This window comes from Flavobacterium tistrianum (assembly GCF_003254545.1).
Lineage (GTDB): Bacteria > Bacteroidota > Bacteroidia > Flavobacteriales > Flavobacteriaceae > Flavobacterium > Flavobacterium tistrianum.
The window spans coordinates 1-115343 of the sequence record NZ_QJRH01000067.1 but is presented as its reverse complement, the minus strand read 5'-3'; the positions used below and the strand labels follow the sequence as shown (position 1 = coordinate 115343).

Genomic DNA, 115343 nt, shown 5'->3' with positions numbered 1-115343 from the left:
ATCGATTTTTGGACCAACTGTCAAAGCTGTATTTGATGGAAGTGTCCAAGGAGTTGTCGTCCAAGCTAAAATGTGAATATCTCCAAAACCTTGTAAAAAGCTCGGAAGTGTTTCTGGTAAAGTTTTGAATTGCGCTACGATTGTAGTATCAGTAACATCACGATAAGCTCCAGGCTGATTTACCTCGTGAGAAGACAATCCAGTTCCCGCTTTTGGAGAATACGGTTGAATCGTATAACCTTTGTACAACAAACCTTTATCATAGATTTGTTTCAAAAGCCACCAAACAGATTCCATATATTTTGGTTTGTAAGTTACATACGGATCATCCATATCAACCCAATATCCCATTTTTTCGGTCAAATCATTCCATACGTCGGTATAACGCATAACGGTTTTTTTACACGCTTCGTTATATTCTTCGATAGAAATTGTTTTACCAATATCTTCTTTTGTAATTCCTAATTCTTTTTCGGTACCCAATTCAACAGGCAAACCGTGAGTATCCCATCCGGCTTTTCTTTTTACTTGAAAACCTTTTTGAGTTTTATATCTGCAAAAAATATCTTTAATCGCACGTGCCATTACGTGGTGAATCCCAGGTAATCCGTTTGCCGAAGGCGGACCTTCAAAAAATACGAAAGGCTCAGCACCTTCGCGAGTTGTTACACTCTTTTCAAATATATTTTCTTTCTTCCAAAAATCAAGAACTTCAGACGCTACAGTTGGTAAGTCAAGTCCTTTGTATTCAGTAAATTTTGTACTCATTTTATCATTTTCTTAAACGAGGTGCGAAAGTAAGGAATTTTAAGGAAAATAGATAAAAGATAAGGTAAAAAAGACCAGATCTAGGAAATTTCGAGTAGATTCCGCAACAAATAATATCTTTTTTATTGATTTAAGAGAAAACCTCCTTTAAAATCTCTAAAGATTTAGGTTTTTTGAATCCCTCCAAATGCAAACTGTAATAATCAATGAGAATTCTCAGCAGAATTTGTCTTTCTAAGACATGAAAAACCTTTTGATCATTATCAAATTTTAACTCAAGTAGTTTTTTAAATAGATTGGTTTCATGTTCTGAGAGCACACTTCCATTCTGAAAAAGAGTAAAAATCCCCTCATTCATTTCAAAAAAAGGAAGGCTAATATCTGAAAGGTCTGGGTAAAAACCAAGATACTTCGTAATTTCTAAAAGAAGTATTAAATGAAAATTAGAAATTTCGTTATGATGATCCAGCCAAGTTAGCGCCGTTTCTAAAAACAAGAAAAGCTGTTCGTTTTTTTCTTCTTCTTGAATAGAATAATGAAGCATTTCTGAAAGAAACATTACCATTGTACTTTTCACAATATCAGTGTGGATACTCTGAAAAGGAATGGCAGTTTTTATTTCTTTAAAATTTTCAAGCGTTCCTTTATTTTTATGGACAGCCTCAATTTCTAGAATCGAAAAAGGCTGAAAATAAGCAATCTTCTGACTTGCCTTTCGGCTTGAAAAAGCGTCACGCACAAAATAAGATTTCAGCCCACTTGAAAGTGTAAAACATTTTACGATCAAGCTTTTTTCTTGAAATTTTAGAGAAGAGATTACTATGGCTTTTGTTTTGACGAGCACAATTTTTGTTTTATTGTTTCAGGTTTCAAGTTTCAGGTTTGGGCCGAAAACTGAGACTGCCACTGAATACTATCGAATAATCATTACTTTTTTGACTTTAGTTTCTCCTCCGTCTTCTGCAGAGATAAAAACCATATAAACGCCAGAGGCCACTTTATATTTGCCAAAAGCGGTTGTGTCCCATTCGATCGTTCCGCCTTCTGAAGTTGTTTCGTAAACTAAATTACCTTCAATATCAGTAATTTTGATATTCGCTTTATCAATTAATCCTGCAACTTTTACAGTTCCGTTGTAATTTGGACGAACCGGATTTGGATACACATATACATTACTCAAATCATCGTTTGCATCTGTTGCAATTCCGTTAAATGAAACTAATCCTTTATTGGTTGCTATAAAAACTTCTCCCGTCTTAGGATTTATCTTGATATCATTTACATAATTGCTCGGTAACGGAGAATTATTTATAGTAAAATGATATTTGGTTTCCTGACCATTTGGCGAAACCATAAAAACTCCAGAATCGGCAGTTCCAATCCATTTATTGTTTGCTCCGTCAACTACAATAGAAGTAATAAATTGCTCATATAATAATTCTTGAGCCAAATCATCTTCTGTAATAATAATTGCATTTGCTTTTAGCTGACTTTCCGACTGAAAACTTGCAACATTAGATAGAACCCTTAGCCCTTTTGTAGTTCCAATCCAAAGCTGATTTTTCGTGTCTAACGCCAATGCCCTAACATCTGCAATTGGCAGATTTCCCGCATCAACTCCAAAAGTCATTTTTTTGAAGACATTACCGCTTTCATTAAAACCCACAACTCCATCTTTATTAGTTCCAATCCATTTTACATTATTTCGGTCAATAACCAAACTTGAATAGTTACTTTCCCCAGCATTGTCCAAAATAGAAGTCATAGCATAACTTCCCCATTGTCCATTTGTTTTTAGAACTTTGAGCCCGTTTTTAATTCGGCTATTTGTTACCCAAAGATTTCCAGATTTATCAAATGCTGCTGCATTGATACGGATATCAATATAGTTTGGGTCTCCTGTAGTTAAGGATTCTAAACCGCTATTTTTTTCATTGTATAAAAAACTCGGAACATCATTTTCAACTTTCACCAGACCAGAAAAGAATGAACTCGCATAAACTTGTTTTTCATTGTTTGGATTAACAAGAACTCTTGTAATCGATTTTGCGTCATATACTTCAGAATAAGCAATATTCAACCATCCTGAAGCACTGTACTTGCTAATTCCGTAATTATCTAGAGGATAAGGATTATACGAAACATCGTAGTCACCATAAACTGCCCACAAAACATTTGAACCTGTGTCTATAGCAAAAATATTGTTTCGGACTGGCCCCGCAGGTATATTATTCTCAAATGCTGAGGCATTATTAAGAGAAGATACAAACAGTCCTTTTTCTTTTGTTCCAATAAAAATCTGATTTCCAACTGCAGTTACACAGCTAAAATTTAAAGTATTATCTAAAACCTGAGAATTTGTAATCTGACGATTCAAAACCATCTGATTATTATAAACATAAACCGTATTAGCAGTTGTAACAAATAAATTGTGATTTTTTGCTCTTGTATCGACTGCCGCCTGAGGCAATTGCAAAAAACCGACAAATGTGCTTGAATTGAATCTATGAATATATCCGGAATCATTTATTGCGATAAGTTCAGTATCTAAAGTTTCTACGCTAGACCAGCTTCCTCCGTTTACCACCGACCATTGATTGTAATCTACAAGATTGGCATTTGTTTTATCTGCTTTTCTAATACCACTCGATGTTGCTGCAAAAATAAATCCGTTAAAAACAGCAGTTTGCTTAACGCTTATTTCAGCACCGTTATCACCAATAAAATAAGTATCGCCAAATTGTGAAGTTTTCAAATTGAATTGCACAATTCCAAAATCACAAGAAACATAAACTATTCCATTGTCTTCCGCAAAATGATTGATCTTTTTTGTCTTTGCCGGCAGTTGTTTATTGATTATATCAACTACTTTTAAAATACTTCCATCCGTATCATTAACCAAAATCATTAAGCCATTTTCGTAGCCGATTATTGTTTTTTTGAATGTTTCACTATAATAAACCGCAGAAATAGTCTGACCTGATAGTCCATCAACGGTAGTTGTTGTTTTAAGAATATTTGTTGTAACATTTTTAGAAAACAATGCGTTTTCTGAAGCCACAAATACGCTTGTAGCCGACTCAGAAATATCTTTTATTTCATTAAATGAAAAATACCCCTGCCAAGACAATTTGCCTTGCGCTTCGCAAAACTGAATGAGAAGTAAAAACAAACCGCAGAAAAATACTTTTTTCATCATTTAATGTATTCGATTAGCGCAAATATACTACAATCAAGATTTTATTTAATTTTTAGCACAAATAAAATACCCTCGATATCTTATGAGGATAATCGAGGGTATTTTTTATAGTAGTAAGTAAATCTTAAACGACACCTTGTGCAAGCATCGCATCGGCAACTTTCACAAATCCGGCAATGTTTGCTCCTTTTACGTAGTTCACATATCCGTCTTCTTCAGCACCGTATTTTTTACATTGGTTATGAATTCCGATCATGATTTCTTTCAATCTCAAGTCTACTTCTTCACTAGTCCAGTTCAAACGAATTGAGTTTTGGGTCATTTCTAGTCCAGACGCAGCAACACCACCAGCGTTAGCAGCTTTTCCTGGCGCGAATAATACTTTATTATCTAAGAAAAGTTTAATAGCATCTAATGTAGAAGGCATATTTGCAGCTTCAGTTACACATAAAACGCCATTATCGATTAATTTCTTAGCATCATCACCGTTTAATTCGTTTTGAGTAGCACATGGAATTGCGATATCTACTTTTACTTCCCAAGGGCTTTTACCTTTATGGAATATTGCATTTGGATATTTCTCTAAATATCTTTCTGCTCTATTATCTCCAGTAGCTCTCATTTCAACCATATGGTCAATTTTTTCTCCAGAGATTCCCTCTTCATCATAAATGTATCCGTCAGGTCCAGAGATTGTAACCACTTTACCTCCTAATTCATTTACTTTTAAAGCTACTCCCCAAGCTACGTTTCCGAATCCTGAAATAGCAACTCTTTTACCTTTAATCTCATGTCCGATAGTACGAAGCATTTGATCTGTAAAATAAACTACTCCATATCCTGTAGCTTCTGGTCTGATTAATGAACCTCCATAAGCCAAACCTTTTCCAGTTAAAACTCCAGTAAATTCATTTCTGATTCTTTTATATTGTCCGAACAAATAACCAATTTCTCTTGCTCCAACACCAATATCTCCTGCAGGAACATCAAGATCTGGACCAATATGACGGCATAATTCTGTCATGAATGACTGGCAGAAACGCATAATTTCTGCATCAGATTTTCCTTCTGGATCAAAATCAGAACCACCTTTACCTCCACCCATTGGAAGAGTTGTCAAACTGTTTTTGAAAACTTGTTCGAAAGCAAGGAATTTTAAAACTGATAAGTTTACTGTGTGGTGAAATCTAATTCCTCCTTTGTAAGGTCCAATCGCAGAGTTCATTTGAATTCTGAAACCTCTATTTACAATAATTTCTCCTTTATCGTCTACCCATGGAACTCTGAATATTATTGATCTTTCTGGTTCAGCGATTCTTAAAAGGATGTTCTTTCCATCATATTTTTTACGCTCAGATATGAACGGAATTACAGTTTCAGCAAATTCTCTAACTGCTTGAAGAAATTCTGGCTCGTTTGGATTTTTTGACTCAACAAGAGCCATAAACTCATTTATTTTTTGTTCCATCTTTGAAATAAATTTTCAGATAATTTAGATTTAATTTTCACTCTTATAAAAATAAGAAAACACGTTTAAGAAAACGTTTTCGTTTTAACTGACAAAGATATAGCAAATAATGATTCGATGTTACATTTTTCACTTTTTTGAATCGATTTGTGGTTTTTTCAAACATTCCAAAAGAAACACATTTTTCATGTAGGTGTTTACATGCAAATCACCTTTTAAAAGTTAGTAAATTAAGTATTTTGTTACTTATTTTTCAATACAGCAATTTAATATTTTGAATCGATTATGTTTTTTATATATTTGCCTCGATTTGTAAGCCCCTAAAAAATGCATAAGCACCTATTTATCACATTATTTGCCTTATTGGGCATATCATCTGCTGTATCAGCGCAAGGATTAGCCCAAGAGATCGGAATATATGCAGGACCTGTAACTTTACAGTCCGATTTTGGAGAAAGAAACAACTTTGATAATAATGTTGGAAACACAGGTTTTGGCATTGGAGTCATGCACTTTATTAACTTTTCTGCGAACAACAATAGAGAAAACTTTTTCACAGAACATTTCAAAGTAAGATCTGATCTTTCTTATAGCAAAACTACTTTAAAGCATCATGGCCAATGGGTTGAACACAAACCTAACGGATTATTTGCAACGCAATTAAGAAACATGCATGCTAGCTCAAGCATAGTAAGTTTGGGTACACAGCTAGAATTTTCTCCTTTTATGAAAATTCACGATTTCGAAAACTCAGTTGGTAGCTTCAGTCCGTATGGAGCTTTTGGGGTTCAGGTGAGCTACTATTCAGCAAAAGTTGGATCACATTTGGGAGACATGACATTTCCTAATATCACACCAGGAAAATACCTAACTCCTTCTGATGGACGTGCACATGGTTTTTCTACTGAAACTGGCGTAGCTTTAGCCGCTACAGCTGCTGTCGGTGTACATTACAAACTGACTGAAATGAGTGATTTAATGTTTGAAACTCGTTTTCATATGTACAGCACAGACTGGATCGACGGATTAAACCCAAATAAAGACATTTATAAAGAAAACAAATCTAACGACTGGCAGGTTTGGTTTAACTTTGGATACATCTACTATCTAGAATTCTAAAAAAAATTAAAATCTCAAAATATAAAATCCCAAATTCCAATTTTAATTACTTTGGAATTTGGGATTTTTAGTTTTATTGGAATTTCTTTTTAAGAAAGCGCTTGTTCCAAATCGGCAATTAAATCTTCTGCATCTTCTATACCAACACTCAATCGAACCAAATCGTCAGTAATACCAACTTCTGCTCTTTTGTCTGCAGGAATCGATGCGTGTGTCATTAATGCTGGGTGATTTGCCAATGATTCTACTCCGCCTAGAGATTCAGCCAGTGTAAATACTTTCAACTTTTCTAAAAACGCGATAGAATCTTCTTTTTTACCTGATTTAAAATCAAAAGAAACCATTCCGCCAAAAGCTTTCATTTGCTTTTTAGCAATTTCATGAAACGGATGATTTTCTAAACCTGGATAATAAACCGTTTTAATCTTTGGGTGATTGCTCAAATACTCAACCACTTTCTCACCATTCTCGCAATGTCTTTGAACTCTTAAAGCTAAAGTTTTGATTCCTCTTAAAACTAAGAAACTGTCCATTGGTCCAAGAGTTGCTCCAGTTGCAAATTGTTGGAAATGCAATTGGTCTCCAAGTGCTGCGTCTTTTACAATTAAGGCACCAGCAATTACATCAGAATGTCCTCCTAAATATTTTGTTGCTGAATGCATCACGATATCTGCTCCTAAATCTAGAGGTTTTTGCAAATATGGAGTTGCAAAAGTATTATCTACAGCAAGGAGAATTTTTTTCTCTTGAGTGATTTTTGCTATTTCCTTAATATCTGCCAATTTCATCAACGGATTGGTTGGTGTTTCTACCCAGATTAACTTCGTATTTTCGTTGATTAAACTTTTCAGTTTATCAATATTTGTCATATCAACAAAATGAAATTTAATACCTGAATCTTTATATACGCGAGAAAACATTCTGTAAGTTCCGCCATACAAATCATCCATTGCAATGATTTCATCTCCAGCTTTAAAAGATCTTAAAACACAATCTGTAGCAGCAAGACCAGACGAAAATGCCAAACCGCGGGTTCCGTTTTCAATACTTGCCAAAGCGTCTTCTAAAGCAGTACGCGTCGGATTTGAGGCTCTACTATATTCGTAATCTGCCAAAGGTTTCCCTGGGCTTGTTTGCACAAATGTTGAAGTTTGATATACTGGCGGCATAACTGCACCTGTACTTGGATCATGATGCTGTCCGCCGTGTATTACTTTTGTATTGAATTTCATATAGTTATAAATTTAAATTCCTTAATTCTTTTACAAATTTACCGCTTAATTTATTTTTTCGTGACACAACTTCTTACCTTTGTAGATAATTAACACTTTTTGATATGAAAAATTACTTATTTATAATCTTTTTGTGTTTGATTTTTACAAGTTGCAAAAAAGAGCTTTCATTTGAAAATGAAACGTTTGAAGAGAAATCTACTGTACCGTGCGCAAATGACTGCCCGAAAATCACGATAGAAGTTCCAATTGCTAAAAATAATAAAGTAACATCAGACAGCATCAATAAAAAAGTCTTTGCTGTTATAAAAGAGATTGTATTTTTCGAAGAAGATTCAGTAAAAGTCGATGATTATAAATCGTTGGCTAAATCTTTTATTTCTTCATACGAAGAAATGCATCAAAAATTCCCAAATGACACTTTTGGCTGGGAAGCTAAAATAATCGGAAACATCGAATTTGAATCTGATCAGGTTTTAAACCTTAAAATCGACCATTATACCTTTACTGGAGGCGCTCACGGTTATCAAGGCTACCGATCATTATTATTCGATAAAAAAACAGGAAAAACAATTTTCAACAAACAATTATTTAAAAACGAAAAAGAGTTTAAGGCATTCGCCGAAAAAACATTTCGAGCAAAATATAAAATCCCTGAAAAAGCAAACATAAATGCAACAGGATTAATGTTTGAAAATGATAAATTTCAACTTCCTCAAAACATTTTTTACACTTCAGCTGGTTTACTTTTATATTACAACTCATACGAAGCTGCAGCTTATGCAGATGGTCCAAAAGAGCTTTTATTCCCATATGAAGAAGTAAAGAAGTATCTGAATTTTCAATAGATAATTCCAGTGTGAATTAGAGGGACCGCAATGGCGTATGCAGAAAAACCTTTGTCACTTTGTCGCTTTGAACCTTTGCCCCTTTCTATTGAACATCATATTTCATCTTACGCAAAACCCTCAATGCTTCTTTAAAAGAAGAATACACGTTTTTATAAGGTTTCAAAAGCAATTTTGCATCAATCAATTTTTGTCTGGCATCTTCAAATCCGTTCAAATAACAAATCATAAAAGTAGAAGGCAAATTCTCCAGATCTTTCATTTCGCGTTCAGATAGTGCTATTTCTTTCTCCAGTTTTCTAAGCAGCGCTATATTAGAATTATAAATATGATGCAACATTTTTCGATTAAACTCTGGTGGCTGAAAAAGCATTTGACGATCAATTTTATAATAGCCGTTATCAAAAAAATGAATCGTTTGCTCTTCTAACGGATAATAACTCGTTTTGTCATTTAAACCTAAAGGAACATATTCTGTGATGGTGAAAGTATCATCATTATAGTCGATCGTAACAACGTCTTGAGCAGAATAAAAAAGTTTAATCTGTTCGTTTATCAATTCGATATCGACACGTGATAAATACGTTTTCTCTCTTAGTTTTTTAGGAACTCCAGCCCAACAAATCACAAACAACTCTTTAAAAACATGATATTTTGGCGACATATCTTTATGTCTGAAATTCATAAAATCGATAACTCCGTCTAAAGTATATTGAATGCTATTTCGAGAACTATTTTCAATCCCGATTACAGTTTCTGTGTTCTGATTGCTTTTTTCGATTTCTTCATGTTCTTCTAAAGGAATCGAATTACTGCCACGTCTTATGAAAATGCTGTTGGCAAGAATGGTATGGATTCCTTTTTTAAAGTAAGAGATTTTACTTTTAGGCTTTATGGTGACAAGACCAACTACTTTGTCTTTAGGAAGGTTTGGAAAAGGGACGTTTTCGTATTGAATTTTTGGAGGGTTTTCTAAAAAAGCATTGACCAGATTCTGAATTCGACTATCATCGAAGAAATCATCGCCTACAATTTCATTATCCTGATCTTCTACTCCAACTACGATATAAGAATTATTGTTGGGGTTGGAATTGGATAAGGCGCAAATATGCTTCAAGAACTTTCCTTTTCCTTCTCTGGAATGAAGATTCAACTGCCTTTTCTTATCATAAAAACTGCTTTCGTCATTATGAGCGAGGAGATTTTTAATTAAAAGGCGCTTATTAATCATTCTTTCTAGATTATTAGACTGACTTAGATTTTTAGACTTCTTAGATTGATTTTCAGTTTTCTAAGTTAAACTAAAGATCTGATTTTCTAAGAAGTCTAATCATCTAGTTTTAAATATTCTTTTTAACAATCGTCGAAGATGCCTGAGCTGTACTCATGACAACCAAATCTGCAATATTTACATGGTAAGGTCTTGAAACCACAAAATGAATAATATCGGCAATATCTTCCGCTTGAAGCGGATCGAATCCTTTATAAACATTTGCTGCTCTTTCGACATCTCCTTTAAAACGGACTTCGCTAAATTCTGTCGCCACCATTCCTGGATGAATACCTCCAACTCTAATTCCAAACGGATTTAAGTCGATTCGCATTCCAGCTGTAATCGCATCAACGGCATGTTTAGAACCGCAATACACATTTCCGTTCGGGTAAACTTCTTTTGCTGCTGTTGAACCAATGTTAATAATATGTCCAGATTGTCTTTCAACCATTTGCGGAATTATCGCTTTCGAAACATACAAAAGCCCTTTTACATTAATATCAATCATGGCATCCCAATCGTCTAAATCTCCATTTTGAATCGGATCTAAACCGTGAGCATTTCCTGCGTTATTAATTAAAACGTCGATTGTTGCAAAATCGTTTGGCAAAGAACCTATTTTTTGCAGAACTTCTTCTTTATTTCGAACATCAAATGCTAGAGAATGAACTTCTGTAAAAGCAGAAAGTTCTTTTTGAAGTTCTTCTAAACGATCTGTACGTCTTCCGCAGAGAACAACTTTATAATTGTTTTTTGCTAAAATTTGAGCAGTCGCTTTTCCAATTCCGCTCGTAGCACCAGTAATTAAAACTGTTTTTTTCATTTTATTTATTTCATTTTGCCACAGATTAAAAGGATTTAAATGATTTTTTCAATCTGTGAAAATCCTTTTAATCTGTGGCAACTATTTTTAATTCTTATTTTTCCATTCCTCTAAATTCAACACCATATTGAGCGCCGTCCAAGTTTCTCCATCAACTTCTCTTAGGTATTTTTTATCTGGATTAATCTTAAACCCAACTTTTTCATAACACTTTTGAGCCGAGATATTAAAATCGAAAACATTCAATTCAATATTTCTTTCTTTCCTGTTTTCAAAAATATACTGCAGCAATAAAGTCACCATCTGCTCGCCAATTCCTTTTCCTCTTTGGTTTTGATCCATAATCAGAATTCGACCTAATTTTGCGAAACCATCGTAAAAGTAAATCTCACAATGTCCGATAGTATTGCCATTAGAAATATTTACAACTCTAAAAGCAATTCTATTTTCATCAGAAAGCGTTTTATCTATTTGCTCCACTGTTAAAGGAAAAGTGAATTCTGGTCCACCAAATTGCATTAAATCTTTGGCACTTTTGACAGAATCGATTAATTCAGAATAATCTTTTTGCTCAAATTTTTCTAGGTATATCATTTTCAGAACAGTATAAATTAAGGCACATCGTCGCCCATACTTTCTGTCCAGATAGCAAACCAGTCTTGGGTATCCATTTCCAGTTCTACTGCTTTCATCAAAGATTGAATTCTGGCAATGTTTACTGTTCCTGCAATCGGAATTATTTTTGCTGGGTGTTTTAAAATCCAAGCCAACAATAAAGTATCTGAACCTAAATGGTATTTTTCTACTAATTCAGAAAACAGCTTTTTCAAACGACGTGTTTTTTTGGTATCTTCTCTAAAAACAGTTCCAAGCGGATTCCAAGACAACGGACGAATTCCATGCGCTTGCATATAATCTAAACTTCCGTCTGTCATTGCTTCATAATGCGTTGCCGAAAATTGTACTTGATTGTAGCTTACTTCTGTTTTCTGACGAATTAATTCTGTTTGAGAACTTGTAAAATTAGAAAGACCAAAATCGATAATTTTTCCCTCGCCTTTTAATTTCTCAACTGCTTCTGCGATTTCATCAGCTTGCATTAACGGACTCGGTCTGTGAAGTAAAAAAACATCTACATAGTCTGTTTTTAAATTCTTCAAAGAAGTTTCTACAGACTTAATAATATAGTCTTTAGAATAATCATAATGTTTGATTTTGTTTTCAGGGCGTTTTTCAGCAATCATCTGAATGCCGCACTTGGTAATTAATTGTAATTTTTCACGGTCGATCTTACTTGCGTGAAAGGCTTTTCCAAAATCGGCTTCGGTCGTATACGAACCGTAAATATCCGCGTGATCAAAAGTCGTAATTTTGTTTTCGATACTTACCTGTATCATGTTTTCCATTTCTTTGGTTGTAAGGTTTTTATCCCAAACTCCCCAATTCATAGTGCCCGAAATTATAGGCGATAAGACTGTTTTGCTCATAATAATTATGCGTTATTTTTGGTAATAATTATGCTTTAATAAAACATAATCATCAAAGTTCTTAAAAATATAAAAATAGATTCACAATTAGTCCTTAAAATTAGGTCATTGGTCGAAGTTTTAACCATTCTTTAACATCTTACTTCTCAAAAAATATTCAATTTGCACTCTCAAAAATTAGGCGTAAAAATCAAGGTTTTAAAAATATTTATATGGAAGAAAATACAACGACTTTAGACATTAGAGCGATAAATGAAAAAATTGAAAGAGAAAGTGCTTTTATAGACCTTCTTACAATGGAAATGAACAAAGTTATTGTGGGTCAGAAACATATGGTCGAGCGTCTATTGATCGGATTACTTGGACAAGGGCATATTTTATTGGAAGGAGTTCCAGGACTGGCAAAAACTTTAGCCATCAATACGCTTTCTCAAGCGGTTCAAGGATCTTTCAGCCGTATCCAATTTACGCCAGATTTACTGCCTGCCGATGTTATCGGAACCATGATTTACAACATTAAAGCAAACGAGTTCTCTATTAAAAAAGGACCAATTTTCGCCAATTTTGTACTTGCCGATGAGATTAACCGTGCTCCTGCAAAAGTTCAGTCAGCACTTTTGGAGGCAATGCAGGAAAAACAAGTTACAATTGGTGACTCAACTTTCAAATTAGATCGTCCGTTTTTAGTATTGGCAACGCAAAACCCTGTTGAACAAGAAGGTACTTATGCACTTCCTGAAGCACAAGTTGACCGTTTTATGCTAAAAACTGTGATTGATTATCCAAAAATTGACGAAGAGCGTTTTGTAATCCGTCAGAACTTAAAAGGAACTTTCGAAAAAGTAAATCCTGTAGTTTCTGTAGATCAGATTTTACGTGCGCAAGAAGCAGTTCGTGAAGTTTATATGGACGAAAAAATCGAGAAATACATCTTAGATATTATTTTCGCTACACGTTACCCAGAAAAATACAAGTTAGCCGATTTAAAACCGCTTATCAGTTTTGGAGCTTCTCCTCGTGGAAGTATCAACTTGGCTAATGCTGCAAAATGTTATGCTTTCATCAAACGTCGTGGTTATGTAATTCCAGAAGACGTTCGTGCAGTTGTTCACGATGTTTTACGCCACAGAGTAGGAATCACTTACGAAGCAGAAGCAGAAAACATTACTTCTATAGACATTATCAACAAAATCGTTAACGAGATTGAAGTACCTTAAAAATTTGTTTCAGGTTTCAAGTTTCAAGTTGTTGCAAGACTAACTTGAAACTTTTAAACTTTAAACTTTAAACAAATAGAATGGATACAAAAGAGCTTTTAAAAAAAGTACGGAAAATAGAAATCAAAACGAAAAGGCTGAGTAATCATATCTTTTCGGGAGAATACCACTCTTCATTTAAAGGACGAGGAATGACGTTTAGCGAGGTGCGTCAATACCAATACGGAGATGATATTCGTAACATCGATTGGAATGTAACCGCACGCTACAACGAAGCTCACGTTAAGGTTTTTGAAGAAGAACGCGAATTAACCATGGTTTTAATGGTTGATATTTCGGGTTCTGAATCATTTGGTTCTAAAAATCAATTTAAGAAAGACATCGTAACCGAAATTGCGGCAACGATGGCTTTTTCGGCTACACAGAATAATGATAAAATTGGTTTAATCTTATTTTCTGATACAGTAGAATTATATATTCCGCCAAAAAAAGGGCGTTCTCACGTACTTAGAATCATTCGTGAATTGATCGAATTTGAACCAAAAAGCTACAAAACAGACATCGCTCAAGCTTTGAAGTTTTTATCTGGAACTCAGAAAAAGAAAGCCATCGTTTTTATGATCTCCGATTTCATGTCTGATTCTTATGAGCATACTTTGAAAATTGCTTCAAAGAAACATGACATTACTGGTGTTCGTGTCTATGACATCCGCGAAGAAAGAATTCCAAATTTAGGAATGGTAAACATGCTAGATGCCGAAACCGGAAAAATCCAATTGGTTGATACAAGTTCAAAAGCTGTTCGCATGAATTACGAGAAACATTATCAGGAGAAACTAAATTACTTTAAAGATACTTTTCGTAAATCTGGAGCAGGAATTGTAAATACCAGAGTAGACGAAAATTACGTTACTAAATTATTAGGCTATTTCAAATCACGATAAAATTTGGCAATTTTGATTAACAAATCAAAAATCGTTAATCTAAAATCAACAATCGTTAATCAAATGAAATTTAAACTTTATATATTTTTATTGCTTTTTTCTACTATGATTTTTGCACAGCAGAAACAAGTAGAAACTAGTATTGACACCACCAAAAATAAGATTGGTGCCGAGTTCAAACTGACCCTGAAAACAGTTGCATCTTCAACAGCAAAAGTTGAATTCCCAAAACTTAAAAATATTGGTCCGTTAGAAGTAATTCAGTCTTATCCAATCGATACGGTTAAGAAAGACGCTACTAATTACGAACTCATAAAAAAATATGGTTTAACACAATTTGATTCTGGACGTTATACAATTCCTAGCGTTAAGATTTTAATAGATAAAAAGCCTTTTTATTCCGATTCGATTAAAGTTGAAGTTGCCAATGTAAAAGTGGATACTTTACAGCAGAAAATGTACGACATCAAGGACATTTCTACAGCAGATGAAGGAATGGGAACTTGGTGGATTTATGTTTTAATTGCTTTAGCTATTATCGGAATCGGAGCTTTCGTTTATTGGTATGTTAAAAAACGCCAGCTGAAAAAAATCGAAGAGGAAGTTTACAAAACGCCAATCGAAAAAGCGACTAGTTTATTAAACAATCTAGAGCAAAAAGAACTGGTTCAAAAAGGTGAAATTAAAGAATACTATAGCGAATTAACTGATATCGCTAGAAATTATATCGAAGAGGCGATTCATATTCCAGCCATGGAAAGCACCACTTCTGAGTTAATTCAGGCAATCAGAATAGCATCGACTCAAAAGAAAATGACGCTTACACCAGAAACAGTTGAAAATCTGGAGCGAGTTTTACGTCAGGCCGATTTGGTAAAATTTGCGAAATCGAAACCGCTTGATTTTGAAATTACTGAGGACAGAAATAAAATTCAGAAAGTAATTTTAACGTTGGATAATGCTATTCCAACAGAAGTTCCAGAGGATATCGAAGATCAATTATTGAACGAAGCACAAAGGCAAAAACAAATTCAGGCACAGCTTAAAAAACAGCGTAATGCAAGAATTGGTTATGCAGTAGCAGCTACTATTCTTTTATTGTTTGCTACAACAACTTTCTTTATTGTTACCAAAGGGTTCAATTACGTAAAAGACAATATAATTGGGCATCCTTCTAAAGAATTATTAGAAGGCGAATGGGTAAAAAGTGCTTACGGAAGTCCAGCTGTTCTTATTGAGACTCCAAAGGTTTTAAAAAGAATGGATGCCCAAAAAGTACTTCCTAAAGAAGCTATGGCACTTATCAAAGAAATGCAGCTTTTTGCATATGGAAGCATGATTGACAATTTCTATGTAACGGTTTCAACATCTAAATTCAAACAGCCAACCGATATTGACTTAAGCAAAACTCTAGAAGGAACTCTTAAGATCATTGAAGCTCAAGGCGGACAAAATATTATTGTAAAACAAGAAGATTTTCAAACAAACGAAGGTATTCAAGGAATAAAAGGTTACGGAACAATGACTGTTTTGAATCCGGCAACCAAAACAAGTACAAAAGCATATTATGAATTACTGCTTTTCAAACAAGATCAAGGTTTACAGCAAATTTTGATTTTACATGAAGAAGGCGATACTTATGCAAACGAGATTACAACTCGAATCTTAAATTCTGTTGAACTTCAAAGAGCAAACAACTAATGAGTAAGATCACTTTTTTAAATCCAGAATTTCTTTGGTTGTTCCTATTAATTCCGATTGCAATAATCTGGTTTTTCTGGAAACGCAACCAGCAGTCGGCTACCTTAAAAATGAGTTCGACGGCAGGATTCCAAAAGAGCGAATCGTTTTGGACAAAGTTCAAACCTGCTTTATACGTTTTTAGAATTTTGGCTTTATGTTCTTTGATTATAGCGTTAGCGAGACCAAGAACAGTAGATATCAGCAACCAAACTAAAACAACAAAAGGAATTGATATTGTAATGGCAATTGACGTTTCTGGTTCTATGCTGGCAAAAGATTTAAAGCCAAACCGTATGGAAGCTTTAAAAAGAGTGGCTGCAGATTTCGTTGAAGAAAGGCCAAATGATAGAATTGGATTGGTTTTGTATGCTTCTGAAGCGTATACTAAAACTCCCGTAACAAGTGATAAAGCCATTATTCTTGAAGCCATAAAAGGTATTAAATATGATAATGTTTTACAAGACGGAACTGGAATCGGAATGGGATTGGCAACTGCAGTAAATCGTCTAAAAGATAGTAAAGCAAAAAGCCGTGTTATCATTTTGCTTACTGATGGTGTAAACAATGCTGGTTTTATTGAGCCAGAAACAGCTTCTGATATTGCAAAACAATACGGAATTAAAGTTTACACGATTGGTCTTGGAACAAACGGAATGGCAGAATCTCCATACGCATATGCTCCAAACGGCGGTTTCTTATTCAAAATGCAGAAAGTTGAAATCGATGAAAAACTAATGAGAAACATCGCAAAAAAAACAGATGGAACTTATTTTAGAGCAACAAGCAATGATAAATTAGCAGAAATATACAACTCAATTAATAAACTAGAAACAACGGAAATTCAAGAATTGAAATTCTACGATTATGACGAAAAATACAGGTTTTTTGTTTTATTTGCAGGCTTTTTACTGTTGCTAGAAGTTGGATTAAGAAATACAGTTTACAGAAGCTTTATTTAATATTTTAGTCGCAGTACAGTTTACAGTTTACAACTGAAAACTGTGACTGAAAACTGCGACTGAGAACTAGAATTAAAAAATGGAATTAGACGAAAAAAAATATTTATATCTCTTAATACTAATCCCGATTGTGGTATGTATTTTTCTTTTCAATTTGTATTGGAAAAGAAGAACACAGCGAGAATTTGGTGATTTGGAAATGGTAAAAAGATTGAGTCCTGAGAAATCGGTTTTTAAACCTGTTTTAAAAATTGTAGTTATTCTTTTGGCTCTTACCTGTTTGATTATTGGTTTGGTAAATCCGAAGATCGGAACCAAAATGGAAACCGTAAAACGAGAAGGTATTGATATTGTTTTTGCTGTCGACGTTTCTAAAAGTATGCTGGCAGAAGACGTTGTTCCTAGCCGTTTGGATAAAAGTAAACAGTTGGTTTCTCAGATTATTAATAATTTAGGAAGTGATAGAATCGGAATAGTAGCTTACGCAGGAAGCGCATTCCCAGTCTTGCCAATTACATCAGATTACAGTGTTGCAAAAATGTTTTTACAGAGCATGAGTCCAGGAATGGTTTCATCTCAAGGAACATCTTTGGACGAGGCGATTAAATTGTCTTCGACTTACTTTGATGAAAAAAGCAAAACCAGCAAATTATTAATCCTTATTTCTGACGGTGAAGATCATTCTGAAGGCGCAGCTGCTGCGGCAGAAGAGGCTAATAAATTGGGAATGAAAATCATCACCATTGGTGTTGGTACAGAAAGAGGAGGAACAATTCCGTTAAAAGAAAATGGCGTTGTAAGAGGCTATCAAAAAGATCAAAACGGAGAGACCGTAATCACCAAATTAAATCAAGAAGGTTTAAAAACAATTGCAAAAGCAACAAAAGGTGGTTATGTTTATGGCGGAAGCACAAAAGAAGTTTTAGAGTATGTAAAAAATGCTTTAAACAATATTCAGAAAACAGAATTTGAAGCTACACAAATGGCCGAATTTCAATCGCAGTTTCAATGGTTTATCGGATTTGCATTTTTACTGCTTTTCCTAGACATTTTCTTGTTGGAAAGAAAAACAAGCTGGATTAAAGAATTGGATTTATTTAATGAAAAGAAATAAATGTTCAGAATGAAATTCAGAACAGAAAACAAAATTAGAATGAAAAATTTACTCCTTTATATTTTACTAACCGTTTCTTTTGCAGTTTCTGCTCAAGAAAAAGATAAAACATTGCCTGCTGGGAATGAAGAATATAAACAGAATAAATTTACTGATGCTGAGGCAAACTATAGAATCTCGGAATCAAAATTTCCTAAAAAATCTGCTGCGGCATATAACTTAGGAAATACCATTTATAGACAAAATCAGATTTCGGAAGCTAAATTTGCTTACGCGAAAGCGATAAAGAATGCCAAAACAAAACCTGAAAAACACAAGGCTTATCATAATCTTGGAAATACTTTCATGAAAGAGAAAGATTATACTCAGGCAGTTGAAGCATACAAACAAGCCCTTCGTAACGATCCAACCGATGAAGAAACGCGTTACAATTATGCTTATGCAAAACAAAAACTAAAAGAAAATCCTCCTAAAAACGATCAGAACAAAGATAAAAACAAGGACAAAGACAAGGATAAGGATAAAAATAAAGACAAAAACAAGGACAATAATAAAGATAAAGACAAGGATAAAGATAAAAAAGACGATAAAGGCGACCAGGACAAAGACAAAAAAGATGGCAAAAACGATCCTAAGCAAGACGATAAATCTGACAACCAAGGACAGCCAAAACCACAGCCTGGAGGAATATCAAAAGAGCGTGTTCAGAATTTATTAGATGCGGTAAATAATGAAGAAAAGAAAATTCAGGACAAAGTAAATGCTCAGAAAGTAAAAGCAAATCCTAAGAAAACAGAAAAAGACTGGTAGGATTTTGAGTTTAATCGTTTAATTGTTTATTTGTTTAATCAGATATACAGTTAAACGATTAACGGTTAAACAGTTTAACAGCTAAATAAACAACGACTAAAACAAGGAATGAAAAGATATTTAATTCTATTTCTACTCACTTTTCAAGGATTGATGGCTCAGGTGCAATTTGAAGCCAGAGTCAGCAAGAATACACTTGGACTAAACGAAAGACTTCGCATTGATTTCATTATGAATGTTGACGGAGATAATTTCGAACAGCCTTCTTTTGATGGATTTAAAATGGTTGCCGGACCAAGCCAGCAGATTAGCCAGTCTTGGATAAATGGACGTAGCTCTTTTCAAAAAATATATTCTTATATCATACAGCCTGAGCGAAAAGGATCTATTACAATCAAACAGGCAGCGATAGAATTTAATGGTCAGGTTTACAAAACCAATCCAATAAAAGTTACAGTAACCAATGCAGTTGCTCAAGAAAGAGATCCAAATGACAGACCGCAAGGATCTGGAAATGAATTATTGGAACTCGTCGCGGAAATCTCAAAAACAAATCCGTACTTAAATGAACCAATAACAGTCGTTTATAAATTATATTTTAATAATATTGGTGTTACTGGTTTTAAAGAATTAGCAAAACCTAAATACAATGATTTCTGGAATCAGAATATTGATGTTAAGCAGCTTTCTGTTCAACAAGGTTCTTACCAAGGACAGCAGGCTTATTATGTAATCTTAAAAAAGACCATTTTATATCCTCAGAAATCAGGAAGGCTTACTATTGAACCTCTTTCACTAGATATTGGCGTACAATTGCCAACAAATCGTCGTGATATGTTTGGTCAAATGATTATTGCAGAAGACAATAAAGTAGTTTCTGCTGGTGCCAAAACAATCAATGTGCGTCCGCTTCCTGAAACCAATAAACCAGAAGGATTTACAGGCGCTGTCGGACGATTCAATTTTACTGTTACTCCATCAAAAACAACGCTTAAAAATGGTGAAGGTCTTGACTTAATCGTAAGCGCTCAGGGAACTGGAAATATGAAGTTATTTACGCTTCCAAAACCAGTTGTTCCAAACGCATTAGAAATGTACGATCCTGTTCATGATGAGCAAGTAACTACCTCATTGAATGGAATGTCTGGTAGAATTACAGACAAATACACGATTGTACCGCAATACAGAGGAAAATACACCATCAAACCAATGCAGTTTTCGTATTTTGATTTGAGTACGGGATCTTATAAAACCATCACTTCAAAAGAAATTATGATTGATGTTCTTGATGGACCAACACCTGCAGAGGCAAATACAGGAGCGTCAGCATCTAAAAATGCTGTAGCGACAGCAGATCATTTCAAGAATATCAAATCTAAAACAGCATTGATTCCGATTGCTAAAAATGATTTTTATGATTCAAATCTGTATTTAGGATTATTATTTGCTCCATTCATCATTATTCCGATTATCATTTTAGCTAGAAAGAAAAAAGAAGCTATGGATAGTGATGTTACTGGAAATAGAATAAGAATGAACAATAAGCTGGCTAAGAAATATTTATCGCAAGCGAAGAAACATCTTAACAACAAAGAGCCTTTCTATATCGCACTTGAAAAAGCAATGCACAATTTCTTGAAAGCTAAACTGCATATTGAAACTTCAGAAATGAGCAAAGACAATATTAGAGAATTGCTATTGTCTAGAAATGCAAATGCAGAAACAGTTCAGAATTTTATTGCTTTGACTGAAAACTGCGAATTTGCACGTTATGCACCAGCATCGAGCGCTTCGATTCAGCAGGATTATGATAAAGCGGTTATGATTATTTCTGAATTAGAAAAACAGATTGTTTAAACGTAATAAAACAAACCTAACAGGTTTTAAAAACTTGTTAGGTTTAAACAAAATAAGATGAAAAACATATTATATCTCTTTTTATTCATCTCGCAGGTTTTCTTTGCGCAAGGTCGTTTTGAATCGGCTAATGCATTGTACCAAAAAGGGCAATATAAAGAAGCTGCACAGGTTTATGAGAACATCATAAAAGAAGATAAATTACAGTCTGCCGAATTGTATTTTAATCTTGGAAATTGTTATTACAAGCTAAATCAGGTTGCGCCTTCGATTTATAATTATGAAAAAGCTTTGGTTTTAAAACCAAATGATCCAGAGACTTTAAACAACTTAAAATTTGCCAAAAAACTGACTATCGACGAAATTAAAGAAGTTCCAAAAGTAGGTTTCGCCAAACTGATTCAGAACTTTACCTCTATTTTTGATTATAATACTTGGGCTAAAATTTCTGTTGTACTTGGTTTTGTATTTTTATTGAGTTTTATCGGGTATTATTTTTCAAATGCTACATTGGCAAAAAGAATTTATTTTGTTGGGATGTTTATCATTCTGGTTGCGTTTGCTTTAAGCATTTCTGCTGGAATATCAGAAAAAAGTCATTTTGAAAACGATCGTGTTGCTATTGTTTTTTCTGAATTAAGCCAAGTACGACACAAACCTGAAAAATCTTTAAATGGCATTATTTTATTGCACGAAGGAGCAAAAGTTTATGTTTTGGAAAGCATTGCTGGCTGGAAAAAAATCGAGCTGACAGATGGAACACAAGGTTGGATTGATTCTTCAACAATTAAAGAAGTGAAATAAGATTTTAAAATATTTAAATATAAAAATCCCAAATTCCGATTACTGTTTTGGAATTTGGGATTTTTATTTTTTTGGAATTTAACTAATTAATTCACTGCATCAACCAACCTAAAAAATTCAGATCTGTAACCGTCTTCGTCATTTGACAAACCAGATTTCGCTAATCTTTTAATATCAGAACTTGAACTGTTGGCAATATATTTTGAATCGCGCAATTTTAGTCCGAACCAAGAAACTGCTGTCATAAATTTGAAATCTGGAGAACTGTTTTCTAGGTCTGTTTTCTTATCTGCAATTACATTTACGATTTCAATACTTCTATTGCCATCAGGTTTTTTATATCTAAATTTTACTGTAGCTAGTTCATTACTATGATTTTCAGATACTTTCTGTCTTTTTGTATATTTTAAATCAGACGGAACATAATTACTGTCTACACCAGTCGGAATAATTTCATACAAAGCCGTAACCGAATGTCCGCTACCTAATTCGCCCGCATCAATTTTATCATTTTTAAAATCTTCAGCATTCAGTTTTCGGTTTTCATAACCAATCAATCGGTATGCTTGAACATGATTTGGATTAAACTCAATTTGGATTTTTACATCTTTTGCGATAGCAAACATAGAACCTTTAAATTCTTTTCCAAGAAAACGATTCGCTTCCTGAATGTTATCGATATAAGCATAATTTCCGTTTCCTTTATCGGCAAGAATTTCCATTTTACTGTCTTTGTAATTCCCCATTCCAAATCCAAGAACGGTTAAGAAAACGCCAGACTCTCTTTTCTGCTCAATCAATTTCAGCATATCATCATCAGTAGAAGCACCAACATTAAAATCTCCGTCCGTAGCTATCACTACCCTATTATTGCCTTCTTTGATAAAATTCTGTTGTGCGAGTTTATAAGCTAATTCAATTCCTTCACCACCAGCCGTGCTTCCGCCTGCGTGCAAATCGTCAAAAGCGTCCATAATTTCATCTTTATTATCTCCAGAAGTTGGCTCCAAAACTACTCCCGCAGATCCTGCATAAACTACAATCGAAACTTTATCGATGCTTCGAAGTTCTTTCACTAAAATTTTCATCGACTCTTTTAGTAATGGCAGTTTGTTTGGTTCATCCATAGAACCCGAAACATCCACTAAAAAAACTAGATTAGTAGCCGGCAAATTTGCCATTGGAATATTTTTTCCCTGCAGACCAATCTTTAGCAGTCGGCTATTTTTATTCCATGGACAATCGCTATATTCTGTATTTATAGAAAACGGATCTTCACCATCTGGCTGTGGATATTAACACGAACAGCATCTTTTGGAACTTTCTGCCCTTCGTTTATAAATCTGCGGATATTGGTATACGATGCATTATCAACATCGATAGAAAAAGTAGAAAGCGGTTCTTTTAGTGGAGATTCAAACGGATTTTCTTCTAATGCCGCATAACTTTCTGTATTGGTTTCAGGAATATAATTTTCCTCTTCAATTAAATCGGTCGTAGCTGCAACTGCGGTAGAATCTGCAGTTTCCACGGTAGCATAATCAACTTTCTTACAGCCGAAAATAGTAAGTACAAGGAATGCCATCATAAAGAAATTAAGATTTCTCATAAAGTAAGTTTTAAAAAAAATTAATAAAAGGTTATAGGCTTCAAATAAGGACTAGCATTCCGGATTTACTAAAGGCGATTATTTGCAATTTTTCGAGTATCAAAATCGTGCCAAATTTTTTACAAATATTTTTCTTACGTGAAAATAAAATGAGAATCCCTTATTTTTAAAGGCATTTCGTGTGGAATATTTTTTTTAATGTGAAGATTTTTTGCCACAGATTAAAATGATTAAATGGATTATTTTTTTGTGGCATAAATTTTTTTATTCGTTTGAATTGTAGAGACGCACTTCAGTGCGTCTACACCCAGCATGTCGACAACAAAAAGTTTTTTTTTTTGCCACAGATTAAAATGATTCCAAAAGATTAATCCTTTTTAATCCTTTAATCTGTGGCATTAAATTTTGAACGCTAGGATGCAAAATTAAAATGTATAAATTTTCTCTGGCGTAACGCAATAATCTAATTTAATATCAGATTCAAAAACATCATCAATTTGGCTTACCGATTCAAAAAAAGAAAGTCCGATTTTGATTGTTTCAGGTTTGCATTCGGCAAGAAATTTATCATAGAAACCTTTTCCGTATCCAATTCGATTTCCAAAAATATCAAAAGCTAAAAGCGGCACAAAAACAACTTCAACTTTAGACGAAGGCACTTCGATTCCGTCAACAGGTTCAGGAATGTTGTATTCGTTCTTTTTAATTTTAGTATTATCTGTTAAAAGAAAATGAGTCATTTTTCTAGTTTCAAAATCACTTTTCGAAATCAGGATTTCTTTATCTTTTCCAGAAAGCAAATGCAGAATATATTCGGTATTTACTTCTTTATGTTCTTCAATTGGAAGAAAAACATGGTAATACGTTTTATCCCAAATTGGCATTTGAATTAATTGATTGGCAATTGCGAGACTTTTTTCTTCTATTTCATCAAAAGAAAGTGCTTTACGAAGATTTTTATATTCTATGCGAAGTTCTTTTTTACTCGTCGGCATTGTCATCTGGGGTTTTAGATAAATGATAAATGGCATCGCCTTCATAAACAATTGGCGAATGGTTGGCGTTGATTACATAACCATCATGTGGCGCTTTGACTTTTTGTTCAAATTTCCCAAACGGATCTGTAATGATGGCTAAGATAGTGCCTTTGGTTACAAATTTCCCAACCAAATTAAAATCGTGAAGCAGTCCAGAACATTTTGCACGAAGCCAAATGGATTGTTTTATATAAATTGAAGGCGTTAATGCGGGTTCCATAATTTGTTTAGAATCGAGCATTCCTAAATAATAGAGCAAACGTTTTGTACCTAAAACACCTTGATTTGCAATCTCGTTATTGATGTCTAATGATTTTCCGCCTTCAAAAAGCAACATTTTTACATTTGCACTTTCAGAAGTTTTTCTGAAAGAACCACTTATATTTTTAGAATAAAGTGTAAAAGGCGCATTAAAAATATCGGCCAAAACTTTCAATTCAGGATTATTTTCGGTAATTCTAATTTGAGGTGCATTAAAACGGCTAGCACCGCCTGCATGAAAATCGACAGCATAATCTAAAATCGGCAGAATTTCTTCGACAATATGATAGGCAAATCTACTGGCAAGCGAACCTTTTTTACTTCCTGGAAAAACACGATTCAAATCACGTCCGTCTGGAAACTCGCGAGATTTATTCACAAAACCGTACATATTGATTACTGGAATGCAAATTATTGTACCTCGTGCAGGTCTATTGATTTTTTTACTGATAATCTGACGAACAATTTCTACACCGTTAATTTCATCCCCATGAATTCCTGCAGAAAATAAAACAACAGGGCCTTCATGCTTGGAACGGCGCACAATAACCGGAATATTTAGTTTTGTTGTAGTATGAAGTCGAGCAATTTCGACATTTATGGTTCTATGTTCTCCTGGCAAAATCGATTCGCCAAAAATAACCAATGGAGCACTATTTTTCATGTGAATTATAAAATCTAAATATAGAAATTATTCTTTTGATTTTGTAAATTTGAAACTAATTCAATGTTAAGCTTCTTTTAGAAATCGGAATGGTTTTTGAAAAGCTTCTCGAACATCTTCAGAAACACAATAGAATGCAAAAACCGTCCTTAGATCTTCAAATTTTAACGTTGCCTGATAATCCAGGCGTTTATCAATATTATGATAAAGACGGGAAAATCTTGTATGTCGGAAAAGCTAAAAATTTAAAAAAAAGGGTTTCCTCTTATTTCAATAAAATTCACGATACAGCCAAAACTAACGTATTGGTAAAAAAAATCGTGACCATAAAACACATTGTAGTTCCAACAGAAACCGATGCGCTTTTACTGGAAAACAATTTAATTAAAACGCTTCAACCGAGATACAATGTTTTGCTTCGCGATGACAAAACGTATCCGTGGATCTGTATTAAAAAAGAACCTTTTTCGAGAATATTTTCAACTCGAAACATGGTCAAAGACGGCTCTGAATATTTTGGTCCTTACACCAGTTTCAAAACAGTACATACGATTTTAGATTTAATTAAAGAGTTGTACCCGCTTCGAACTTGCAATTACGATTTGAGCGAATCGAATATTAATTCAGGGAAATTTAAAGTTTGTCTGGAATATCATATTGGCAACTGCAAAGGCCCATGCGAAGGTTTGGAACCATTGGAAGAATACCAAAGACAGGTTAACGCGATTCGCGAAATCTTGAAAGGAAACTTCAAAGAAAGTTTGAAGGATTTTAAGAAAGTAATGAACGCTTATGCGCAGAATCTACAGTTTGAAGAAGCACAGAAAATCAAAGAAAAGATTGAAGTTCTAGAGAATTATCAATCTAGATCTACCATTATCAATCCGAAGATTACCAACATTGATGTTTTCTCGATTATTTCTGATGAAAGCGCCGCGTACGTCAATTTCCTTCAAATTTCTCACGGTTCAATTATTCGTTCTCATACTTTAGAAATGAAGAAAAAGCTCGACGAAAGTGATGAAGAATTGTTAGAATTGGCCATTGTAGAACTTCGCGAGCGTTTTCAATTATTATCAAAAGAAATTATTGTTCCTTTTGAAATGGATTTGGGCGAAAACATTAAAATAACCGTTCCGCAACTTGGAGACAAAAAACAGATTCTGGATTTGTCTATTCGAAATGCGAAATTCTATCGAATCGAACAATTAAAACAATTACAAATTGTAGATCCCGATCGTCATGTTAATCGAATTATGGCACAGATGCAGAAAGATTTACGTCTTCCGTCTGAACCTCGCCATATTGAATGTTTTGATAACTCGAACATTCAAGGAACAAATCCGGTTGCGGCTTGCGTAGTTTTTAAAGACGGAAAACCGAGCAAAAAAGATTACCGTCATTTTAATGTCAAAACTGTTGAAGGCTCAAACGACTTTGCTTCGATGACCGAAATTGTGTATCGCCGTTACAAAAGATTGTTAGACGAAAATGAACCTTTGCCGCAATTAATTATTATTGACGGTGGAAAAGGACAGCTTTCGGCAGCACTAAAAAGTATTGATGATTTAGGATTACGAGGAAAAGTGGCTATTATCGGAATCGCAAAACGTTTGGAAGAACTTTTCTATCCAGGCGATTCGATTCCGTTATATTTAGACAAAAAATCAGAAACTTTAAAAGTCATTCAGCATTTAAGAAACGAAGCGCATAGATTCGGAATCACATTTCATAGAGACAAACGAAGCAAATCGGCACTTAATTCTTCGGTTGAAAGCATTCCAGGAATTGGCGAAAAAACCATGACTACGTTAATACAACATTTCAAAAGTGTTAAAAGATTGAAATTGGCCACAGAAAAAGAAATTTCAGCGGTTGTAGGTGTTTCTAAAGCCAAAAAAATTGTCGAATTTTATCACAGTAATCAATCTTAAGAATGAAAATAGCAATATTGTATATCCTTATTTTATTTTCTGCAAATTGTTTCAGTCAAAAAAATATTGAGTTTTATCAAAAGGATCAAACAAAAATAAAAATAAATCTACCGAAAGATTCTGAAAAATTAGAAGTGCAAACTTCTAAAAACAATAAGCCACAAATTATACTCAACATCGAAATTTCAGGTTCAATTACAGGTAAAGAATCAAATATCAAAATAGAAGATTATAATTTTGATGGTTACAAAGATTTTTCCGTTTACCATACAGATGATGGAATGGGAGTTTACAGGGTTTACCAAATCTTTATTTACAATCCGGCAAATGGTTTGTTTAAAGAAGCAAAAATACCATCAGACTCCAGCCCTCAATGCAGTGAATTTTGTGATGTAGCAATAAATAAAAAAGATAAAACATTTGAATCTACCTGCAGAGGTGCCGCAAGATGGCACACTGACAGATGGAAATTTAACAAGAACAATAAGTTAACACTGCTAAAAAGTAAATCAGAGTAATACAATATATTAAAGTCAAAAAATTGCCGACTTTTACAAAACAATTAGCTAATAGTTTATGCGCCTAAACCAGCTGTCCATTTCAAATACTCGGTCAAAAGGATTTTTTTCCAATCCCAAAAAAGGAGCTTCTTGGGTCGCTCTTTTTTGGCAGGAAAAAATAACCTTTTGCCTCTCACAGTTTTCCATTTCCATCTGGGGCGTGTCAACTCTCATTTTCATAATGACACTTTTATTTTCGCAGAAATCATTTTCACAGGAAATCAAAAAAGACAGCGTTAAAAGACCCAAAATTGGTTTAGTTCTTAGCGGTGGCGGCGCCAAAGGTTTTGCGCATATCGGAGTTTTAAAAGTTCTGGAAGAAGCCGGAATCAAAATTGATTATATTGGCGGAACCAGTATGGGTTCTGTAATTGGCGGACTTTATGCTTCTGGCTACAACGCTTCGCAAATTGATTCGATTTTCAAAAAAACCAATTTTGACGAATTAATAAACGATTATATTCCGCGTTCATCCAAAAACTTCTACGGCAAAAAAAATGACGAATTATATGCGATTGTTTTACCTTTTAGCAATTTCAGAATTGGTATTCCAGAAGCTCTTTCAAAAGGAATGTACAATTATAATTTATTGAGCAGTTTAACTAGAAATGTGCGTCATGTTCGTGATTTCAACAAACTGCCAACTCCATTTTTATGTATCGGAACCAATATTGAAACTGGCGAAGAAGTTTTATTAAATAAAGGAAATCTTGTTCAAGCCATGATGGCAAGTGCGGCTTTTCCTTCCCTATTTACTCCAGTAGAAATTGATGGAAATTTATTGGTTGATGGCGGTGTTGTAAATAATTACCCAATACAAGAAGTTCGCAATCTTGGTGCTGACATTATTATTGGGGTCGATGTTCAGGATGATTTGCTGAAAAGAAAAAGCCTTAAAAATGCCACGAGAATTTTGGTTCAGATTACCAATCTGCAATCTATCGAAAAAATGAAAAACAAAAGAAAAGATACTGATGTTTATATCAAACCAGATATTCGTGACTTTGGTGTTATTTCATTTGACCGAGGTGAAGAAATCATCAGAAAAGGAGAAGAAGCGGCTTTTGCTGTCTATGAAAAACTCAAAACCTTGACGGATGAAAATAATTTCTACAAAAAACCAAAATTAAAACTAGTTTCAGATACTCTTCATATTCAAGATATAAATACTGATAAATTAGAAAATTACACCAAAGAATATATTCGCGGTAAACTTCGTTTTAAGCCTGGAAGCACCATAACTTATGATGGACTTAAAGCTGGAATTAACAACTTAAATGCTACACAAAACTTTAGCACCATTTCATATTGCCTTCAGCCAGATGGCGATAAAGACGATCTTGATTTAGTTTTAAGAGAAAATCCAACTCAGACTTATTTAAAACTTGGGCTTCACTATGATGGTCTTTACAAAAGTGCTGTTTTATTAAATCTAACGCATAAAAAGACTTTCTTAAAAAATGATGTTACTTCTCTAGATATTATTTTGGGTGATAATTTCAGATATGATTTTAACTATTATGTCGAAAATGGTTTTAACATCAGTTTTGGTTTCCGTTCTAGATTGAATCAATTTAATCGAAATGTAACAACTAGTTTGAGCGGCGTTCTTAAAGAAACCCCAAATGTCAACCTTATTAATGTTGACTTTATGGATTTAACCAATCAGGCCTATTTCCAAACTATTTTTGTGCAGAAATTTTTAATGGGCGGTGGTTTAGAATATAAGTATCTCAAAATTAGCTCGCCAACTCTTACAAACGAAGACAACATCATTGAAAAGAGCAATTATTTTAGTGCCTTTGCTTATTTAAAATACGATTCTCTAGATGAAAAATATTACCCAAATTCTGGATTGTATTTTTCTACCGATCTGCAGACTTACATGGCATCGTCAGATTACACCAATAAATTTAAACCTTTTTCGATTGCAAAAGCAGAGGTGTCAATTGTTAGACCTTTATTTAAAAGAGCAACTATAAAATTTGGAACCGACGCTGGATTTAATATTGGCAGCGACAGCGTTCCGTTTTTTGATTTTATACTGGGAGGCTATGGCTACAACAAAATAAATAATTTCAATTATTTCTACGGATATGATTTTCTAAGTATTGCCGGCAACAGTTATATTAAAGCTGATATTAATATTGATTACGAAATCTTCAAAAAAAACCACATCAATGTATCTGCTAATTTTGCCAATTTAGGAGATGATATTTTCTCTTCTGTCGATTGGATTTCTATGCCAAAATATACAGGATATGCAGTTGGTTATGGCTTAGAAACTATCATTGGTCCTATCGAAGTAAAACAATCTTGGTCTCCAGAAATGTCAAAAAGCTTTACGTGGTTTAGTATCGGGTTTCAATTTTAGTAGTATAATCGAGAATACTTCAATAAATTCTGCCTATTTTTTTACATCATAAAAATTAAATCAAAAAAACTAAGTTATTTTATAGTTATAAATAATATAATTTTTATTTTTACTCCGAAAAAATTACGACATTTGTTATAATGAAAACAAATTGGACAGGTTTATTAGAGTATCTTCAATTCCTCATCAAGAGAAATCCTGAGTAATGGCTCTATCGAATTGAAATAATCAGTCAATTGCAAAAATTGAACTGGTTATTTATCTCTGCAATTCAAATTTTCGAATTATCTAATTTACTAATTATCTAATTGAAAAGCCATGCCACTATATCATAAACTTGGGGATTTTCCTCAAAAGCGACACACCCAATTTGAAAAACCAAATGGAGGTTTTTACTACGAACAATTGTTCGGAACTGAAGGTTTTCATGGACATTCGTCGCTATCATATCATGTACACCGACCAACACAGGTTAAAGAAATTTTAAACTCTTATTCGATTGAACCTAAAATTGCAATCGGAAAAAATATAAAATCACTTCTTTTTAAAGGTTTTGAATTGAAACCTGAAAATGATTTTCTGGATAGCCGAAAAGCTATGCTGGTCAACAAAGACTGCATCATAGGTTTGGCTGCTCCGAAAGAATCGCTTCGAAATTATTTCTACAAAAATGCCGATGCCGATGAAATGCTTTTCATCCATAGAGGAAAGGGAAAATTAAGAACCATGTTAGGAAATATTCCTTTTGAATATGGTGATTATTTAATTATTCCTCGCGGTATTATTTATCAGATTGATTTCGAAACAGAAGATAACCGATTATTTTATGTAGAATCGTATTCTCCGTTTTATACTCCAAAACGATACAAAAACCAATCGGGTCAGCATTTAGAACATTCTCCATTTTGCGAGCGTGATTTTATTTTGCCAAATGAATTGGAAACGCATGACGAAAAAGGTGATTTTTTAATTAAAATCAAAAAAGAAGGCATGATGCACGAAGTGGTTTATGCCACACATCCGTTTGACGTTGTAGGCTGGGACGGCTACAATTTTCCATACGGATTTTCAATTCACAATTTCGAACCTATAACTGGGCGTGTTCACCAACCGCCACCAGTACACCAAACTTTTGAAACAGCAACTTTTGTTGTTTGTTCATTCTGCCCAAGACTTTACGATTATCACCCAAAAGCTATTCCGGCGCCATACAACCACAGCAATATAGATTCTGACGAAGTACTATATTATGTTGATGGTGATTTTATGAGCCGTAATAATATCGAGCAAGGTCATATCACTTTACACCCAAAAGGAATTCCGCACGGACCAGCGCCAGGCGCAATGGAACGCAGTATTGGTCACAAAGAAACTCAAGAATTAGCTGTTATGGTGGATACTTTCCGTCCATTAATGGTTACTGAAGAAGCTATGGGATTGGATGACGGTCAGTACTATAAATCGTGGACGGAGTAATTTTTTAATGTGGCAATATGTCAATTAGATAATTAGAAAATGTGTCAATTTAGAAATTAGACAATTAAATATTGTAATTTTAAACCTACAAATTAATTATCTCATTATCAAATTTTCTAATTATCATATTAAACAAATGACTTTTAACGAAAAATACAAAGACAACGCTCTTTTAATTAAGACTTTCAACTTCGCGCTAAATATAATTGATTACACAACAGAACTTCAAGATCAAAAGAAATTCGTAATTGCAAATCAGTTATTAAAAAGCGGAACATCAATTGGAGCTATTTCGAAAGAGTCCCAAAATGCAGAAAACAAAGCTGATTTTATTCATAAACTAAAAATTGCAATCAAGGAAACAGATGAAACAGAGTATTGGCTGTTTTTATGTGATGCTCATAGAGAATATCCAAATTGCAAACGTTTATTAAATGATCTTTCAGAAATTTTAAAAATTTTAAATAAAATAATATCAACATCAAGGAGGAATTAGAAAATTAGAAAATGTGTCAATTAGAAAATTAACGCATTTCAAGAATTATCTCATTTTCTCATTATCAAATTATCTAATTATGAGCAAAGAAGTAAAATCAGTAGAATACGGATTAGAGAAAATATTTGAAGGAGCACAAGATTTCCTTCCATTATTAGGAACAGATTATGTAGAATTTTATGTAGGTAACGCAAAACAAGCGGCACATTATTATAAATCTGCATTCGGATATCAATCTTTGGCTTATGCCGGATTAGAAACTGGAGTAAGAGACAGAGCATCTTATGTTTTAAAACAAGACAAAATCAGAATTGTTTTAACGACACCTTTAACTGCTGATTCTCCAATCAACGAACATTTGAAAAAACATGGCGACGGAGTAAAAGTTGCAGCACTTTGGGTTGAAGACGCTACAAAATCTTATGAAGAAACTATGAAACGTGGCGCACGTTCTTTCATGGAACCAACTGTTGAAGAAGATGAGTTCGGACAAGTAGTTCGTTCTGGAATTTATACTTACGGAGAAACAGTTCACATTTTTGTAGAAAGAAAAAACTACAATGGAGTTTTCTTGCCAGGTTACAGAGAATGGAAATCTGACTTTAATCCAGAACCAACGGGATTAAAATACATTGACCACATGGTTGGAAATGTAGGTTGGAATGAAATGAATACTTGGGTAAAATTCTACGAAGAAGTTATGGGATTCGTGAATTTCCTATCTTTTGATGACAAACAAATCACTACAGAATATTCTGCTTTGATGAGTAAAGTAATGTCTAACGGAAACGGAAGAATTAAATTCCCAATCAACGAACCAGCAGAAGGAAAGAAAAAATCTCAAATTGAAGAATATTTAGATTTCTATGGTGGACCAGGAATTCAGCATATCGCTATTGCGACAGATGATATTATTAAAACAGTATCACAATTAAGAGCTCGCGGTGTTGAATTTTTATCTGCCCCTCCTCATACTTATTACGAAGCAATTCCAGAAAGATTGGGTGTTCATATGGATATGATGAAAGAAGATTTAAATGAAATCGAAAAATTAGCGATCATGGTAGACGCCGACGAAGATGGCTATTTATTACAGATTTTTACCAAGCCAGTTCAAGACAGACCGACGCTTTTCTTCGAAATTATTCAGAGAATGGGTGCAAAAGGATTCGGTGCAGGTAACTTTAAAGCCCTTTTTGAGTCTATCGAAAGAGAGCAAGAATTGAGAGGAACACTGTAAATTGTTAATTTTCATGCACAAAACAGCATAATTCTCCAAAAAACGATGCTTTTTTTGCAAATGTTATGTTAAACTTGACTTTTGCTATTTTATTTTTGAACTTTCTATCTATCTTTGCACTCGCAAATCAGGAAGGGGTGGTTTCCTTCCGAATTGATATAAATTTCATAATTTATAGTTTTTTGGTTAGTTAATAGCATAAAAACTCAGTCATCTTTGACTGAGTTTTTTTGTTTTGGTACATTTGGAATAGATTTTGCATTTGTCTACCTTTATAATTAAATGTAAAGATTGTACTATGAAAAAGATCATCCTTATCATATTATCACTAACTCTATTTGCTTTCAGCCCACAAAAAGAAGACGCTTTCGACACAGGAGAATATTTCAAATTTAGAATACATTACGGATTTGTAAATGCTGGATATGCAACACTTGAAGTTAAAGATGCCATCATTAACAATAAAAAAGTATATCACTCTGTTGGAAAAGGTTACACAACTGGAATGTCCAAATTTTTCTTCAAAGTAGAAGATTTATATGAAAGTTATTTTGACAAAGAAACAGGAAAACCTTATCGTTATGTTAGAAAAATCGACGAAGGAGGTTACACTAAAAATCAAGAAGGTTTTTTCAATCAAACAGAAAATAAAGTTTTAGTAAAAGACTATAAGCGTAAATCAGAAAAAACCATCATGGTTTCAGAAGAAGTACAAGATATTGTTTCTGCATTTTATTTTCTGAGAAACCATCCAAACATCGACAAACTTAAATCGGGAGAAGCCATTACAATCGACATGTTTTTTGATGATGAAATCACAAAATTTAAGTTAAAATATGTAGGTCGTCAAGATATTACGACTAAATTTGGAACCGTTTCTACGATGGTTTTCAAACCATTGGTGCAGACAGGAAGAGTATTTAAAGAAAAAGAAAGTTTAACACTCTGGATAACAGACGATGTAAACAAAGTTCCGATTAGAATTAAAGCAGATTTGGCCGTAGGATCTCTCAAAGCCGATCTCGATGAATATAAAGGATTAAAAAGTCCACTTAAAGCAAAAAAATAATGAACCCTACAGATCATTCTGAAGCAATTTTAAAAGAAATTGACCTAAAATTTCAAGCCATAAATCAAAAAACTGATGTTCAGTTAGAAGGATTGCTTTGGGCCAAACCAATTACGTATTGGGATTACATTCAAACTGATGCCCTATTAAATTTACAAATTCAGCGCACTACACTTCCTGACGAAATGGTTTTTATCATGTACCATCAGGTTAACGAATTAATCTTCAAAATGATTTTGTGGGAAATTGACCAGATTGCTGAAGCAGAAAACATTCAGGTTGATTTTTTTAGCGAAAGATTATCAAGAATTACACGATATTTTGACATGCTTACCAATTCGTTCAGCATTATGGAAAACGGAATGGAAGTAGACCAATACATGAAATTCAGAAACACTCTTACTCCAGCAAGCGGATTCCAAAGCGCGCAATATAGAATGATCGAATTTGCTTCGACTGATGTTATCAATTTAACAGATCGCAGATACAAAGCAAACTTTGACGAAAACACCGATTTGGAAACCAGTTTTGAACACCTTTATTGGCAAGCAGCCGGAAAAGATTATCAAACAGGCGAAAAATCATACTTATTAAATGAGTTTGAAAAAAAATACAAAGAGCCATTTTTAAGACAAATGGCTTCTTTCAAAACAAAAAACCTTTGGCAAAAATTCATCCAATTACCAGTTGAAGATCAGCAAAATGCAGAACTAATTGCAGCAATGCGCCATTATGACAAGACGGTAAATATTACTTGGGTAATGCAACATCTTAATACTGCAAGAAAATACATCTTGGAAAGTGGAAAAGGAAACGGAGAAGCTACAGGCGGAAGCGACTGGCAAAAATATATGCACCCAAAATACCAAAGACGCATCTTTTTTCCTAAATTGTGGACCGAAGAAGAATTGTCCAATTGGGGAAATGAAACTGAAGTTTAATTTCACCACAAAAATTTTATAAAGTTTGAAAAAAGCAGTCGTAATTTTAATTGTCTTGTTTTCTATTTTTTCATGTAAAAAAGAAGAAGAAAAAGTAGAAGCAAAAATTACTAAACCAGCAACCAAAAAAATAGAATTCGGTTTTAATTACGCAGACTTTAATGTTGTTAATGACACTATTTCAAAAGGAGATTCTTTTGGCTCGATCATGCAAAGCCAAAATATTGGAGACAAAAAAGTAAATGAAATTGTTGAACAGGTAAAAGATACTTTCAATGTTAGAAACATTCGTTACGGAAAGCCTTTCACTTTACTTCGCTCCAAAAACAAAACCAACAATTTGCAGGTTTTTATTTATCAGCCAGATGCTTTAAGCTATTATGTTATTGATTTAAGAGATAGTATTGCAAAAGCTTATAAAAAAATAAAACCAGTAACCTTAAAAAGAAAAATTATTGGAGGCGTTTTAAAAACTTCATTATCTGAAACTTTAGGAGGTGAAGATGTAGAAACAGCTTTGGCCGGCAGAATTACAAAAGTCTTTTCTTGGTCTATTGACTTTTTCAAACTTAAAAAAGGTGATCGTTACGGATTAATTTTCACAGAACGTTTCATTAACGGAAAAACCTATGATGGTGTTGAAGATCTAGAAGCCGCATTTTTTGAGTACAAAGGAAAAATCGTTTATGCTTTTCCCTTTGAAAGAGACACCACTTCTGGGAAAATTGAATATTATGACGATCAAGGGAAAACACTTAAAAATTTCTTCCTAAAAACTCCGATTAAATTCAGCCGAATCACTTCTCGATTCACCATGAATAGATTTCATCCCGTACAACATACTTGGAAAGCACATAAAGGAACTGATTATGCGGCTCCAACAGGAACACCAATTTCTACTACTGCTTCTGGAGTTGTAGAAACTACAGGATATACAGCAGGAAACGGAAATTTTGTAAAAGTAAAACATAACGGAACCTACTCTACTCAATATTTACATATGTCTAAAATCCTGGTTCGTCGCGGACAGCGCGTTACGCAAGGTCAGACAATTGGTTTGGTTGGAAGCACAGGTTTAGCTTCTGGTCCGCACGTTTGTTATCGTTTCTGGAAAAATGGCGTACAAGTAGATGCACTTCGATTGAATCTCCCAACTGGAGAATCTTTGACAGGAAATGACAGAACCCGTTTTATGACACAGATTGAACCTCTTAAAAGAGAGTTAGACAGCATTGGTAATTTATAAGACCTTTTTTTACCAAAAAACAATCATGACAGATATCAATCAGAAAAGTGACATCATTATTCCTTTTGAAAAAATAGGCGATATTGGCTGGGATGAAAAATCAAAATTAATCATTGAATCGTTAGCAGAAAATTGGAGTAATGAACTAAAATCTCCAATTTCAATTGAGGAAATTGAAAATTTAGAGAAGCGTCTAAAAACTACCTTACCCAGCGGATTGAAGACTTTTTATAATACTTTAGGAATTGCTGATATTGGCGAAGAATTACAAAGCTTTGAAGATATTATGTGGATCAAAGATATCTGGGAAGAAGACAATCCTTATGGGCCTGAATTCTCAAAAGAAGATAAAATTTTGTTACCACACCTAATTACGTTTAGTGATTACTTAGGAAATGGAAATATGTTCTGTTTTCATAACAAAACAAAAGAAATCTATTATTACGATCACGACACTAAACCTTTCATAACAAAAATGTTCCAAGATGTTGATGATTATATTAAAGGCTGTCTAATTTTTGCACAAGCTGATCTTTTCGGCGAAGTTGGACAAGAACAAGTAGAAAAATGGACTGAAGAAATTGCTGAAGATCTATTTGGAAAAGACATCGTTAGAAAATGGAGATATTAAAAACATCTATTCTATAAAATCGAAAATCATGAAAAATGATCGCCTCAAAACCATGTATCATGAAACTTTTTCTGGTTTAAAATTATTTTACAGAGACACAACTCTTCCTGAAAGTTTAATTTTAAATTATAAAGTCGGACAAATTATTCAAGAAAAAGGTTTTACCGATATGAGTTCGATTGGCGGAGGTCTTTCTGGAAATTTCAGATATTTGATTGCAAGCGCGCATGCCAAAGATTTGTCAAAATTTAATCCTGATTCGGCAAAAATTGGACATTATCTTTTAGATTCAATCGCTTATTTTAAGGTATTGGACATTCAGAAAATTGGCGATAAAACCCAAGTTTTCCTTTTAAACATTCCAGACAATTCGATTTCGCTTTTCAAAAATTCATCTTCAAACTTAGAAGAAGAAATTATAGAAAAAGCTCAAAAGCGCTTTCGCGAAAAAATCGATGCCGTTTTAATCCCAGAATTACAAACTGAAATTTGGAAAGAAAGAACAAAATCTCCACTCGGAATGAGTGATAATGGTGAATTATTTTTTGATGATTCTAAAATCAAAACCGAATCTCCGAAAAGAATTGATGTTGATACTACTAAAAAAGTCATAGAAATCAACAAGAGGCCTTGGTGGAAGTTTTGGTAATTAAACCTCTTAATTATTAGGAATATCTTTTTCTAAATTCAGAAGGATTCATTCCCTTATGTTTTTTAAAAACTTTGTTTAAATGGCTTTCGTCAGAAAAATTTAATTCATCTGCGATTTCATTAATTCGCATATCGCTATTCAAAAGTCTGGCTTCAATTAATCTCAATTTATAGTTTGCAATATATTCTTGCAGTGTTTCTCCCGTTTGCTTTTTAAAATATTTACCCAAATAATTAAGCGTGATATTGAAATATTCGCTTATTTTTTCTGATTTTAATTCTTTTGGATTGTAAATATTCTCTTGAATATAATGTAGAATTTCAAGAACCATTTCTCCGGTTGTTTCTTTAATATTCTTTGGAAGTTTCAAAGCAATGTTTCTCGCCACAATTGTAATTATTGTATTTACAATCTGCTCAATAATCTTTTGATGATAAATCTGCTGATTGTTTTGTTCACTGAGTATATTCTCTACTAAAGAAGCAATTAAAGGTTTATCAATTTGATTTTTCAAAATGCATCCTGGGCGATGACTTGCATTTTGAAGAATATACTCCATTCGCAAAACGGCTTCAGATTGCCCATTTTGAGAACCTGCTTTTACATAATATTCATTAAATCGAAGAAAAAAGAATTTTGTTGGCGTTATAATCTCAAATGAATGCACATCTTGTGGCGTTACCAAAAACATATTCCCTTTTCGGTACTGAAATTTATTGTTATTGATAACCTGAATTCCTTTTCCATCAACAATATAAATCAATTCAAAGAAATTGTTTTTCCTAATAGTTTTCGGAAACTGTTCGAGTTCTTTAAAATCAACTTCAAAGGGAAGATATAAATTCTTGTTTGTCATTATGCTAAAATACAATTTTAGTACCAATAAGTACAATTTTCAGAGAATGCTAACCTCTTAATTTTGTTTCAGCTAACAAATAAAAATCTGCAAAATGAAAATACTTTTAATTGGAGCAAATGGAGAAATTGGCAAAATATTGTATCCTGCTTTCGAAAAAAATCATGAAATAATTTCGGCTGGAAGAAACAGCGGAGATTTCAGAGTCGACTTATCAGATTCAAATTCGATCGAAAAACTATTCGAAGAAGTTAAAAACATTGATGCTTGTATTTGTGTGGCGGGCGATTGCTACACAGGTGATTTACTTTCGCTTGACGAAAAAAAACTAAATATTGGCATTCAGAACAAATTGCTTGGGCAAATTAATCTGGTTTTAATTGGACAAAAACATTTAAACGATAACGGATCATTTACACTCACTTCAGGAAAAATGGGCGATAAACCCGTAAAGAACAATATTAGTAAAGCGATTGTAAATGGCGGAATCAAAAGTTTTGTTTTGGCAACTTCGTTAGAATTAGAAAGAGGAATCAGAATAAATGCTATTAGTCCGGCAAAAGTAGCGGATATTCCGACTGAAGATTTAATAAATGCTTATGCAAAAAGTATTGAAGAAACTATAAATGGAGAAATTATCAAAGTAAACTATTAAACTTTCAAAAGATGAAAAACGTAATTTTAATTCTACCGCTTTTGATTTTAAATTCAATACACGCGCAAAAAAAATCTGAATTTTCAGGTTCTTGGACCTTGGTTTCGGTTGAAAACACAAATTCTGACGGAACCAAAAACCTTCCATATGATGTAAACCCGAAGGGCTTTTTGTTCTTTGATGAAAAAGGAAATTATGCAGTTCAGATTTATAAAGACAAAAGAGCTAAAATTGCTTCTGGAGATAAAAACAAATGCACACCCGAGGAAAATGCAGCCATTGTGCAGGGAAGCAATTCGCATTTTGGCGAATATGAAATTGACGAAACAAATAAGACTATAACTTTTAAAATAAAAACAGCCTCGTTTCCAAACTGGGAAGGAACAATTCAAAAGAGGTCGTACACTTTTGCAAACAACTTACTTAAATATGCCGTAACCAATACTACGCAAGGCGGAAAATCTGTAACAGCTTAAGTTGTTTGGAAAAAGCTATGATTTACTCATAAAACGTTTTCGTAACTTATTGTTATATAATCGCAAACCGCTCCCCTTTTAAAAGTTATTTCAGTATTTTTGTGTTTCAGAAAACAAACTCAATTATAGATAAAAATGGCTTTAAACACAACAAACCCAACTGGGACTGAAGCGTGGAAAAATCTACAGAACCACTATAACGCAATTCACGAAACCACAATACAAGAATTGTTTCAACAAGATAGTGCACGTGCTGAAAAATTCAACTTGCAATGGAATGATTTTTTAGTAGATTACTCAAAAAACAATATTAGTCAGGAAACAGTTTCGCTTTTATTAGAATTAGCAAATTCGATCGGACTAAAAGATGCAATAGCACAATATTTTGGTGGAGAATTAATCAATCAGACAGAAAACCGTGCAGTTTTACATACAGCATTACGCGCTCCAGAATCGGCAGTAATTAAGGTTGACGGAGAAAATGTAATCCCTGAAGTTTACGAAGTAAAAAATAAAATCAAAAACTTTACTCAAGAAGTAATCTCTGGGCAAAGAAAAGGATATACCGGAAAAGCTTTTACTGATATTGTAAATATTGGAATTGGTGGTTCTGACCTTGGTCCTGTTATGGCTGTTGAAGCTTTACAGTTTTACAAAAATCACTTAAACACTCATTTCGTTTCGAATGTTGATGGTGACCACGTAAATGAAGTTATCAAAAAACTAAACCCTGAAACTACTTTATTTGTAATTGTTTCTAAAACTTTTACTACCCAGGAAACGCTTTCTAATTCTGAGACTATTAAGGAATGGTTCTTAAAATCGGCTTCTCAAGAAGACATTGCAAAACACTTCGTAGCGGTTTCTACAAACATTCAGAAAGTAACAGAATTCGGAATTAACCCAAATAATGTATTCCCGATGTGGGATTGGGTTGGCGGAAGATTTTCTTTATGGAGTGCCGTTGGTTTAAGTATTGCTTTGGCTGTTGGATTTGATAATTATAATGATTTATTAAGTGGCGCCTATGAAATGGATGAACATTTCAAATCGGCAGAATTTGATGAAAACATTCCAGTTATTTTAGCTTTATTAAGTGTTTGGTACAATAATTTTTATGGTGCCGAAAGCGAAGCTTTGATTCCATACACACAATATTTACACAAACTTGCTCCTTATTTACAACAAGCTTTTATGGAAAGCAACGGAAAAAGTGTTGGTCGTGACGGAAAACCGGTTAACTACCAAACTGGAACAATTATTTGGGGAGAACCAGGAACAAACTCACAACATGCTTTCTTCCAGTTAATTCATCAAGGAACAAAAAGAATTCCAACAGATTTTGTGGGATTTGTAAAACCTCTTTATGGTAACGAAGATCACCATAATAAATTAATGTCTAACTTTTTTGCTCAGACTGAAGCTTTAATGAATGGCAAAACAGAAGCGCAGGTTCAAGCAGAATTTGACAAACAAGGATTAGCCGCTGAAAAAGCATCTTATCTATTGCCTTTTAAAGTTTTCACTGGAAACAAACCAACGAATACTATTTTGATTCAAAAACTAACTCCAAAAAGCTTAGGCTCTTTAATTGCATTATACGAGCATAAGATTTTTGTTCAAGGAGTTATCTGGAACATTTTCAGTTTTGACCAATGGGGAGTTGAACTAGGTAAACAATTGGCAAATTCTATCTTAGATGAAATCAATTCTAAGACTGTTAAGAACCACGACAGTTCAACTTCATTTTTGTTAAATCATTTCTTAAAAAATAAGTAAAAAACATTTTATTAAATATTCTCTAACATTTGAAACGTCCTAATTTCTAGTAAAATTAGGACGTTTTTTACATAAAATACCGACAAAAAGCATAATTATCCGCCAATTTGCCTGTTTTCACTTACAGCGTTGCTCAAATAATTACATTTTTAACAAAAAAGCTTCGCATAAATTCAAGAAAACAATATTTTTTATAACGAAAAAAGAAAAATTCATTTTAATACGCAGCACAAAAGACAAAACTGCTTTTTCTTAACATTTCGATAACACTATCTGAGTTATTTGTTATAATTTTGCCAAAAACAATAAACTCAATAACAAAATGAAGAAAATGAAAAATTGGTTACTGACTGGACTATTTTTTATGATAGTTTCGACCGTATTTTCTCAAGGAAAGGTTACTGGTAAAATTACCGACGGAACAGGAGGTTTACCAGGAGCAAATGTAGTGATCAAAGGATCTACTATAGCAACTTCAACAGATTTTGATGGTAAATTTACACTTACATCGCCATCAAGCACAGGAGAGATTGTAATCTCTTTTTTAGGTTATGACAACCAAACTGTAAAATTTACAGTAGCAAATGGTGCAACTACAAACTTAGGAACAATCACTTTAGCTTCAAATTCTAACGAATTGAGCGAGATTGTTGTAAAAAGTACAGTTGTAGATATTGCAAAAGACAGAAAAACACCAGTAGCTGTTTCTACAATTAAAGCTGCTGAAATTCAAGAAAAACTTGGAACTCAAGAGTTTCCAGAGATTTTAAGAAACACACCTTCTGTTTACGTTACTAAATCAGGTGGTGGTTTTGGAGATTCTAGAATTAACATTCGTGGTTTCAACCAAAATAACATCGCAGTTATGATTAACGGTATGCCAGTTAACGACATGGAAAATGGTTCTGTTTACTGGAGTAACTGGGCAGGTTTATCAGATGTAACATCTGCTATGCAGGTTCAAAGAGGTTTAGGTTCTTCTAAATTAGCTACACCATCTGTAGGGGGAACAATCAACATTGTAACTAAATCTTCTGACAAGAAAGAAGGAGGATCATTCTCTTCTGGATTTGGTAATGCAAGAAACTTTAAAATTCAAGGTTCTTACAATACTGGAAAATTATCAAACGGACTTTCTGCTTCTGTTTTATTATCTCAAACAATGGGAGATGGATACATCAATGGTACTGCATTTGAAGGTTCTAACTACTACATTGCTTTAGGATATGCTACTAAAAATGATAAGCACGATTTCCAATTGACAGTAACAGGAGCGCCACAATGGCACAACCAAAGATCTACTGTATCTACTATTGCTACTTACCAAAAATATGGTTCTTTAACTGAGCCGAACATCAGATATAATGCTGACGCAGGAACTTTAAATGGTGAAGAATATAACATCAGAAAAAACTACTACCACAAACCAGTAGCTTCTCTTAACTGGGATTACAAAATCAACGAAACTACAAAACTTTCTACTGTTGCTTACGCTTCTATGGGTCGTGGAGCAGGTGCAAGTGCTACGGGTGGTATTGGAGGAAACTTATATAACTCTGCTGCTTTCTTATTACCTGACGGATCAGTTGATTACAACAAAATCCAAGCATGGAACAACGGTACTGGAAGTGTTTTCTTCAATGGGGCAAACAGAACTAGAACACAAATTGGTGGTGTTTACCAAAACAGCTCTTCAACAGGTAGAACTGGTTCAGGAACTGCTACATCTCCTTATGTTTACAATACTACTTCAGGTATTTCACAAACTTCATCTATCAACTCTCATGACTGGTTTGGAGCTTTGATTAACTTAAACAAAAAATTATCTAGCACTTTAACATTAGATTTTGGTTTAGACGCGAGAACTTATACTGGATACCACTTTACAGTAGTTAATGACAGATTAGGTGGTGACGAGTTTTTTGACAACAACGTTGCAAGCTTAAAACCAGGAGGAAGACATCTTACAGAAACTTATGCTACTAAAGTACAATGGAATGTTTTTGACGATAGACAATACGAAAAAATCTCATTCAACAGTACTGGAAAAGTAAGATGGTATGGAGCATTTACTCAATTAGAGTACTCTAAAGATAATTTGACTGCATTTGTTCAAGGAGCTATTTCTCAACAAGGATTTAAGAGAGAAGATGATTTCGTTTACTTACCAACAGATCCATTGGCATCTACAGATTACAAAAACATCTTAGGTGGTAACGTTAAAGGAGGAGCTAACTACAACATCAACGAAAAACACAATGTTTACGTTAATGCTGGATACTACTCAAGACAACCATTCTTTAACTCAGTTTATCCAAACAACAGATCTACTGTAAACCCTAACCTTACTAACGAAAAAATTATCGGATTTGAGGCTGGATACGGTTTCCGTTCAAGATTCTTGAATGCAACTCTTAACTTGTACAACACAACTTGGAATGACAGATACTTAAAAGGTAACGCATTACCAACTGATGCAAGTACATACACAGAATACGTTGGTCTTAACGAGGTACACTCTGGAGCTGAGTTAGAACTTTCTTCTAACATTACTGATAAATTTAGAGTTAACGGTATGTTCTCTTACGGTATTTGGGAGTACAAAGGAAATGCAACTGTTAACGCTTACTATCAAGCAGATAACACACCAGTAACTGGATATACAGCAACTCCTGTGTACATGGACAAAGTAAAAGTTGGTGATGCTGCTCAATTAACAGCTTCTTTAGGAGCTTCTTACGAAGTTTTGACAAGAGTAACTATCGATGCTAACTACAACTACAATGATAAATTGTATGCTGGATTAAGCCCAATTAACTTCTCAGATCCAAACAACAAAGGTGCTTTACAATTACCTTCTTACGGATTGTTTGATGCTGGTTTCTCATACAAAATGTTAGTAGGTAAAGACAAAGACAAATCAGTTAATTTCAGATTAAACATCAACAACTTATTTGATAAGATCTACATTGCTGAGTCTAGAACTAACACTTTTGCAGATGATTACTTACCAGTAGCATCAGGACAACCAGTAGGATCTAAAGGAACATATGCTTCTAATGGAATGCTTTACCAAGGAGTAGCAAATGTTAACCAGGTTTTCTTCGGATTCGGTAGAACTTGGAACTTTAGTTTACGTTACGATTTCTAAAATTTAGAATCTAAATAAATAATAAAAACGGCATTGACTTTTAAGTTTAATGCCGTTTTTTTATAGCCATTTTTGTTATATTTGTTTTTGAACAAAAAACACCCCTTATGTATAATTTTCTACAAAAATTTCACTCTGGCTGGGCATACTTAGCATTGCTTCTTCTAGTAGTAGCAGTTGTTAACGCTATTATCGGAGTAACTTCAAAAAAAGAGTTTACAGCTAAAGACCGTAAAATCGCTTTATTTGCTTTAATCGGCACACACACGCAATTATTGATTGGTTTAATCTTATATTTTGTTTCTCCACTTGGAAAAGCAGCATTTGGACAAATGTCTAATGCTGAATTAAGATTAACGTCATTAGAGCACCCTCTAATTAACATTATTGCTATCATCCTAATTACTATTGGGTGGTCTAAACATAAAAAATTAGTGAATAGCGAAGCTAAATTTAAAACCTTTGCTATTTTTTACACATTAGGATTATTGCTTATTTTAAGTAGAATTCCATGGAATCTTTGGTTCTAAAAAATACCAATTAAAAGCCCTTTATCAGGGCTTTTTTTATCTCGGCATATTATTTGTACAAACTCCCCCCAAGTCTGAAAAAGAATAACCCATGAGAAATAAAAAAAACATTTTATTCGCCACAATCGCTTTAACCTTAATTAGCGGCTTTACCTACATGATAAGCCAGACCAAACCTACAACAGAACCTAAAATTATTCAAGATACTGTTAAGAATGTAAAACCAACTATTATCCCATTGCCGGATTCTGTTTTTACAGACAAAGGTTTAAAACTTAGACCATACAAAAAAAACGCTCATGCCTCCTACTATGCAGATCGTTTTAACGGAAAAAGAACCGCTAACGGAAGCCGATTCAACAACAACAGCTACACAGCAGCTCATAAAAAGCTTCCTTTTGGAACTAGAGTAAAAGTAACCAATGAAGCCAACGGTAAATTTGTTATCGTAAAAATTACAGACCGCGGTCCATTTGTAAAAACCCGCGAAATCGATTTGTCTAAAAGAGCTTTTATGGACATTACAAAAAGTAAAGGTGCCGGAGCAATGAAGGTTACCATAGAAACTATAATAGAATAAAAAAAATCCCGCTTTAAGCGGGATTTTTGTTTAAACAAACTTTTTAAGAATCATTACCATACCAGAATGAGTACCTTCATGATAAGTATTAAAATCTAATGCGCTTGCAATATCTTTTAAAACATAACCTTGACCTAAACTTGTTTTATATTTCCTGTAATTCAAAAACTTATTTTCCTTATAATCTTTGACAGTTTGATCTAAAGTAGTCAACAATAATTTCTTAATCTCTTCGACTTCTATTTGCGAAACAGGACTTTCTGGTCTAGTTCCTTGTTTATACTTCAAAATAAATTCGTCTGAAACAATTGAAGAAAGTCCAGACAATTTATATATTACACTCTGCTGAACAGCAATGCAATGTGCAGCATTCCAAATAATATTATTATTAAAACCTGATGGGATTTTATTTAATTGTTCTAAAGAATGACTATCTAATATGTCAACTAAAATTTGTCTATTAGTATATTGTATTTCAAAAACTGAATCCATATTTTTTAATTAAAAACAACTGAAAAAATAAGAATTTTGCAATTGTTTTTTTGAGTTCCTTTTATTTAAACCAATTTTCTTAGCGTCATTATAACTCCAGTATGAAGTCCTTCATGATAGTTATTAAAATCTAAAGCATCTTGAACGTTACTCAATGTAAATCCCATACTGGTTGTATATTCATTATAATCGACAAAAAGTCCACTAGTAAAATCATTTCTTGTATTCTCTAATGTTGTAGAAAGAAATCCTCTTATCTCATCAACTTCTTGCTGAGAAACATCACTTTCTGGTTTTGTTCCTTTTCGATATTTCACAATAAATTCTTCCGAAACCATAGTAGAAAGTCCCGACAATTTATATACTAATGTTTGTTGTGCTGCAACACAATGTGCTATATTCCAAATTATATTGTTATTAAAACCATCCGGAATCTTGTTTAATTGTTCTAGCGAACAACTTTCTAATACATCAATCAAAACTTTTCTTATGGCGTATTGAGTCTTAAAAATTGAATTCATAACTAATTTTAAATTAAACCCAAATGTAAGAATTCTTCCTTTGATTACAACTTTTTTCTAAGTGCCATTATAACTCCAGTATGAAGCCCTTCATGAAAATTATTAAAATCTAAAGCTCCTTGAATATGGCGAAGCGTAAATCCGATACTAGTTGTGTATTCATGATAATTAACAAACAGACCGCTTTCAAAATCATTTTTTGTTTTTTCTAATGTTGTTGAAAGCAATGTTCTAATTTCATCAACCTCAGCTTGAGAAACATCTCCTTCTGGTTTGGTTCCTTTTTTATATTTGTTAACGAAATCTTCAGAAACCATTGTTGGAAGGCCCGATAATTTATAGACCAAAACCTGTTGCGAAGAAATACAATGGCCCATATTCCAAATAATATTATTGTTGAAACCATCTGGAATTTTGTTTAATTGTTCTAATGAATGACTATCTAAGATTTTCAAAAGAACTTCTCTAATTGTTTTTTGTACATCAAAAACTGAACTCATAATTTTATTTTTTTTCTAAAATTAGTCATTTTTAAGTTTCAAATGGATTTTCTTTGCATTCTAACAAATTCATAAAATAATGGACAAAATATATTATTTATCGTCTTGTGACACTTGCAGAAAAATCATCAAAAGTTTACCTGAAAACAATCTTGTTTTTCAAGACATCAGACAAGATCCGATTACTGAAGAACAATTGGAAGAAATGCACAAACTTGCTGGAAGTTACGAAGCATTATTCAGCCGAAAAGCACAGCTATACAAATCAATGGGACTTAAAGATCAAGCTTTAACAGAAGCCGATTTCAAAAAATACATTTTAGAACATTACACGTTCTTAAGCCGTCCAGTTTTTATTATTGATGGAAAAATTTACATTGGCAACAGCCAAAAAAATGTAGCCGAAGTGATAAATGCTTTGAGCTAAAAAGCTATTTTTTTTCTTGTTAAAGTGAAAACTCTGACTGAATACTAATTTCCAACCAAATAGAGCAAACTTTTATTTATCTTTGCGCCTTTATACTCAATTATATGATACAATCTATGACAGGGTTTGGCAAAGCTTCTTTGCAATTGCCTACAAAAAAAATTACCGTTGAAGTAAAATCCCTAAACAGTAAAGGTTTAGATTTAAATGTAAGAATGCCATCGGTTTACCGCGAGATGGAACTTGGTTTGCGAACTCTTATTTCGACCAAACTAGAAAGAGGAAAAATTGATTTTGCAATCTATGTAGAAAGCACTGCAGAACAGACTTCAACAAAAGTAAACGTACCTGTTGTAAAAAATTATATCGCACAGTTAAAAGAAGTAAATCCTGATGCCGACGAAACTGAGTTAATGAAAATGGCCGTTCGTATGCCTGACACATTAAAAACAGAGCGTGAAGAAATCGATGAAAATGACTGGGAGCAAATTCAGGTAATTATTGACGAAGCACTTCAAAATATTTTAAACTTCCGTAAAGACGAAGGAGAATCTCTTGAAAAGGAATTCAATTTAAGAATTGGAAATATTCGCCAATATATGAACGACACATTGGCACTTGATCCAGAGCGTATACAAGCTATTAAAGATCGTTTGCAAACTGCAATTTCAGAATTACAGGTTAATGTTGACGAAAATCGTTTTGAACAGGAATTAATCTATTATTTAGAGAAATTAGATATTACAGAAGAAAAAGTACGTTTAGGAAATCATTTGGATTACTTTACAGAAACTTTAAACGGTTCTGAAGCCAACGGAAGAAAACTTGGTTTCATTACTCAGGAAATGGGACGCGAAATCAATACAATGGGTTCTAAATCAAATCATGCTCAAATGCAGAAATTAGTCGTGATGATGAAGGATGAATTGGAGAAAATTAAGGAACAAGTATTGAATGTTTTGTAAACGCTATAAGCTTTAAGCAATAAGCCATAGGCAACAAAATACCGCACAAATACTAAAGCTTAAAGCATATTGCTTAAAGCCTAAAGCATAAACTAATGAACAAAGGAAAATTAATTGTTTTTTCGGCACCCTCAGGCTCAGGAAAAACAACTATCGTAAAACATTTACTTGGGAAAGAAGATTTAAACTTAGAATTTTCAATCTCTGCAGCATCTCGCGACCCACGCGGAGAGGAAGAACACGGAAAAGATTATTACTTTATTTCGCTGGAACAATTCAAAAAACACATTAAAGCCGAAGAATTCTTGGAATGGGAAGAAGTGTACCGCGATAATTTCTACGGAACTTTAAAAGCAGAAATTGAACGAATTTGGGCAATGGGCAAAAATGTAATTTTTGACATCGATGTTGCCGGCGGTCTTCGTATTAAACATAAATTTCCAGAACAGACTTTAGCCGTTTTCGTAAAACCACCAAGTGTTGATGAGCTAAAACGCAGATTAAAACAGCGCTCTACAGAAAGCGATGATAAAATTAATATGCGCATTGCAAAAGCTTCGGTTGAATTGGCAACTGCTCCTCAATTTGATACCATTATTAAAAACTACGATTTAGATACTGCTAAAGAAGAAGCATATCAATTAGTGAAAGAGTTCATAAATAAGTAATTTTATTACGCAAAGATTCACAAAGACAAACACGGAGATTCGCAAAAGGTTTTTTAAACTTTGCGAATCTTTGTGCTATCTTAGCGACTCTCTGCGAAACTATAAAAAATGAAAATAGGTCTTTACTTCGGAACATACAATCCTATACACGTTGGTCATTTGATCATTGCCAATCATATGGCTGAGTTTGCAGATTTAGATCAGATTTGGATGGTTGTTACGCCACATAATCCGTTAAAAAAGAAATCTACTTTATTAGACGACCAACAGCGCCTTCAAATGGTTTATCTGGCAACAGAAGATTATCCGAAGATAAAACCGTCGGATATTGAGTTTAAATTGCCTCAACCAAGTTATACCGTAATTACTCTAGAGCATTTAAAAGAGAAATATCCAACTCATGAATTTTCTTTAATTATGGGCGAAGACAATCTGAAGACATTTCATAAATGGAGAAACTATGAAGTAATTCTTGAAAATCATGATATTTATGTATATCCGAGAATTTCTGACGAACCTGAAAATGTCGAATTAAAATCGCATCCTAAAATTCATGTAATCGATGCGCCGATTGTAGAGATCTCTTCGACTTTTATCAGAAATAGCATTAAAGAAGGCAAAAATATTCAGCCTTTATTGCCACCGAAAGTTTGGGAATATATTGATCATAATAATTTTTATAAGAAATAAATAATTTAAGAAATTGAATTGCCTCCAGTTTTAACTGGAGGTTTTTGTTTTATACAGTAAATGGCTTTAGCCTAACTATCGCAATTTGGCTAAAGCCGATGAAGATCGCGATATTTTTAAACCTCCGGTTAAAACTGGAGGTAATTCATTTCAAAAAATAACCTTTGTCAAAGTTCAAAACTTTGACAAAGGTCTCATTACATTTATAAATTCATAAAAAAATCTGAACTTATATTCAGGTTTTCTGTTTATAATTAAGCTTCAACGCTTACTTCATTTTTCACTCTCGTTCTTATTTCACTCAGTGATTGATCAATCAAAAGTTTTCCATCTCTGAAAACTTCCTTCAATTCACCTTGTTTTTCTTCTTCCCAAGAAACATTATCAGTTAAATGATACTTCCCGTCAATTAGATCAATTTTCATTAATCCTTTGGCAGATTTTTTGGTTCCGTCATCAGTAATCGGATCTTTGAAAATGGCTCTTCCCTCTCCGTTTACTTCTCCGTAAGTTGCTTTCATTGCAAATCCGAAAGTATCTCTAGTATTATATTGATAGGTGAAAGATCCGATTCCTAAAACAACATTCGTAGAAGCAAATCCTTTTTCTTTTAATCTTTCGCAAATTTGAGTTGCTCTTGCTACCGTAATACTATCTCCGTAAATAGCTCCAATTTGCGGAACCAATTCTTTAAATCCTTTTGCGTTTGTTGTACCTCCAAAAACATCCCAAAGCAATTCGATAACACCTTTTTTCTCTTGCTCTGTTTTTCCGTTTGGATTTCCGCAGATAATATCAACTGGATCACCGCTATCAGGACGAATTACCACTTTTCCTTCTCTTGAAACGATATCTTCTCTCAATCTTGGAAGGTAATCAGTTAAAACTTTCCATAAATCCCAAGTATCAGAAACGATAGAAACAATTCCTTTTGGATATACTTCCGTTATCAACCTTTTGAAAGTTTCATACTCGCCTTCCGTAGTTCCCATACACATAACAGAATGCTCTGTCGCAGCAACTGAACCCGCAACCAATTCTTGATCTGAATTAGCTTTGTAATATTCTTCTAAGAAATCAATTGCAGGAATTGTGTCAGATCCTTTAAAACTCAATAAATGTCCCGCTGCAGAAGTTAAAGCCGCTTCAATTCCGCCCATTCCTCTCATAGAGAAATCGTGTGCCTGCCAATCTACAAATTCTGGAACAGATGAAGTCTGGTCTGCATATTTATCTAAAACTTTTCTATACTCTTTTGCAATTGTAGCTGAGTTACAAGGAAGCCAGATTACAGCAGATAGTAAAGTTTCGAAATAATTTGTCAGCCAGAAAAACTCTGGAATAGTATTATACATAGTAAACATTGGCACTCTCAACGGCACACTTGCTCCTTCTGGCAAAGCTTTAAAAACCATCGGAATGTATCCTAAATCGTGTAAATCTTCAATATGTTTAGTTCCAACTTGGTTTTCGCCCAAATAATTATTGATTCTGCGAGCGTATTTTGCTACAACTTCTTCTTTTGACTTTTTAAAGAAATACTCTTCAAAGTCATGAATAATATATTTTTTAATGAAATACTGCAATCCGAAAAATACAACTTCATCAACTTCTTCTAATCTAGATTTACGAGGTGTCCAGTTAGAATATACTAATGTTGTTCCGTCTGGGTATTGTCTTCTGTGGTCAACTTTGTAACCGTCGGTTAATAATAGTGGGTTCATATATTTTCTATTTAATAAATTCTGAATTAACTCTTCTAATGTTTTAAATTGTTGTACCGAATATCTTTCGCAAACAATATCGATATTGCCTTTTCGCCAGAAATTCTCTTCGACAACTACTTTCATTTTATTCGATTGCGCATAGAGTCCAAACTCTAGCAACGATATTGGTGACATTGTATTGTCTGCAAAATACATAATAATAATATCTGCTTTTTCAAGTGCATCAAGTTCCCAATCTACTTGTTCCTTAAAATGAATATTTTCTATAGTTTGTGACCAGCTGCTATCCCATTCATTTCTTCTTGGATTAAAAACAACAAATTGATCTTGCAGTAATTCTTCGCATTTTTTCTGCCAATCAACCGCTTTATCCATCTCTATAGAACCTGCTAAGAAAATGGTTTTTAAATCAATTTGCAAGGGAATTTCTTCTGGTGCTTTATAAATTTTCTTCATGACTATTTATTTCTTCCTTTTTCATTTGGATAAAATGTCTGTACAGCATCGCTCTGCCAAAAAACTTTCGTTTCAACATCCAAACAAGTCAATTTTCCGTAAAAACCAGCTCCAGTATCGATATTCCAAACATTACAGCCTTGCATCGGAATTTCGACATCATAATGAAGCGTTGGCGTGTGACCAATATAAATTTCATTAAAAAGCAGTAATCGTTTTGGATATGAAAGTGAATCTTTTTGAATTCTTTTATCCATTGTCAAAGCCATTTCCCACAACGTTCTATCCCACGAATAATTGGTTTTGTAATGTTCTTTTTTTGGACCATGCATCGATGAAAAACCAGCGTGGATGAACAAATTATTATTTTCGTCTACAAAGTAATCCTTCATTGAATTGAAAAAATCACGATGTTTTTGTTTTTGAGAAGAATCAATTCCCTCATAACTTTCTATAGTCGATTTTCCTCCGTGCAAAAACCAAATATCGTTTACAACATCATTCTCCAACCATTCCAGACACCAGGCATCATGATTTCCTTTTATAAAAATACATTCCTGTTTTTGAGATAAATCCATAAGAAAATCAATTAACTGTTTAGATTCGCTCCAACCGTCGACATAATCTCCTAGAAAAATAAATCGGTCATTTTCTGTATAATCAATTCTTTCCAATAACTGAATCAAAGCTTTTAATCCGCCATGAATGTCTCCAAAAACTAAGGTTCTTTTCATGATTTAAACTCGATATACTTTGCTGGAACTTCATCTGTCAACCAAACATTGTTTTCGGATAAATAAAATTTAAATCCGTCTCTATGCATGGCGCCGCTTCTAACGGTCAGAATCTGCGGAACTCCTCTTCTGCTTCCCACTTTGGTTGCGGTTTCTTTGTCTTTGGAAAGATGCACATGCTGACGGTTCATTTTTTTCAATCCTTCTTTTTGAATGTTTTCCATGAATTTTCCAACGGTTCCGTGATACAGATATTCTGAAGGTTCTGTTTCTGCTAAATTTAATTCAACCGAAATCGAATGTCCCTGACTTGCACGGATTTTAGATTTATCTTCGTTATAAGCGAACCGCTTTTTATCATTATTTTCTACTACGTAATCTAAAAGTTCGGCATCGAGACGATTCCCTTTTTTAGTACATTTTTCTATTAATTCATTGACATCTGCCCAACCGTTTTCATCTAATTTTAATCCGATTTTTTCTGGCGAATGTCTGAGCACCAAACTTAAAAACTTGCTGACGCTCTTTGCTATATTTTCATTCATGATTTACAGAAATTTTTAGTTTTTTATTCAATTCTGAATCTCGAAAGACAAGAGGCTTTTCAGCAGGAATCAATAATTTTTCCAATTCTCTTTTTTGAACAAATTCATATTGCTCTTTTACAAAATCAGAAATGTCTTCGATTAACAAAATATCTTCTTTGGAGTACGATCTTGTAAATTCATCTCGCAAACCGATCTGAATTGCCCTTCTTTCTAATTTTCCTCCGTAGGGATCGTGATCTGGATCCCACTGCAAACGCACTGAAGATGTTTTCACTTCTGTTTGCCATTCTTCATAACTCATGTTTAAATCTGCATTATAAGAAGAATAAACTGCGTTTTGAAGATATTTCTCAAATGCCTCTCTTTTTAGATGAATTGCCAAAACAACTTCTTGTCCTTCTTTAGTTCCCCATCCATTTCTGTACATCATCCAAAGAAAGTTAGGTTTAATCCACGTCATTCTATCAAGACTAAAAGCACCTCCAAAAAACTGATTTTTTACGGCAAATTCACCGATTTCTTTCCGATACGATTGATATACTATTATTTTTTCATCATCATACTGAGCCATTATATGATGACCTGATTTTGGCCATTCTTCTAATTGCTCGCTATATTTTTTTAATTCTATTTTCATTTTATTAGAACACAATAACGTGATTGTGTTTATTTTTTTAATTATTATTCTGTTGATCAAACGTTCCTACGGAACGTAAACTCAACCAAATCCACATTTTTTCTATCTATGAAATGTTCCGCTGGAACATTAACAAAAGGCTTTTGTAAATCTTGTAATTTTCATCATCGAAACAGACAAATATTACCTTTTCTATTTCATCTGATTTATCAAAATCTTTTACAGTTCTTACTGCAATTTCTGCTGCTTTATCTTTTGGAAAATGATAAATTCCAGTACTTATATTCGGGAAAGCAATAGATTTAATTCCTTTTTGAATGGCTAAATTCAAACTATTCGTATAGCAATCAGCTAATAACTTAGATTTTTCTTCTTTATCTCCATTCCAAACCGGACCGACTGTATGAATAACATATTTTGAAAGCAGATTTCCCGCCGTTGTTATAACCGCTTCACCAGTTTTACATCCTCCTTGCTTATTACGAATCTGGATACATTCCTCTAAAATTGATTTCCCTCCCTTTCTGTGAATCGCTCCGTCAACTCCGCCTCCACCCAATAAAGAAGTATTGGCTGCATTAACAATTGCATCAACTTCAATTTCTGTTATATCCGCTTTAAGAAGTTCAATTTCCATCTTTCAAAGTTTATCTCAATTCATCCCTAATCTCCATCAAAGCAAAACCTAAAAGATTCAAACCTTTCCATTTTTCAGGATTTAAAGCATCTGTATGATCGCTTGCCATTCCGATTCCCCAGATTGAATCTACGGGACTTGCTTCTACAATAATCCTGTCGTTTGTGCTTAACAGAAAAGTTTTCAAATCTTGATTTTGATCGAATTTGTGAAAGTTTCCTTCTTTTACAATTTCAAATCGGTTTTCCAACCAGATTGTATCATCGTAATTTCTCACTTTACGGCCTAATTTTTTGGCTTCAGCAGGTGAATTACATTTTATGATCTTTTCTAAAATCTCCTGATCTTTAAACAATTCTGCCTTTTTTGCCATCATCCAATGTTCGGCTGTTTTGTAAATCACACCTTCCACTTCAAAAGAACTTAACCACCATTGGCTGAAACAAGTTTTAGTAACCGTTCCGTCTTTGCTTGGCTGATGTCCCCAGAAAAACAAAAATTTACTTTCTGGAGCTATAGTATCTATATTGTATTTCATTTTGTTAGTGTTTTTGGTTTCAAGTTTAAAGTTTCAGGTTTTTCGCTCAACTTGAAACAGTTAACATTTTTTTCGTTTCAGATTTACGTTACACTGAGAACTTGAAACCTGAAACTTGAAACTTTTAAACTAATTGATCCAATCCAATTACCTTAACACTTTCACCTTCGAAATCTTTAAAAGAATTTGTGGTAAAAATTCCATCAAAGCAGTTTAAAACTTCAAACCCTTTATTGAAAATTCCGTGGCTTACTGCTAAGTATAATTTACCAGCGTTTTTCTTTTTCAATTCTTCTGCTAATCCTACGAAAGTTCCTCCTCCATCGCAGATATCATCAACGATTAAACAATCCATTCCCTGCAAATCATCATTGTAAACTTTGAAGCCAGATAGTTTTCCAGTTTTTACATCACGGCTTTTACTGCATTCTACCACCTCAACTCCGCCCAGAAACTCAGAAACTTTGTAGATTTTTTTCAAAGCGCCACCATCTGGAGAAATTAGTTTTACATCATTTCCGATATTTTCTAAAACTGCTTTTATAAAAGTATAATTCGGAATTACAGTGCTATTATTCAACAAAGCCGGAGTAACTTCAGAATGCGCATCAAAAACAAAAACTTTGTTCAATTGCATCGCATTTATAATATCAGCATACACTTTTACAGACAAAGGCTCACCAGGAATCATAACACGATCTTGTCTCGCAGCTGGAAAGTACGGAATAAAAAGATCGATAATCTTAACGTCCATTCTGCGTAACGCATCAACAGTAACGCATAACAATCCTAAATCGTTGAATGAATTTAATCGGTGTGTAATAGTCACTTTTCTATTTGGATCAAAATCTGGTGCAATTTTAATGTGAGGTTCACCTCCAGAAAATGTAAAACTTTGAAATTTGATTTCTTCCTGATTTTGAAATGGAGCGAATTTTGAGTCGAGATTTAGTATCATAGCTTTTTAGTTTGCGTTAATTTTACGCAAATGTAGAATTTAATTTTGAATAAACAATTTATTTTGTGTAAAAATTACGCAAACTTTATTTCGAAGTGAAATCCTTTTTGAATTAACTCATTATATTTCAACTTATTGAACTTAAAAAGTTTTGCTGGACGACCTGTTTTAATGGGTGAAAATTTTTCAGTTTCTTCTAAAATACCGTAACTGAGTATTTTTTTTCTGAAATTTCGACGGTCGATTTCTTTTTCTAAAATGGTGCAGTAAAGGTTTTCAAGATCTGAAAACAAAAATTCTTCGGGAAGCAAATCGAAACCAATTGGTTCATATGTTAATTTGGCTTTAAGTCTTTCTATTCCTTTTTTTAAGATTAAATTATGGTCAAAGGCCAAAGACGGAATCTCATCTATTTTAAACCATTGCACTCTTTCCGCATCTGTATCGGCTTTAATTTCTAAGTTTGAAGCATCGACTAAAGCATAATATGCGACCGAAATTACGCGGTTTCTAGAATCTCTATAAATATCATCTCCAAAAGTGTACAATTGTTCCATAAAAGTCAACTGTACATTTGTTTCTTCATGCAATTCGCGTATTACGGCATCGCTCAAAGATTCATCATTTTGAACCAAACCTCCTGGCAATGCCCAATATTTATCTGCCGAACCAAATTTCTGCTCAATCAACAGCACATATAAACCATTGTTTTTATATCCAAAAACAATCGCATCTACAGCAATCCTAATATTTTGTAATTTTTCCATAATCCTCAATCCTATCAAACAAATATAACGAATGAGGATCAACTTTGTAATCTATGCTTGCGCAATAAATTTACAAAGTTGATCCTCATTACTATTTTTATAAGCAGTGTTTTAGTTGACCGTTACACTTTTCTTTGGGCTAACAGTACAACTTCCACCGTCTTTTTTTAGCGTTACATCCGCTTTTACTTCAAAAGTTCCTGCGGCACTATAAGTATGCGATACAGCACCGGTCAAAGTATTTATGGTTTCTGTTTTTCCATCGCCAAAAGCCCATTTTACAGAAGTTACCGTATTGCTTCCACTGTATTGTATGGAGTAATTAATTATTTTCGAATTTGTTCCATCTGCCGAATGCTTTAATTCTGTTAATATTGAGTCTCCAAAACAATCTACAATTGCTTCATCGTCACTTTTACTGCAAGAAATAATGGCAAAAAACAACATAGGAAACATCAAAATAGGCATAATCTTTTTCATAATCGGAAATTTTTTAGTGGTTGTTTATCAAAATTACTCTTTTATGCTTTAAGAACAAATGATCAAAATCATAATCTATTTCCAAAAAACAGCTTTAACTCCTTCTCAATAATATCAAAAAACGACTTTACGTTATTATTTTTTGGCGCTAACAAATACACAAACTCTTCTGGAACATGAAAGCTATTCCAAACTAGCTGCAATTTATTTTCTTTAATATAATTTCTAGCGTTGCAATTCCAAGTGGCAGCAATTCCTTCATTTTTAGCTAAAAGTCTCAGCATTTCAGATTCTGAAGGGATAATGTAATTGGGTACCATCGAAGGTCTTTTTTTATTGAAGGCATGCAACCAGAATAATTTTATATGCGGAATTCTCGCATCGTGACTGTACCATTTTTGTGCATTGAGCCATTGTTCAATTTCGGTATAATTATCTGCTTTTAATCTTTGGCGGAACTCTGTTATATCTAAACTTGTTGGAGCAACTAAAATCAGTTTTATTTTTCCAACAATTTCATAAGTAGTATCAAAAGTGTCAAATCTTTTGGTTGTAATGGCAAAGTCAAGTTTTTTAGCATCTACCAAAGCAAAAAGTTCGTCGTTTTCTGCAAAAGTAAAATCGATTAAATCAAACTTTGAAATTAAAAGATTGCCAACACAGTCAAAAAGATGTTTTGAGATTCCAACAGAAATTAATCGATTAGCATCTTCTGCTTTAGCTCTGAAACTGGTTTCGACACTTTCTAGCCTGTCAAGAGCGTCTATAATCAAATTATTCAGTAACTTAGCGTATTCGGTTGGTTCAACACCTTTTGATTTCCGGTTAAATAATTTATTTCCAACGTGCGCCTCAAGCATTGAAATCTGCTGACTAACCGCAGGCTGACTCATAAATAATTCCTTCGCAGCCACTGAAAAATTACCGTTTTTGTAAACTGCCTTAAAAGTTCTGTACCATTCTAGATTTACCATGACATAAATTTATTTATAACAAACATAGTTTATTTTATTTTTACTGATATCACATTCGCCGTAAATTTGTTCAAAATTTAATATTTATGAAGAAAATAGCACTATTCGCAATAACTGCATTTACAGCTGTAGGCATTTCAGCTGAAGCTCAAAAATCAAACAAGAAGAGTATGAAAAAAGTATTATTTGTTGTAACCAGCAATGATAAACTGGGCAATACAGGAGAAAAAACAGGATTCTGGTCAGAAGAATTTGCTGCACCATATTATGAATTATTAGATCAGGGAGTAGAAATCGCAATCGCTTCTCCGCTTGGAGGCCAGCCGCCGATTGATCCAAAAAGTGCCGATCCAGCTTCGGCAACCGAAGACACAAAACGTTTTGACGCTGACAAGGTTTTACAAGAGAAATTAAAAAACACTTTAAAACTTTCGACAGTTAACCAAAAAGATTACGATGCTGTATTTTATCCAGGAGGCCACGGCCCACTTTGGGATTTGGTAGAAAACAGAAGTTCTATCGCCTTAATCGAATCATTTTATACGCACAATAAACCAGTAGCATTTGTATGTCACGCTCCTGCTGTTTTGAAAAATGTAAAAGTAAATGGAGAATATTTAGTAAAAGGCAAAAAAATAACCGGATTTACTAATGACGAAGAAGAAGCGGTCGGTTTAACTAAAGTAGTTCCGTTTTTATTGGAAGATGCTTTAGCTTCAAACGGCGGAATTTTTTCTAAAGGCCCAAACTGGCAACCTTATGCTGTTGAAGACGGACTTTTAATTACAGGTCAAAATCCAGCGTCATCAAAACTCGTAGCCGATAAATTATTAAAGAAATTGAAATAAAAGATGCTAAGATACTAAGTTGCTAAGGACTAAGTTTTCTTTTAGCAACTTAGACTTTATTAAATAATTAAAAGAATAAAATTAACCCGATGCTAAAAGACTCAGAACCTCAGAACCTCAGAACCTTAGCATCTTAGAACCTTAAAAAAAATATGTTAAACTTCGAATTATACAATCCGACAAACTTAGTTTTCGGGAAAGGACAAATTGAAAAACTTTCAACTTTAGTTCCAAAAAATGCAAAAATTCTTTTGGCTTACGGCGGTGGAAGCATTTTTAAAAATGGAATCTACGATCAGGTGATTGCTAACTTAAAAGGTTTTGAAATTGTAGAATTTGGCGGAATTGAACCAAATCCGAGATTTGAAACTCTAATGAAAGCGGTTGATGTGATCAAAGCAGAAAAAATCGACTTTATTTTGGCTGTTGGTGGCGGATCTGTAATTGATGGCGTTAAATTTATTTCGGCAGCTGTTAATTTTGAAGGAAATCCAATTGACATTCTTCAAAAAAGAATTTTAATTAAAGAAAATGCAATGCCATTCGGAACTGTTTTAACGCTACCTGCAACAGGAAGTGAAATGAATTCTGGATATGTGGTAACAATTGAGGCAACTCAGGAAAAATTATCTTCTGGCGGAAGCGCTTTGTTTCCGAAATTCTCTATTTGTGACCCGACTGTAATTTCTTCTTTACCAAAAAGACAAATCGAAAATGGTGTTGTAGATGCTTACACACACGTTATGGAGCAATATTTAACGTATCCGACCGATGCTTTTCTTCAGGATAGAATTGCCGAAGGAATTTTACAGACTTTAATTGAAGTTGGACCTGGCGTTGTACAAAACCCAACCGATTATACTTTGGCTTCCAATTTTATGTGGAGCTGTACAATGGCTTTAAACGGATTAATTCAAAAAGGTGTTCCAAGCGACTGGGCAACTCATATGATTGGTCACGAATTGACAGCACTTTACGAAATTGATCATGCTAGAACTTTGGCGATAATTGGGCCAAGTTTGTACCATGTAATGTTCGAAACTAAAAAAGCAAAATTAGCACAATACGGAAGAAGAATCTTCAACTTAACAGGTTCTGACGAAGAAGTAGCTAAAGAAGCCATCAACAAAACGGTTGAATTTTTCCATACAATGGGAATGGACACTAAACTTTCCCAATATACAGAAGACTATTCTAACACAGCAGATTTTATTGTAAAACGTTTCGACGAAAGAGGCTGGAAAGGTTTAGGAGAAAATCAATTGGTAACTTTAGACAAAGTAAAATCAATTGTTGAGCTTTCATATTAAATAAAAATTCCAAATTTTTTAAATCCCAAATTCCAAGGTTTTTTAAAATTTTGGAATTTGGGATTTAGAAATGGGAATTTAATAAAAAAGGCGTTCTTAACAAGTTTAGGAACGCCTTTTCAAAATACTAAAACAAAACTAACTAACTCAATTTTTTTTAAATTCATTAAAATTCTAATTTATAAACTATTATAACGGAAGGTGATTATTTTTTATTGTATCGCATTTTAAAAAAATATTTTACTCTTAAACTTCTTGAAAGTATTGCAATTAAAGAGCTCTTTCAAAATTTCTTAAAGCAGATTTTGCTTTATTAGCACATTATTAAGTACTTTTGTTTCAAATTAATAAAATAATGAGCGAAAAGTTAAAATTTGCAGTAATTGGAGGAGGAAGTTGGGCAACGGCAATTGCCAAAATGCTATGTGTGAATCTTTCAGAAATTGCGTGGTATATGCGTAATGAGTCTGCAATTGAACATCTTCAGAAATACAAACACAATCCGAACTATTTAAGTTCTGTTGAATTTGACACCAACAAACTTAAACTGACAAGCAATATAAACGAAGCGATAGAATATGCAGATTACATCATTTTTGCCATTCCATCAGCTTTCTTGGATGCCGAGTTAAAAAATATGACGGTTTCTTTATCAGATAAAATCATTTTTTCTGCTATTAAAGGAATTGTTCCCGAAACGAGTTTAATCGTCGGCGAGCATTTTCACATTCAATACGACATTCCATATTACAACATTGGAGTTATTACAGGACCTTGCCACGCAGAGGAAGTTGCCTTAGAAAGACTTTCTTACTTAACAATTGCGTGCGGTGATCCAGAAAAAGCTTGTACTGTAGCAAAATCGCTTTCAGGAAATTATATCAAAGCCAAAATTTCAGACGACATTATCGGAACTGAATATGCTGCGATGCTGAAAAACATTTACTCTATTGCTGCCGGAATTGCCCACGGTTTAGGTTATGGCGATAACTTCCAATCGGTTTTAATGAGTAATGCTATTCGCGAAATGAAGAAATTCATCAGAAAAGTGCATAAAATGAAACGTAACATTAACGATTCAGCTTATTTAGGCGATTTGCTGGTTACAGGATATTCTGTTTTCTCTAGAAATAGAATGTTCGGAAATATGATCGGTAAAGGATATACTGTAAAAAGTGCCATGATGGAAATGAGCATGGTTGCCGAAGGGTATTACGCAACAAAAAGTGCTTATAAACTAAATCAAGGCTACGGAGCAAAAACACCAATTATAGACGCTGTTTATGCTGTTTTATATGAAGGAAAAGACGCCAAAACGGTTTTCAAGAAATTGACTGAGTCTTTGGATTAGATTTAGTTAAAAGATGCAAGAAACAAGAGAAAAGACTATATATTCCACTTAAATAGAATAAACAAGAAAGAGCCAAGACTGAAATTCAGCTTGGCTCTTTTTTTATCTGCATTAGAAAAAACTCTTGTCTCTTGCTTCTTGTCTCTTTTTACTACTTCACCATAATCCCTTCAACAAACAAAATCGGCACTTCTTCCGTATTGTTTTCGTCAAGCGAATTGGCTTTAAAAATAAACTTCTTATCATACAAAGTATTTCCGATGAAGAAAGTCACCATAAACTCGTTATTAAGCGCTAAAAGGCTCTTTTCTACCAATTCTATCTTTACAACAGAAACCGAAGGAACCTCAACAAATGCATGACGCAAGATCGATGTTTTTTTCATTTCGCCATCAATAGTTCCAAATGCTTTTGAAACGACCATAACGCTGTCTAAGTTAAAATCACTATCATTTACTAAATAAGCGTACCACACTTTTTCCATAAAATCGTCACTCCATTCCTGCACTGCGGCAAGAAACACGTTTTCTACTTCTGGAATTATTATATCTTTTTTCATATGAGTCAAAAGTTTTAAAGTCGAAAGTCGAAAGTCAAAAGCCATTACTCTGAGACTTTTGACTTTCGACTTTACAACTTTATGACTTAAATTATATATTTGCTTTAAACTGCTCTAAGAAACGAACATCATTTTCGTAGAACATACGAATATCGCCAATTTGGTATAAAAGCATCGCAATACGCTCTACTCCCATTCCGAACGCAAATCCGTTGTATTCATCTGGATTGATATCACAGTTTTTCAAAACGTTTGGATCTACCATTCCGCAACCTCCAATTTCTAACCAACCTGTTCCTTTTGTGATACGGTAATCCGTTTCTGTTTTTAGACCCCAATAAATATCAATTTCGGCACTTGGCTCTGTAAATGGGAAATAAGACGGACGAAGACGAATCTTAGATTTTCCGAACATTTCTTTAGTGAAATAAAGCAATGTCTGTTTCAAATCGGCAAAAGACACATCTTTGTCAATGTACAATCCTTCCACTTGATGGAAAATACAGTGCGAACGAGATGAAATAGCCTCATTACGGAAAACGCGTCCTGGAGAAATCGTACGAATTGGCGGTTTATGATTTTCCATATAACGCACCTGAACAGATGATGTATGCGTACGCAACAACACATCAGGATTAGTCTGAATGAAAAACGTATCCTGCATATCACGCGCTGGGTGATATTCTGGTAGGTTTAATGCTGTAAAGTTATGCCAGTCGTCTTCGATTTCTGGACCTTCAGAAACGTTGAATCCGATATTAGCAAAAATATCTATAATCTGATTTTTAACGATAGAAATTGGGTGGCGCGAACCAATAATTACTGGTTCTGCAGCACGCGTTAAATCTCCAAAAACTCCTTTAGACTCTTCTTTGCTTTCAAGCTCTTCCTGAATTTGCTTTACTTTTTCTTCAGCAACCGCTTTTAAAGTATTGATTACTTGTCCAAAATCTTTTTTCTGGTCGTTTGGAATATTTTTAAATTCAGTAAAAAGTTCTTTCAGCAAACCTTTACTTCCTAAATATTTAATACGGAATTGTTCTAACGATTCTTTATTTTTCTCATTAAAGGCTTTAGCTTCCTCTATGTGCTGTTTTATCTTATCTATCATTTTCCTTCGATAATTGAGAGTACAAATTTAGTGTTTTTAGTTGAAACTGTGCGGTCTCAGTCGCAGTTTTAGGTTTTCTGTAAATTATTTTATCAGATTTAACTTTTCTTCAACTTGTTTAATCTTTAGATGCCAATAATCTAAACCTTCCTGATTGGTTACTATTTCCTTTTTGTAGTTAGGAGAAATACTGCTTAATTTATGCCAGTTCTTATTTAAATCGCGTTCTTTTTCCTGTTTTGTAGAAGGTTCAATTCTGGTACGCCAAAAATCCATATTTTTAAGATAGGTCTTTTTTATGCCTTCAAAATACTCAATTAATTTTTCTTTTGAATTTGGAATATACCCTGGTCCGCTGCAACCGCAAGAATGAAATGTAAGGCCAACAGAAAATAAACTTTTAATATGTTCCCACTTTTTGACATCGTCTTTTTTAGGCGATTCAAAATCTAGTCCCATATTAGCCATGAACTCCCCACATTGAGGACATTTGGCTTCAAAAACCGATGCTTCTCCTTTTTTTATATCCACCATCAGTCTTCTTTTAAATGTCTTTCGACAATTAAAACAAGCATAATGAGGTTTATAAGATGTCATTGCGTATCTGCACATATTTTTTCAAGTTTTCAGTCGCGGTTTTCAGTCTCAGTACTGCAAACTGCGACTGCGACTAAAAATTAAGAAAAACTATTCAATAAGTTTTCTTTCTAAAAAATAACTCACAATCGCTTCTTTCATTAAAACCGATTGTTCTCCTGCTTTTAACGATGGCAACTGTTCTTTTATTTTGTAGTGTGGCCAGCCTTCTTCATCAAAATATTCGAATTCGTAAAATCCATATGGTTCTAATAGCCGGCAAATGGCAATGTGCATTAAGTTCAGTTTTTCATCTTTCTTATATTCGCGATGCACTTTTCCGTATTCCTGAACTCCAATTAGGTAAATTATGGCATCCAAATCTAAATCTTCGCCTTGCGAAAACTGATTGGAAAGTATATCGACGAGCTTTTCCCATCGCTCTTTTAATTGTGTATCTCTAGACATTTAATTTATGATTTTTGATTGTAGATTTTAGATTGCTGATTAAAAATCAACTCTGAGGGGCAGAATCGCAATCTAAACTCTAAATTTTGATTTGCAAAGATACAGAGTTCAAATTTCAATCATACCAAAAATAAAAAATATAGGATTTTAAAATAATAATACAGGAAGTCTTATTGTTTATTGATATTCGATAACCGTTTTTGAAATCACAAAATTATTTGCCTTTGCAATCTTTTTTATTTCAATTGGAAAATCATCAGCATTATATGTTATTTCAAAATTATAATAAACAGGAGTTTCAGTTGTAACAGGATAATAATATTCTTTTGACGTAACATTATTATTATATATTCCGTCAAAGCCTTCGGTCTCAAAAACAAGTCGATAATATTTATTCATAAATTTCATCGGGTTGTTTTTATTATCATAAAAATATTTGCTTTTAGAAATTGTTTCAGGGCCAAATAAAGATGATTTCTCTGTAATTTCCGTAGCATTTTTATTTTGATCGAAAGAATATATTGATTGTTTCTGAACTATAAAATTTCCATCCGTTAAATAGCCCGATTTTTGTAAATTAAGAATTCCATTTTTATACCAATACTCAGTTCTTTCATCTTGATTTACTCCTGATAAAGTATATTCTAAAAGATCTCCATTATAATTAAATGTTGTAAAACCACTTGCAATTTCATTTTCAAAATAATTTACCTTACTGATTTTATCTCCGTTATATAGAAATTCGGATCTGTTTTTACCCGAAGTGACACTTTTTAAAACATTATTTTCGTATGAAAAATTTAATATTTGTGTTTCAGAATTGTTCGAAAAATAAATGGTTTCAGTTATTTTTTTTATCAGAATTAATTTTGGATCAACTGTATTATCTTTGTCCCCGTTGTCGTTTGAACAAGATGTAAATAATATAACAGCTAAAATTTTGATTAACAGGTTTTTTCTCATTGCGGTGTTTTTTACAAAAATAGAAATATAATTCTTTTCATAACCTTACCATGAGTTTTTTTGATATTATCGTTGCCGCGCTTTTAGGATACAGTTTGTATAAAGGCATTAAAAATGGACTTTTTGTAGAAGTTGCTTCTTTTATTTCCCTGTTGTTGGGAATTTATCTTGCCATTAAATTTTCCTCTTTAATGACAGAATGGATTTCAAAACATGTTTCTTGGAATCCAACCAATATTCAAATTACGGCTTTTATCCTGACTTTTATTCTGGTCGTTATTGGAGTTTATTTCTTAGCAAAAATATTAACTGGAATTGCCGATTTTGCCATGTTAGGCTGGATGAATAAACTTGGCGGTGGTTTTTTCAGAGTTTTAAAAACCATTTTAATTCTGAGTATTTTTATTGCTCTGTTTGAGAAAATCAATTTCAATAATACTTTTGCAAAAAAAGAAACTTTAGATAATTATATTTTTTATAATCCGGTTAAAAAAGTTGCTGCTTTTGTTTATCCTTCTATTGAAGAATGGTACGAAACTTTTAAAAAGGAACATTCCGAGAAACCTGAAGACGAAAAAGAACAGACAGAAAAATAATAATCGCATCGCTTATAATTAAACCGTCCGAATGTAAAGAGCTCCAGCGGAGCGACATATTGAATTGTAAATAATTTATATGTCGCTCCGCTGGAGCTTTATATTGTAAATGTTTATTTTATTCTATAAATATTTCGCTTCTCCGAAGCTTACTCACCTATAAAATCAAATATTATTTTTTAAAAATTGATTTCTTTCTTTTCTCCCTTTTTCAAAACAATCTCTTGTTTTTTATCGCCAAAAATCAAAGTTGTTTTTCCTCCACTTTTAGAAGAAACAAGTATTTTTTCTAGCTTCTTATTATTCCAACTCATTTCAATTTCAAATCCTCCTCTTGCACAAATTCCTTTTACAGAACCTTCTGCCCAAGCGTCGGGCAAAGCAGGCAATAATCGAATTTCATTTTCATCAGATTGAAGTAACATTTCAGCTATAGCTGCTGCACCCCCAAAATTACCGTCAATTTGAAATGGCGGATGTGCGTCAAATAAGTTCGGGTACGTTCCTCCTCCTCTTCTTGGTTTGTCTGTTTTCTTTCCGTCAGGATCTACGTAGCGAAGCAATTCTCGATACATTTTATAAGCACGATTTCCGTCCCAAAGTCGTGCCCAAAGATTGATTCTCCATCCTTTTGACCAACCTGTGGTTTCGTCTCCTTTTATTTCTAATGTTTTCTTTGAAGCTTCGGCTAAATCTGGAGTTTTTAAAGGCGTAATATGATCGCCAGGGAAAAGTCCGAATAAGTGTGATTGATGACGATGTTTTGGTTCATTATCATCCCAATCAAAATACCATTCCTGAAGATTTCCTTTTTTTCCAATTTGATATGGATGCAGTTTTGAAAGCGCTGTTTCTAGTTCTTTTCTGAAACCAGCATCCGTATTTAGTACTTTTGAAGCTCTTATGGTTTTATCAAAACATTCACGAATCATAGCTAAATCTGCAGTTCCGCCATAAAACGTTGCTCCAACAAAACCATCTGCCAGTTTATATTGGTTTTCTGGCGAAGTCGATGGCGAAGTGATTAAGTTTCCGTTTTTATCGGCAACCAACCAACCTAAACAAAATTCGGCCGCGCCTTTCATTAACGGATAACCTTCTTTTTTCAAATAATTCAAATCTTGACTAAAAATATAATGTTCCCAAATATGAGTACTCAACCAGGCTTGCGCCATTGGCCAGCACGCCCACATGGGTTCCTCTTTTCCAAACTGTCCAACCGGATTGGTCATTGCCCAAATATCGGAATTATGAGCCGCCGCCCAGCCTTTATCTACTCCATAAAAAGTCTTCGCCGTAACTTTTCCTGTTACCGAAAGATTTTTAATGAAACTCAAAAGTGGCGAATGCATTTCGGAAAGATTGGTGTTTTCTGCCAGCCAATAATTTTCTTCCAAGTTAATATTCATCGTATAATTACTGCTCCAAGGCGGATTGACATACGGATTCCAAAGTCCTTGTAAATTGGCCGGAACACCCAAAGTTCTTGAAGAACTGATTAATAAATATCGTCCGAAATTGAAATATAGAATTTCTAGGTTTTTATCTTCTTTTCCGTCAGCGTACCGCAATAAACGTTCGTCCGTTGGCAAATCTGGAGCGGTTGTTTTTCCTAAATCTAAATTGACGCGATTGAAGAATTTTTGGTAATCGGCAATATGATTTTCTTTTAATTTATCGAATGCTTTTGCGTAAGCATTATTCAGGTTTTGCAAAGCGATCGATACATCGTCTAAACCTTCTGATGCTGGATTTTTGTCAAAACCGTTAAAACTTGTTGCTACAGAAACAAAGATTATCGCTTCGGTTGCATCTGTTAAAGTCAATGATTCTCTTGAACTCGTAATCTTCCCATCTGTCTTTTTGATTTGAACTAAACCTGTAAATCTTGTTCCTCTTTCTTTTAAACTCAGATATTTTTGAGGAACGTTATATCCTGCATTTTCATGAATTGGCGCAGAACCTCTCAATACCAAAATATTATTTCTAACTTCGACATTTGACTGTAAAAGGCTTTTTAAATTAATGTCAAAATTCAAAGCTCCTTTTTGATCGGCTGTCAATTTGATAATCATTATTTTATCTGGAGCCGATACGAAATATTCTCGCGTATATTTTATGCCCGCCATTTCGTAACTTACTTTTGAAATAGCATTTGAAAGATCTAATTCGCGATGATAATTTACCGCTTTTCCTTTCTCTGAATTATTGATTTCTAATGTTCCTAAAGGCGTATAAGATTCGGAGTTTTTTCCCTGGACTTTTTTATTGAGTTCTTCTGCTAGTTTATAATCCTCTTTGTTTAAAGCTTCACGAATGGCTGGAATATTTTTGTACGCTTCTGGGCTCATATTCGCATTTACAGGTTCGCCCGACCAAAGCGTAATATCATTCAGATAAATTTTATCAGAATTAGCGCCTCCAAAAACAGTTGCTCCCATTTTTCCGTTTCCTAAAACTAAGCATTCTTCAAAGAATTCTGCGGGCTGTTTGTACCACAAAACATTTTTGGATTGCGCGGAAATGTTTGTGTAACAAAACGTGAGAAGTAAGATGAGAAATGTTTTTTTTATCATATTTGGTTATCTTATCCTAACAGGTTTCCAAAACCTGTTAGGTATTTATTGAATTCTAAAACTAATAAAAATCTATGTGATACCTAACAGGTTTTGGAAACCTGTTAGGATAAAAACCTATAATCAATCAGATGTTCCTACGGAACATTATTATGGGACGCTTATTTTTTCATCAACGGATTTCATCCGTTGCTACCGATGAAACGTTCCTAATGGAACATTAATTTTTGTCTTTTATTTATCTCTTAAGAATGGCTAATCGCTAATTACTAAAAACTAGTAACTTACTTACTCACTCTATATTTCTCATTTGCCGTAATCATTTCCCAATTATCGGTTCTGAATGGCGACGCTGGAAATTTTTCTTTATTGAAAAGATTAATTGCTGTATCGTCATCTGCCCAACCGTAATGAACTGCTACAGGATTTTGAACTTTATCACTCGAAACAATGATTTTATTGTCTTTGATTATCGCTTTCGCGGAATGAAAAACTTTGTCTGAACCTGCAATTTCGAAACCTTTTAATTCATCGTTATTTGGCGTTGATAGTCCGCTACCGATGTTGTCGAAAATAAGAATAATTTCGTTTCCTTTTATTGTTTGAGATTTATAAGTTGGGCCGCTGTGAACTTGTTTTTTGCCGTAAAGATTATTCATCGCAATTGCCGCCAAACGTAATCCGATATCTTGTTTGTTGGTTGGGTGAATGTCTTTGGCATTTCCTATATCGGTTGTAACGGCCATTCCTGTGTTTGGTAATTTTAAGGTTTCAGATTGTGCTTCACGAAGTTCTGCCCAACGGCTTCCTTTTTGACTATTTCCTCCAAACTCATCAAAAGTCGACAACTGAACAAAGTAAAAAGGGAAATTTCCTTGTTTGAATTTCGTTCTCCAATCGTTAATCATTAAAGGAAATGATTTTTTGTACTCTGCCGCTCTCCAAACATTCGCTTCGCCTTGATACCATAAAACGCCTTGCATTGCATAAGGAACCAACGGATTTACCATCGCATTGTACAATAATGACGGATAACTGTTTGGCGAAACTTCGATTCTCACTTTTACAACGTTGAATTTCCAAAGTCCTTCTAACGGTAAATTTGAATCTTTAAAATCGATTTTTAAATCGGCTGAATCCCCGTAGATTCCGCCACCGCCGCTGTAATCTGTAATTCTTACTGCAATTACATTTGTTCCTTCTTTTAAGACATTAGCTGGAATTTTGTAAGCTCTTTTGGCATCCCAAAGATTGTTTGTTCCAATTTGAACGCCGTTTATAAATGTCTGATCTTCGTCATCGACTTTTGCTAAATGTAAAGTGGCTTCCTTTTTAGCTTGCTCTGCTGTTAAAACAATCGTTTTTCTCATCCAAACAATTCCATCAATGTTTCCGATTTGTTGGTTTTCCCAAAGTGATGGCACTTTTATTTCAGGCCAGTTTTTGTCTTGAAAATTTGGGTTTTTAAATTGATCTTCGTTTTCCATCGAAACATCAAAACCTTGCACTTTTTTCAGATTGTCTAAAACTGACTTTTTATACGTTTCAAAAATCGCATTGATATCTACAGTTGGAACATCGGCAATCATGGCTTTAAAATCGGGACTGTTTTCGAAAGCTTCACGGCTTGTCCAGGTTTCCACATTGGTTCCGCCCCAAGAAGTATTGATGATTCCGATTGGAATTTTTAACTCTGAATATAATTTTCTAGCGAAATAATAGCCAACTGCAGTAAAGTTGCCTACATTTTCTTTGTTGGCTTCTTCCCATTTTCCTTGTTTTAAATCATCTTTTGGAGTACCGCTTAAATCTTGGGCAACACCAAAATGACGAATCATTGGATAGTCTGCACTACTGATTTCTTTTTCAGAATTCATCGTTTTAAAAACCTGAAATTCCATATTCGATTGTCCGCTGCAAATCCAAACTTCGCCAACCAAAACATTTTTGATTGTGATTTTATTTTTTCCGATAATGATCAATTCGAATGGTCCACCGGCCTTTTCAGCACTTAAATTTACCGTCCATTTTCCGTTTTTATCGGCTATTGTTTTCTTAATTTGTTTGTTGAAATGAACTTCTACAGTTTCATTTGCATCCGCAAAACCCCAAATCGGAATTTGTTTGTTTCTTTGGAGCACCATTCCGTCAGAGAATATTAAAGACATTCTCACATTAGCATTCGCTAAAACACTAATTAACAGAAAAATAAACATTATACTCTTTTTCATTTTTTCTAATTTAATTATTTTTAAACGATATAAGTGGCATAAGTAAACTTAAGATCATTTTAAAACAATGACTTAAAATTTCTTATATCAACAACATGTTTTGACTACTCTTTTTTACTTTAATCCGTCTTATAATGCTTAAAACTTATGTTTCATTTGGTTTGGTTTAAGTTAAGCGTAAGTTTTTAAAATCAACGCCAGCTTTTTATGGGCTGGCGTTGATCAAGTGGTTATTTGTAGTAAAAAAATATTTATTTAACAGTTACCTGAATTTCTTTTTTGATGTCTCTCGAAGAAGTTCCAAGTTTAATAGTGTATTTTCCTGGCTCAACAGTCCATTTTTTAGAAGCAACATCGTAGTAAGCCAATTCTTTAACAGGTACTTTGATCGTCACTTTTTCTGAACTTCCAGCTTTTACATCTGCTTTTTTGAATCCTTTTAATTCCTGAGCTGCACGTGTAATTTTAGAATCAGATTTTGAAGTATATAACTGAACTACTTCTTTTCCGTCTACTTTTCCTGTGTTTTTAACGTCTACAGTTACCTCGATTACATCAGTTTGAGCATATGAATCTTTATTTGCTTTTGCATTATCAAGCGTGAAAGTTGTGTATGATAATCCGTAACCGAAAGGATATAATGGTGCCACATTTTTAGTATCAAACCAGCGGTATCCAATTAAAAGTCCTTCTGCATAATTTACGGTTTTGTCTCCAGGGAAACTGTTTGTGGCATGCGCAGGAGAATCTTTTAGAGCAACTGGCATTGTCCAAGGCAATTTTCCTGACGGATTTACTTTTCCTAAAATAACATCTGCCAAAGCGTTTCCTCCTTCAGATCCGTTGAACCAACTCCAAACTAAAGCAGAAGTTTTTTTGCTTACTTCATTAATATCAAATGGAGCTCCAGCAACCATTACTACAATAGTTTTTGGATTAACAGCCAATACTTTTTTGATTAATTCTTCTTGTCCAAAAGGCAAATGCAAATCTCTTCTATCTGAAGCTTCTGTTTCGTAATCACGGTTTGAACCTGCAAAAATAATTGCAACATCAGAGCTTTTAGCTGCATCAACAGCTTCTTGAACTTTTACTGGATCTAGTTCATCAATTGTAACTGGACCATTCGCAGTAATATTTCCTAAATTTCCTCTGTTCTTTTTATCGTAACGCTCTAAATATCCTTCTGCGTAATTGATTTTGATTGAAGAAGGAAGTCTGTTTTTAAGACCTTCAAGAGGTGTAACTTCTCTTTTTGTTTTCACTCCAGCACCAAATCCGCCAAGAGCGTTTTTCTTTGTAGCGTTGTTTCCGATTACCGCAATAGATTTAACTCCGTCTAATTTTAGAGGCAACGCATTATTCTCGTTTTTCAATAATACAATTGCTTCTGCAGCAATTTTATACGCATCTTGGTAATGTGCTTCGGTTGCTATGCTTCCTTTTGCACGCTCGCCTCCACCCATTGCTTTCACTTGGAATAAAACTCTTAAAATACGTTTTACATGAAGATCAATTTCTTTTTCTGAAACCTCTCCAGATTTAACCGCTGCAATTAATTTATCGGCTAAGAAAAATTCATTGAAAGGTTTTGGTGTTCCCATTTCGATATCTAAACCGCTTTTCAGCGATTTTGCTGTAGAATGCACCGCAGCCCAATCTGAAACTACTACACCTTTGAATCCCCATTCATCACGAAGGATTTTATTCAGCATATAATCGTTTTCACATAAATATTCGCCTCTGAATTTGTTGTAAGCGCCCATAATACTATACGCTTTTGCTTCTTTTACAGAAGCTTCAAAAGCTGGAAGATAAATTTCGCGAAGTGTACGCTCGTCAATTTGTACATCGACAAAATCACGATTCGTTTCCTGATTGTTCGCTGCGTAATGTTTTACACAAGCCATTACATCTTTTTCTTGTAAACCAACAATCAAAGGCACGGTGATTTTTTTATTCAAAAACGGATCTTCAGACATATATTCGTAAGTTCTTCCTCCAAGCGGTGTTCTTACCATATTGATCGCTGGCGAAAGTAACATGTCTTTATCTCTTGCACGTAATTCTTCTCCTAAACTGGTTCCAAAAGTATGTGCCATTTCTGCGTTCCAAGTTGCAGCCAAAGCGCCACCAGCTGGATAATAAGTTGCAAAATCGTTTGTCCATCCTGCCGGAGCCCAATTGTCTCTTGAAATTTCCTCACGAACACCCAACGGACCATCAGCCATTTTTAATTCTGGAATTCCTAAACGTTTTACGCCTGCGTTAGCAAACATACTGTTCCCGTGAAGCATTCCCACTTTTTCTTCTAATGTCATTTGCGAAATCAGTTTGTCGATTTCGGCGTCATGATCTGTGCTTATTTCTTTTCCGACGTATTCTTCGGTCTGTGTCGAATTTGGAGCTGAAGTCTGTGCATCATTTTTACAAGAAGTAAAGAATGCAAAAACCAAGGCTGATGAAAGGAATATCATTTTGTTTTTCATAGATAGTTAGGTGTTTTTGAATTTAAAGATTTTGATTCCTCACACATAGCCTTCAAATCCAGTTAATAATTATATTATTTGTGGTTTTATTGTTTGATCAAATTAAGAAAAAAAACATCATTTTCGTTGATTTTGAATTCTTTGCTGAAAGTTCCTTTTCCGTCAATTGTGATTTTTTCTGTCGAAATCGGCGCGCCGTTATTTTTCTTTTTTATTGAATTGACTTGCTCACGTGTTAGCTGACTTGGTTTATTCATTGCTAAATAATCCGCGTAAGCGTCGTTTACTTTATAACCCACTTTGTAAATCTCCAATACATATTTACCTTTTTGCATTCCGTCAATTTCAACTTTCACTTTTCCTTTTTCTTTTGATGGAAGATCTTTAACATAATACGTCTGATTCAGTTCTTTATCGCCAGGATGTGTATTCGTAAAATCCCACAACAAAACCTGAACATCTCCTTTCGCATTTTTAGAAGTCCAAGAAGCTTTATCAGAATTTTGAAGTTCCGTTTCTCCCAATTTATTCATTAAATAATAAGAGAAATAAGCTGGTTTTTTAATTCCTTGCGTATTCAATAATCCAAAACCGCCGTGAAAAGGAGTAAATCTTGGCCCTGCTTCTTCAAAAATATCGGTAAAAACCCAATACGACATCGAGTTTGCGGCATTGCCAACTTGTTTTATTTTCTGCAAAATATAAGCTGCTGAATAATAACTGTCGTGAATTGGATCTGCTGGTGTATAAGACGTGCTCCATTCTGTATAATGCAATTCCAGATTTGGTTTAGCCGACTCCGTAATCAATTTTCTTGAATGAATAATTTCGCCGCTTACACTCCATTCATCCTGATTTAATATCGTTCCCGAAGTTCCGAATTCATCCAAATATCCGTGTTTTACTCCATAAGTATGAGTCGAAACAAAATCGATTGGAACATTATTCTTCTCACAAAAATCAATAGTTTCTGAAACCCAAGCAGAACCTGCTGTTGCTGGTCCGCCGACTTTGTAAGCTGGATTTACTGCTTTTACACCGCGAGCTGCATAATCGTATAATTTATAATATTCTTCTTGTGTGCTGCTCCAAAATCCTGGCGATAAATTCGGTTCGTTCCACACTTCAAAATACCACGTTTTTACTTCTTCGTCTCCGTAACGTTCTTTAAAATGCTGGGTTAAATTTCTAATTAAATCTTCCCATTTTTTATAATCTTTTGGAGGTGTTACGTTCCCTTTCCACCAAAAAATAGTTTCTTTTCCGCTTGCTAATGCATTTGGCATAAAACCTAATTCAACAAACGGTTTCATTTTCAGACTTACAATAAAATCGAACAAAACATCCACATATTGGTAGTTGTATTCTGGATTTCCTTTTTCGTCTTCACGATAAACAGCCATATCATCTGTCAATAAACCATGAAAACGAATGTATTTAAAATCGCATTCTTTTTTTACCATTGCCAATTGCTGCTGCCAATCTGCACGAAGACCTTCGTTTGCTCTTCCCGCACCGATGCATTCTTTGAACATGGTATTTAATTTTCCTGCTTCTTTTTTATAATCAACTTTTATCGTTCGATTTTGTGCCATCAAATGGACTGAACTAAATAAAACTGCTGCTATTAAAAGTTTTTTCATTTGAAAATGGTTTTGTTTATTTTTTGCCACTGCCGATAGCTATCGGGATAGTAGGATTCTTTTCTTTTTTTTTCCTCTCGCAGATTTAGCAGATCAAGCAGATTTTTTTACTTTTTTAAACTATAAAAAAAATATGCCACAGATTAAAAGGATTAAAAAGATTAAATCTGTACAATCTGCCAAATCTGCGAGAGGAAAAAAAAGAAAAAAAATCCTTTTTAATCCTTTTAATCTGTGGCCAAATATTTTATTTTCTATTATATGTTAGACGCACTAAAGTGAGTCTCTACAAAAATCTTTGTGGATTATAATTTTTTAAAACGAACCGCTCCACCGCCGGCACCGCCTAATTTCAATTGCAATTTATCTGAAGCTTTTACCGTCTTCTTAGAAATTGCTACTGCTTCTGGATTGTGTTTTTGATCTGTTCCTTCTGCATCTACATAAATTTGTGCTTCGTAAGTCGCGTTTGGATCTAAGAATGATAATGAAACTTCTACATTTCTTGGTTTTTCATTTGTTAAAGCTCCTAAATACCAATCAGCGCTATTTCTATCTTTTCTTGCAGTTGTAATGTATTCGCCAATTTTTCCTTCTAAGATTTTAGTGTCTTCCCAATCTGTCGGAACATCTTTTAAGAATTGCAACGCTGGTTTTCCTTCGTAGTTTTCAGGAAGATCAGCTAACATTTGAATTGGAGAATAAATCGTAACGTACAATGCCAATTGCTGACCCACAGTTCCCTGAATTCTTTTTCCTGGATAGCCTTGTTTTACCTCAACATCGAAAATTCCAGGTGTAAAATCCATCGGACCAGAAAGTAATCTTGTAAACGGAATAATCGTTAAGTGATTTGGCGGATTTCCTTCGCTCCAAGCGTTATATTCTTGTCCACGTGCTGCTTCTCTCGAAACCATGTTTGGATATGTTCTTCTTTCTCCAGTATCTTTAATCGATTCGTGGTATAAAACCGCTAAGTCATATTGCGCCGCTTTTTCTAAAATGTATCTGAAATAATTTACTCCAAACTGCCCAAAGTGCATTTGTTTCATATTCAATTTAGAACCAACGTGACCAATTTTCACGGTGTGAATTCCAAGTTTTTTATATAAAGCGAAACCTTCGTCAACTTCTTTTAAGTAGTTAATTAAGTTTGAACCTGTTTCGTGGTAACCGATTAATTCGATGTTCTTTTTCTTTCCGTATTCAACCACTTTTTCTAAGTCGAAATTGTCGGCACTTTTCGTGAAGCTAAACATGTGCATACGGTTTTCATACCAAGCTGGTGTCCAACCTTTGTTCCATCCTTCAATTAATAAATGGTGGAAACCTTCTTTTGCTGTAAAATCGATATATTCTTCTGCGTGTTTTGTTGTTGCTCCTTGTTTGTCACTTTCCCAGAAAGTATATTTTCCGATATGCATTCCCCACCAAATTCCTAAATATTTATAAGGTTTGAAATAGCTATTTGTATTTTTTAATTTATTTGGTTCGTTCAAGTTTAAAACCAAATAAGAAGTAATCAATTCACCTGCATTTTCTCCAATCTGAATCGTTCTCCAAGAAGAAGTAAATGAATCTTTTACACGAACTTTAATTCCATCAGCCCAAGGCACCAAATCCGATTTTAATTCTGTTCCTTTTGTGTTTACCAAAGTCATGCTTGCAAAATCGTATAAGTTTGCTTCGTGGAAACTTAATGCTAATCCGCTTTTGCTTTCGATTGTCAGTGGAGTCAAAACAGTATCTAAAGTGCTTACCGGCGCATCTTTAAATAAATATTCGTCACGGTCTGGTCGGTTTGCAGGAATCCACCAAGCTTTTCCATCTTCTTTTAAGTTGAAAGTCGTTTTTTCATCCATGATGAAAATACTGTCTTTTACATTTTGTTTTGGATAAACGTATCTAAATGCTACTCCATCGTTAAAAGCACGAAACTGAATCTGTAATTTTCTTTTGTTTCCTGTTTTTTGCTGTAAATCGACTACCAATTGATTGTAGTGATTTCTGATGTTTTTCTTTTCTCCCCAAACTTGTTCCCAAGTTTCGTCAAAAGTCGAAGTCTTCGCTCCTTTTATTTCAAAGTTTGAACTTAAATCTTCATTTCCTTTCAATACAAATCCCATATCAGACGGAGAAATTACTTCAGTCTTTCCGTGAGAAACGGCATATTTTGGAGCATTTTTTACCAGCTCAAATTTGATTTTATTTTGTCCGTTTGGCGATGCCAGTTCGTAAGCGTTATTCGTTTTTTGACTGTAGCCAACTGCTATCGAAAACAGTACGGCCGGGAGAATTAGATAGTTTTTCATGTTTTTTGGTATTATATTTTATTTGCCACAGATTAAAAGGATTAAAAAGGATTTTTCTTTATGATTTTTTCACACAGATTCTACAGATTTTTGCAGATTTATTCTAATCTTTTTAATCCTTTCAATCTGTGGCTATATTTTTTCGCCACGAATTACACAAATTAACACCAATTGAATTCGTGGAAATTCGTGCAATTAGCGGAAGACTTATTTTATTTTGCCCACTCCGTTTTAAAAGTGGTTTTTCCATTCAATGGATTTGCTGTTACGTCGAAATTGTTTCCGCTTTTGTTCACTTTTATTTCCTGAACAGCATCACCTTCTGGTAAAAATACTTTGGCTGTTGCTGAAGTGGTTTTATCGCTTGCAAATACTTTTAATGTCAATTTGCTCCAATCCATATCTTTAGTTGATTGTGCTAAACCAATGTGCGGAATTGCAGTTCCGTCTTTTACTAAAACTACGATTGGCACTTCACCTGCTTTGATTTTATGCCACCCAGATTGGTACACTTTTTTAGTTTGATAATCGATCCAAGTTCCTTCTGGAAGGTAAACGTCTCTTTCTTCAACTTCTTCAAAAAGTGGTGCAACCAACATACTTGAACCAAATAAATACTCATTATCCACTAACCAAGCTCCCGGATCATTTGGATATTCTACAAAAAGAGCGCGCATCATTGGCAATCCTTTTTGAGAACTTTCTTTCGCCTGAGCGTAGATGTATGGCATCAATTCGTAACGCATATTATCTGCTTTTCTAAATCCTTCTAAGAATTCTTTACTGTATAACCAAGGTTCGCGAGGTGGTTCTCCGTGGCTTCTTACGTGTGAAGTAAACATTCCAAATGGCGTCCATCTTCTATAAATATTCTCAGGAGATTTGGTTGCGAAACCTCCAACATCATGACTCCAGAAACTGAATCCGCTAAGACCTAATGAAAGTCCGCCGCGTAATTCTGCTGACATTGCTCCGTTGCTAGTTTCGGAATCTCCTCCCCAATGTAAAGGATAACGCTGAGATCCAGCCCATGTACTTCTTGCCCAGATTAAAGTATATCCTTTTTCTTTCTGAGTGATTTCTGCAACCGCTTTATTGTAACGTAATGGATATAAATTATGCTCATAAAAACCTGTTCTTCCAGAATGATAAATTCCATCTGGCGGTGCTGCTTCTCCAAAATCAACTTTAAAAACCGCAACGCCTTCATCAAATAACTTTTTCAATTTTCCTTGGTACCAAGAAATGGTTTCAGGGTTTGAGAAATCCAGAACCGCATCTTCGTACGGAAGATTACCTTTTCGGTCTCTTACGGCTAAGTTTTTATCCATAATTTCAGGGAACAAAGTGTTTTTTGGCGTAAAATAAGGCAATTGCCAAAGACAAACCTGGAAACCGTCTTTTTTCAAATCAGCCATCATTTTTGTTGCGTCTGGGAAACGAGATTTTGCAAACTCGTAGTTGTTTCTCCAATCCACATCAAACCAGCCTGTATCAAAGTGAATCACATCGGTTGGGATTTTGTATTTACGTAAATCTCTTGCTACGTCTCTTCCTTCTTTTTCTGAGAAATACGTAATACGGCTCATCCAAAAACCGAAAGACCAAAGCGGAGGCATTGCAGCCTTTCCAGTCAAATTCGTGTATTGATCTAAAATATCTTTTGGTTCTCCGATAAAGAAAAACAAATCGGCTTCGTCATCTCCAATGTACATTTCGTTGGCACTTGAAAAGTATTTTCCGAAGTCAACCGTAATTGGAGTTGAATGGTGCATGAAAACGCCGTAACCACGGCTACTCATGTAAAACGGAATTGGTTTATACATCGTTTCATTTTGGATTCCGTTGGCATCATCTGTCCATAAAACTACTTTTGAACCGCGTTTGTTGAATTGTGTGAAAGATTCACCGCAACCAAATATTTTTTCGTCTGGTTCTAAGCTGAAAGCCGCACCCATACTTCTTGAATAATCGCTGTTTCTGCGAACATAAGAAAACGGAAGTGTTGGCGTATAGGTATTTTTAAAATCGGTATCGTGAAGTGTGCTTGTTAGTAGTTTTCCTTTTTCATCGTAAATTTTTACGTGCCAAGGTTTTGTCAAGATTTCAACTTTTCCGTGTTTGCTTGTATAACTGTGACCATCTTCGATTTTAGCATATTTCCATAATTCTGGATGATTTGGCGCAACACCATCAACCAGCATCAACGATTCTTTTTGCGGATGAAACTGCGGACCAGAAGTTGTTTTGATACGAACTGTTCTATCTGATACAAACTGAATTTCGAATGGCAGAACAGGAGATTCCGCGTATTCTGTTGTTGGGAATTCATTTGCTTTTTCTACATCTGGTTTCATCATCATGTTGTTGAAAGCCTGACGCGTTTTATAATTGTATCTCAAATATTTGATCGTTCCTTTTGCCGTTGCTGGGTCAAAAGAAGCTAGTTCGTCTGCGAAATAAAAAGTATTCAGATAGTTCTGAAAATCTTTACTGATATCGATTGGCGCATTTAGTACATCTGCGTTTTGAATTTGTGCTGTCGCTTTTGGCACAGCTAGAAATCCCAAAACAAAAGCAGAAACTAATGCGGTTAATTGTGAGTTTCTCATGGGTTAGTTTTTATTTTTTTTTTGCCACAGATTAAAAGGATTCAAAGGATTTTTTTTCTTTTCTCTCGCAGATTTTGCAGATCATGCAGATTGAAATCTTTTTAATCCTTCTAATCTGTGGCTATATTTAAAATTTTAAAAATTATTCTGTTGTAATTACAATCGTGGATTGTTTCAATCCGTTTGCTTTTGCTGTTAATTCCAATCTTCCTGATTTATCTCCTGATTGTACAATAACCAAACATTTACCAGCCAAAGCCGTATGTTTATTTGCTTTGTACGCTTCGTGGCTTACAGGATCTCCGCTGCAGACGCCTACTATTTTTCCATTTCCTTTTAGAGAGAAATTAATTTCGTTATTCGCATTTGGAGCAATCGTTCCTTTATCATCTAAAATATCAACTGTGATAAATGACAAATCATTTTTATCTGCTTTAATGGTACTTCTGTCGGCAGTCAATTTTAATTGTGAAGGATTTCCAGCCGTTTTGATTTCTTTTTCTAAAACCACTTTTCCGCCTTTGCGAGAAACTGCTTTTAGTGTTCCTGCTTCAAAAGGAACTCTCCACATTACGTGTAAATCGTCTCCTTTTTTAGCTCTTTTCCCAACTGATTTTCCGTTTACAAAAAGCTCCACTTCATCTGCATTATTGTAGTATGCCCAAACGTCAACCGTTTGTCCAGCTTTCCAATTCCAATGTGGAAAAACGTGAAGAACGGTTTTGTCTGTCCATTCGCTTTGGTACATATAATACACATCTTTCGGGAAACCAGCTAAATCTACAATTCCGAAATATGAACTTACCGATGGCCATTCGTATGGCGTTGGTTCTCCTATATAATCGAAACCTGTCCAAACGTACATTCCTGCTAAGAAATTATGTTTTTTAATGATTTTCCAAGTTGCTTCGTGTGTAGATCCCCAAGGAGTTTGAACTTGATCATAAGCTGAAACTGTATTTCCAGGATTTCCTTCAGTAAATTTAAGATCCCATCTTACTGGCCATTTTTTTATTGTATCAGAAACAGCGTCATAATAACCTCTTGTCTGCAAACCCGAAGTAGTTTCGGTTGCAATGAAAGGAGTTTTTGGGAAGTTTTCTAGATGATGTTCAAATGTTTGATGTGCATAATTGTATCCAATTAAATCTAAAACTCCAGATCCAGCAAGCGGATTAATCGAAACATTCTTTTTCTCAAACTGTAACGTCACTTCATCAATATTCATATTCACTGGCGGATTCATTCCTGCAGTCAACGGACGCGTTTTATCATACTGGCGAGTAATTGCCGCCAATTCTTTGGCAATTTCAACACCTGTTTCGCTCCATTGTTCTGGAATTTCATTTCCGATACTCCACATAAAAATACTTGGATGGTTGCGGTCACGGCGAAGTTGATCAGCTAAATCTATTCTGTGCCATTTATCCCAATCATTTGCATAATCATATTTGGTTTTGTTTTGTTTCCACATGTCGAAAGCTTCATCCATAACAATGAAACCCATTTTATCGCAAAGATCTAAAAGTTCAGGTGCAGGCGGATTATGAGAAGTTCTGATTCCGTTTACACCCATTTCTTTCAAAATCTCTAACTGACGTTCGATCGCACGCGTGTTAATTGCAGAACCTAATGGCCCTAAATCGTGGTGCATGCAAACTCCTTTTATTTTGACTTGTTTTCCATTCAAAATAAAACCTTTGTTCAAATCGAATTTAAAATCTCTGATTCCGAAAGTGGTTTTGTATTGATCTATGATTTTATCGTCAAGCGAAATTTCGGTAACTGCTGTGTACAATTCTGGTTTTTCATCTGACCATAAAATCGGATTTTCAACTTCTGCTGCTTGATTCAGAATTTGATTTTCGTTGGCGTTGATTGTTATATCTTGAGTAACCGACGTTACTTTTTTGTCTTCTTTAAAAATAGTAATCGTTACAGTTGCTTTTTTACCTTCTTTGTATTGATTTTTAATTGTTGTTTCAATACTTATAGAAGCCTTTTCAGCCGTAACTTTTGGAGTTGTAATATAGGTTCCCCATTGTCCCACATGAAGTTTATCGGTAGTTTCGATCCAGACATTTCTAAAAATTCCTGAACCTGAATACCAACGTGAATTGGGTTGTTTTGAATTGTCAACCTTAACAATTATTTCGTTGTTTTTGTCTCCGTAATTTAAATATGGCGACATATCATATTGAAAACCTATATATCCGTTTGGACGTTTTCCTAAATAATGTCCGTTTACCCAAACTTCGCTGTTTCTGTAAACGCCATCAAAAGTGATTGAAGTTATTTTTGTACTGTCTTCTGCAGCGACTTTAAATATTTTTTTGTACCAGCCTAAACCTCCATTTAGAGATCCTCCGCCATAACCGCCAGGACTTTTTTCATCAAATTTTCCTTCGATGCTCCAATCGTGAGGCACATCTAAAGTTCTCCATTTTGTTGAAGCCCCAATTGTATCTTTATCAATAATGCTATCATTGAGATGAAAGCTCCAGTCTGCATTAAAAGAAACTTTTCGGTTTACAAATGCATCTCCTTTTTTAGAACAGGAATTCAAGAAAAAAACTCCTGCTGCGATTGCCCATAAACTTATATTTTTTATGTTTTTTCTAATATGCATAGGTACTTTTATTTTTTTTGGAATTTGAAGATAGAAATAAAAAATGGTTTCATTTATTTCTCCATAAATAATTTAAGTCTCAGTCTTAAAGAACATTACGAATGCTTTTAGGACTGAGACTTCAAAACTAACTAACTTACGATTTCGGCTTGTAGTGGAATACAATTAGACAAACTCCTTCACCAGTTCTACTCTGATCGCGCACTACTGCTAATCTTAAAGATGTTGCTGTAAGCTCAACCACTTTTACACTGATCCAGTTGCTGCAGTCTCCATAATAGTCTCCACCGTAAAGCATTTGTACTCCACCGTTAAAAACCAATTTATTTTTTGCAATATCAAATGAATAGGTTCCTTTTTTTGTTGTTTGATTGTTGTTTGCAATCGCTGTTTGAGTAACCGATGTATTGTAATTTCCATTTAAATCAAAATACATTTCTCCCCAATTTTTATTAGCCATTACCCAAGAGTTGCTTGCATAATCTGGCAACCAGCTCCAGTTATCACCAGATGTTGCTGGGTAGTCTAAACCAGCCCATCCAACAGGATCTGTAAAATCTAAAACCCATGTTTTTCCGTCGACACCATTTGTCAGCATTTGCCATTTTGGGTCTCTAAAATAAGTTTCGTCATTTTCGGCAATATTAACCACAACTGGAGGAGCTTCTACAGAACCTCCTCTTGTATAAGCGGTGTAATAAATAGTATATTTTCCTGCAAAAGGAAGAACTACTTGATCGCTGCTTTTGTTAGAGTGTCCTAATTCATTTCCTGCTGCGTCTACATATTTCCAAAATGGAATAACAGTCGGATCGTCACTTTTAAGATTTATAAGATTTTTATTTGTAGCATCTTGCGTGATAGAAAACTTGAGTGTTTCTGGTGTTAAAGTAACTGCTGGAAGGCTTTCGCGATCCTCAATTGCCTCACAAGAAAATAACAGCGAACCAATTGTAACAGCTGCTATTAAAATATATAATATACGTTTCATAGTCATTTTGTTTTGAATTAATTCCAGCCTGGGTTTTGAGTTATTGTACCATTTGAAAGAATGATCTGCGATTGCGGTAATGGTAACCAACCTTGAGTCTCTGTTCTAAAAGTAACTGCAAACTGAGAACCACCTGTTGTGTTATCAATAGCAGCTTTCATGGCAGGCATTCCTTGTCTGATTAAGTCGAAGTAACGAAGTCCTTCAAGAGCCAATTCTAGCTGACGCTCTTTCATGATGTTTTCTATACTAGCTGTTTTTCTGTGAGTAGTGTTTTTAAAAGCACGGTCACGTACTCTGTCAAAATCTGCTTGCGCTAAAGCTGGGTTAGACGATAAATTCAACTCCGCAGCCATTAACAACACATCAGAGAAACGAATAATCGCATAATCTTGGTAGTTGTCAATTTGGAAATTTCCTCCGTTTGCCTCTACAACAGCTGTTCCAGCCGCATTTGTAATTGGGCAATATTTTTTCCAAGAATATCCTGTGTACTGGCGTTGTTCTCTAGCTTGTGCATCAAAATTTAAACCTTCACCAGCATAGTCAATAAATGAAGCTGCTTTTCTAGTATCGCCAGCTTCGTAAGATTCTACCAACTTAGGATTCACTGTTGCTCCTCCCCATCCTGTTGCATATTTTCCAATTGAACCTCCACGCGGCGCAATATTTACTTGGAAACGGTTTCCTTCGTGAAGATCCCAGTTTCCTTTTCCTGAACCATTAAAACGAACTGCCCAAACCATTTCTGTATTATCTTCTCCAGCAAAATTTTCGAAAGAAGCTGCTAACCAAAGATTAGCAAAATCAGCTACTAAACCATGTCCGCTATTATTTACTGCATCGTTAATATAAGCAGTTGCTTCAGCTTTAGAAACCACACCAGCTAAATCTGCTTTGCCATATGTTCCCGTATAGAATAAGAATGTTCTAGCCAAATATGCTTCTGCAGCCCATTTTGTAATACGCCCATAATTAGCATTTCCTGCTTGCGAGTAGTTTTCTGGACCTAAATTATCTGCTGCAAATTTTAAATCGCTTGCTATTAAAGCATACGTAACTTCTGGAGCTTGTCTTGGTAATTCGAACTCACTTGTTGTAACTGTATGATCTAATGGAATAATGTCTCCAAACATTTTAGCCGCTGTAAAATGGAAATGTGCTCTTAAGAAACGTGCCTCAGCTTCGTAGCGAGTTTTCAAAGCTGTATCTGATCCCCAGTTTACTTTGTCTAAGTTTTCTAATAAAATATTAGCTCTGTAAATTCCTAAATAAGCATTTGACCAAACATCTTTGTTCATATCTTTGTCCGAAACGTACAAGAAACGATCCCATTCGATATCGGTTTGAGCATCGGCAATACCATAACCTCCAAAGCAATCATCAGAAGCTTGTTCACTAATTAATAAAGGTCCGCCGTAAGCTTCACGCTGCAAAACATCATAAATTGCCACAAGACCTTCAAAAGCATCAGAAGGTGTTTTATAAAAATTGTCAGTTACTTTATCTGTATATGGTTCGTTTTCCAAGAAATCCTGTGAGCAAGCACCTAAAGTAAGTAAGCTTGAAAGCGCAAATAATTTTATATATCTTTTCATGATTTTCAAATTTTAAAAGTTAACATTCAGACCCATCAAATAGGTTCTTGGCTGAGGATAATATCCAACATCAATTCCTTTAGCCCAAGACTGGTTTACGTTTCCGAAACCAATTTCTGGATCCATTCCTTTGTACTTTGTGAATGTGTAAAGGTTATTTCCTGCAACATATAATCTGAATTTACTGAAGAAACTAAGTTTTGTTGTCAGCTTCGTTAAATCACATCCGATTGTAGCATTTTTAATTCTGAAGAAATCTGAATCCTGAATATATAAATCTGAGAATTTAGTGTAATTCCCGTTTGCATCAGTTCCGTAAGTTACTCTTGGAATTCTGTTAGAAGTCCCTTCAGTTGTCCATCTGCCTAACACTTCTGTAGTGTTGTTTGTGTAAGCACGTGTGTAATCGTGAACTCCAAAAACGTTTTGTCCTCCTGCGATACCGTAAGTATTGATAGAGAAATCAAAAGCTTTGTATGACAATTCTAAATTAACACCATAGTTAATATCTGGGTTTGGATCTCCAATTTGAGTTTTATCGTTTGCGTCGATTTTTCCGTCTCCATTTAAGTCTACGAAACGAACGTCTCCAGGCTGTGCATTTGGCTGAACACCTGCTGCAACTTCAGTAGCATTTTGGAAAATTCCGTCTGTTTTTAATCCGTAGAAATAACCCATTGGTTTTCCAACCTCAACACGGTTCATCTCATCTAAACCTTGGAATAAAACGTTTGACTCTCCATGAATAATTCCTTCATTGTTAGCAATTTTCAACACTTCGTTTTGGTTACGAGAAAGGTTTGCATTGATAGCAAAATTCCAATCTTTTCCAAAACGCGTGCGATAAGACAAACCAATTTCAAAACCTTTGTTGCTTACGTCTCCACCATTAATGTAAGGCGCAGTTGCTCCAGCATAAGTTGGGATAGACGCCAATACTAACCAATCTTTTGTTTTCTTGTCATAGTAATCAAAAGTTAAAGTAAAGTTGGTAAACAATGTAGCATCAAAACCTAAGTCTAACTGCTCTGAAGTTTCCCATTTTAAGTTACGGTTTGCTAATTGATCTGGACTTGAACCTACTAATAAAGTTTCGTCGCCGGTTCCAAAATGATATGTTTTATCTGTTGAGTTAACCGTTGACATATAAGCAAACCTTCTTGCAAATTGGTCATTACCATTTTGTCCCCAGCTTGCTCTTAATTTGAAAGTATTTAAAACTTTGTTTTCTTTGAAGAAAGCTTCTTTATCTAAATTCCATCCTGCAGAGAACGATGGGAAAATAGCATATTTGTTATCTGGACCAAATTCTGATGAACCGTCACGACGAACTGTTGCAGAGAATAAGTATTTATTGTTATAATCGTACAATAAACGTCCGAAGTAAGACTGAATCGCATAATCTTTACGATTTCCTTTTACCACATTTGATGTTGGATCTTTTGCATTATCTAAATAAGCATGTTCGAAATCATCAAAAATTAAGTTTCTACCTTGACCTTCCATATAATCAGAAGTATTCTTTTTAGCAGAAGTACCCACTAATACATCAAAATTATGAGCGTCGGCTATGTTGAATTTGTATTGAAGCGTGTTCTCAAAAATCCATCCTAAAGATTTTGTAGCACTTTGAGTTACGCTAGAAACGGTATTATTATCATTTGAAGAAAGCGAATAAACTGGTCTGAAAGAACGGTAATTGCTGTCTGTCATATCAACACCATAACTAGTTCTGAAAGTAAAGTCTTTTGCAAATTTTAATTCAGCAAAAATATTACCTACATAACGATTTGTTTTAGTCTGATTGAAGTTGTTGTAGTATAAAGATCCAACTGGGTTACTCACATCTTGAGAAATAATAGAACGTGCAAAATCTCCATTTTCGTCATATGGCTGATCTATTGGAGCAGCGTTTAAGAAAGCTCTAATCGCATTGCTATAAATACCATCATCTGCAACACCGCTAGATTTGATGTTTGATAAAGTGAAGTTTTCACCAATTTTCAAATATCCTTTAATAACTTCAGAAGTAGAGTTTACTGTAAAAGTAACACGATCGTATTGAGATTGGTTAGTAGATCCACCAATCATACCTTCTTGTCCGTAGTAAGATAAACCAGTTGCAATAGTAGATTTTTCGTCACCTCCCGTAATCAAAAGAGAGTGATTTTGTTTCATTGCGCCTTCGTTGAATAAATCTTTTTGCCAGTCGTGATCAGGAAATGAAGCAATTTGCTCTTTTGTGTATAATGGAGCATATCCAGAATTTACACGAGCTTCGTTCATGATTGTAGTATATTCCTGTGTATTCATCAAATCCAGTTTTTTAGCAATCTGCTGAAAACCTGTATAAGAACTTAAAGACACATTCATTTTACCATCTTTTCCTTTTTTAGTAGTAACCAAGATAACTCCGTTTGCCGCTCTTGCTCCGTAGATAGAAGCTGCAGAAGCATCTTTTAAAACGTCTACCCTTTCAATAACAGATGGATCAAGATATCCAATTCCGTTATCTACTACTACACCATCAACTACATAAAGCGGATCGCTGTTTCCTGCTGTACCTGCTCCACGAATATTTACCACCATATTCGCACCTGGCTGTCCAGAAGATGAAGTTACAGAAACCCCAGAAGCTTGACCTTGTAAAGCATTTACAACATCAAGACTCGCAACTTGCTGAATGTCTTTTCCTGACACCAAAGAAGTTGCCGCAGTATTTACTTTCTTCTTTTGAGTACCGTAACCGATTACTACAATTTCTTTAAGCTCTGCAGTTTCTGGCTGCAAAACCGCATTGATTACTTTTTGAGTTCCAACCGTAATATTTTGCGACTTGAAACCCACAAAAGTGATTACCAAAACATCGCCTGCTTTAGCCTCGACTTTATATTTTCCGTCAAAATCGGTAACAGTACTCGATTTTGTTCCCTGTACTTGTACAGTTGCTCCTGGAACTCCAAATCCATCTTCGGAAGAGGTAATTGTCCCGCTTACAGTTTTGGATTCTTGAGCAAATCCAAACTGCATCATAAATACGCTAAGCAGCACCGCCATAAAATATGGAAGCTTTGTTGTTTTAATACAATTTTTGCTTTTCATAATAAGAATTGATTAAGTTTAAGTTATAGTTAGTGTTTTTTTACCCTAGAGAAATCCGGAAAAACTTCCCAAGCAGGTCATGCCAAAAATGAGGGCCTGAATCTCATTTCCAACATTTAGTGCTTGCTGACTATAAACACGCGTTTTAAAAACAAGCATTTTTAAAACTTCAAAATCGATTCTTTCGGCAGAATTTGATGATGGTAATCTCATCAAAAAGCTATTTAAATCAATTTTTAGAAAAAACATTTGTGGTAAGTTTAAGTTAAGTGTAGTTTTGTCTTTTTTACTTATAGTCAATTTGAATTTATCTTATGGTAAATTTGACTACAAGTGTAAAACAAATTTTCTGTATTAACAAAATATTAGGGTTATTTTTTTTCGATTCTAATAAATCATAATTCATTTTTATGAATGCTGTAAAATCCAAATAAGAATTGAAATAAAAAATATAGAAAAACCAACATTTTATAAAATTGACACTCAGACACTTAAAAAACAATCTAAAAACGAGAACTTTTTAAGCATTTTCCAAACCATTGATTGTCAATTTTTTGTTTCGTTAAAAAAAATATAAGGCCTTCAAAAAGGCTAATAATGATTTTATTTATTTAATTTGTCAAAATTTATCTCACATATGGTTGAAAATGTAGAAGACAAAACTGCTCAGAAAAATGAAAACAGCGCGATGAATGCCATCACGATTGACTGTGTCATTTTTGGTTTCGACAAAGGCAGTCTTGAAGTGCTTTTGGTGCAGCATGCTGAAGGTATCAGTAAAGGAAAATGGGGACTTCCAGGAGGATGGATTTATAAAAAAGAAAGCACAGACAATGCCGCTCATCGTTTATTGAATGAACTTACAGGTCTTGACAATATATATTTGGAACAACTGAAAGCGTTTGGAGATCCAGATCGTTTCCCACTGAGACGTGTAATTACAATTGGCTATTATGCTCTTGTAAAAAGAGAAGATTATAATATTAAGGCTGGTTTTACGGCTTCTGATGCACAATGGTATAAAATAGACAGTATTCCAGATTTGATTTATGATCATAACGAAATTCTGGCGTACAGCATAAAACATCTTCGAAGCAGAGTTCGTCAAGCACCAATTGGATTTAATCTGCTTCCTGAAAAATTCACTTTATTGCAACTCATGCAATTGTATGCAGAAATTTTAGGAATTGAAATGGACAAACCCAACTTTAGACGAAAAATTCTGCACATGAAACTTTTGGTGGCATTAGACGAAAAACAACAAGACGTTTCGCACAGAGCTGCTCAGCTATATAAATTTGATCCTGAAATTTATGAGCAATTAACTGAAAAGGGATTCAATTTTGAATTCTGATTTTCAATACAAATTAATAACGACAAGAATACATTGGCAGAAATAACTACTAACCACCACAAACCAGCCGTGGACGGAATCACAATCGATTGTGTCTTTTTCGGATTTAATAAAGAGAGTCTTGAAGTGCTCTTGGTTCAGCATGCCCAAGGAGAAAGTAAAGGAAAATGGGGACTTCTTGGCGGATGGCTTCAGCTGGAGGAAAGTGCCGATGATGCCGCACAGCGTATTTTGCACGAACTTACCGGACTTGAAAATATTTATCTCGAACAGCTCAAAGCATTTACAGACCCGAAACGTGTTCCAGAAAGGCGTGTTGTCACTATTGGCTACTACACTTTGGTCAATCGGGAAGATTATAATATAAAAGCCAGCTTACGTGTTATTGAAGCAAAATGGTATAAAATCAATGAAATTCCTGAGCTGATTTTTGACCATAATGAAATTTTAAATTTCAGTTTATCACAGCTTCGAAACCGTGTGCGTCAGGCGCCAATAGGATTTAATCTTCTTCCTGAAAAGTTTACTTTGTTGCAGCTGATGCATTTATATGAAGAAATTCTTGGAATCGAATTGGACAAATCAAATTTTAGACGAAAAATTCTTCACATGAAACTCCTGACAGAGCTAGATGAAAAACAAAAAGATGTTTCGCATAGAGCGGCCAAACTTTTTAAATTTGATGATCAGATGTACAAAAAATTAACTGAAAAAGGATTTAATTTTGAATTTTAACGTGAATTTTAATTCACATCTTTCAACTATCTAAGAACACCATTCCAGAATCCAAAACTTTGCGCTATCTTTGCGCCTTAATAACATGCTTTAAAGCAATTGTTTTAAAGCCGATTATTCCCAAAAAAAGACTTAAAATCGATTAGAGAACCGATATATTAAAATGAAGAAGATACGTAATTTTTGCATTATTGCACACATTGACCACGGTAAGAGTACATTAGCAGACCGATTACTAAGTGCGACACAAACCGTTACAGCTCGTGAAGAAAAAGCGCAATTGCTTGACAACATGGACTTGGAGCGCGAGCGTGGAATTACCATTAAGAGTCATGCCATTCAGATGGAATACAAATACAAGGGTGAAGAATATATCTTAAACTTAATTGATACTCCTGGTCACGTTGACTTTTCATACGAGGTTTCAAGATCGATCGCTGCCTGCGAAGGAGCTTTGTTGATTGTTGATGCGGCGCAAAGTATTCAAGCACAAACCATTTCAAACTTATATTTAGCACTTGAAAATGACTTGGAAATCATTCCGGTTTTAAACAAAGTTGATTTACCAAGTGCAAACCCTGAAGAAGTTAGTGATGATATTATCGATTTACTTGGTTGTAAATTAGAAGATATTATTCATGCTTCAGGAAAAACTGGTTTTGGTGTAGAAAACATTCTTGCTGCCATTATCGAAAAAATCCCTGCTCCAAAAGGAGATCCGGAAGAACCGTTGCAAGCTTTGATCTTTGACTCAGTTTACAATCCCTTCCGCGGAATTGAGGTAATCTTTAGAGTTGTAAATGGTGAAATCAAAAAAGGCCAGAAAATTAAATTCATGGCTACTGACAATGAATATTTTGCTGACGAAATTGGTACTTTAAAATTAAATCAAGTCCCTAAAAATGTAGTTTCGGCGGGAGATGTTGGGTATTTGATTTCTGGAATTAAAGAAGCTCGCGAAGTAAAAGTGGGTGATACAATTACAGATGCAAAAGTTCCTACAACAAATATGGTTGCTGGTTTTGAGGATGTAAAACCAATGGTATTCGCAGGTATTTATCCTGTTGATACTGAAGATTACGAGGATTTACGTTCTTCGATGGAAAAATTACAATTGAATGATGCATCTTTGGTGTTTACTCCTGAAAGTTCTGCGGCATTAGGATTTGGTTTCCGTTGCGGATTCTTAGGAATGCTTCACATGGAAATTATCCAAGAACGCTTAGAGCGTGAGTTCGATATGACTGTAATTACTACAGTTCCTAACGTTTCGTACTTAGCGTATACTAAGAAACATCCGGAAACTCCAATCGTTGTAAACAATCCATCAGATTTACCAGAGCCTTCAAAATTGGACAGAGTTGAAGAGCCTTTTATTAAAGCAACAATCATTACAAAAGCTGATTTCGTTGGAAACGTAATGAGTTTATGTATCGAAAAACGTGGTTTAATTACCAACCAAACCTATTTAACAACAGAACGTGTTGAGTTAAACTTTGATATGCCATTGGCGGAAATTGTATTCGATTTCTATGATCGTTTAAAAACAGTTTCTAAAGGTTATGCTTCTTTCGATTACTCTCCTATTGGAATGAGAACTTCGAAATTGGTTAAATTGGACGTTCTTTTGAATGCACAAACTGTTGATGCACTTTCTGCATTGATTCACGAAGATAATGCTTACAACATCGGTAAAAAAATGACCGAAAAACTACGCGAACTTATCCCAAGACAGCAATTTGATATTCCGATTCAAGCTGCAATTGGAGCTAAGATTATCGCTCGTGAAACTATTAAAGCACTTCGTAAAGACGTTACTGCAAAATGTTACGGTGGAGATATTTCGCGTAAGCGTAAACTTCTTGAAAAACAGAAAAAAGGTAAAAAACGTATGCGTCAGGTAGGAAACGTTGAAATTCCGCAAGAAGCATTTATGGCTGTTTTGAAATTGAATGACTAGACTTTCTTTTCAGATAAAAGAGTAAAGAACCAAGAATATAGATTAGACCCGATGACTTATGTTGTCGGGTTTTTTATTGTTTAAGTTTAAAAATTACAACGTCAAAACTTACAAATAAGACAGATTATTAACTCGAAAAATTCAATATTAACCCATTCGAACAAATCGAAAGCCTTTTTAACACAGAAAATGTATTTTTAATCTTACAACTTTAACATTACAAGACTATGAAAACCAAATTTTCTGTTATTTTAGCACTATTCACATTCTGTTTTGCAAATGCTCAACAAGACCAGGTTGACTCTGAAATGAATTCTGCAAAAGGCGTTACTTTCCAAAAGGGCGATATGTTTTTAGAAGGATCAATCAAAATTAGTACAGGCGGAGACGCAGACTATTATGGCTTTAGCCCAAAGTTTGGCTATTTGCTAAATGATAAATTTGCTGTTGGAGCTAAACTAAATTACTCAAGCAACAAAGTGGAAACAACTCAAGTAAAAACGAATGTTTTCGGAATTGGAGCTTTTGCTCGTTACTATTTCTTAGAATTAGATAAAAAACGTTTTAAAACTTATGCTGAACTTGGTTTAGGTTACGGAAGAAACAAAACTGAAATACCACAAGTTGGAAGCGATACGGACAATAGCTTAACAGCTGATATTAATGTTGGTCTAAATTACTTCGTAACCAAAAATATCGCAGTTACTTTTGTTTTAGCAAATGTTTTGGCTTACAACAGTGTTTCTCCAGAAAATGGTCCATCGTCTGATACTTTTCAATTAAATATCAACTTATTTGAAAATATTTTCGACCAGCCACAATTTGGAGTTTTGTATAGATTTTAATTCACTTTATAAATGCTCAAAAAAAACCCAAATAATTCTGTTTATTTGGGTTTTTTCTTAAGACAAAAGCGTTCCGCATATTCCTAATCCAATAAGCAAGTATAATGCTCCAATAATAAAACAAACTTTTGCTCCATTGGGGTTGCTTTTCTTTATTGCAAAACCGGTAATTGCCATTAAAATTGGCGGCCCCACCATAATCGCTATAAAAATTGCGACCAAACCTCCTAAATTGCCTACTTCCAGTGCTGTCATATGCTTTATATATTAGTTCTTAATTCTTCTAGTCTTTTTATTTTATCATCTCTGTAAAACAAATTCATTGTTTCAAACGGAATTATTTTATTATCCTTATTGACAATATGCACGCATGATTTTTTTATTGCTCTCACATCAAAATTATAGGCATCAATAAACTGCATGATGATAATTCGAAACAAGTTATCATAACCTAGTTCTGGCGCATCAATATTAGGAAGACAACATAATATAGATTTCAGATTTTCCTGTGCAACTTCTACAGAATTTCCCGTACTAAACAAGTCTATCATTTTGCCACGAAGTACTTCATCTTGCTCGTAAATAATTGTGTTTTTACTATTGTCCAATAAATCGTTCGGATTAATATATCGTGTCAGTGGAAAAACTTCGTCTCCTAGTTTCAAAGCATAACCCATAACTAAAGCATCGGGATTACAAGGAACTGGAAGTAAATCATCTGAATTAAAAACATTGGTTTGCTCCAGAATTTTTCTTCTCACTTCTGTTAATGTCATTCGATCGGTTTCTAAGTTAAAATTCTCCAATCGGCCAGCAATTTGAGTCGGCTGAAATGTAACTCCTCGAACGCATTTTTGCTTTAAGGCAAACTCAATAATTTTACCTATTTCATGATCGTTTAATCCTTTTTGAAGCGTAACAACCAAAGTGGTAGATAAATTAACTTCATTTAGATTTTCTAAAGCTTGTTTTCGTATTTCGCTTAAATCGGCTCCGCGCAATTCCTGTAATACACTATCTTCAAAAGAATCAAATTGAAGATAAATTTCAAAGTCTGGAGAATAGCTTTTTAGTCGCTGAACAAATTCTTTGTCTTTTGCAATTTTAATTCCGTTTGTGTTTAGCATCAAATGCTTTATCGGAATTGATTTTGCATAATCCAAAATTTCAAAAAATTCGGGATGTATGGTTGGTTCACCTCCACTAATCTGCACTACGTCTGGTTCTTTTTCATTTTTAACAACCGTATCGAGCATTGCTTTTATTTCTTCGAGAGTTCTGTGCCTGCCATAACTAGGTGATGAACCTGCATAACAAGTTGGACACGTCAGATTGCAACGATCTGTAACCTCAACAACTGTAAGGCAAGAATGCTGTTCATGATCTGGGCATAAACCACAATCGTACGGACATCCGTAATGGGTTTTTGTATTAAAAGTATACGGCATCTCGGATGGTTTATTGTAGTTTCGGATATTCTTGTAATATTGAATATCGTCGGCAATCAAAACCTTAGAACTTCCGTGTTCTGGACATCTTTTAAGCATATAGACATTCTCGTCTTCAAAAACAATTTTGGCATCAATTCTCTTTAAGCATTCTGGGCAAAGGCTTAATGTAAAATCATAATAGGTATATTTTCTAACTGGCATTTTTTACAAATAAATTTAAAATTGTTTTGTTATAATAAAGCAGACAAATCAAACATAAAATCTGAATCGAACTTATTCCAAAAATCAGGAAATAATTTGGTTTTAAAAATTCTACAAAAAAGCGAAACGCAAAATAGGCGATCATAAAATATTGAAATAGCAAACCGTTTTTAAGATTTTTTGTTTTTAGTTTCTTCAAAACATAAAACAAAATAATCAGAAAAAGTAATTCGTATAAGGCAATTGGATGCCGCATAACGTTATCTCCAAGATTCATTCCCATAAAAAAAGTCGTTTTTTTTCCATACGTAAACTCATTAGTTCCAGATAAAAAACAACCGATTCTCCCTATAAAAATTCCTAGAATAATCGGAAAAGTAAATAAATCACCTGATGACTCTTTTTCGCCAATGATTTTCTTTGCAATTTCAACACCCAAAAGTCCGCCAAACAATCCTCCCATAATGGTCTTCGCATTGAAAAGGTCTAAAATTGCTTTTGCATCAGAATGAAAAATAGGATTTTCCAGAAAACCCATAATTCTAGAGCCTAAAAAAGCTCCAATTGCAGCACCCAATATAATTGACAATCTGTTGGAAGAAACAATAGTATCATTGGTTCTTTTTCTCAAAAAAACATAATATTTATATCCTAAAAAAAATGCCACATATTCTAAAACTAAATGGATATTAATTTCATAACCAAAAATAACTGGCTCAAAAGGAAGTTTCATTCTATATTCTAAAATTTAACACTATAATTCTGTAAAAATGCAAAAAAATGTTTAAACTCATTCTGACTTATAAAGTAAAAGCTGTTTCAATTTGGAACAGCTTTTTTATTCCAATAAATTTTGGTTTTATTATGCTGATGGCTGATTTAGAGACCATCCATCCAAAATTAGATTCTGAATAAATCTATCATTTTCAGTACCATCATGTAAATTATAAATATTCTCTTTTGCTACAAAAAAATGAGTGAGTTTATGTGATCCATAAAATCCCCCAAAAAGAATGGAAAAAAAACCTGCTATGAAAAGAAACACGCCTAAAGTCGAAATATAATAAAACAAAAGTCCCAATAAAAGTGGAACTATCATGCATGTTATTAATCTGGATTTACTCACATATTTATCATGAATTTCTTTGCACGATGCACATCTTGGAATCCCAATTAATAATTTTGAATATTTTACGGATCTATACACAATAAGATTAGTACGGTCGTTAGTAACATAAAGTGCTACAAAGTGAGTATCTTTCATGTTTTTTATTTGCGATTCTTCGCAATATGCACATGTGGTTTCTTTTGGTTCAAATCTTTTTTCATATTCATTGAAAGTGTAGTTATCAATCATATAAGATATTTTATAATTTAATAATGTTTCTATATTACCTTTCAAAAGTACCTTTTCATATTTTAATAATTAAAAAATATTTAAAAAAATACCAAAAACTGTATCTTTGAATCTCTACAAAAGCTTAGAATCTCAGCAACTCAGAACCTTAGAATCTTAAAAAAAATGCTCGACGAAACTCCAAAACGATTTGACAGAATTGTAGCCATTCTTATTCAATTGCAATCTAAAAAAATTGTAAAAGCACAAGAATTGGCCGATCGTTTTGAATGCAGTTTAAGAACAATTTATCGAGATATCAGAACTCTTGAAGCGTCTGGTGTTCCTATTTATAGTGAAGCTGGAGTTGGTTACGCGTTGATGGATGGTTATCGTCTTCCACCAGTTATGTTTACACGTGAAGAAGTGAGCAGTTTTATTGCTGCCGAGAAACTAATGCAAAAATTTACCGATCCATCTTTGGGAACACATTATGCGTCGGCGATGTATAAACTGAAAGCAGTTTTAAGAAGTAACGACAAAGATTATCTTTCGAATATCGAATCTAGAATTGTCATGCAAGATGCAGAACCGATGTTTAATGATAATTCGCCCAATACTTTGGCAGTTCTATTTGAAGGAATTGCAGAGAAAAAACAAATTCTCCTGACCTACAAAACTTTTGAAAAAGATGAAACTACAGAACGTAATCTTGAACCGGTAGGAGTTTTTCATGACAATAACAATTGGTATTTTCTGGGATATTGCCATCTTCGAAAAGATTACCGACAGTTTAGAACCGACAGAATTCAGGGAATTAAAAAAACAGATGTTGATTTTACAATCGATCATGACGCTTTGGAAACCTATTTAACCAAAACAGAAACGCATCCAACAACAAAAGTTCGTCTTTTAATTGACCGAAAAATAGCGAGATATTTAGCAACCGAAAGAAAATATCATGGCTTTATTTCGCAAAAAGATGTAGATGATGAAAAAATCGAAATGACTTTTATGTCAAGAGATATTAATAACGCTTTTCCGAGATGGTTTTTGATGTTTGGAGATTATGCAGAAATTCTGGAACCAGAAATACTAAAAACCAACGTACTGAAATTATTGGAAATCAACAAGCAAAGGCTTTTATAGAAAAAACTCCTGATAGAATTATCTACAGGAGTTTTTCATTTATTTCTGTTTTACCACATTATAAAAATTGTAATCTGTGTTGGAAGCATCTGTGATTCCGATATTTCTTCCCATCGTTACAATCTGTCCACGGTGATACGTTCCGTGATTAATAACTTGCAGCAGATAATCTGAAACAGGCAATTCGCATTCAAACCACGGATTTGTAATTTTAACTTCTTTCATCAAATCTTCTTCTGACAATGAATTGATAAGGTGTTTCAATCTTGTAGATGAATTGAGTAATCCTTCAAATATTTCATCTTTTGACAATTCGTTTTCAGGCTTCTTTTCTGCCATATCATTTTCAGAAATTACAGAAAACCAATATTCTTCTGTAGACCAAATATGATCTAGCGTTTTCATGATAGTAGAGAAACTCGATTGCACTTCTGCGTTAAGCAATTCATCTGACTTTGACGAAAGCCAGTTTACAAATTGCTGGTTTACCCATAAATTGTAATCTGCAAAATTGGACATTATCTTTTTTAAACTCATAGCAGTTGATTTTTAGAATGTGATATTAAGATAGTAAAAATTTACGAATTATCTTTCCCAGAAAAATGGTGGTTCGATATTTAAAGCTCTTAAATACACATAAGCTTGTCCGCGGTGGTGTACTTCATTATCGATAAAATATAAGATATTCTGAATTACAGGAAATTCATATTGTCCAAAAAGGTTAAAAGTTTCACTAAAATCTTCAACTGATAATTGTTCCCAATATTTATTGATTTCTGCTGTTGCTTCATCCCATTTTTCAAGATATTGCGCTTTAAAAATCAATTTTTCTGTTCCTTCTGAAAAAGGTGCAGTTTCTTTCGTTACGATTCCTTTTAAACCTGGAACTGCAATGGCCAAAAGCTCATCCACTAATTTTGAGAAAGGTCTCATTCCGGCAATTGAAAATTCGAAGAAATCTTTCTCTGGAAAAATTTCAATTAAACGACGTGTAAGTGCTCTGTGACCTTGCCAATGTTTCAATAAATCTTCTGAAGTAATAACTTGTGCTTCTAATGTTTTCATGGTTTTAAAGTTTAAATATTTTTAATACTTCAAAAGTAAAATGGGCTGGTGACAACAGTTTGTCAGCAGTAAAAAAAATATTTTTATTTATTTTTAATTTTCTTTTAATCTATTCGGAAATACTGTGCGTAGACGCACTGCAGTGCGTCTCTACAGAATAAACAGGGGGTAAAAAACTTAGAACCTTAGTATCTTAGAATCTTAGCATCTTTAAAAAAATCCTTTGTACCTTTGCACCTTTATAACTTTGGAACTTAAGAGAAATGATAGAAGATAAAAATCAGCAGAGAACTAGCATAGCTCAATTGGGCGAATTCGGTTTAATTGATCATTTAACCAAAAATTTTGATGTTACTCAGGAATCGACTTTAAAAAGTATTGGCGACGATGCTGCTGTTCTTGATTTTAAAGACAAAAAAGTAGTAGTTTCTACCGATTTATTAATTGAAGGAGTTCATTTTGATTTGGCTTACGTGCCTTTGAAACATTTAGGATATAAAGCGGTTGTAGTAAATGTTTCTGACATTTGTGCAATGAATGCAAAACCGACTCAAATTACAGTTTCGGTTGCAGTTTCTAATCGTTTCCCACTTGAAGCTTTAGAAGAATTGTTTGCAGGAATTACACATGCAGCAAAAGAATATAAAGTTGATGTTATCGGTGGGGACACAACCTCATCTCAAAAAGGATTAATTATTAGCATCACTGCAATAGGAGAAGCTGACGAAAATGAATTGGTTTACAGAAACGGAGCTCAAAAAACCGATTTATTAGTTGTAACTGGTGATCTTGGTGCTGCATATATGGGATTGCAAGTTTTGGAACGCGAAAAACAAGTTTTCCAGGTTAACCCAAACAATCAACCCGATTTAGATCCTTATACTTATTTGGTAGAACGCCAATTGAAACCTGAAGCACGAAAAGATGTTCGAACTTTACTTCATGCTTTAGATATAAAACCAACTGCAATGATCGATATTTCAGACGGATTGTCTTCTGAGATTATTCATATCTGCAAACAATCAAAAGTAGGCTGTAATTTGTATGAAGATAAACTGCCTTTAGATCCGCAGTTTATTTCTACTTGCGAAGAATTTAATATCGACAGTACAACGGTTGCCATAAACGGCGGTGAAGATTACGAACTTTTATTTACGATTGATATTAACGATTTCGATAAGATAAAAGGAAATCCGAATTTCTCAGTTATCGGACATATGACAGAAGAAAATGAAGGAATCCATCTTGTAACCCGTGCCAATACAAAAATTGCTTTAAAAGCCCGCGGATGGGATGCTTTGACGGAATAAATTTTAGAAAATTCAAAAAATAAAAATTCCAAATTCCAATGCTCGTGTCATTATTGGAATTTGGATTTTTTTTTATTTTGCTTTTTTTTGGAATTTGGAATTTCAATATTGGAATTTTATATTTAAAAGAGCCCTTTGCTTTTTGCTTCTTTTACTAACTCGTGATCGGAACCACTTTTTATTTTTAGCAATTCCATTAAATGCTTTTTTCGCTTCACGATGGCATTTAAAGAAATTGGAATATTTTCCAGCACTTCATGAATTGGAGTTCCCATATCTAAATGAATTAATATCTGTTTATCGTACTGATCAATTTCAATTGCATTATGTGTCGACTGATTAAGCATTTTTACAACCGACTGGCTGTAGTACTTTTCATTTTTCATTACTTTATCAAAAGCCAAAAGCAATTCGTCAAAAGTAAGATCATTTTTGATAATCAATCCGTTGGGCTGAATTGACCTGGTAATGGTTTTAATTTTCAGCAATTCGGTATACATTGTCAAAAGAATAATCTTGCAAGATGGCATTTTTTTCAAAAGTAATTTTGCCAGATCTTCACCAGAAAAAATCTCTTTTTCTTCATAAGGCGGCATACTGATATCCAAAAAAGCAATATCAAAATCAGTTGTGTTATTATTTTCTATTATATCATAACCTGACCTACAATCGTGCGCTTGGGAAATTAAAAACTCATATTGTTTTGGATTATAACGAGTTATAGCATTCTTATATCCTTCAATAATAAATGGATGGTCATCTACTATTAAAATATTCTTTTTAACTAATTGTGGAACTGAAGCTGTTAAATCAAATGTCATTATGCAGGTTATTATTTGGCTCTATTGGGACTTTTATGGTGAGAATGGTTCCTTCTCCTTTTACAGAATTTATGGTAACTGTTCCTTTGCACTCTGTTGCTCTGTATTCTATATTATTAAGACCAATTCCGTTTTTGGTTTTATTGGTATTAAATCCAATTCCGTCATCTTCAATGGTTAAAACTAGATTATCATTTTCATTTTTAAACTCTACTTTAATAATATCAGCCTTGGCATATTTATTACAATTTTGAAGTCCTTCCTGAACAATTCTATATAAATTGATTTTTTCAATGTTGCTTATTAAATCCCATTTAATCTCAGGATCAAAAACAGTAATCAATTTCGAACTATATGTATTCTTCTGATCTTCAAATAGTTTATTCAAAATCGAAACAAAATTATTAATTAATTCCGATTTTTCTCTATTCAAATCATGCGAAATTTCCCGAATATCCTGTTCAACATTTTTCAATTCGTCAAGATATTTTTTTCTCTTAGCAATAGCTTCAGATTCATCTAACTTATCCAGGCTATCCAAACTTATCCGAATGCCAAACATACGCCCTAAAACACCATCATGCAATTCCTGAGCAACTTTCTTCTTTTCTTTTATTCGCGTAAGTTCAATTTCGTTCTGCTGCGAAATCATCAAATTATAAATATCTTCGTTTGCAATCTGCTGTTGTTGTTTAAAAAGAAGCTCGCGATTTTTGGCCTGCTGTGTTTTATAAACATAAAAAAACAACCCTAGCAATGTACAAATACTAAATACATAAATCAAGGTTTTATTTTTTTCCTGAAGATTGGAGTTCTGATCTTTAATTTCATTAGTTTCGTATTCGATGCGAGAGAATTTTTCTCCCATTTTGCGTTCTGCTTTTAACATTTTTTCGTTAAGTTCAATATATTCCTTAGAATATTGAGAAGCATTTTCGGGATCAACTGCTGCGGTTTGCTTAAGAGCTTCTAAAGTATTTACAATCCTTGTAGATGTACGAGATAATGTCAAAGCTTGTTTTGAAAATTGAATTGCTCTAAAGGTATCTTTTTTTAAAGCGTAATACTCTGACAAGTGTATTTTACTTGATACCGTTCCAGAAGTAAGATCAAGACTGTCTCTAATTTTTAGAGATTTATAAAACAGCTCCGGCATCTGATCGAGTTCATTTAGTTTCAACTTAGCGTATCCTAAATTATCAAGTAAAATTGCATACAAACTGGATCTATTAATGAAGAGATTTTTTTCTTGGAGACCTTTTTCAAAAAAAACTTTGGCACGTTTATAATTCCCCATACGCATATAAATATAACCCAAGTTATTTAAAGATGCTGCTTTATATTGAAAGTCTGAAGGGATTTTTTTATCATCCAAAATATTCAAGGCTTTATTCTGAAATTCTAAAGCTTTAGCAAATTCTTCTCTTTCATTGTAGAGAATACCTAACAAATTATAGCTTTCATAAAGCAATTCGTTAACATCCTGCTTCGTTTTCAAAATACTCAAAGCTTTAAAAACGGTTATTTCACTTTCAAAAAAATCACCTTCGTTATATTGCAGATTGGCTTTATTTAAAAAAGTCTTGACCAAATTTAATTGATCATTAATTTTCTGATACGTTTTTTCGGCTTTATAATAATTCAGAAAAGCACTATCAGAAATAGATTGAGATAAATAGTAATCACCCAAATAAATATAGGCTTTTGCGATATGTACCGAATCTTTTGATGCGCGAGCCCTTTCTAAAATTAATTTAGTTGTTTTAAGATAGGCTTTCCAATCGCTCATATTGTAATAACGATTAGCAACCTTAAAAAGATTTACTTTATTGAGTGAATCATCTTTTTGTTCTAAAATGATATTTAATGCTTTCTGAACGTATTTTTGTTTAATCTGTAAAGGCAGTTTATCCTCATTTGCTAAAGTAAGATAAGTAGGAAGGCTGTCTTTAGAAGAAGTCATCTCTAAATTTTCTGTTTTCTTGGTACATGCCAATACAACAAAGAATAAAAACAGTAGTATTTTTTTTAGCTTCTTCAATTGTGCCTTTGAATTTTATCAAAAATAGTAAAACTATAGACACAAAAAAAGCTGCCAAAATTTGGCAGCTTTGATTATATAATTTTATTTCTTTTAGTCTACTTTTTTATCGTGTCCTAAAACTTGATTAACACTTGCAAAGTTTGCATTGCTATTTTTTTGGAATGATTCAGCAACTCCATGAAAATCATGTTTTCTAATAACTCCGCCTGCTGCACCACCACCAGTTGTTGATGGACCATCTACCGGAGGTATAATTTTAATAGAATCATTAGATGCTAAATATGTTGGAACTTCTGTTGATGCAAAAGAAGTTGCTACTGCTACTAAAGAAAATAATCCGATTGTTAAAGCTGTTTTTTTCATGACCTGAGGTTTTTTAATGTTTGTTTAATTTTTTTGGAGAAAGATCCGCTGTTTACTTGCGAATCAGAGTGTAAAACTAACACCAGGTTGAAAAAAAATTTATACGAAAAATTGGGTTTGTGGTAGATCGTACCCAATTGATAGTCAATGGATAGCAAATCCATGTAATTGTCTAATTTTTAGACTTCTAGATAATTTCCCGCTGCAAAATCGGAAATTATCTGCTCAATATTTGCTCGATAGGTTTTAGAAAAGGGAATCTTTTTTGTGGAGTTTTTTATGTAACAGATTGAGTTTCCGCTATGAATCCTTGAAATATAATTTCGATTTATTACATAACTGTTATGAATACGGATAAATGGATACGCCAAAACACTTTCAAAATGTTTCAACGTTCTAAACGCCGTAATCATTTCACCATTGTTTAAATAAATATCGGTCGAGTTATTATCGGCTTGAAAATAACAGATATCTTCGGCATTTAAATATCGATGATCTCCATATGATTTTATGCAAATGGTTAATGGCTTTTCGATATTTTGAGGAATTGTAACGTTATTGACATTGTCAATTACAATTGAAGTCTGTTCTTCTGTTGAACTTGCTGCTTTTACCTCAAAATTTGCCTTTTTAAGCTTCAAAACAGTTTTCAGCAGATCAATATGTGCAACGGGTTTTAGAAGATAGTCAAATACGCCATATTGAATAGCATCAAAGGCTTTGTCTTTTGTATTTGCAGTAATAATAATTTTTGGAATTTCCTGAAAGAAACGATGCAATTCGCTAATGAAAGTCAAAGACAAATGACTTGACATATTTTCGGGTTCGATTTCTAAAAAAATCAAATCAGGTTTGTTTTCTAAAGCCAATTCTAAACCGTCCTGAAAATTTGATGCCGATCCCGTAAAAGATAATTCTGAAAAACCTGAAGCGGTTGTTTGGGTTTTCAAAATACTCTCAGCATCATCATCAATTATAATATACGAATACTTTTTCAATTTCAGGTTTTGTTGGTTTTCTCACGGCGCAATCATAATCAAAAAAATACTCTTAATTGCTATGTAAAGAAAAAAAATTGGTCTTTATCGTAATACAAATTTAAAATTACGCAATTAAAAAATCTAAGCAATTCATTGTTAACATATTACAGACAAATGTTAATACATAAGGATGAAATGCAAAAAAAGCCGATAAAATACCTGCTTTTTAAAATCAAAAATCCCAAACTCCTTTACGGAATTTGGGATTTCTATAATAAACTGTAAAGATTACATTTTCATTAACCAGTTTTTCATCGAAACTTCGTTTTCGATAATACCTCTTAATTCAGCAATTTTTACACGATCTTGTTTCATTGTATCTCTATGACGAATCGTTACCGTTTCGTCTTCAAGTGTCTGATGATCTACTGTAATACAGAAAGGCGTTCCTAAAGCATCTTGTCTTCTGTAACGACGCCCTACAGCATCTTTTTCATCATAAGCCACATTGAAATCCCATTTCAAATCTTCAATGATTTTTCTTGACACTTCTGGTAAACCATCTTTTTTAACTAATGGCAATACTGCCGCTTTAGTTGGCGCTAAAACTGCTGGCAATTTTAAAACTGTTCTTGTAGAACCATCTTCTAATATTTCTTCTTTTAATGAAGTTGCAAAAACAGCCAAGAACATACGATCTAAACCTACTGAAGTTTCTACTACGTAAGGAACATAGTTTTCGTTTAATTCAGGATCGAAATATTGTAATTTTCTTCCAGAATATTCTTCGTGCGCTTTTAAGTCAAAATCTGTACGAGAGTGAATTCCTTCCAATTCTTTAAATCCGAATGGGAAATTAAATTCGATATCTGCTGCTGCATTTGCGTAGTGTGCTAATTTCTCGTGATCATGAAAACGGTAATTTTCTTTTCCTAATCCTAAAGATAAGTGCCATTTTAAACGAGTTTCTTTCCAGTACTCGTATGATTTCATTTCTTCTCCTGGACGCACAAAAAATTGCATTTCCATTTGTTCGAACTCGCGCATACGGAAAATAAATTGTCTAGCCACAATCTCATTTCTGAACGCTTTACCAGTTTGAGCAATTCCAAAAGGAACTTTCATACGACCAGATTTCTGAACGTTTAAGAAGTTCACAAAAATACCTTGAGCTGTTTCTGGACGCAAATATAAATCCATTGCATTTTCAGCAGATGCACCCAATTTTGTTCCGAACATTAAGTTAAATTGTTTTACCTCTGTCCAGTTTTTAGAACCAGTTTCAGGATCAGCAATTTCAAGCTCTTCGATCAAAGCTTTAACATCAGCTAAATCTCCAGCTCCCAAAGAACGCCCTAAACGCTCTCTGATTTCTTTTTCTTTAGCTAAATATTCAATTACACGAGCGTTTGTAGTTACAAACTCTTGTTCGTTGAATGCATCGCCAAAACGGGCTTTTGCTTTGTCGATTTCTTTTTGAGCTTTTTGGTGAATTTTTTCTGCAAAATCTTCAACCAAAACATCAGCTCTATATCTTTTTTTAGAATCTTTATTATCAATTAATGGATCATTGAAAGCATCAACGTGACCAGAAGCTTTCCAAGTTGTTGGATGCATCAATATTGCAGCATCAAGGCCGACAATATTTTCATTCATCTGAACCATTGATTTCCACCAATATTCACGGATATTCTTTTTTAATTCGACACCGTTTTGTGCGTAATCGTATACAGCACTTAAACCATCGTAAACTTCGCTTGACGGAAAAATAAATCCGTACTCTTTTGCGTGCGAAACCACATTCTTAAATATATCTTCTTGTTTTGCCATAGTGATGCAAAAATATAAAAACTAGCTATATAAAAAAGAAAAATTATAAAGATTGAAGCTTTGATTTTGTTACTTTTGTAAATAAAATCTCTCTTTTTGTGATTAATTATCTAATAAACCTATTTTTCCCTAAAGTCTGTAGCGGATGCCACTCTATTTTGCTTCAGAATGAAAAAGTCTTTTGTACCATCTGTAGACATGAGATGCCTCTAACCCAATACCATTTAAACCCCGAAAATGAAGCTGTAAAAAAGTTCTATGGTAAAATTGATATTCAATTTGCATCAGCCTTTTTGTATTTTAATAAAAAGGGAATGGTTCAGGAATTAATCCATAATTTAAAATATAAAGGGCATCAGGAAATCGGAGCTGTTTTAGGAAATTGGTACGCGGAAGATTTAAAGGAACTTCAATTAGAAATTCCTTTTGACGCTGTCATTCCCGTTCCGCTCCATAAAAGAAAATTTAAGGAACGAGGCTATAATCAGGTAACTACTTTCGGGAAAGCAATTGCATCGGGTTTTGAAATTCCTTTTGTAGAAAATATTCTAATCCGAAAATTATATACCAAAACGCAATCCAAGAAAAACCTTTTGGGAAGATCTGAGAATATTGAAAACATTTTTGATGTCAAATTCAGCGAATCTAATCACAACAAACATTTCCTAATTGTTGATGACGTACTTACAACAGGAGCAACACTTGAAGCATGTTCAAAAGCGTTACTGAAAATACCTGGCGTTAAGATTAGTATACTCTGTATGGCAATGGCACATTAACCTTTGAAGCTCAAAAATTAATTCACCAATATTTTTTTCACTTCTTTTCTGTTACCATCAGTAACCGTTACAAAATAAAGGCCTGAAGGCACATCTGGCAATTGAATATCCTGAATAAAATATCCTGAACCTTGAAAAGTTCTATTGTAAACATATTTTCCATTAATATCATTAACGTAAACTTTAATCTCGCTTACTGAATCTCTTTCAAATTGTACTGTAAAAGTTCCTTTGTTTGGATTTGGATAGGCAACAAAATCGACATTTTCAAAATCTTCATTTCCTAATGTGTAGGTTTTAGTGCAAATATTTACTGATGCAGAATTTATTGTTCCTAGAGAACCTACTTTGTCATCAAAAACTCTAAAAGTCCAATTTCCTTGTGGGTTTTCTCCATTAAAAGCAGCTAGAGCTGTTGAAGGAATAACAATTTGGCTAGTAGTTGTATTACAGTTCAAAGCTGTTCCGCTATCGTCAAACTGTAAAGCAAAAGTTGAATTTGTACTTCCACAGTTTTTATTGAATAAAGTCACCACTGTTCCGCTTGGACTTATGATTTGCATAGTCAGATCTGAAAATCTCGCATGTGTTACATTTACAGAAACATTGACATCCGAAACTAATCCAGACGAAGAAGGTACAGAAACTGTTTTATTTACATTGACATTAACATCGGTAGAATATCCGCCACCAAAATTATAAGATGAACAAGATGTTGAAACTGTATATCCTACTGCAAATGGTTTGCTATTTATAGCATAATAAATATTATTAACTGGTTCTATCAAAAGTCTGCAATTGGTTGAAGCATCAATTTCTGGAACTAATATCGTTTCAGAACCATCATTTGGAGTATTGCTGGCTAAAACAATTGGAAATGTTACTCCGCCATCTACAGATAGTTTAATATTTACGTTTGATGATCCTGGCAATGTATTCGTATTATTCACACTCCATGTAATCATTTGTGCAGATCCTTTTGCCCACCCCAGATTATCGTCTGTTTGCGAAGTTACTGCAAACGGTCCAGCTGCGGCAGTTACAGTTACAATCATAGCATCTGTATTGGTTTGACCCTTTCCTAAAGCGGCATTGTCTCTTCCGGTAAGCGTAAAATTCATTGTTTTTGCAATAGAAGAAACAGATTCCCAACTTGTCGTCAATTGATTATTTAACACTGAACTTAAAGCTGGCATGTAACGAACAGGCGAAGTTGTTGGCGGTAAAGATCTAAACATCGGCCCATCTGGTTTTGTAGGATACGTTAAACTGTTACCTGCAAAAGTTGTAGTGGCACTATCAAATTGCTCCCAAGTATAAGTTATAGAATTTCCTTCAGGATCAGAACCGGTACCTGTCAAAATAAATGGCGTACTAATTGGAATTGTATAATCTGAACCCGCATTTATAACAGGCGGATTATTATCTGTTATAGGTATAGATACTGGACAAGTTTTCCCTGCCAGAACACTCTGTATTTGACTAATACTTGCATAAGCAAAATAATCATCTGAATGACTCTGAACATTATAATTTGTTATTCCAGCATATCCCATAATGGTTGAACCACTTCCTGGTTCGTAACACGCTCCAAATCCTTCATTTGCATGCGAATAAGTATGCGTTGCACCAAGTTGGTGTCCCATTTCATGAGCAACAAAATCAATGTCAAAGTTATCACCCAGAGGTTTCGCATCTGCAGGAGATGTATAGGCACTACCCTTTCCAATAGAATTGCTAGGAGTCGGACTGTCACATACACAGCCAATACAACTTGCAAGCCCTCCGCCGCCAGAACCTCCAAACAAATGACCGATGTCGTAATTGGCTTCGCCAATAACACTAGTTAACGTTGTCTGCACTTCTTTTGGCCAAGTAGGATTACTATCAGCGGCACCTATACTAGGAATAGAATAAGGATCTGTAGAAGCGTCTGTATAAACAACAGCGTCATTATTTGCAACTAAAATTAACTGTACTGCAAGGTCTCTATTAAAAATACCATTTACTCGAGTTAAAGTGGCATTCATTCCAGCCAAAGCTCCTGCTTTTGTTCCGCCAAAAAAAGCGGTATATTCTCCCGTACACGATAATGCCAATCTAAGTGTTTTAAATTGTTTGGCATTAGAAGTTGTTCTCGCAGTAGCTGTAGATTTATTTTCAGAAATCAAATTAATCGTTTTACAATTCAAAAGCGCTCGTGAATCTGCATTGTCTGTCGATTTAAATAAAACGTATTCCGACTTATTGTCTGGATTTTGTTCAATATATTCTGTTGGTTTTGCTGTTCTAAAAACCATAGTCTGCATTCCGATGGGAGCAACGCTAAAATGTATTTTCGCATTTTTATCGTCTATTCCGCGACCTTCATAAGACCTGATTTCTGGATATTTTGCTTGTAATTCTGGATCAAAATTAGAAGATTCCCAAACAGAAAAACGTTCTAAAATTCCATCCGAATTTGGAATAGTAATCTCCGATGAAGTATTTTTTGCTGTTTTATTTGATGCCGAAGCTAACTTTGAGCTGAGAAGACTTGTATTTAATTTATAATATAATTTATTGGAACTTAAGCCATCTGCTTTTCGAGAAAGCGATGAAGAAGTTACTTTCTGCCATAAAGCATCTTGTGCATTCATTGTTGCAGAACAGAAAATTAAAAAAATAAAAAGTAGTTGTTTTTTCATACTCTTAAAATATATAATCAAAATTACTTCAATTAATTTGAAATCATATTATTTATATCGCAATTATTGTTTTTTAATCGACGAGTCGTCTTATTTTTACAAAAAGATAGATTATGCAATAAAATTCGATTTAACATATCATTAAATTTAAAAGAGAATAGTATAAATTTGCAGCATCTTAAATAATTTGTTTTGAAGCTCTTTCATTCTATAAACGATTTTCAGTCAACCAAGAAAACAATTTTAACTCTTGGAACCTTTGATGGCGTGCATATTGGTCATAAAAAAATTCTTGAGCGAATTACTCAAAATACTGAAAACGGAAAATATGAAAGTTTAGTACTTACCTTTTTTCCGCATCCGCGAATGGTTCTTCAAGAAAAATCGGAAATAAGATTGCTGAATACTATTGATGAAAAAATAAAACTTTTGGAAGCAACTGGTATAGAAAATCTAGTTGTTCATCCTTTTAACGAAAGTTTTTCAAGATTAACTGCCGAGGAATTCGTTCGTACGATTTTAGTTGAAAAATTCCAGATTCAAAAAATTATTATTGGACATGATCATCGTTTTGGCCGCAATAGAACTGCAAATATTGATGATTTAATTGCTTTTGGATTAGAATACGGATTTGAAGTAGAGCAGATTTCTGCTGAAGAAATCCAAGACGTTTCGGTGAGCTCGACCAAAATTAGGAAAGCCTTAAATGAAGGCAATATGGCTTTGGCCAATGAATATTTAGGTTATAGCTATTTCTTGAACGGAAAAGTTGTAAAAGGAAAACAGCTTGGAAGAACAATTGGTTTTCCAACAGCAAACATTCACATTGAAGAAGATTATAAACTAATACCGAAAATTGGTGTTTACGTTGTAAGAGCTGTTGTAAACGAAGAAACTATTTACGGTATGATGAATATTGGTTTCAATCCGACAGTTAATGGTGAAAAACAGACTATTGAAGTCCATTTGTTCAATTTTGACAAAGACATTTACGATCAGAAGATTGAAGTTTCTTTACTGCATTATATTCGTGAAGAACAAAAATTTGGTTCGTTAGATGCTTTAAAAGCTCAGATTAATCAAGATCAAACCGATTCTTTAGCTTTTATAAACTCTTCTTTAAAAAACCAGACTGCATAGTTTTTACCGTTTTTAAATCATCGTAGCTATTTTTTTAGTAAATTTGATAGAAGACTGTTTTTCAAACATTTACTATTAACTTCTAAAAAATAACCACTATGAAACTACCTAAAGAAATTACCAACGGGTTTTTGATTTTCCTCGGAATTGGCATTTATTTTTTATTAATGAATGTATTGGGGTTGGCCGATTTGTTTTATTTGAGAACACTTAACGTTTTCTTTATATTCTACGGTGTTAATAGGACCATGCAGATGAATCTCCATGAAGGGGAAACCAATTTTTTATCTAATGCCATTTCTGCAATGACGACTTCTGTGGTTGGTGTATGCATGAGTGTTTTTGGCTTATTAGTTTATAGTTACGCCCGAGGCGGAGATGCTTATGTTAGAACTTTATCTGAAACATTTATGTTCGGAGGAAATCCATCAGTACCAACTTATTGTATCTGTCTATTGTTTGAAGGAATCGCTTCTTCTGTAATAGTAACTTTAATGATGATGCTGTATTGGAATAACAAATATGCAGCTGATTGATTTTGAAATCGATTAGATTAAAAAATTAGTCTAAAGAGTTCGCAAATTTCAACATTTTTTTTTAAATTGCTTGTAGCTCAGAGCTATAAGCAATTTTTTATTTAATAGAATGAAGTTAAAACAAATAGAAAGGGTTAAAAAAATCTCTAAAGCAGATTTTGTTTCCCAATATGTAAAAAAACAAATTCCTGTTGTTATCGAAGAATTGACCGAAGACTGGCCAGCTTATAACAAATGGAAATTATCTTATATAAAAGAAATCGCAGGAAATTCAATCGTTCCTTTGTACGATGACAGACCTGTAAATCATGAAGACGGATTTAACGAGGCGCATACCACAATGAAGATGAGTGATTATATTGACTTATTAGAAGAAAAGCCTACTAATTACCGTATTTTCCTTTATAATCTCATGAAAGAGGTTCCTTCTTTAAAAAACGACTTCTTATGGCCCGATATTGGCTTAAAATTAGTCAAGCAGATGCCGATGCTGTTTTTTGGAGGAGAAAATTCGAAGGTTTTTATGCACTATGATATTGATTATTCAAACATTCTTCATTTTCATTTCCATGGCGAAAAACAATGCATGATTTTTCCTCCTAGCCAGTCGAAATTTATGTATAAAGTGCCTCACGCTTTAATTTCAAGAGAAGACATTGATTTTGATAATCCTGATTACGAAAAATTTCCTGCACTTAAAAATGTTGAAGGCTATATTACTAACCTGAAGCATGGTGAAATGCTATACATGCCTGAAGGATACTGGCACTATATGAAATATTTAACACCAGGATTTTCGATGAGTCTTCGCTCTTTTCCAAAAAACATAGTCAATTTATCTAAAGCGGCATACAATGTTTTTATTATGCGCCATTTTGATATTATGATGCGAAAAATTCAAGGTCAAAAATGGATTGACTATAAAAACAAAAAAGCTCTTAAAGATACACATCAAAATTTACAGCGTGCACTTTAATAAGAAAGCGGTTGAGATTTCCCTCAACCGCTTTTTTTATTTTACCTGAATACTATTTTTTGAGTAACTGTTTTTCCGTTATCTAAAGTCATTTTGATGAGCAAAACTTGAGGTCCCGATTGAAAATTGGTTATAACCCACTCTTTACTTCCTATTTGTTTTTTAAGATATAGCTGTTTTCCTCCCATGTCATAAATAGTGACTTCTTGAAGATTTTCTTGTTCAGAAATAGATTGCAGTTTGATATTTTTATCTTTAACAGAAACAACAATTTTTTGGTTTTGATTTTCAAAATCTTCATTGCCAAGCGCTTTATCATCATCACCATTTGTATAACGTAAAACAAAACGATTAAGAAAAGTTCCCGGTGCTGACCTAAACGTATAACCTCCTGTTTTAAGATTATGAATCGTATTTGTTACATTATCTTGCAGATAAATATTCTGAGTGCTTAAATTTCCATCTGTATGATCTATTGCAATTGTGAAATTACCTTCTGGAATAGTAGACTTATATCCTAAAGGAACTGTATCGCTCACAACAAAAGGCACTGCACGACCTTGAATGACAAGTTTTTTATCTTCATTTATACTATAGAAATCAACATAAGGATTTGCATTCAGTGTAACTGCATCATAATTATAATCAAAAGAATTTGTTGCTCCCGTTACATATCCAATTAGTAATTGTTTAAAAGCTCCTTCTGTATTTGTAAAATTCAGCCATACGCGATGTTTTTCAATAAGAGCTGTACTGGCAGATTTATAAAACTGAGTATTATTACTAGCTACTCTCATCGAATTTGTATATACAGGATTCTGCCCTGTTCTTGATTTAGCAAAAAAACCTTGTCCTGCAGCAATATATCCCGATGGGGCATTTTGATTTCCTGGAGTTGTTGCTCCTGTTCCTTCCATTTGACCTACTTCTATATTTCCAGATAAATTATAATAAGCAAAGTCGCTGCTAGTGTAAGTAAAGGTATTGGTTCCTGGAATTAAAGTAGGAGGGCTATTATGTGTCCAAAAATACAATGTCCCATAAAGACGATCTGCATTGTCATGAATAAATTGATCTGCATACATTGCTGAAGGATATGGATTCCCTAGAAAAACTAATTTTTCAGCTATAGCTGACGGTCCTATAATCGTTCCGTTATTTGGCACTCCAATAAATTGGCCTCCGAAAATTTGAGTCGAATTCAAATCATAGAACTGAGGAGATCTAATACTATAGCCATTTCCTTTCACCATTTCTTCTGCGCCATTACTAATTAGTATCCATTTTTCAGTTGCAGAATTGAATTTATGATATTTATCCCAAAGCGTGTTCGGCGATAAATCATGTAACGTAAAAGCTGGCACACGAGTTACTGGCGAAGACCAATACGTAACATCATAACGTCTTACTGGTGTTGTATTTCTTTTGTAAGTAATATTTCCTGTATTATCTACATCATTAATTTGAACTAAGCTTGAATTGTTTTCAAAAATTAAACTTCCATTACCCAGTACATTTACTTCATTTGTTACAGTAATTGAATTTGTGCCTTGTACAACGAGAGACCCATTATTCTCAACTGTTAATCTGCTGACAAAAAAATTGGCATTAGTTCCAGAGATAACAGGATGAACCCCTACGTTTGGAATATCTACACAATCAGAAGCAATAGGAACACTTGCGGGCGTCCAATTTGCTGGATTTCCCCAATTGGCATCAACACTTCCATTCCATGCTTTAGTAACAAAAGCATTTATCATAATCGGTGTTGCTGCTGATATACAGCCTGATGTACTATTTCTTACTTGTACACTGTAACCGCCAGAAGATAGTCCTGTAAATACTCCAGAAGTATTACTAAAATCTACTCCGTCTACACTATAAGTATATCCAGTTCCTGAAGCTGGAGAAGTGACTGTAATTACACCTGTATTATTTACACAGGTTGGCAATTGAGTTACAGAAGCTGTTGGCGCAGCTGCAACCGCATTTACTGTTAAAGAAACATTTTGACTTGCTTGACAACCGCCTGAAGTTGTAATGATCATTATTCCGTTGTAAGTTCCTGAGGCTGTATTTGCTGGCACATTTACATTTATAATGTCTCCTGATCCCGAACTAAAAGGAAATGGTGTAGTTCCTTGATCTGTTAAGGCAACCCAGTCAATAGCATAATTAATTGGAGAACCTGTGGTTGAACTATAACTCAAAGTAGTGGTTTGAGCTGATAAACTTTGACAAACTGGAGTAAAGACTCCTGATGTGTTTATAGTTGGAAGACCGTTAATAGTCAAAGAAATTGCTTGTGTTGTTTGACAGCCGTTTGATGTAAAAATTGTCATTACACCGCTGTAAGTTCCAACGGCAGTGTTTGCAGGAACATTAATAGTATTGATAATTCCGCCAGCAGGATCAAAAGAAAAAACGGTAGTCCCTTGATCATTTAACACAGCCCAATCAATTGAATAGCTAATTGGTGTACCACTTGTTGCGGAATATGGTAAAGAAGCTGTTTGCGCTGATGTATTTTGACAAACAGGAGTTAAATTTCCTGATGTAGTAATTGTTGGAGCTTGATTAACTGTTATTGTGAAATTACTTGCTGTAGAAATACAGCCATTCGCATTTTTTACTGTTAATATTCCTGTATAAGTTCCTACTGCAGTCCCAGCCGGAACTGCAATGCTTATAGGACTGGCGGTTAAAGCTGCATCTGTAATATCTGTAAAACTATTTGCTGGAGTAGCATTCCAGACAATGCTGTAAGAAGTCGGCGAGTTTGTTGAGGCGCTATAGCTTAAACTCGAAGTTTGGGCTGAAGCATTAAAACAGACCGCACTCGCTGTTCCAAGTGTGATTGACGGCAATGGATTCACCGTCACTGTAAAATTACTTGGTGCCGAAATACATCCATCAGCATTTTTTACCGTTAAGATTCCTGTATAGGTGCCTGCAGATGTTCCAGCTGGAACTGCAATGTTTATTGGGCTAGCACCTAAAACTGCATCGATAACCGCTACAAAATTATTTGCAGGAGACGCGTTCCAGGTTATACTATAAGTTGTTGGCGAATTTGCAACTCCACTGTAAGGCAATGTTGTACTCTGCGCATTCGAACTTGTACAGACCGCCGTAGTTGCGCCCAACGTTATTGTCGGCAAAGGATTTACGGTAACAGTAAAATTGTTTGATGTTGATACGCATCCTGCCGCATT

The 115343-nt window shown here is 34.0% G+C and carries 99 protein-coding genes and 2 pseudogenes (1 of these 101 running past the window's edge); 45 read left to right on the top strand and 56 right to left on the bottom strand.

What is annotated here, in order from left to right; all coding sequences use genetic code 11:
- The 4 genes from ileS to gdhA all read right to left on the bottom strand — a co-directional run.
- Positions 1-768 carry the 5' end (the start) of an isoleucine--tRNA ligase gene (ileS, locus tag DMB71_RS09640; RefSeq protein WP_111365659.1) on the bottom strand. The gene continues 2634 nt to the left of window position 1, outside the view, so the window shows 768 of its 3402 coding nt (coding positions 1-768); it begins with the start codon at positions 766-768; the stop codon falls past the left edge of the window.
- Positions 769-898: 130 nt separating this feature from the next.
- Positions 899-1612 carry a DNA repair protein RecO gene (recO, locus tag DMB71_RS09635; protein ID WP_111365657.1) on the bottom strand — a complete coding sequence of 238 codons (714 nt, stop codon included), beginning with the start codon at positions 1610-1612 and terminating at the stop codon, positions 899-901.
- 69 nt (positions 1613-1681) lie between these two features.
- Entirely contained in the window at positions 1682-3967 is a 2286-nt protein-coding gene (gene porZ, locus DMB71_RS09630; protein ID WP_449528461.1) for a type IX secretion system anionic LPS delivery protein PorZ, read from the bottom strand.
- 124 nt (positions 3968-4091) lie between these two features.
- A complete protein-coding gene (gene gdhA / locus DMB71_RS09625; RefSeq protein WP_111365653.1) occupies positions 4092-5435 on the bottom strand; it encodes an NADP-specific glutamate dehydrogenase in 1344 nt (447 codons plus the stop codon).
- A gap of 327 nt (positions 5436-5762) precedes the next feature.
- Here gdhA and DMB71_RS09620 point away from each other — a divergent pair, with 327 nt between their 5' ends.
- Positions 5763-6554, top strand: a complete 792-nt coding sequence (locus DMB71_RS09620; protein WP_111365651.1) for a THC0290_0291 family protein — start codon at positions 5763-5765, stop codon at positions 6552-6554.
- 89 nt (positions 6555-6643) lie between these two features.
- Here DMB71_RS09620 and DMB71_RS09615 read toward each other — a convergent pair whose 3' ends face one another.
- Complete coding sequence (locus DMB71_RS09615; RefSeq protein WP_111365649.1) at positions 6644-7786, bottom strand: cystathionine gamma-synthase; 1143 nt, start codon at positions 7784-7786, stop codon at positions 6644-6646.
- Positions 7787-7890: 104 nt separating this feature from the next.
- On the opposite strand from DMB71_RS09615, the gene DMB71_RS09610 reads away from it, so the two are divergent.
- Positions 7891-8634 (top strand): DUF3298 and DUF4163 domain-containing protein, encoded by a 744-nt coding sequence (locus DMB71_RS09610; RefSeq protein WP_111365647.1) that lies wholly within the window; start codon positions 7891-7893, stop codon positions 8632-8634.
- Positions 8635-8719: 85 nt separating this feature from the next.
- Here the strand turns inward: DMB71_RS09610 and DMB71_RS09605 are convergent, their stop codons facing one another.
- From DMB71_RS09605 to DMB71_RS09590, 4 genes are all read right to left on the bottom strand, one after another.
- Positions 8720-9865 carry an ATP-binding protein gene (locus DMB71_RS09605; protein WP_111365645.1) on the bottom strand — a complete coding sequence of 382 codons (1146 nt, stop codon included), beginning with the start codon at positions 9863-9865 and terminating at the stop codon, positions 8720-8722.
- Between the two features lie 109 nt (positions 9866-9974).
- Complete coding sequence (locus DMB71_RS09600) at positions 9975-10730, bottom strand: SDR family NAD(P)-dependent oxidoreductase (protein WP_111365643.1); 756 nt, start codon at positions 10728-10730, stop codon at positions 9975-9977.
- Positions 10731-10817: 87 nt separating this feature from the next.
- Positions 10818-11324: a GNAT family N-acetyltransferase gene (locus DMB71_RS09595; protein ID WP_111365641.1), complete on the bottom strand. Its 507-nt coding sequence runs from the start codon at positions 11322-11324 to the stop codon at positions 10818-10820.
- Between the two features lie 17 nt (positions 11325-11341).
- Positions 11342-12217: an aldo/keto reductase gene (locus tag DMB71_RS09590; RefSeq protein ID WP_111365639.1), complete on the bottom strand. Its 876-nt coding sequence runs from the start codon at positions 12215-12217 to the stop codon at positions 11342-11344.
- A gap of 212 nt (positions 12218-12429) precedes the next feature.
- On the opposite strand from DMB71_RS09590, the gene DMB71_RS09585 reads away from it, so the two are divergent.
- The 8 genes from DMB71_RS09585 to DMB71_RS09550 all read left to right on the top strand — a co-directional run bounded on the left by DMB71_RS09585 (position 12430) and on the right by DMB71_RS09550 (position 21665).
- Positions 12430-13434 carry an AAA family ATPase gene (locus DMB71_RS09585; protein ID WP_111365637.1) on the top strand — a complete coding sequence of 335 codons (1005 nt, stop codon included), beginning with the start codon at positions 12430-12432 and terminating at the stop codon, positions 13432-13434.
- An 80-nt stretch (positions 13435-13514) separates the two neighbouring features.
- Positions 13515-14378 carry a DUF58 domain-containing protein gene (locus DMB71_RS09580; RefSeq protein WP_111365635.1) on the top strand — a complete coding sequence of 288 codons (864 nt, stop codon included), beginning with the start codon at positions 13515-13517 and terminating at the stop codon, positions 14376-14378.
- 63 nt (positions 14379-14441) lie between these two features.
- The gene (locus DMB71_RS09575; RefSeq protein ID WP_111365927.1) at positions 14442-16079 is read left to right on the top strand and encodes a hypothetical protein; all 1638 of its coding nucleotides are present in this window, start codon (positions 14442-14444) and stop codon (positions 16077-16079) included.
- Positions 16079-17080 (top strand): vWA domain-containing protein, encoded by a 1002-nt coding sequence (locus DMB71_RS09570; RefSeq protein ID WP_111365633.1) that lies wholly within the window; start codon positions 16079-16081, stop codon positions 17078-17080. The genes DMB71_RS09575 and DMB71_RS09570 overlap by 1 nt, the downstream gene beginning before the upstream one ends.
- 79 nt (positions 17081-17159) lie before the next feature.
- Positions 17160-18194: a vWA domain-containing protein gene (locus tag DMB71_RS09565; RefSeq protein WP_111365631.1), complete on the top strand. Its 1035-nt coding sequence runs from the start codon at positions 17160-17162 to the stop codon at positions 18192-18194.
- Between the two features lie 39 nt (positions 18195-18233).
- Positions 18234-19004, top strand: a complete 771-nt coding sequence (locus DMB71_RS09560) for a tetratricopeptide repeat protein (RefSeq protein WP_111365925.1) — start codon at positions 18234-18236, stop codon at positions 19002-19004.
- A 108-nt stretch (positions 19005-19112) separates the two neighbouring features.
- Entirely contained in the window at positions 19113-20861 is a 1749-nt protein-coding gene (locus DMB71_RS09555; RefSeq protein WP_111365630.1) for a BatD family protein, read from the top strand.
- A 57-nt stretch (positions 20862-20918) separates the two neighbouring features.
- Positions 20919-21665, top strand: a complete 747-nt coding sequence (locus DMB71_RS09550; protein ID WP_111365629.1) for a tetratricopeptide repeat protein — start codon at positions 20919-20921, stop codon at positions 21663-21665.
- Between the two features lie 86 nt (positions 21666-21751).
- On the opposite strand, the pseudogene DMB71_RS09545 reads toward DMB71_RS09550, so the two are convergent.
- The 3 genes and pseudogenes from DMB71_RS09545 to DMB71_RS09535 form a co-directional block, all read right to left on the bottom strand.
- A pseudogene (locus DMB71_RS09545) lies at positions 21752-23127 on the bottom strand (vWA domain-containing protein); the annotation flags it as partial.
- 572 nt (positions 23128-23699) lie between these two features.
- Positions 23700-24269 (bottom strand): 5-formyltetrahydrofolate cyclo-ligase, encoded by a 570-nt coding sequence (locus tag DMB71_RS09540; RefSeq protein WP_111365924.1) that lies wholly within the window; start codon positions 24267-24269, stop codon positions 23700-23702.
- Positions 24256-25236: a succinylglutamate desuccinylase/aspartoacylase family protein gene (locus DMB71_RS09535; protein WP_111365628.1), complete on the bottom strand. Its 981-nt coding sequence runs from the start codon at positions 25234-25236 to the stop codon at positions 24256-24258. Before DMB71_RS09535 ends, DMB71_RS09540 begins: the two co-directional genes overlap by 14 nt.
- Before the next feature lie 134 nt (positions 25237-25370).
- On the opposite strand from DMB71_RS09535, the gene uvrC reads away from it, so the two are divergent.
- The 11 genes from uvrC to DMB71_RS09480 all read left to right on the top strand — a co-directional run bounded on the left by uvrC (position 25371) and on the right by DMB71_RS09480 (position 37852).
- Positions 25371-27170, top strand: coding sequence for an excinuclease ABC subunit UvrC (gene uvrC / locus DMB71_RS09530; RefSeq protein WP_111365627.1), 1800 nt, complete (start codon positions 25371-25373; stop codon positions 27168-27170).
- A 2-nt stretch (positions 27171-27172) separates the two neighbouring features.
- Positions 27173-27688 (top strand): XAC2610-related protein, encoded by a 516-nt coding sequence (locus DMB71_RS09525; RefSeq protein WP_111365626.1) that lies wholly within the window; start codon positions 27173-27175, stop codon positions 27686-27688.
- A gap of 223 nt (positions 27689-27911) precedes the next feature.
- Complete coding sequence (locus tag DMB71_RS09520; protein ID WP_394336382.1) at positions 27912-30104, top strand: patatin-like phospholipase family protein; 2193 nt, start codon at positions 27912-27914, stop codon at positions 30102-30104.
- Between the two features lie 318 nt (positions 30105-30422).
- Positions 30423-31580 (top strand): homogentisate 1,2-dioxygenase, encoded by a 1158-nt coding sequence (locus tag DMB71_RS09515; RefSeq protein WP_111365624.1) that lies wholly within the window; start codon positions 30423-30425, stop codon positions 31578-31580.
- A gap of 136 nt (positions 31581-31716) precedes the next feature.
- The gene (locus DMB71_RS09510; protein WP_111365623.1) at positions 31717-32076 is read left to right on the top strand and encodes a four helix bundle protein; all 360 of its coding nucleotides are present in this window, start codon (positions 31717-31719) and stop codon (positions 32074-32076) included.
- Between the two features lie 79 nt (positions 32077-32155).
- Positions 32156-33316, top strand: coding sequence for a 4-hydroxyphenylpyruvate dioxygenase (gene hppD, locus DMB71_RS09505; RefSeq protein WP_008465353.1), 1161 nt, complete (start codon positions 32156-32158; stop codon positions 33314-33316).
- Positions 33317-33614: 298 nt separating this feature from the next.
- Complete coding sequence (locus tag DMB71_RS09500) at positions 33615-34385, top strand: DUF3108 domain-containing protein (protein ID WP_111365621.1); 771 nt, start codon at positions 33615-33617, stop codon at positions 34383-34385.
- On the top strand, positions 34385-35326 hold the full coding sequence (locus DMB71_RS09495) for a tryptophan 2,3-dioxygenase family protein (RefSeq protein ID WP_111365619.1): 942 nt from the start codon (positions 34385-34387) through the stop codon (positions 35324-35326). The genes DMB71_RS09500 and DMB71_RS09495 overlap by 1 nt, the downstream gene beginning before the upstream one ends.
- A 25-nt stretch (positions 35327-35351) precedes the next feature.
- Positions 35352-36572, top strand: a complete 1221-nt coding sequence (locus DMB71_RS09490; protein WP_111365617.1) for a peptidoglycan DD-metalloendopeptidase family protein — start codon at positions 35352-35354, stop codon at positions 36570-36572.
- A gap of 25 nt (positions 36573-36597) precedes the next feature.
- On the top strand, positions 36598-37203 hold the full coding sequence (locus DMB71_RS09485) for an SMI1/KNR4 family protein (RefSeq protein ID WP_111365922.1): 606 nt from the start codon (positions 36598-36600) through the stop codon (positions 37201-37203).
- A gap of 28 nt (positions 37204-37231) precedes the next feature.
- The gene (locus DMB71_RS09480) at positions 37232-37852 is read left to right on the top strand and encodes a hypothetical protein (RefSeq protein WP_111365921.1); all 621 of its coding nucleotides are present in this window, start codon (positions 37232-37234) and stop codon (positions 37850-37852) included.
- A gap of 16 nt (positions 37853-37868) precedes the next feature.
- On the opposite strand, the gene DMB71_RS09475 is transcribed toward DMB71_RS09480, so the two are convergent.
- Positions 37869-38711 (bottom strand): AraC family transcriptional regulator, encoded by an 843-nt coding sequence (locus DMB71_RS09475; protein WP_111365615.1) that lies wholly within the window; start codon positions 38709-38711, stop codon positions 37869-37871.
- A gap of 94 nt (positions 38712-38805) precedes the next feature.
- Between DMB71_RS09475 and DMB71_RS09470 the strand changes: the two genes are divergently transcribed.
- The 6 genes from DMB71_RS09470 (at position 38806) to DMB71_RS09445 (ending at position 45882) form a co-directional block, all read left to right on the top strand.
- On the top strand, positions 38806-39366 hold the full coding sequence (locus DMB71_RS09470; protein ID WP_111365613.1) for a short chain dehydrogenase: 561 nt from the start codon (positions 38806-38808) through the stop codon (positions 39364-39366).
- 11 nt (positions 39367-39377) lie between these two features.
- Entirely contained in the window at positions 39378-39842 is a 465-nt protein-coding gene (locus DMB71_RS09465) for a lipocalin-like domain-containing protein (RefSeq protein WP_111365611.1), read from the top strand.
- Positions 39843-39977: 135 nt separating this feature from the next.
- Entirely contained in the window at positions 39978-41621 is a 1644-nt protein-coding gene (pgi, locus tag DMB71_RS09460) for a glucose-6-phosphate isomerase (RefSeq protein WP_111365609.1), read from the top strand.
- A gap of 322 nt (positions 41622-41943) precedes the next feature.
- Positions 41944-44772: a TonB-dependent receptor gene (locus DMB71_RS09455; RefSeq protein ID WP_111365607.1), complete on the top strand. Its 2829-nt coding sequence runs from the start codon at positions 41944-41946 to the stop codon at positions 44770-44772.
- 107 nt (positions 44773-44879) lie between these two features.
- Positions 44880-45302 (top strand): hypothetical protein, encoded by a 423-nt coding sequence (locus DMB71_RS09450; protein ID WP_111365605.1) that lies wholly within the window; start codon positions 44880-44882, stop codon positions 45300-45302.
- A gap of 91 nt (positions 45303-45393) precedes the next feature.
- The gene (locus tag DMB71_RS09445; RefSeq protein WP_111365603.1) at positions 45394-45882 is read left to right on the top strand and encodes a septal ring lytic transglycosylase RlpA family protein; all 489 of its coding nucleotides are present in this window, start codon (positions 45394-45396) and stop codon (positions 45880-45882) included.
- Positions 45883-45912: 30 nt separating this feature from the next.
- Here DMB71_RS09445 and DMB71_RS09440 read toward each other — a convergent pair whose 3' ends face one another.
- From DMB71_RS09440 to DMB71_RS09430, 3 genes are all read right to left on the bottom strand, one after another.
- The gene (locus DMB71_RS09440) at positions 45913-46374 is read right to left on the bottom strand and encodes a DinB family protein (protein WP_111365601.1); all 462 of its coding nucleotides are present in this window, start codon (positions 46372-46374) and stop codon (positions 45913-45915) included.
- A 65-nt stretch (positions 46375-46439) separates the two neighbouring features.
- Entirely contained in the window at positions 46440-46895 is a 456-nt protein-coding gene (locus DMB71_RS09435; RefSeq protein ID WP_111365599.1) for a DinB family protein, read from the bottom strand.
- A gap of 44 nt (positions 46896-46939) precedes the next feature.
- Positions 46940-47395, bottom strand: a complete 456-nt coding sequence (locus DMB71_RS09430) for a DinB family protein (RefSeq protein WP_111365597.1) — start codon at positions 47393-47395, stop codon at positions 46940-46942.
- Positions 47396-47474: 79 nt separating this feature from the next.
- Here DMB71_RS09430 and DMB71_RS09425 point away from each other — a divergent pair, with 79 nt between their 5' ends.
- The 4 genes from DMB71_RS09425 (at position 47475) to nadD (ending at position 50145) form a co-directional block, all read left to right on the top strand.
- Positions 47475-47822: an arsenate reductase family protein gene (locus DMB71_RS09425; protein WP_111365595.1), complete on the top strand. Its 348-nt coding sequence runs from the start codon at positions 47475-47477 to the stop codon at positions 47820-47822.
- 104 nt (positions 47823-47926) lie between these two features.
- On the top strand, positions 47927-48787 hold the full coding sequence (locus tag DMB71_RS09420; RefSeq protein WP_111365593.1) for a YicC/YloC family endoribonuclease: 861 nt from the start codon (positions 47927-47929) through the stop codon (positions 48785-48787).
- A 95-nt stretch (positions 48788-48882) separates the two neighbouring features.
- Positions 48883-49455: a guanylate kinase gene (gmk, locus tag DMB71_RS09415; RefSeq protein WP_068842021.1), complete on the top strand. Its 573-nt coding sequence runs from the start codon at positions 48883-48885 to the stop codon at positions 49453-49455.
- 108 nt (positions 49456-49563) lie between these two features.
- On the top strand, positions 49564-50145 hold the full coding sequence (gene nadD / locus DMB71_RS09410; RefSeq protein WP_111365591.1) for a nicotinate (nicotinamide) nucleotide adenylyltransferase: 582 nt from the start codon (positions 49564-49566) through the stop codon (positions 50143-50145).
- 254 nt (positions 50146-50399) lie between these two features.
- Here the strand turns inward: nadD and DMB71_RS09405 are convergent, their stop codons facing one another.
- From DMB71_RS09405 to DMB71_RS09360, 11 genes and pseudogenes are all read right to left on the bottom strand, one after another.
- Positions 50400-51869, bottom strand: a complete 1470-nt coding sequence (locus tag DMB71_RS09405; protein WP_204251785.1) for a nicotinate phosphoribosyltransferase — start codon at positions 51867-51869, stop codon at positions 50400-50402.
- A gap of 111 nt (positions 51870-51980) precedes the next feature.
- Positions 51981-52328: pseudogene (locus tag DMB71_RS22240) on the bottom strand (nucleoside 2-deoxyribosyltransferase domain-containing protein); the annotation flags it as partial.
- 2 nt (positions 52329-52330) lie between these two features.
- Positions 52331-53062, bottom strand: coding sequence for a metallophosphoesterase family protein (locus tag DMB71_RS09400; protein WP_111365587.1), 732 nt, complete (start codon positions 53060-53062; stop codon positions 52331-52333).
- Positions 53059-53607 carry an RNA 2'-phosphotransferase gene (locus DMB71_RS09395; RefSeq protein WP_111365585.1) on the bottom strand — a complete coding sequence of 183 codons (549 nt, stop codon included), beginning with the start codon at positions 53605-53607 and terminating at the stop codon, positions 53059-53061. The genes DMB71_RS09400 and DMB71_RS09395 overlap by 4 nt, the downstream gene beginning before the upstream one ends.
- On the bottom strand, positions 53600-54247 hold the full coding sequence (locus DMB71_RS09390) for a DUF4291 domain-containing protein (protein ID WP_111365583.1): 648 nt from the start codon (positions 54245-54247) through the stop codon (positions 53600-53602). Before DMB71_RS09390 ends, DMB71_RS09395 begins: the two co-directional genes overlap by 8 nt.
- Positions 54248-54353: 106 nt before the next feature.
- A complete protein-coding gene (locus DMB71_RS09385; protein WP_111365581.1) occupies positions 54354-54884 on the bottom strand; it encodes an O-acetyl-ADP-ribose deacetylase in 531 nt (176 codons plus the stop codon).
- 10 nt (positions 54885-54894) lie between these two features.
- On the bottom strand, positions 54895-55422 hold the full coding sequence (locus DMB71_RS09380) for an NADAR family protein (RefSeq protein WP_111365579.1): 528 nt from the start codon (positions 55420-55422) through the stop codon (positions 54895-54897).
- 124 nt (positions 55423-55546) lie between these two features.
- Positions 55547-56380 (bottom strand): ribose-phosphate diphosphokinase, encoded by an 834-nt coding sequence (prs, locus tag DMB71_RS09375; RefSeq protein WP_111365577.1) that lies wholly within the window; start codon positions 56378-56380, stop codon positions 55547-55549.
- A gap of 74 nt (positions 56381-56454) precedes the next feature.
- On the bottom strand, positions 56455-57147 hold the full coding sequence (locus tag DMB71_RS09370) for an NUDIX hydrolase (protein ID WP_111365575.1): 693 nt from the start codon (positions 57145-57147) through the stop codon (positions 56455-56457).
- Between the two features lie 111 nt (positions 57148-57258).
- Positions 57259-57627: a PKD domain-containing protein gene (locus tag DMB71_RS09365; protein ID WP_111365573.1), complete on the bottom strand. Its 369-nt coding sequence runs from the start codon at positions 57625-57627 to the stop codon at positions 57259-57261.
- 68 nt (positions 57628-57695) lie between these two features.
- Positions 57696-58601, bottom strand: coding sequence for a LysR family transcriptional regulator (locus DMB71_RS09360; protein ID WP_111365571.1), 906 nt, complete (start codon positions 58599-58601; stop codon positions 57696-57698).
- Positions 58602-58687: 86 nt separating this feature from the next.
- Between DMB71_RS09360 and DMB71_RS09355 the strand changes: the two genes are divergently transcribed.
- From DMB71_RS09355 to DMB71_RS09345, 3 genes are all read left to right on the top strand, one after another.
- Positions 58688-59449: a type 1 glutamine amidotransferase domain-containing protein gene (locus tag DMB71_RS09355; protein ID WP_162614809.1), complete on the top strand. Its 762-nt coding sequence runs from the start codon at positions 58688-58690 to the stop codon at positions 59447-59449.
- Between the two features lie 152 nt (positions 59450-59601).
- Complete coding sequence (locus DMB71_RS09350; RefSeq protein ID WP_111365569.1) at positions 59602-60759, top strand: iron-containing alcohol dehydrogenase; 1158 nt, start codon at positions 59602-59604, stop codon at positions 60757-60759.
- 355 nt (positions 60760-61114) lie between these two features.
- A complete protein-coding gene (locus tag DMB71_RS09345; RefSeq protein WP_111365567.1) occupies positions 61115-62110 on the top strand; it encodes an NAD(P)H-dependent glycerol-3-phosphate dehydrogenase in 996 nt (331 codons plus the stop codon).
- A gap of 151 nt (positions 62111-62261) precedes the next feature.
- On the opposite strand, the gene DMB71_RS09340 is transcribed toward DMB71_RS09345, so the two are convergent.
- The 5 genes from DMB71_RS09340 to DMB71_RS09320 form a co-directional block, all read right to left on the bottom strand.
- On the bottom strand, positions 62262-62669 hold the full coding sequence (locus DMB71_RS09340) for a hypothetical protein (RefSeq protein ID WP_111365565.1): 408 nt from the start codon (positions 62667-62669) through the stop codon (positions 62262-62264).
- A gap of 91 nt (positions 62670-62760) precedes the next feature.
- On the bottom strand, positions 62761-63780 hold the full coding sequence (pheS, locus tag DMB71_RS09335) for a phenylalanine--tRNA ligase subunit alpha (RefSeq protein WP_091129601.1): 1020 nt from the start codon (positions 63778-63780) through the stop codon (positions 62761-62763).
- 84 nt (positions 63781-63864) lie between these two features.
- Entirely contained in the window at positions 63865-64314 is a 450-nt protein-coding gene (locus DMB71_RS09330) for a hypothetical protein (RefSeq protein WP_239452952.1), read from the bottom strand.
- Between the two features lie 153 nt (positions 64315-64467).
- Positions 64468-64824 carry a hypothetical protein gene (locus tag DMB71_RS09325; RefSeq protein ID WP_111365560.1) on the bottom strand — a complete coding sequence of 119 codons (357 nt, stop codon included), beginning with the start codon at positions 64822-64824 and terminating at the stop codon, positions 64468-64470.
- Positions 64825-65001: 177 nt separating this feature from the next.
- Entirely contained in the window at positions 65002-65787 is a 786-nt protein-coding gene (locus DMB71_RS09320; protein WP_111365558.1) for a hypothetical protein, read from the bottom strand.
- Positions 65788-65837: 50 nt separating this feature from the next.
- Between DMB71_RS09320 and DMB71_RS09315 the strand changes: the two genes are divergently transcribed.
- Positions 65838-66383 carry a CvpA family protein gene (locus tag DMB71_RS09315; RefSeq protein ID WP_111365556.1) on the top strand — a complete coding sequence of 182 codons (546 nt, stop codon included), beginning with the start codon at positions 65838-65840 and terminating at the stop codon, positions 66381-66383.
- A gap of 179 nt (positions 66384-66562) precedes the next feature.
- On the opposite strand, the gene DMB71_RS09310 is transcribed toward DMB71_RS09315, so the two are convergent.
- From DMB71_RS09310 to DMB71_RS09260, 11 genes are all read right to left on the bottom strand, one after another.
- Positions 66563-68959: a glycoside hydrolase family 95 protein gene (locus DMB71_RS09310; RefSeq protein ID WP_111365554.1), complete on the bottom strand. Its 2397-nt coding sequence runs from the start codon at positions 68957-68959 to the stop codon at positions 66563-66565.
- 284 nt (positions 68960-69243) lie between these two features.
- Complete coding sequence (locus DMB71_RS09305; RefSeq protein ID WP_111365552.1) at positions 69244-71190, bottom strand: sialate O-acetylesterase; 1947 nt, start codon at positions 71188-71190, stop codon at positions 69244-69246.
- A gap of 251 nt (positions 71191-71441) precedes the next feature.
- Positions 71442-73679, bottom strand: coding sequence for a glycoside hydrolase family 3 C-terminal domain-containing protein (locus DMB71_RS09300; RefSeq protein WP_111365550.1), 2238 nt, complete (start codon positions 73677-73679; stop codon positions 71442-71444).
- 86 nt (positions 73680-73765) lie between these two features.
- Positions 73766-75322, bottom strand: coding sequence for a GH39 family glycosyl hydrolase (locus tag DMB71_RS09295; RefSeq protein ID WP_111365548.1), 1557 nt, complete (start codon positions 75320-75322; stop codon positions 73766-73768).
- A gap of 305 nt (positions 75323-75627) precedes the next feature.
- The gene (locus DMB71_RS09290; RefSeq protein ID WP_111365546.1) at positions 75628-77634 is read right to left on the bottom strand and encodes a glycoside hydrolase family 97 protein; all 2007 of its coding nucleotides are present in this window, start codon (positions 77632-77634) and stop codon (positions 75628-75630) included.
- A 212-nt stretch (positions 77635-77846) separates the two neighbouring features.
- Complete coding sequence (locus tag DMB71_RS09285; protein WP_111365544.1) at positions 77847-80246, bottom strand: glycoside hydrolase family 31 protein; 2400 nt, start codon at positions 80244-80246, stop codon at positions 77847-77849.
- A gap of 142 nt (positions 80247-80388) precedes the next feature.
- On the bottom strand, positions 80389-82875 hold the full coding sequence (locus DMB71_RS09280; RefSeq protein WP_111365542.1) for a glycoside hydrolase family 2 TIM barrel-domain containing protein: 2487 nt from the start codon (positions 82873-82875) through the stop codon (positions 80389-80391).
- Between the two features lie 136 nt (positions 82876-83011).
- Positions 83012-83866 carry a hypothetical protein gene (locus DMB71_RS09275; RefSeq protein ID WP_111365540.1) on the bottom strand — a complete coding sequence of 285 codons (855 nt, stop codon included), beginning with the start codon at positions 83864-83866 and terminating at the stop codon, positions 83012-83014.
- 17 nt (positions 83867-83883) lie between these two features.
- Positions 83884-85464 (bottom strand): RagB/SusD family nutrient uptake outer membrane protein, encoded by a 1581-nt coding sequence (locus tag DMB71_RS09270; protein ID WP_111365538.1) that lies wholly within the window; start codon positions 85462-85464, stop codon positions 83884-83886.
- 12 nt (positions 85465-85476) lie between these two features.
- A complete protein-coding gene (locus DMB71_RS09265; RefSeq protein WP_111365536.1) occupies positions 85477-88566 on the bottom strand; it encodes a SusC/RagA family TonB-linked outer membrane protein in 3090 nt (1029 codons plus the stop codon).
- Positions 88567-88611: 45 nt separating this feature from the next.
- A complete protein-coding gene (locus tag DMB71_RS09260; RefSeq protein WP_162614808.1) occupies positions 88612-88815 on the bottom strand; it encodes a hypothetical protein in 204 nt (67 codons plus the stop codon).
- Between the two features lie 388 nt (positions 88816-89203).
- Here DMB71_RS09260 and DMB71_RS09255 point away from each other — a divergent pair, with 388 nt between their 5' ends.
- The 4 genes from DMB71_RS09255 (at position 89204) to DMB71_RS09240 (ending at position 93460) form a co-directional block, all read left to right on the top strand.
- Positions 89204-89920: an NUDIX hydrolase gene (locus DMB71_RS09255; RefSeq protein ID WP_111365532.1), complete on the top strand. Its 717-nt coding sequence runs from the start codon at positions 89204-89206 to the stop codon at positions 89918-89920.
- Between the two features lie 33 nt (positions 89921-89953).
- Positions 89954-90655 carry an NUDIX hydrolase gene (locus DMB71_RS09250; RefSeq protein ID WP_111365530.1) on the top strand — a complete coding sequence of 234 codons (702 nt, stop codon included), beginning with the start codon at positions 89954-89956 and terminating at the stop codon, positions 90653-90655.
- A 163-nt stretch (positions 90656-90818) separates the two neighbouring features.
- Positions 90819-92615 carry a translation elongation factor 4 gene (gene lepA, locus DMB71_RS09245; RefSeq protein ID WP_026728216.1) on the top strand — a complete coding sequence of 599 codons (1797 nt, stop codon included), beginning with the start codon at positions 90819-90821 and terminating at the stop codon, positions 92613-92615.
- Between the two features lie 227 nt (positions 92616-92842).
- Positions 92843-93460: an outer membrane beta-barrel protein gene (locus DMB71_RS09240; protein WP_111365528.1), complete on the top strand. Its 618-nt coding sequence runs from the start codon at positions 92843-92845 to the stop codon at positions 93458-93460.
- 57 nt (positions 93461-93517) lie between these two features.
- On the opposite strand, the gene DMB71_RS09235 is transcribed toward DMB71_RS09240, so the two are convergent.
- The 4 genes from DMB71_RS09235 to DMB71_RS09220 form a co-directional block, all read right to left on the bottom strand.
- Positions 93518-93715 (bottom strand): hypothetical protein, encoded by a 198-nt coding sequence (locus DMB71_RS09235; protein ID WP_111365526.1) that lies wholly within the window; start codon positions 93713-93715, stop codon positions 93518-93520.
- A gap of 5 nt (positions 93716-93720) precedes the next feature.
- Positions 93721-95112, bottom strand: coding sequence for a radical SAM protein (locus tag DMB71_RS09230; protein WP_111365524.1), 1392 nt, complete (start codon positions 95110-95112; stop codon positions 93721-93723).
- On the bottom strand, positions 95102-95845 hold the full coding sequence (locus DMB71_RS09225; protein WP_111365522.1) for a prolipoprotein diacylglyceryl transferase: 744 nt from the start codon (positions 95843-95845) through the stop codon (positions 95102-95104). The genes DMB71_RS09230 and DMB71_RS09225 overlap by 11 nt, the downstream gene beginning before the upstream one ends.
- Before the next feature lie 129 nt (positions 95846-95974).
- Entirely contained in the window at positions 95975-96469 is a 495-nt protein-coding gene (locus tag DMB71_RS09220) for a hypothetical protein (protein WP_162614807.1), read from the bottom strand.
- Between the two features lie 165 nt (positions 96470-96634).
- Between DMB71_RS09220 and DMB71_RS09215 the strand changes: the two genes are divergently transcribed.
- On the top strand, positions 96635-97597 hold the full coding sequence (locus DMB71_RS09215) for a helix-turn-helix transcriptional regulator (RefSeq protein WP_111365518.1): 963 nt from the start codon (positions 96635-96637) through the stop codon (positions 97595-97597).
- Between the two features lie 39 nt (positions 97598-97636).
- Here DMB71_RS09215 and DMB71_RS09210 read toward each other — a convergent pair whose 3' ends face one another.
- Both DMB71_RS09210 and DMB71_RS09205 read right to left on the bottom strand, forming a co-directional pair.
- Entirely contained in the window at positions 97637-98134 is a 498-nt protein-coding gene (locus DMB71_RS09210; RefSeq protein ID WP_111365516.1) for a DinB family protein, read from the bottom strand.
- Positions 98135-98182: 48 nt separating this feature from the next.
- Positions 98183-98662 (bottom strand): DinB family protein, encoded by a 480-nt coding sequence (locus DMB71_RS09205; RefSeq protein WP_111365514.1) that lies wholly within the window; start codon positions 98660-98662, stop codon positions 98183-98185.
- A gap of 263 nt (positions 98663-98925) precedes the next feature.
- Here DMB71_RS09205 and thiL point away from each other — a divergent pair, with 263 nt between their 5' ends.
- On the top strand, positions 98926-99972 hold the full coding sequence (gene thiL / locus DMB71_RS09200) for a thiamine-phosphate kinase (protein ID WP_111365512.1): 1047 nt from the start codon (positions 98926-98928) through the stop codon (positions 99970-99972).
- 122 nt (positions 99973-100094) lie between these two features.
- Here the strand turns inward: thiL and DMB71_RS09195 are convergent, their stop codons facing one another.
- The 5 genes from DMB71_RS09195 to DMB71_RS09175 form a co-directional block, all read right to left on the bottom strand.
- Entirely contained in the window at positions 100095-100793 is a 699-nt protein-coding gene (locus DMB71_RS09195; protein ID WP_111365510.1) for a response regulator, read from the bottom strand.
- Positions 100783-102834, bottom strand: a complete 2052-nt coding sequence (locus DMB71_RS09190) for a tetratricopeptide repeat-containing sensor histidine kinase (protein ID WP_317048397.1) — start codon at positions 102832-102834, stop codon at positions 100783-100785. Before DMB71_RS09190 ends, DMB71_RS09195 begins: the two co-directional genes overlap by 11 nt.
- Positions 102835-102927: 93 nt before the next feature.
- Positions 102928-103200, bottom strand: a complete 273-nt coding sequence (locus tag DMB71_RS09185; protein WP_111365506.1) for a hypothetical protein — start codon at positions 103198-103200, stop codon at positions 102928-102930.
- Positions 103201-103379: 179 nt separating this feature from the next.
- Positions 103380-104198 carry a LytR/AlgR family response regulator transcription factor gene (locus DMB71_RS09180; protein ID WP_111365504.1) on the bottom strand — a complete coding sequence of 273 codons (819 nt, stop codon included), beginning with the start codon at positions 104196-104198 and terminating at the stop codon, positions 103380-103382.
- A 270-nt stretch (positions 104199-104468) separates the two neighbouring features.
- Positions 104469-106010 (bottom strand): glycine--tRNA ligase, encoded by a 1542-nt coding sequence (locus DMB71_RS09175; protein WP_111365502.1) that lies wholly within the window; start codon positions 106008-106010, stop codon positions 104469-104471.
- Between the two features lie 98 nt (positions 106011-106108).
- On the opposite strand from DMB71_RS09175, the gene DMB71_RS09170 reads away from it, so the two are divergent.
- Positions 106109-106789 (top strand): ComF family protein, encoded by a 681-nt coding sequence (locus DMB71_RS09170; protein WP_239452951.1) that lies wholly within the window; start codon positions 106109-106111, stop codon positions 106787-106789.
- Between the two features lie 17 nt (positions 106790-106806).
- Here the strand turns inward: DMB71_RS09170 and DMB71_RS09165 are convergent, their stop codons facing one another.
- The gene (locus DMB71_RS09165) at positions 106807-109476 is read right to left on the bottom strand and encodes a zinc-dependent metalloprotease (protein WP_111365498.1); all 2670 of its coding nucleotides are present in this window, start codon (positions 109474-109476) and stop codon (positions 106807-106809) included.
- A gap of 192 nt (positions 109477-109668) precedes the next feature.
- Here DMB71_RS09165 and DMB71_RS09160 point away from each other — a divergent pair, with 192 nt between their 5' ends.
- The 3 genes from DMB71_RS09160 to DMB71_RS09150 all read left to right on the top strand — a co-directional run bounded on the left by DMB71_RS09160 (position 109669) and on the right by DMB71_RS09150 (position 112128).
- Positions 109669-110616, top strand: a complete 948-nt coding sequence (locus DMB71_RS09160; protein ID WP_111365496.1) for a bifunctional riboflavin kinase/FAD synthetase — start codon at positions 109669-109671, stop codon at positions 110614-110616.
- Between the two features lie 98 nt (positions 110617-110714).
- Entirely contained in the window at positions 110715-111152 is a 438-nt protein-coding gene (locus DMB71_RS09155) for a hypothetical protein (protein ID WP_111365494.1), read from the top strand.
- 109 nt (positions 111153-111261) lie between these two features.
- Complete coding sequence (locus DMB71_RS09150) at positions 111262-112128, top strand: cupin-like domain-containing protein (RefSeq protein WP_111365492.1); 867 nt, start codon at positions 111262-111264, stop codon at positions 112126-112128.
- A gap of 41 nt (positions 112129-112169) precedes the next feature.
- On the opposite strand, the gene DMB71_RS09145 is transcribed toward DMB71_RS09150, so the two are convergent.
- Positions 112170-115343 (bottom strand): T9SS sorting signal type C domain-containing protein (locus tag DMB71_RS09145; RefSeq protein ID WP_111365490.1); only part of this gene is annotated, 3174 nt, incomplete at its 5' end.

Coding starts and splice junctions, on each gene's coding strand:
- porZ (WP_449528461.1), bottom strand. CDS start 3,967: ATGATGAAAAAAGTATTTTTCTGCGGTTTGTTTTTACTTCTCATTCAG.
- gdhA (WP_111365653.1), bottom strand. CDS start 5,435: ATGGAACAAAAAATAAATGAGTTTATGGCTCTTGTTGAGTCAAAAAAT.
- DMB71_RS09620 (WP_111365651.1), top strand. CDS start 5,763: ATGCATAAGCACCTATTTATCACATTATTTGCCTTATTGGGCATATCA.
- DMB71_RS09615 (WP_111365649.1), bottom strand. CDS start 7,786: ATGAAATTCAATACAAAAGTAATACACGGCGGACAGCATCATGATCCA.
- DMB71_RS09610 (WP_111365647.1), top strand. CDS start 7,891: ATGAAAAATTACTTATTTATAATCTTTTTGTGTTTGATTTTTACAAGT.
- DMB71_RS09605 (WP_111365645.1), bottom strand. CDS start 9,865: ATGATTAATAAGCGCCTTTTAATTAAAAATCTCCTCGCTCATAATGAC.
- DMB71_RS09600 (WP_111365643.1), bottom strand. CDS start 10,730: ATGAAAAAAACAGTTTTAATTACTGGTGCTACGAGCGGAATTGGAAAA.
- DMB71_RS09595 (WP_111365641.1), bottom strand. CDS start 11,324: ATGATATACCTAGAAAAATTTGAGCAAAAAGATTATTCTGAATTAATC.
- DMB71_RS09590 (WP_111365639.1), bottom strand. CDS start 12,217: ATGAGCAAAACAGTCTTATCGCCTATAATTTCGGGCACTATGAATTGG.
- DMB71_RS09585 (WP_111365637.1), top strand. CDS start 12,430: ATGGAAGAAAATACAACGACTTTAGACATTAGAGCGATAAATGAAAAA.
- DMB71_RS09580 (WP_111365635.1), top strand. CDS start 13,515: ATGGATACAAAAGAGCTTTTAAAAAAAGTACGGAAAATAGAAATCAAA.
- DMB71_RS09575 (WP_111365927.1), top strand. CDS start 14,442: ATGAAATTTAAACTTTATATATTTTTATTGCTTTTTTCTACTATGATT.
- DMB71_RS09570 (WP_111365633.1), top strand. CDS start 16,079: ATGAGTAAGATCACTTTTTTAAATCCAGAATTTCTTTGGTTGTTCCTA.
- DMB71_RS09565 (WP_111365631.1), top strand. CDS start 17,160: ATGGAATTAGACGAAAAAAAATATTTATATCTCTTAATACTAATCCCG.
- DMB71_RS09560 (WP_111365925.1), top strand. CDS start 18,234: ATGAAAAATTTACTCCTTTATATTTTACTAACCGTTTCTTTTGCAGTT.
- DMB71_RS09555 (WP_111365630.1), top strand. CDS start 19,113: ATGAAAAGATATTTAATTCTATTTCTACTCACTTTTCAAGGATTGATG.
- DMB71_RS09550 (WP_111365629.1), top strand. CDS start 20,919: ATGAAAAACATATTATATCTCTTTTTATTCATCTCGCAGGTTTTCTTT.
- DMB71_RS09540 (WP_111365924.1), bottom strand. CDS start 24,269: ATGCCGACGAGTAAAAAAGAACTTCGCATAGAATATAAAAATCTTCGT.
- DMB71_RS09535 (WP_111365628.1), bottom strand. CDS start 25,236: ATGAAAAATAGTGCTCCATTGGTTATTTTTGGCGAATCGATTTTGCCA.
- uvrC (WP_111365627.1), top strand. CDS start 25,371: ATGCAAAAACCGTCCTTAGATCTTCAAATTTTAACGTTGCCTGATAAT.
- DMB71_RS09525 (WP_111365626.1), top strand. CDS start 27,173: ATGAAAATAGCAATATTGTATATCCTTATTTTATTTTCTGCAAATTGT.
- DMB71_RS09520 (WP_394336382.1), top strand. CDS start 27,912: ATGACACTTTTATTTTCGCAGAAATCATTTTCACAGGAAATCAAAAAA.
- DMB71_RS09515 (WP_111365624.1), top strand. CDS start 30,423: ATGCCACTATATCATAAACTTGGGGATTTTCCTCAAAAGCGACACACC.
- DMB71_RS09510 (WP_111365623.1), top strand. CDS start 31,717: ATGACTTTTAACGAAAAATACAAAGACAACGCTCTTTTAATTAAGACT.
- hppD (WP_008465353.1), top strand. CDS start 32,156: ATGAGCAAAGAAGTAAAATCAGTAGAATACGGATTAGAGAAAATATTT.
- DMB71_RS09500 (WP_111365621.1), top strand. CDS start 33,615: ATGAAAAAGATCATCCTTATCATATTATCACTAACTCTATTTGCTTTC.
- DMB71_RS09495 (WP_111365619.1), top strand. CDS start 34,385: ATGAACCCTACAGATCATTCTGAAGCAATTTTAAAAGAAATTGACCTA.
- DMB71_RS09485 (WP_111365922.1), top strand. CDS start 36,598: ATGACAGATATCAATCAGAAAAGTGACATCATTATTCCTTTTGAAAAA.
- DMB71_RS09480 (WP_111365921.1), top strand. CDS start 37,232: ATGAAAAATGATCGCCTCAAAACCATGTATCATGAAACTTTTTCTGGT.
- DMB71_RS09475 (WP_111365615.1), bottom strand. CDS start 38,711: ATGACAAACAAGAATTTATATCTTCCCTTTGAAGTTGATTTTAAAGAA.
- DMB71_RS09470 (WP_111365613.1), top strand. CDS start 38,806: ATGAAAATACTTTTAATTGGAGCAAATGGAGAAATTGGCAAAATATTG.
- DMB71_RS09465 (WP_111365611.1), top strand. CDS start 39,378: ATGAAAAACGTAATTTTAATTCTACCGCTTTTGATTTTAAATTCAATA.
- pgi (WP_111365609.1), top strand. CDS start 39,978: ATGGCTTTAAACACAACAAACCCAACTGGGACTGAAGCGTGGAAAAAT.
- DMB71_RS09455 (WP_111365607.1), top strand. CDS start 41,944: ATGAAGAAAATGAAAAATTGGTTACTGACTGGACTATTTTTTATGATA.
- DMB71_RS09450 (WP_111365605.1), top strand. CDS start 44,880: ATGTATAATTTTCTACAAAAATTTCACTCTGGCTGGGCATACTTAGCA.
- DMB71_RS09445 (WP_111365603.1), top strand. CDS start 45,394: ATGAGAAATAAAAAAAACATTTTATTCGCCACAATCGCTTTAACCTTA.
- DMB71_RS09440 (WP_111365601.1), bottom strand. CDS start 46,374: ATGGATTCAGTTTTTGAAATACAATATACTAATAGACAAATTTTAGTT.
- DMB71_RS09435 (WP_111365599.1), bottom strand. CDS start 46,895: ATGAATTCAATTTTTAAGACTCAATACGCCATAAGAAAAGTTTTGATT.
- DMB71_RS09430 (WP_111365597.1), bottom strand. CDS start 47,395: ATGAGTTCAGTTTTTGATGTACAAAAAACAATTAGAGAAGTTCTTTTG.
- DMB71_RS09425 (WP_111365595.1), top strand. CDS start 47,475: ATGGACAAAATATATTATTTATCGTCTTGTGACACTTGCAGAAAAATC.
- DMB71_RS09420 (WP_111365593.1), top strand. CDS start 47,927: ATGATACAATCTATGACAGGGTTTGGCAAAGCTTCTTTGCAATTGCCT.
- gmk (WP_068842021.1), top strand. CDS start 48,883: ATGAACAAAGGAAAATTAATTGTTTTTTCGGCACCCTCAGGCTCAGGA.
- nadD (WP_111365591.1), top strand. CDS start 49,564: ATGAAAATAGGTCTTTACTTCGGAACATACAATCCTATACACGTTGGT.
- DMB71_RS09405 (WP_204251785.1), bottom strand. CDS start 51,869: ATGAACCCACTATTATTAACCGACGGTTACAAAGTTGACCACAGAAGA.
- DMB71_RS09400 (WP_111365587.1), bottom strand. CDS start 53,062: ATGAAAAGAACCTTAGTTTTTGGAGACATTCATGGCGGATTAAAAGCT.
- DMB71_RS09395 (WP_111365585.1), bottom strand. CDS start 53,607: ATGAATGAAAATATAGCAAAGAGCGTCAGCAAGTTTTTAAGTTTGGTG.
- DMB71_RS09390 (WP_111365583.1), bottom strand. CDS start 54,247: ATGAAAATAGAATTAAAAAAATATAGCGAGCAATTAGAAGAATGGCCA.
- DMB71_RS09385 (WP_111365581.1), bottom strand. CDS start 54,884: ATGGAAATTGAACTTCTTAAAGCGGATATAACAGAAATTGAAGTTGAT.
- DMB71_RS09380 (WP_111365579.1), bottom strand. CDS start 55,422: ATGAAATACAATATAGATACTATAGCTCCAGAAAGTAAATTTTTGTTT.
- prs (WP_111365577.1), bottom strand. CDS start 56,380: ATGATACTAAATCTCGACTCAAAATTCGCTCCATTTCAAAATCAGGAA.
- DMB71_RS09370 (WP_111365575.1), bottom strand. CDS start 57,147: ATGGAAAAATTACAAAATATTAGGATTGCTGTAGATGCGATTGTTTTT.
- DMB71_RS09365 (WP_111365573.1), bottom strand. CDS start 57,627: ATGAAAAAGATTATGCCTATTTTGATGTTTCCTATGTTGTTTTTTGCC.
- DMB71_RS09360 (WP_111365571.1), bottom strand. CDS start 58,601: ATGGTAAATCTAGAATGGTACAGAACTTTTAAGGCAGTTTACAAAAAC.
- DMB71_RS09355 (WP_162614809.1), top strand. CDS start 58,688: ATGAAGAAAATAGCACTATTCGCAATAACTGCATTTACAGCTGTAGGC.
- DMB71_RS09350 (WP_111365569.1), top strand. CDS start 59,602: ATGTTAAACTTCGAATTATACAATCCGACAAACTTAGTTTTCGGGAAA.
- DMB71_RS09345 (WP_111365567.1), top strand. CDS start 61,115: ATGAGCGAAAAGTTAAAATTTGCAGTAATTGGAGGAGGAAGTTGGGCA.
- DMB71_RS09340 (WP_111365565.1), bottom strand. CDS start 62,669: ATGAAAAAAGATATAATAATTCCAGAAGTAGAAAACGTGTTTCTTGCC.
- pheS (WP_091129601.1), bottom strand. CDS start 63,780: ATGATAGATAAGATAAAACAGCACATAGAGGAAGCTAAAGCCTTTAAT.
- DMB71_RS09330 (WP_239452952.1), bottom strand. CDS start 64,314: ATGGTGGATATAAAAAAAGGAGAAGCATCGGTTTTTGAAGCCAAATGT.
- DMB71_RS09325 (WP_111365560.1), bottom strand. CDS start 64,824: ATGTCTAGAGATACACAATTAAAAGAGCGATGGGAAAAGCTCGTCGAT.
- DMB71_RS09320 (WP_111365558.1), bottom strand. CDS start 65,787: ATGAGAAAAAACCTGTTAATCAAAATTTTAGCTGTTATATTATTTACA.
- DMB71_RS09315 (WP_111365556.1), top strand. CDS start 65,838: ATGAGTTTTTTTGATATTATCGTTGCCGCGCTTTTAGGATACAGTTTG.
- DMB71_RS09310 (WP_111365554.1), bottom strand. CDS start 68,959: ATGATAAAAAAAACATTTCTCATCTTACTTCTCACGTTTTGTTACACA.
- DMB71_RS09305 (WP_111365552.1), bottom strand. CDS start 71,190: ATGAAAAAGAGTATAATGTTTATTTTTCTGTTAATTAGTGTTTTAGCG.
- DMB71_RS09300 (WP_111365550.1), bottom strand. CDS start 73,679: ATGAAAAACAAAATGATATTCCTTTCATCAGCCTTGGTTTTTGCATTC.
- DMB71_RS09295 (WP_111365548.1), bottom strand. CDS start 75,322: ATGAAAAAACTTTTAATAGCAGCAGTTTTATTTAGTTCAGTCCATTTG.
- DMB71_RS09290 (WP_111365546.1), bottom strand. CDS start 77,634: ATGAAAAACTATCTAATTCTCCCGGCCGTACTGTTTTCGATAGCAGTT.
- DMB71_RS09285 (WP_111365544.1), bottom strand. CDS start 80,246: ATGAGAAACTCACAATTAACCGCATTAGTTTCTGCTTTTGTTTTGGGA.
- DMB71_RS09280 (WP_111365542.1), bottom strand. CDS start 82,875: ATGCATATTAGAAAAAACATAAAAAATATAAGTTTATGGGCAATCGCA.
- DMB71_RS09275 (WP_111365540.1), bottom strand. CDS start 83,866: ATGAAACGTATATTATATATTTTAATAGCAGCTGTTACAATTGGTTCG.
- DMB71_RS09270 (WP_111365538.1), bottom strand. CDS start 85,464: ATGAAAAGATATATAAAATTATTTGCGCTTTCAAGCTTACTTACTTTA.
- DMB71_RS09265 (WP_111365536.1), bottom strand. CDS start 88,566: ATGAAAAGCAAAAATTGTATTAAAACAACAAAGCTTCCATATTTTATG.
- DMB71_RS09260 (WP_162614808.1), bottom strand. CDS start 88,815: ATGTTTTTTCTAAAAATTGATTTAAATAGCTTTTTGATGAGATTACCA.
- DMB71_RS09255 (WP_111365532.1), top strand. CDS start 89,204: ATGGTTGAAAATGTAGAAGACAAAACTGCTCAGAAAAATGAAAACAGC.
- lepA (WP_026728216.1), top strand. CDS start 90,819: ATGAAGAAGATACGTAATTTTTGCATTATTGCACACATTGACCACGGT.
- DMB71_RS09240 (WP_111365528.1), top strand. CDS start 92,843: ATGAAAACCAAATTTTCTGTTATTTTAGCACTATTCACATTCTGTTTT.
- DMB71_RS09235 (WP_111365526.1), bottom strand. CDS start 93,715: ATGACAGCACTGGAAGTAGGCAATTTAGGAGGTTTGGTCGCAATTTTT.
- DMB71_RS09230 (WP_111365524.1), bottom strand. CDS start 95,112: ATGCCAGTTAGAAAATATACCTATTATGATTTTACATTAAGCCTTTGC.
- DMB71_RS09225 (WP_111365522.1), bottom strand. CDS start 95,845: ATGAAACTTCCTTTTGAGCCAGTTATTTTTGGTTATGAAATTAATATC.
- DMB71_RS09220 (WP_162614807.1), bottom strand. CDS start 96,469: ATGATTGATAACTACACTTTCAATGAATATGAAAAAAGATTTGAACCA.
- DMB71_RS09215 (WP_111365518.1), top strand. CDS start 96,635: ATGCTCGACGAAACTCCAAAACGATTTGACAGAATTGTAGCCATTCTT.
- DMB71_RS09210 (WP_111365516.1), bottom strand. CDS start 98,134: ATGAGTTTAAAAAAGATAATGTCCAATTTTGCAGATTACAATTTATGG.
- DMB71_RS09205 (WP_111365514.1), bottom strand. CDS start 98,662: ATGAAAACATTAGAAGCACAAGTTATTACTTCAGAAGATTTATTGAAA.
- thiL (WP_111365512.1), top strand. CDS start 98,926: ATGATAGAAGATAAAAATCAGCAGAGAACTAGCATAGCTCAATTGGGC.
- DMB71_RS09195 (WP_111365510.1), bottom strand. CDS start 100,793: ATGACATTTGATTTAACAGCTTCAGTTCCACAATTAGTTAAAAAGAAT.
- DMB71_RS09185 (WP_111365506.1), bottom strand. CDS start 103,200: ATGAAAAAAACAGCTTTAACAATCGGATTATTTTCTTTAGTAGCAGTA.
- DMB71_RS09175 (WP_111365502.1), bottom strand. CDS start 106,010: ATGGCAAAACAAGAAGATATATTTAAGAATGTGGTTTCGCACGCAAAA.
- DMB71_RS09165 (WP_111365498.1), bottom strand. CDS start 109,476: ATGAAAAAACAACTACTTTTTATTTTTTTAATTTTCTGTTCTGCAACA.
- DMB71_RS09155 (WP_111365494.1), top strand. CDS start 110,715: ATGAAACTACCTAAAGAAATTACCAACGGGTTTTTGATTTTCCTCGGA.
- DMB71_RS09150 (WP_111365492.1), top strand. CDS start 111,262: ATGAAGTTAAAACAAATAGAAAGGGTTAAAAAAATCTCTAAAGCAGAT.